General features: G+C 62.4%; 101 protein-coding genes, 2 tRNA genes, 1 pseudogene and 1 riboswitch (1 of these 105 running past the window's edge). Of the genes and pseudogenes, 53 read left to right on the forward strand and 51 right to left on the reverse strand.

Going from position 1 to position 113,831, the window contains the following annotated elements:
• Positions 1-238: 238 nt before the first annotated feature.
• From AC5XE7_RS00005 to AC5XE7_RS00015, 3 genes are read right to left on the reverse strand one after another with little or no spacing between them, the layout of a single operon-like run.
• A complete protein-coding gene (locus tag AC5XE7_RS00005) occupies positions 239-1,462 on the reverse strand; it encodes an ABC transporter permease (RefSeq protein WP_495364644.1) in 1,224 nt (407 codons plus the stop codon).
• Positions 1,459-2,172 (reverse strand): ABC transporter ATP-binding protein, encoded by a 714-nt coding sequence (locus tag AC5XE7_RS00010; protein ID WP_495364643.1) that lies wholly within the window; start codon positions 2,170-2,172, stop codon positions 1,459-1,461. Before AC5XE7_RS00010 ends, AC5XE7_RS00005 begins: the two co-directional genes overlap by 4 nt.
• Before the next feature lie 4 nt (positions 2,173-2,176).
• On the reverse strand, positions 2,177-3,475 hold the full coding sequence (locus AC5XE7_RS00015; protein WP_495364642.1) for an efflux RND transporter periplasmic adaptor subunit: 1,299 nt from the start codon (positions 3,473-3,475) through the stop codon (positions 2,177-2,179).
• Between the two features lie 115 nt (positions 3,476-3,590).
• Here AC5XE7_RS00015 and AC5XE7_RS00020 point away from each other — a divergent pair, with 115 nt between their 5' ends.
• Together AC5XE7_RS00020 and AC5XE7_RS00025 are read left to right on the forward strand one after the other, a co-directional pair.
• Positions 3,591-4,490 (forward strand): PhzF family phenazine biosynthesis protein, encoded by a 900-nt coding sequence (locus AC5XE7_RS00020; RefSeq protein ID WP_495364641.1) that lies wholly within the window; start codon positions 3,591-3,593, stop codon positions 4,488-4,490.
• 118 nt (positions 4,491-4,608) lie between these two features.
• Positions 4,609-4,684, forward strand: a tRNA-Lys gene (locus tag AC5XE7_RS00025).
• Between the two features lie 829 nt (positions 4,685-5,513).
• On the opposite strand, the gene AC5XE7_RS00030 is transcribed toward AC5XE7_RS00025, so the two are convergent.
• Entirely contained in the window at positions 5,514-7,253 is a 1,740-nt protein-coding gene (locus tag AC5XE7_RS00030; RefSeq protein WP_495364639.1) for a putative bifunctional diguanylate cyclase/phosphodiesterase, read from the reverse strand.
• On the opposite strand from AC5XE7_RS00030, the gene AC5XE7_RS00035 reads away from it, so the two are divergent.
• Together AC5XE7_RS00035 and AC5XE7_RS00040 are read left to right on the forward strand one after the other, a co-directional pair.
• Positions 7,237-7,500, forward strand: coding sequence for a hypothetical protein (locus AC5XE7_RS00035; RefSeq protein ID WP_495364638.1), 264 nt, complete (start codon positions 7,237-7,239; stop codon positions 7,498-7,500). The two genes, AC5XE7_RS00030 and AC5XE7_RS00035, sit on opposite strands and share 17 nt — an antisense overlap.
• 50 nt (positions 7,501-7,550) lie before the next feature.
• Positions 7,551-8,093, forward strand: coding sequence for a DUF2478 domain-containing protein (locus AC5XE7_RS00040; protein WP_495364637.1), 543 nt, complete (start codon positions 7,551-7,553; stop codon positions 8,091-8,093).
• 3 nt (positions 8,094-8,096) lie between these two features.
• Here AC5XE7_RS00040 and cobT read toward each other — a convergent pair whose 3' ends face one another.
• From cobT to cbiE, 7 genes are read right to left on the reverse strand one after another with little or no spacing between them, the layout of a single operon-like run.
• Entirely contained in the window at positions 8,097-9,107 is a 1,011-nt protein-coding gene (cobT, locus tag AC5XE7_RS00045; RefSeq protein ID WP_495364636.1) for a nicotinate-nucleotide--dimethylbenzimidazole phosphoribosyltransferase, read from the reverse strand.
• A gap of 24 nt (positions 9,108-9,131) precedes the next feature.
• The gene (cobS, locus tag AC5XE7_RS00050) at positions 9,132-9,887 is read right to left on the reverse strand and encodes an adenosylcobinamide-GDP ribazoletransferase (RefSeq protein WP_495364634.1); all 756 of its coding nucleotides are present in this window, start codon (positions 9,885-9,887) and stop codon (positions 9,132-9,134) included.
• The gene (locus AC5XE7_RS00055) at positions 9,884-11,203 is read right to left on the reverse strand and encodes a cobyrinic acid a,c-diamide synthase CobB (protein ID WP_495364633.1); all 1,320 of its coding nucleotides are present in this window, start codon (positions 11,201-11,203) and stop codon (positions 9,884-9,886) included. Before AC5XE7_RS00055 ends, cobS begins: the two co-directional genes overlap by 4 nt.
• Entirely contained in the window at positions 11,200-12,006 is an 807-nt protein-coding gene (cobA, locus tag AC5XE7_RS00060) for a uroporphyrinogen-III C-methyltransferase (RefSeq protein ID WP_495364632.1), read from the reverse strand. Before cobA ends, AC5XE7_RS00055 begins: the two co-directional genes overlap by 4 nt.
• Positions 12,003-12,767 (reverse strand): precorrin-4 C(11)-methyltransferase, encoded by a 765-nt coding sequence (gene cobM / locus AC5XE7_RS00065; protein ID WP_495364631.1) that lies wholly within the window; start codon positions 12,765-12,767, stop codon positions 12,003-12,005. The genes cobA and cobM overlap by 4 nt, the downstream gene beginning before the upstream one ends.
• Positions 12,764-13,150, reverse strand: a complete 387-nt coding sequence (locus tag AC5XE7_RS00070; RefSeq protein ID WP_280197696.1) for a cobalamin biosynthesis protein — start codon at positions 13,148-13,150, stop codon at positions 12,764-12,766. Before AC5XE7_RS00070 ends, cobM begins: the two co-directional genes overlap by 4 nt.
• Positions 13,147-14,373, reverse strand: coding sequence for a precorrin-6y C5,15-methyltransferase (decarboxylating) subunit CbiE (gene cbiE / locus AC5XE7_RS00075; protein WP_495364630.1), 1,227 nt, complete (start codon positions 14,371-14,373; stop codon positions 13,147-13,149). The genes AC5XE7_RS00070 and cbiE overlap by 4 nt, the downstream gene beginning before the upstream one ends.
• Here cbiE and AC5XE7_RS00080 point away from each other — a divergent pair.
• Positions 14,372-15,133 (forward strand): cobalt-precorrin-6A reductase, encoded by a 762-nt coding sequence (locus AC5XE7_RS00080; protein ID WP_495364629.1) that lies wholly within the window; start codon positions 14,372-14,374, stop codon positions 15,131-15,133. The genes cbiE and AC5XE7_RS00080 overlap by 2 nt on opposite strands.
• Here AC5XE7_RS00080 and AC5XE7_RS00085 read toward each other — a convergent pair.
• The 8 genes from AC5XE7_RS00085 to AC5XE7_RS00120 all read right to left on the reverse strand — a co-directional run bounded on the left by AC5XE7_RS00085 (position 15,100) and on the right by AC5XE7_RS00120 (position 24,986).
• Positions 15,100-15,861 carry a precorrin-3B C(17)-methyltransferase gene (locus AC5XE7_RS00085; RefSeq protein WP_495364628.1) on the reverse strand — a complete coding sequence of 254 codons (762 nt, stop codon included), beginning with the start codon at positions 15,859-15,861 and terminating at the stop codon, positions 15,100-15,102. The genes AC5XE7_RS00080 and AC5XE7_RS00085 overlap by 34 nt on opposite strands.
• Positions 15,858-16,625, reverse strand: coding sequence for a precorrin-2 C(20)-methyltransferase (locus AC5XE7_RS00090; RefSeq protein ID WP_495364627.1), 768 nt, complete (start codon positions 16,623-16,625; stop codon positions 15,858-15,860). The genes AC5XE7_RS00085 and AC5XE7_RS00090 overlap by 4 nt, the downstream gene beginning before the upstream one ends.
• A complete protein-coding gene (locus AC5XE7_RS00095; RefSeq protein WP_495364625.1) occupies positions 16,622-17,254 on the reverse strand; it encodes a precorrin-8X methylmutase in 633 nt (210 codons plus the stop codon). Before AC5XE7_RS00095 ends, AC5XE7_RS00090 begins: the two co-directional genes overlap by 4 nt.
• Before the next feature lie 2 nt (positions 17,255-17,256).
• The gene (gene cobG / locus AC5XE7_RS00100; RefSeq protein ID WP_495364624.1) at positions 17,257-18,714 is read right to left on the reverse strand and encodes a precorrin-3B synthase; all 1,458 of its coding nucleotides are present in this window, start codon (positions 18,712-18,714) and stop codon (positions 17,257-17,259) included.
• Positions 18,711-22,040, reverse strand: coding sequence for a cobaltochelatase subunit CobN (cobN, locus tag AC5XE7_RS00105; RefSeq protein ID WP_495364623.1), 3,330 nt, complete (start codon positions 22,038-22,040; stop codon positions 18,711-18,713). The genes cobG and cobN overlap by 4 nt, the downstream gene beginning before the upstream one ends.
• 34 nt (positions 22,041-22,074) lie before the next feature.
• Positions 22,075-23,112 carry a cobalamin biosynthesis protein CobW gene (gene cobW, locus AC5XE7_RS00110; RefSeq protein WP_495364622.1) on the reverse strand — a complete coding sequence of 346 codons (1,038 nt, stop codon included), beginning with the start codon at positions 23,110-23,112 and terminating at the stop codon, positions 22,075-22,077.
• Positions 23,109-23,528 carry a DUF1636 family protein gene (locus tag AC5XE7_RS00115; RefSeq protein WP_495364621.1) on the reverse strand — a complete coding sequence of 140 codons (420 nt, stop codon included), beginning with the start codon at positions 23,526-23,528 and terminating at the stop codon, positions 23,109-23,111. The genes cobW and AC5XE7_RS00115 overlap by 4 nt, the downstream gene beginning before the upstream one ends.
• Positions 23,529-23,565: 37 nt before the next feature.
• Positions 23,566-23,767: riboswitch (cobalamin riboswitch) on the reverse strand.
• Positions 23,768-23,783: 16 nt separating this feature from the next.
• The gene (locus AC5XE7_RS00120) at positions 23,784-24,986 is read right to left on the reverse strand and encodes a winged helix-turn-helix domain-containing protein (protein WP_495364620.1); all 1,203 of its coding nucleotides are present in this window, start codon (positions 24,984-24,986) and stop codon (positions 23,784-23,786) included.
• Positions 24,987-25,302: 316 nt separating this feature from the next.
• Between AC5XE7_RS00120 and AC5XE7_RS00125 the strand changes: the two genes are divergently transcribed.
• From AC5XE7_RS00125 to AC5XE7_RS00215, 19 genes are all read left to right on the forward strand, one after another.
• Complete coding sequence (locus AC5XE7_RS00125; RefSeq protein ID WP_183830936.1) at positions 25,303-25,668, forward strand: NADH-quinone oxidoreductase subunit A; 366 nt, start codon at positions 25,303-25,305, stop codon at positions 25,666-25,668.
• Entirely contained in the window at positions 25,659-26,240 is a 582-nt protein-coding gene (locus tag AC5XE7_RS00130) for a NuoB/complex I 20 kDa subunit family protein (RefSeq protein WP_495364619.1), read from the forward strand. The genes AC5XE7_RS00125 and AC5XE7_RS00130 overlap by 10 nt, the downstream gene beginning before the upstream one ends.
• 6 nt (positions 26,241-26,246) lie before the next feature.
• On the forward strand, positions 26,247-26,849 hold the full coding sequence (locus AC5XE7_RS00135) for an NADH-quinone oxidoreductase subunit C (protein WP_280197683.1): 603 nt from the start codon (positions 26,247-26,249) through the stop codon (positions 26,847-26,849).
• The gene (locus AC5XE7_RS00140; RefSeq protein WP_239799045.1) at positions 26,850-28,040 is read left to right on the forward strand and encodes an NADH-quinone oxidoreductase subunit D; all 1,191 of its coding nucleotides are present in this window, start codon (positions 26,850-26,852) and stop codon (positions 28,038-28,040) included.
• The gene (locus tag AC5XE7_RS00145; protein WP_495364618.1) at positions 28,040-29,161 is read left to right on the forward strand and encodes an NADH-quinone oxidoreductase subunit E; all 1,122 of its coding nucleotides are present in this window, start codon (positions 28,040-28,042) and stop codon (positions 29,159-29,161) included. The genes AC5XE7_RS00140 and AC5XE7_RS00145 overlap by 1 nt, the downstream gene beginning before the upstream one ends.
• 10 nt (positions 29,162-29,171) lie before the next feature.
• On the forward strand, positions 29,172-30,476 hold the full coding sequence (nuoF, locus tag AC5XE7_RS00150; RefSeq protein WP_239799043.1) for an NADH-quinone oxidoreductase subunit NuoF: 1,305 nt from the start codon (positions 29,172-29,174) through the stop codon (positions 30,474-30,476).
• A gap of 161 nt (positions 30,477-30,637) precedes the next feature.
• Positions 30,638-31,123 carry a helix-hairpin-helix domain-containing protein gene (locus AC5XE7_RS00155; protein WP_495364617.1) on the forward strand — a complete coding sequence of 162 codons (486 nt, stop codon included), beginning with the start codon at positions 30,638-30,640 and terminating at the stop codon, positions 31,121-31,123.
• A 70-nt stretch (positions 31,124-31,193) separates the two neighbouring features.
• Positions 31,194-33,275 (forward strand): NADH-quinone oxidoreductase subunit NuoG, encoded by a 2,082-nt coding sequence (nuoG, locus tag AC5XE7_RS00160; RefSeq protein ID WP_495364616.1) that lies wholly within the window; start codon positions 31,194-31,196, stop codon positions 33,273-33,275.
• A gap of 3 nt (positions 33,276-33,278) precedes the next feature.
• Positions 33,279-34,325: an NADH-quinone oxidoreductase subunit NuoH gene (nuoH, locus tag AC5XE7_RS00165; protein WP_280197677.1), complete on the forward strand. Its 1,047-nt coding sequence runs from the start codon at positions 33,279-33,281 to the stop codon at positions 34,323-34,325.
• Positions 34,325-34,816, forward strand: coding sequence for an NADH-quinone oxidoreductase subunit NuoI (gene nuoI / locus AC5XE7_RS00170; protein WP_183830919.1), 492 nt, complete (start codon positions 34,325-34,327; stop codon positions 34,814-34,816). Before nuoH ends, nuoI begins: the two co-directional genes overlap by 1 nt.
• Positions 34,817-34,950: 134 nt before the next feature.
• Positions 34,951-35,571: an NADH-quinone oxidoreductase subunit J gene (locus AC5XE7_RS00175; protein WP_495364614.1), complete on the forward strand. Its 621-nt coding sequence runs from the start codon at positions 34,951-34,953 to the stop codon at positions 35,569-35,571.
• A 1-nt stretch (position 35,572) separates the two neighbouring features.
• Positions 35,573-35,881: an NADH-quinone oxidoreductase subunit NuoK gene (gene nuoK / locus AC5XE7_RS00180; protein WP_183830915.1), complete on the forward strand. Its 309-nt coding sequence runs from the start codon at positions 35,573-35,575 to the stop codon at positions 35,879-35,881.
• A 9-nt stretch (positions 35,882-35,890) separates the two neighbouring features.
• Positions 35,891-37,864 carry an NADH-quinone oxidoreductase subunit L gene (gene nuoL / locus AC5XE7_RS00185; RefSeq protein ID WP_495364613.1) on the forward strand — a complete coding sequence of 658 codons (1,974 nt, stop codon included), beginning with the start codon at positions 35,891-35,893 and terminating at the stop codon, positions 37,862-37,864.
• Positions 37,861-39,366 (forward strand): NADH-quinone oxidoreductase subunit M, encoded by a 1,506-nt coding sequence (locus tag AC5XE7_RS00190; protein ID WP_495364612.1) that lies wholly within the window; start codon positions 37,861-37,863, stop codon positions 39,364-39,366. The genes nuoL and AC5XE7_RS00190 overlap by 4 nt, the downstream gene beginning before the upstream one ends.
• Positions 39,367-39,384: 18 nt before the next feature.
• Positions 39,385-40,821, forward strand: coding sequence for an NADH-quinone oxidoreductase subunit NuoN (gene nuoN / locus AC5XE7_RS00195; RefSeq protein ID WP_495364611.1), 1,437 nt, complete (start codon positions 39,385-39,387; stop codon positions 40,819-40,821).
• Complete coding sequence (locus AC5XE7_RS00200; protein WP_495364610.1) at positions 40,821-41,657, forward strand: biotin--[acetyl-CoA-carboxylase] ligase; 837 nt, start codon at positions 40,821-40,823, stop codon at positions 41,655-41,657. The genes nuoN and AC5XE7_RS00200 overlap by 1 nt, the downstream gene beginning before the upstream one ends.
• An 80-nt stretch (positions 41,658-41,737) precedes the next feature.
• Complete coding sequence (locus tag AC5XE7_RS00205; RefSeq protein ID WP_239799036.1) at positions 41,738-43,408, forward strand: ribonuclease J; 1,671 nt, start codon at positions 41,738-41,740, stop codon at positions 43,406-43,408.
• Between the two features lie 26 nt (positions 43,409-43,434).
• Positions 43,435-43,842: a methylmalonyl-CoA epimerase gene (mce, locus tag AC5XE7_RS00210; protein WP_495364609.1), complete on the forward strand. Its 408-nt coding sequence runs from the start codon at positions 43,435-43,437 to the stop codon at positions 43,840-43,842.
• Positions 43,839-44,108 carry a DUF1467 family protein gene (locus tag AC5XE7_RS00215; protein WP_239799034.1) on the forward strand — a complete coding sequence of 90 codons (270 nt, stop codon included), beginning with the start codon at positions 43,839-43,841 and terminating at the stop codon, positions 44,106-44,108. The genes mce and AC5XE7_RS00215 overlap by 4 nt, the downstream gene beginning before the upstream one ends.
• Positions 44,109-44,149: 41 nt before the next feature.
• On the opposite strand, the gene AC5XE7_RS00220 is transcribed toward AC5XE7_RS00215, so the two are convergent.
• Positions 44,150-44,536 (reverse strand): MerR family transcriptional regulator, encoded by a 387-nt coding sequence (locus AC5XE7_RS00220; protein WP_183830898.1) that lies wholly within the window; start codon positions 44,534-44,536, stop codon positions 44,150-44,152.
• A 260-nt stretch (positions 44,537-44,796) separates the two neighbouring features.
• Complete coding sequence (gene mgtE / locus AC5XE7_RS00225) at positions 44,797-46,215, reverse strand: magnesium transporter (protein WP_183830896.1); 1,419 nt, start codon at positions 46,213-46,215, stop codon at positions 44,797-44,799.
• A gap of 655 nt (positions 46,216-46,870) precedes the next feature.
• On the opposite strand from mgtE, the gene AC5XE7_RS00230 reads away from it, so the two are divergent.
• Positions 46,871-47,935, forward strand: coding sequence for a hypothetical protein (locus AC5XE7_RS00230; RefSeq protein WP_495364608.1), 1,065 nt, complete (start codon positions 46,871-46,873; stop codon positions 47,933-47,935).
• Between the two features lie 48 nt (positions 47,936-47,983).
• Here the strand turns inward: AC5XE7_RS00230 and AC5XE7_RS00235 are convergent, their stop codons facing one another.
• Positions 47,984-48,526 (reverse strand): recombinase family protein, encoded by a 543-nt coding sequence (locus AC5XE7_RS00235; RefSeq protein WP_495364607.1) that lies wholly within the window; start codon positions 48,524-48,526, stop codon positions 47,984-47,986.
• Between the two features lie 932 nt (positions 48,527-49,458).
• Positions 49,459-49,800 (reverse strand): hypothetical protein, encoded by a 342-nt coding sequence (locus AC5XE7_RS00240; RefSeq protein WP_495364606.1) that lies wholly within the window; start codon positions 49,798-49,800, stop codon positions 49,459-49,461.
• A gap of 590 nt (positions 49,801-50,390) precedes the next feature.
• Between AC5XE7_RS00240 and AC5XE7_RS00245 the strand changes: the two genes are divergently transcribed.
• Positions 50,391-53,267, forward strand: a complete 2,877-nt coding sequence (locus AC5XE7_RS00245) for a class I SAM-dependent DNA methyltransferase (RefSeq protein WP_495364605.1) — start codon at positions 50,391-50,393, stop codon at positions 53,265-53,267.
• 127 nt (positions 53,268-53,394) lie between these two features.
• Here the strand turns inward: AC5XE7_RS00245 and AC5XE7_RS00250 are convergent, their stop codons facing one another.
• The 3 genes from AC5XE7_RS00250 to AC5XE7_RS00260 form a co-directional block, all read right to left on the reverse strand.
• Positions 53,395-53,676 (reverse strand): hypothetical protein, encoded by a 282-nt coding sequence (locus AC5XE7_RS00250; RefSeq protein WP_495364604.1) that lies wholly within the window; start codon positions 53,674-53,676, stop codon positions 53,395-53,397.
• A gap of 145 nt (positions 53,677-53,821) precedes the next feature.
• Entirely contained in the window at positions 53,822-55,456 is a 1,635-nt protein-coding gene (locus AC5XE7_RS00255) for a site-specific integrase (protein WP_495364603.1), read from the reverse strand.
• 85 nt (positions 55,457-55,541) lie between these two features.
• Positions 55,542-55,626 (reverse strand) — tRNA-Leu (locus tag AC5XE7_RS00260).
• Between the two features lie 186 nt (positions 55,627-55,812).
• Between AC5XE7_RS00260 and lipB the strand changes: the two genes are divergently transcribed.
• On the forward strand, positions 55,813-56,568 hold the full coding sequence (gene lipB, locus AC5XE7_RS00265; protein WP_495364602.1) for a lipoyl(octanoyl) transferase LipB: 756 nt from the start codon (positions 55,813-55,815) through the stop codon (positions 56,566-56,568).
• A 732-nt stretch (positions 56,569-57,300) separates the two neighbouring features.
• Here the strand turns inward: lipB and AC5XE7_RS00270 are convergent.
• From AC5XE7_RS00270 to AC5XE7_RS00290, 5 genes are all read right to left on the reverse strand, one after another.
• Positions 57,301-57,981 carry an ABC transporter ATP-binding protein gene (locus AC5XE7_RS00270; protein ID WP_210307247.1) on the reverse strand — a complete coding sequence of 227 codons (681 nt, stop codon included), beginning with the start codon at positions 57,979-57,981 and terminating at the stop codon, positions 57,301-57,303.
• Positions 57,981-59,264 (reverse strand): lipoprotein-releasing ABC transporter permease subunit, encoded by a 1,284-nt coding sequence (locus AC5XE7_RS00275; protein WP_495364601.1) that lies wholly within the window; start codon positions 59,262-59,264, stop codon positions 57,981-57,983. Before AC5XE7_RS00275 ends, AC5XE7_RS00270 begins: the two co-directional genes overlap by 1 nt.
• On the reverse strand, positions 59,261-60,589 hold the full coding sequence (proS, locus tag AC5XE7_RS00280; RefSeq protein ID WP_183830880.1) for a proline--tRNA ligase: 1,329 nt from the start codon (positions 60,587-60,589) through the stop codon (positions 59,261-59,263). Before proS ends, AC5XE7_RS00275 begins: the two co-directional genes overlap by 4 nt.
• Before the next feature lie 742 nt (positions 60,590-61,331).
• On the reverse strand, positions 61,332-61,805 hold the full coding sequence (locus tag AC5XE7_RS00285; RefSeq protein WP_495364600.1) for a methyltransferase family protein: 474 nt from the start codon (positions 61,803-61,805) through the stop codon (positions 61,332-61,334).
• Entirely contained in the window at positions 61,802-62,797 is a 996-nt protein-coding gene (locus AC5XE7_RS00290) for a heparan-alpha-glucosaminide N-acetyltransferase (RefSeq protein WP_495364599.1), read from the reverse strand. Before AC5XE7_RS00290 ends, AC5XE7_RS00285 begins: the two co-directional genes overlap by 4 nt.
• Before the next feature lie 215 nt (positions 62,798-63,012).
• On the opposite strand from AC5XE7_RS00290, the gene AC5XE7_RS00295 reads away from it, so the two are divergent.
• The 4 genes from AC5XE7_RS00295 to AC5XE7_RS00310 are packed head-to-tail and all read left to right on the forward strand — an operon-like array spanning position 63,013 to position 66,107.
• Entirely contained in the window at positions 63,013-64,212 is a 1,200-nt protein-coding gene (locus tag AC5XE7_RS00295) for an MFS transporter (protein ID WP_239799026.1), read from the forward strand.
• A gap of 11 nt (positions 64,213-64,223) precedes the next feature.
• Complete coding sequence (cobU, locus tag AC5XE7_RS00300) at positions 64,224-64,730, forward strand: bifunctional adenosylcobinamide kinase/adenosylcobinamide-phosphate guanylyltransferase (RefSeq protein WP_495364598.1); 507 nt, start codon at positions 64,224-64,226, stop codon at positions 64,728-64,730.
• Between the two features lies 1 nt (position 64,731).
• Positions 64,732-65,355, forward strand: a complete 624-nt coding sequence (gene cobO, locus AC5XE7_RS00305) for a cob(I)yrinic acid a,c-diamide adenosyltransferase (RefSeq protein WP_495364597.1) — start codon at positions 64,732-64,734, stop codon at positions 65,353-65,355.
• Positions 65,355-66,107 (forward strand): class I SAM-dependent methyltransferase, encoded by a 753-nt coding sequence (locus AC5XE7_RS00310; protein ID WP_495364596.1) that lies wholly within the window; start codon positions 65,355-65,357, stop codon positions 66,105-66,107. Before cobO ends, AC5XE7_RS00310 begins: the two co-directional genes overlap by 1 nt.
• A gap of 101 nt (positions 66,108-66,208) precedes the next feature.
• On the opposite strand, the gene cbiB is transcribed toward AC5XE7_RS00310, so the two are convergent.
• The gene (gene cbiB / locus AC5XE7_RS00315; RefSeq protein ID WP_495364595.1) at positions 66,209-67,177 is read right to left on the reverse strand and encodes an adenosylcobinamide-phosphate synthase CbiB; all 969 of its coding nucleotides are present in this window, start codon (positions 67,175-67,177) and stop codon (positions 66,209-66,211) included.
• Between cbiB and cobD the strand changes: the two genes are divergently transcribed.
• Positions 67,176-68,204: a threonine-phosphate decarboxylase CobD gene (gene cobD / locus AC5XE7_RS00320; RefSeq protein WP_495364670.1), complete on the forward strand. Its 1,029-nt coding sequence runs from the start codon at positions 67,176-67,178 to the stop codon at positions 68,202-68,204. The two genes, cbiB and cobD, sit on opposite strands and share 2 nt — an antisense overlap.
• A complete protein-coding gene (locus tag AC5XE7_RS00325) occupies positions 68,201-68,710 on the forward strand; it encodes a tyrosine phosphatase family protein (protein ID WP_495364669.1) in 510 nt (169 codons plus the stop codon). Before cobD ends, AC5XE7_RS00325 begins: the two co-directional genes overlap by 4 nt.
• Before the next feature lie 97 nt (positions 68,711-68,807).
• Here AC5XE7_RS00325 and AC5XE7_RS00330 read toward each other — a convergent pair whose 3' ends face one another.
• Both AC5XE7_RS00330 and AC5XE7_RS00335 read right to left on the reverse strand, forming a co-directional pair.
• On the reverse strand, positions 68,808-69,611 hold the full coding sequence (locus tag AC5XE7_RS00330; protein WP_495364594.1) for a creatininase family protein: 804 nt from the start codon (positions 69,609-69,611) through the stop codon (positions 68,808-68,810).
• Between the two features lie 88 nt (positions 69,612-69,699).
• On the reverse strand, positions 69,700-70,881 hold the full coding sequence (locus AC5XE7_RS00335) for a pyridoxal phosphate-dependent aminotransferase (protein ID WP_495364593.1): 1,182 nt from the start codon (positions 70,879-70,881) through the stop codon (positions 69,700-69,702).
• Positions 70,882-71,118: 237 nt separating this feature from the next.
• Between AC5XE7_RS00335 and AC5XE7_RS00340 the strand changes: the two genes are divergently transcribed.
• The 3 genes from AC5XE7_RS00340 (at position 71,119) to AC5XE7_RS00350 (ending at position 76,822) form a co-directional block, all read left to right on the forward strand.
• Positions 71,119-73,599: a mechanosensitive ion channel domain-containing protein gene (locus AC5XE7_RS00340; protein ID WP_495364592.1), complete on the forward strand. Its 2,481-nt coding sequence runs from the start codon at positions 71,119-71,121 to the stop codon at positions 73,597-73,599.
• 199 nt (positions 73,600-73,798) lie between these two features.
• Positions 73,799-74,062 carry a hypothetical protein gene (locus AC5XE7_RS00345; RefSeq protein WP_239799017.1) on the forward strand — a complete coding sequence of 88 codons (264 nt, stop codon included), beginning with the start codon at positions 73,799-73,801 and terminating at the stop codon, positions 74,060-74,062.
• A 198-nt stretch (positions 74,063-74,260) separates the two neighbouring features.
• Positions 74,261-76,822, forward strand: coding sequence for a GcvT family protein (locus tag AC5XE7_RS00350; protein ID WP_495364591.1), 2,562 nt, complete (start codon positions 74,261-74,263; stop codon positions 76,820-76,822).
• 43 nt (positions 76,823-76,865) lie between these two features.
• Here AC5XE7_RS00350 and AC5XE7_RS00355 read toward each other — a convergent pair whose 3' ends face one another.
• A complete protein-coding gene (locus AC5XE7_RS00355; protein ID WP_495364590.1) occupies positions 76,866-78,851 on the reverse strand; it encodes a TonB-dependent receptor domain-containing protein in 1,986 nt (661 codons plus the stop codon).
• A gap of 504 nt (positions 78,852-79,355) precedes the next feature.
• Between AC5XE7_RS00355 and AC5XE7_RS00360 the strand changes: the two genes are divergently transcribed.
• Complete coding sequence (locus AC5XE7_RS00360; RefSeq protein WP_495364589.1) at positions 79,356-80,195, forward strand: DUF1194 domain-containing protein; 840 nt, start codon at positions 79,356-79,358, stop codon at positions 80,193-80,195.
• 25 nt (positions 80,196-80,220) lie between these two features.
• Here AC5XE7_RS00360 and AC5XE7_RS00365 read toward each other — a convergent pair whose 3' ends face one another.
• Together AC5XE7_RS00365 and AC5XE7_RS00370 are read right to left on the reverse strand one after the other, a co-directional pair.
• On the reverse strand, positions 80,221-81,159 hold the full coding sequence (locus AC5XE7_RS00365) for a GlxA family transcriptional regulator (protein ID WP_495364668.1): 939 nt from the start codon (positions 81,157-81,159) through the stop codon (positions 80,221-80,223).
• A 248-nt stretch (positions 81,160-81,407) separates the two neighbouring features.
• A complete protein-coding gene (locus tag AC5XE7_RS00370; RefSeq protein ID WP_495364588.1) occupies positions 81,408-81,608 on the reverse strand; it encodes a hypothetical protein in 201 nt (66 codons plus the stop codon).
• 251 nt (positions 81,609-81,859) lie between these two features.
• On the opposite strand from AC5XE7_RS00370, the gene AC5XE7_RS00375 reads away from it, so the two are divergent.
• The 8 genes from AC5XE7_RS00375 (at position 81,860) to AC5XE7_RS00410 (ending at position 89,978) form a co-directional block, all read left to right on the forward strand.
• The gene (locus tag AC5XE7_RS00375; protein WP_495364587.1) at positions 81,860-82,759 is read left to right on the forward strand and encodes a LysR substrate-binding domain-containing protein; all 900 of its coding nucleotides are present in this window, start codon (positions 81,860-81,862) and stop codon (positions 82,757-82,759) included.
• Between the two features lie 90 nt (positions 82,760-82,849).
• On the forward strand, positions 82,850-82,981 hold the full coding sequence (locus tag AC5XE7_RS00380) for an EncA/B family entericidin (RefSeq protein ID WP_239799010.1): 132 nt from the start codon (positions 82,850-82,852) through the stop codon (positions 82,979-82,981).
• A gap of 329 nt (positions 82,982-83,310) precedes the next feature.
• Entirely contained in the window at positions 83,311-83,988 is a 678-nt protein-coding gene (locus AC5XE7_RS00385) for a FadR/GntR family transcriptional regulator (RefSeq protein ID WP_495364667.1), read from the forward strand.
• On the forward strand, positions 83,985-85,298 hold the full coding sequence (locus AC5XE7_RS00390; protein WP_495364586.1) for a CynX/NimT family MFS transporter: 1,314 nt from the start codon (positions 83,985-83,987) through the stop codon (positions 85,296-85,298). Before AC5XE7_RS00385 ends, AC5XE7_RS00390 begins: the two co-directional genes overlap by 4 nt.
• An 84-nt stretch (positions 85,299-85,382) precedes the next feature.
• Positions 85,383-85,943, forward strand: coding sequence for an RNA polymerase sigma factor (locus AC5XE7_RS00395; RefSeq protein ID WP_495364666.1), 561 nt, complete (start codon positions 85,383-85,385; stop codon positions 85,941-85,943).
• Between the two features lie 2 nt (positions 85,944-85,945).
• Positions 85,946-87,967, forward strand: a complete 2,022-nt coding sequence (locus tag AC5XE7_RS00400) for a vWA domain-containing protein (RefSeq protein WP_495364585.1) — start codon at positions 85,946-85,948, stop codon at positions 87,965-87,967.
• Between the two features lie 135 nt (positions 87,968-88,102).
• The gene (locus AC5XE7_RS00405) at positions 88,103-88,369 is read left to right on the forward strand and encodes a hypothetical protein (RefSeq protein ID WP_495364583.1); all 267 of its coding nucleotides are present in this window, start codon (positions 88,103-88,105) and stop codon (positions 88,367-88,369) included.
• Positions 88,370-88,601: 232 nt separating this feature from the next.
• The gene (locus AC5XE7_RS00410; protein ID WP_495364582.1) at positions 88,602-89,978 is read left to right on the forward strand and encodes an aspartate aminotransferase family protein; all 1,377 of its coding nucleotides are present in this window, start codon (positions 88,602-88,604) and stop codon (positions 89,976-89,978) included.
• Between the two features lie 377 nt (positions 89,979-90,355).
• Here the strand turns inward: AC5XE7_RS00410 and mmsB are convergent, their stop codons facing one another.
• Together mmsB and AC5XE7_RS00420 are read right to left on the reverse strand one after the other, a co-directional pair.
• Complete coding sequence (mmsB, locus tag AC5XE7_RS00415) at positions 90,356-91,240, reverse strand: 3-hydroxyisobutyrate dehydrogenase (protein ID WP_495364581.1); 885 nt, start codon at positions 91,238-91,240, stop codon at positions 90,356-90,358.
• Between the two features lie 79 nt (positions 91,241-91,319).
• Positions 91,320-92,486, reverse strand: a complete 1,167-nt coding sequence (locus AC5XE7_RS00420) for an isobutyryl-CoA dehydrogenase (RefSeq protein ID WP_495364580.1) — start codon at positions 92,484-92,486, stop codon at positions 91,320-91,322.
• A 208-nt stretch (positions 92,487-92,694) separates the two neighbouring features.
• On the opposite strand from AC5XE7_RS00420, the gene AC5XE7_RS00425 reads away from it, so the two are divergent.
• Positions 92,695-94,149 (forward strand): cobyric acid synthase, encoded by a 1,455-nt coding sequence (locus tag AC5XE7_RS00425; protein ID WP_495364579.1) that lies wholly within the window; start codon positions 92,695-92,697, stop codon positions 94,147-94,149.
• A gap of 3 nt (positions 94,150-94,152) precedes the next feature.
• Here the strand turns inward: AC5XE7_RS00425 and AC5XE7_RS00430 are convergent, their stop codons facing one another.
• Complete coding sequence (locus AC5XE7_RS00430) at positions 94,153-94,938, reverse strand: TSUP family transporter (protein ID WP_495364578.1); 786 nt, start codon at positions 94,936-94,938, stop codon at positions 94,153-94,155.
• A gap of 172 nt (positions 94,939-95,110) precedes the next feature.
• Between AC5XE7_RS00430 and AC5XE7_RS00435 the strand changes: the two genes are divergently transcribed.
• Positions 95,111-95,545, forward strand: a complete 435-nt coding sequence (locus tag AC5XE7_RS00435) for a tellurite resistance TerB family protein (RefSeq protein ID WP_495364577.1) — start codon at positions 95,111-95,113, stop codon at positions 95,543-95,545.
• A 1-nt stretch (position 95,546) separates the two neighbouring features.
• Here the strand turns inward: AC5XE7_RS00435 and AC5XE7_RS00440 are convergent, their stop codons facing one another.
• From AC5XE7_RS00440 to AC5XE7_RS00460, 5 genes are all read right to left on the reverse strand, one after another.
• Entirely contained in the window at positions 95,547-97,181 is a 1,635-nt protein-coding gene (locus AC5XE7_RS00440; RefSeq protein WP_495364576.1) for an ABC transporter ATP-binding protein, read from the reverse strand.
• Positions 97,178-97,999, reverse strand: coding sequence for an ABC transporter permease (locus AC5XE7_RS00445; protein ID WP_495364575.1), 822 nt, complete (start codon positions 97,997-97,999; stop codon positions 97,178-97,180). Before AC5XE7_RS00445 ends, AC5XE7_RS00440 begins: the two co-directional genes overlap by 4 nt.
• A 13-nt stretch (positions 98,000-98,012) precedes the next feature.
• Positions 98,013-98,960: an ABC transporter permease gene (locus tag AC5XE7_RS00450; protein ID WP_495364574.1), complete on the reverse strand. Its 948-nt coding sequence runs from the start codon at positions 98,958-98,960 to the stop codon at positions 98,013-98,015.
• Positions 98,961-98,991: 31 nt separating this feature from the next.
• Positions 98,992-100,470, reverse strand: coding sequence for an ABC transporter substrate-binding protein (locus tag AC5XE7_RS00455; protein ID WP_495364573.1), 1,479 nt, complete (start codon positions 100,468-100,470; stop codon positions 98,992-98,994).
• Between the two features lie 99 nt (positions 100,471-100,569).
• The gene (locus tag AC5XE7_RS00460) at positions 100,570-101,847 is read right to left on the reverse strand and encodes an acetylornithine deacetylase/succinyl-diaminopimelate desuccinylase family protein (RefSeq protein WP_495364664.1); all 1,278 of its coding nucleotides are present in this window, start codon (positions 101,845-101,847) and stop codon (positions 100,570-100,572) included.
• 203 nt (positions 101,848-102,050) lie between these two features.
• On the opposite strand from AC5XE7_RS00460, the gene AC5XE7_RS00465 reads away from it, so the two are divergent.
• From AC5XE7_RS00465 to AC5XE7_RS00480, 4 genes are all read left to right on the forward strand, one after another.
• Positions 102,051-102,482, forward strand: a complete 432-nt coding sequence (locus AC5XE7_RS00465) for a L,D-transpeptidase (protein WP_495364572.1) — start codon at positions 102,051-102,053, stop codon at positions 102,480-102,482.
• Positions 102,483-102,587: 105 nt separating this feature from the next.
• Positions 102,588-105,434, forward strand: coding sequence for a molybdopterin oxidoreductase family protein (locus tag AC5XE7_RS00470; RefSeq protein WP_495364571.1), 2,847 nt, complete (start codon positions 102,588-102,590; stop codon positions 105,432-105,434).
• A complete protein-coding gene (locus tag AC5XE7_RS00475; protein ID WP_495364570.1) occupies positions 105,431-106,189 on the forward strand; it encodes a 4Fe-4S dicluster domain-containing protein in 759 nt (252 codons plus the stop codon). Before AC5XE7_RS00470 ends, AC5XE7_RS00475 begins: the two co-directional genes overlap by 4 nt.
• Positions 106,190-106,192: 3 nt before the next feature.
• Positions 106,193-107,110, forward strand: a complete 918-nt coding sequence (locus AC5XE7_RS00480) for a dimethyl sulfoxide reductase anchor subunit family protein (protein ID WP_495364569.1) — start codon at positions 106,193-106,195, stop codon at positions 107,108-107,110.
• 438 nt (positions 107,111-107,548) lie between these two features.
• Here AC5XE7_RS00480 and AC5XE7_RS00485 read toward each other — a convergent pair whose 3' ends face one another.
• The 5 genes from AC5XE7_RS00485 to AC5XE7_RS00505 form a co-directional block, all read right to left on the reverse strand.
• Positions 107,549-108,532 (reverse strand): lipid A biosynthesis lauroyl acyltransferase, encoded by a 984-nt coding sequence (locus AC5XE7_RS00485; protein WP_495364568.1) that lies wholly within the window; start codon positions 108,530-108,532, stop codon positions 107,549-107,551.
• Positions 108,533-108,544: 12 nt separating this feature from the next.
• Positions 108,545-109,573, reverse strand: a complete 1,029-nt coding sequence (locus tag AC5XE7_RS00490; protein WP_495364567.1) for a zinc-binding dehydrogenase — start codon at positions 109,571-109,573, stop codon at positions 108,545-108,547.
• 77 nt (positions 109,574-109,650) lie between these two features.
• On the reverse strand, positions 109,651-110,922 hold the full coding sequence (locus AC5XE7_RS00495; RefSeq protein WP_183830799.1) for a beta-ketoacyl-ACP synthase: 1,272 nt from the start codon (positions 110,920-110,922) through the stop codon (positions 109,651-109,653).
• A gap of 15 nt (positions 110,923-110,937) precedes the next feature.
• On the reverse strand, positions 110,938-112,125 hold the full coding sequence (locus AC5XE7_RS00500; protein WP_495364566.1) for a beta-ketoacyl-ACP synthase: 1,188 nt from the start codon (positions 112,123-112,125) through the stop codon (positions 110,938-110,940).
• 34 nt (positions 112,126-112,159) lie between these two features.
• On the reverse strand, positions 112,160-112,441 hold the full coding sequence (locus AC5XE7_RS00505) for an acyl carrier protein (protein WP_183830795.1): 282 nt from the start codon (positions 112,439-112,441) through the stop codon (positions 112,160-112,162).
• A 179-nt stretch (positions 112,442-112,620) separates the two neighbouring features.
• Here AC5XE7_RS00505 and AC5XE7_RS00510 point away from each other — a divergent pair, with 179 nt between their 5' ends.
• A complete protein-coding gene (locus AC5XE7_RS00510; protein WP_495364565.1) occupies positions 112,621-113,055 on the forward strand; it encodes a GFA family protein in 435 nt (144 codons plus the stop codon).
• Between the two features lie 5 nt (positions 113,056-113,060).
• Here the strand turns inward: AC5XE7_RS00510 and AC5XE7_RS00515 are convergent, their stop codons facing one another.
• Positions 113,061-113,609: a histidine phosphatase family protein gene (locus AC5XE7_RS00515; RefSeq protein ID WP_239798988.1), complete on the reverse strand. Its 549-nt coding sequence runs from the start codon at positions 113,607-113,609 to the stop codon at positions 113,061-113,063.
• Between the two features lie 150 nt (positions 113,610-113,759).
• Between AC5XE7_RS00515 and AC5XE7_RS00520 the strand changes: the two are divergent.
• A pseudogene (locus AC5XE7_RS00520) lies at positions 113,760-113,831 on the forward strand (AEC family transporter); it runs 876 nt beyond the window's last position.

Here is a 113,831-nt window from a genome sequence, read left to right on the forward strand (position 1 = left end):
GCTGCGCAAGTGCGCGGCCAGAACCTTCGACACCCTATGCCATGCACTCGGCGACATCTGTGGCCTCTTCGATCCAACACAATGCCGAAACTTCTTCAAAGCCGCAGGATATGAGGCCTATTAAACACGACACGCTTTAGAGCATTTTGCAGCCGGATGAAAACATCCGGCGTCGCATAAATACAGCTAAAACAAAAGGATAGAGCACTTCTGCGATTCGGAGAAAAGCAGAAATACTCTATTCGTGCCTGAGCGCGTCGATGGGGTCGAGGCGGGCGCCGCGCAGGGCGGGGAAAAAGCCGAACACCATGCCGATCAGGGCCGAAAAGCCCACTGCCAGCATGATCACAGCGGCACTTGGCGCAAACGGGATCGATAGCGCGAAAGCCGCGCCGCCGGCCAGTGACAGGCCAAGCAGGATGCCGATGATGCCGCCCAGCAGCGACAGAACCGTCGCCTCGACCAGAAACTGGATGAGGATGTGCTTTTCCTGCGCGCCAATGGCGAGCCTGATGCCGATCTCGCGCGTTCGTTCCGTCACCGACACCAGCATGATGTTCATGATACCGATGCCGCCGACCAGCAGGCTGACGCCCGCAACCGCGCCCAGCATGCCGGTCATGGTGGCGCTGGCGCTGGCCATGGTGTCGGCGATCTGGGTCATGTCGCGCACGCCGAAATCGTCCTCGCCATCGGGGGGAATGCGGCGCACGTCACGCAAAATATTTTCGATGCGCGTCTGCAACTCGCTGGTCTGCACCGAATCTTCGGCCGAAACATAGATGTTGTCGATGTTGCGGTTGCCGGCGATGCGGCGCTGGAAGGCCACCAGCGGCATCAGCACCACGTTGTCCTGATCCTGCCCGAATCCCGTATAGCCCTTCGGCTCCAGGAGGCCGATTACCTTGCAGGCGGAGCGGTTCACGCGGATCAGTTCGCCGTCAGGATCGCCCGCGCCGAAGAACTGCTGGCGCACCGTTTCGCCAATCAGGCACACGCCCGCGCCATTGCGGGTTTCCTGCTCGGTAAAGGGGCGGCCGGAGGCCAGAGTCCAGTTGCGGGCATCGAGAAAGGCGCTGTCGGTGCCGGTCACGGAAACGCTGAGGCTTTCCGTACCGTAGATGACCCGCACCTGCTTCTGTGAGGCTGCGGAAATGGCGCGCGCGCCGGTGAGGCGCGTGGAAAGCGCCTCGAACTCCTTGGACCCCAGCTTGCGGCGCTGGCCCCAGTCGGTACCGCCGCCCGGACCTCCGGGACCGGCGGGGCGGCCTGGATGGACGACCAGCAGATTGGAGCCGAGCTGGGCGATGTCGGCCTTGACCTTCTCGGTCGTGCCCGAGCCGATGGTGAGCATGGCGATGACCGCGGCAACGCCGATGACGATGCCGAGCAGGGTGAGGAAGGAGCGCAGAGCATTGCGGCGCACCGAGCGCAGGGCGAGGCGGATGGTCTCCCAGATCATGACGCTTTCCTCCGCACGGTGTTGCGCAGGTCTGCCGCCACCTTGCCATCGAGGAAGTGGATGGTGCGGCCCGCATAGGCGGCGATGTCGGCTTCATGCGTGACCATGACGATGGTCAGGCGATGATCCGAATTGAGCTGTGTCATCAGTTCCATGATCTCGTGGCTGCGTGCCGTGTCGAGATTGCCGGTAGGCTCGTCGGCGACCAGAAGGGTGGGACGGGTGACGATGGCGCGGGCAATGGCCACACGCTGCTGCTGGCCGCCTGAAAGCTCGGCGGGCGTATGGTGCTCGCGGCCTTCCAGACCCACCTGTGCAAGCGCCTGCATGGCGAGGCTGCGCCTTTCTGCGGCGGCAACGCCGCGATAGATGAGCGGCAGCTCGACGTTTTCAGCCGCCGTGGTGCGCGCCAGCAGATTGTAGCCCTGAAAGACGAAGCCGATATAGAGGCTGCGCAGCAGGGCGCGGCGGTTACGGTCCAGCCGTCCGGCATCCACGCCCATGAAGGAGTAGGTGCCTTCAGAGGGCGTATCGAGGCAGCCGATGATGTTCATCGACGTCGATTTGCCCGATCCGGAGGGTCCCATGATCGAGACGAACTCACCTTTTTCGATGGTGAGATCGACGCCCGCGAGCGCGTTGACCCGCGCTTCGCCTTCGCCATAGGTCTTCCAGACCTTGTCGAAATGGATGAGCGATGAGGCGGCCATGGCGCTAGCCCCGCTGTTGCTGGCCGGTAATCACCAGATCGCCTTCGGAGAGGCCCGACAGGATTTCCGTCAGTTCACCATTGGTCGAGCCGACATGCACGCGCACCGGCTGCGGTTCGCCATTCTTCAGCACATAGAGCGTGCGACTGCCGTCGGCTTCGCGCTGGCGGCCCTGCTGCTGTCCACGACGCTCGCGCGGAGGCTGCATGCGGCCGGTGAGCATCGAAAGCGCGCTCCAGTCGCTGCCACCCTGCTGGGCGGAAGGCCGGTAACGGAAGGCGGTGGTGGGAACGGTGAGCGCGTCCTTTGCATGTCTCGTGACCACGGTGACGGTGGCCGTCATGCCCGGGCGCAGCAGGAGTTCATCGTTTTCGACCTCCAGCCTGGCGTCATAGGTCACGACGCCGTCCGTGGTGACGGAAGCATAGGAAATGTCGCGGATGGTGGCGTCGAAGCGGCGCTCGGGAAAGGCATCGACCGAAAAGCGCGACTGCTGGCCGGCTTTCACCGTGCCGATGTCGGCCTCGTCTATGGCGGCCTTGAGTTCCATCTTCTTCAGATCGGCGGCAAGCACGAACAGCACCGGGGCCTGAAGCGAGGAGGCAACGGTCTGGCCCGGATCGACCGAGCGGGTCAGCACAATGCCGCTGATCGGCGCATAGATGGTGCTCTTTGCCAGATCGGTCTGCTGTGCCTTGAGATCGGCCTGTGCGATGGCGAGGTTGGCCTCTGCGCTGTCGAGCGCGGCTTTCGCCCGGTCGCGGGTGGCGGTTGCCGCTTCCAGCGCCTGCGCGGTCGCCATGCCGCGTTTGTTCAGCGCCTCGGCTCTCACCAGCGCCTGTTCGCTTTCCTTCAGGGTGACGGCTGCGTCATCCACCTTCGCTTCGGCTGCCTTGGCGGATGCCTTGGCGCGGTCGATCTGCACTTCGAGCTTGGAGGTGTCGAGCGTTGCCAGAACATCGCCCTGCTTCACTTCCTGATTCTCGGCGACCGCGACGGAGCGGATGATGCCAGAAAGCTCGCTCGAAATGTCCACCTGTGTGAGGGGTTGAAGGGTGCCGGTGGCCGAAACCTCAAGCACGAGGTCGGAGCGGGCAGCCGGCTGGGTTGCATATTCGATGCGGGCAGGGGAGGCGGAGAAATAGCTGTAGCCGGCAAAGGCTGCTGCCACCGCCGCGATGCCGAGCACGACATAGCCCAACCGGCGGCGGGACGGCTTGGCCGCACCCTTGCCGGTGAGGCCAAGACTGGCCTCGATCGCGTTTTCCGATTCCGCCCTGGGCGGATTGACAAACTGGTCCACGCCGGACCCCTATATTAGAAGTAATGTCCCTTACCGAACACACATCAGGTGTCAGAGCCTGAAATTCAAATTAAATTTCGCTCATGTTTCGCCATCTGGCGGAGGAAATCCGGCAATGCAGGGTCGCAGATATCTGGTGTATGACGTGTTCACAGAAGAGGCCCTCGGCGGCAATCCGCTGGCGATCGTGCTTGATTGCGAGGGGCTGGACGAGCGTTCGATGCTGCGCATTGCACGCGAGTTCAATCTCTCGGAGACGGTGTTCGTCCTGCCCGCCGAACAGGCGCGGCACAGGGCGAAAATCCGGATTTTCACGCCCCATTATGAAATGCCCTTTGCCGGGCATCCGACTGTCGGCACAGCGGTCGCACTGGCAAGAGAGAGCGGCGAGAGCGCCAGCATTTTCGTTCTCGAAGAGAATATCGGCCCGGTAAGATGCGCGGTGTCGCATGACGGCCAGTTCGCCGAGTTCGATCTGCCGAAGCTTCCCGAACGAATCGATGCTGCCATGACGCCGGAAGCCGTGGGTGCGGCGCTGGGCCTCGCGCCGCATGAGATGGGGTTCGAGAATCACCGCCTGTGCTGCTGGAGCGCCGGCGTTCCCTATGTGATGGTGCCGGTGGCCGGATTGAAAGAGGCGGCGAAGGCCCGTATCGATTCGCACCTTTGGGCGGAGATCGCGCCACTTAAGAGCGAAACCGCCCACGCCAGCGCCTATGTCTATTGCCGCGAAACCGTCCGCCATGACAGCGCTTTCCATGTGCGCATGTTCGTTGCCGGCAATCCTTCCTACGAAGACCCGGCAACGGGTTCGGCGGCCGCCGCCTTTGCCGGAACGATCATGCATTTCGACGGTCCCGGCGAGGGCATGTCGCCCTTGTGGATAGAGCAGGGGCTGGAAATGGAACGCCCCTCCCGAATCCGTCTGGAACTGGAGGTACGGAAAGGCCAACTCGCGGCGGCCCGCATTGGCGGTTACGCTGTCAAAACCGCTGAAGGACGGCTTTTCGTTTAGCTGCCTGATCTTTTTTTCACATGTGCGAATGTTTTCTCAGCGAAATATCAGGACAGGGGTAGACAGGCCTCATGGCGGCAGCTATATGCCCGCCAACGTTGGTTTTCCCAACGCCCGTGGGTGATTAGCTCAGTCGGTAGAGCAGCTGACTCTTAATCAGCGGGTCGTAGGTTCGATCCCTACATCACCCACCATTTTCAATTATTTAGCGGACATGTAGCCAAGGCCATTTTACAAATGGCCTGATTTTTTTCACTTCACGCTTGTGTCATTCCGGCTCTGATCGTCTCGCACCATGCCTTCGAATGGCCGGATATCTCCGCGATGTGCCCTATGTCTGCGGCGCCCGTCCGGGTTCGGTCTGATGACTTAAAATGGCATGCGTGCCGGATCCCTCATCACATCGACGCTTCCGATCGGCAGCGGCTATCCGACCGGGCGGCCGGAGTATGGGCATCGCCGCCTGGGCGATGCTGTCCGGGCCTGTGTCGAAATGGACGAGGCTCCCGACAGGCGGCGCAAGTGATCGAACGCCATCACGTCGATGAACGAGAAGGCAGGTATTCTCGCCACAGAGATTCGGGGCCTGCACTATGTCCTGAACAATGAGGCACCGTTTGCGCCTGTCAGGATAGCTATCAGGATCCACATCAGGATGAGGCCGCCAACTACCCAGCAGACGATGACAATCGTCTCTGATCTGCGCGAATTTTCTTGTCGGAGCGGTTGCCTAGTCGCTTCAGGAGAAGCGCAATCGGTAGTCTCCCCACTCAGGGGGTGATCCATTTTACCGGTTACTCACAGCGATGAAACCCGGCGTATTTACCAAACTATTTCGTCATTGTCACGATGCGTGAAGTGGGCTGGCGTGCAGTCCAGTCCTGAAGGACAGCATGCCCTTTCTGCAGCGTTGCCGAATGTTTCCACAACACAGGCCATGGTGCCAGAAGCGCGCTCCGTCGATCGGGCAGGTATTTCCAGCATGACCCGTTCCGGATCTTTCTGACGGTGGGTCGGCAGGCTTCAGCTTGCGGCGGCGTGGCGCTGCATGCGGTCTCTCGCATAGGATTTCAGGCTGGTCATCATGAAAGGCAGATGCAGCAGGTTGCAGGCCTTGGCGAAGTACCAGCCCTGCAGGCTGTCGCAGCCCAGTTGCGTCAGGATTTCAACCTGATGTTCCGTCTCGACACCTTCGGCCGTGACCGCCTTGCCCATTCCATGCGCGATGTCGATGACACCGCGGACGATCGCGAGATCAGCGCTGCTCGTGCCCAGATTCGATATGAAACTGCGGTCGATCTTCACCCGGTCGATCGGCATGTGCCGCAGATGAGACAGGGAGGCAAAGCCGGTGCCGAAATCGTCGAGAGCGATCTCGACACCCGCCGAATGGAGGCGATGCAGGCGGCCCTCAAGCTGCTGGAAGTCGCGTCCGAGAAAGACACCTTCCGTGACCTCGATGCAGAATTTTTGCGGTGGCAGGCCCGTCTCTTCGACAAGCTCGAAAAAGCGGTCGACGAATGCATCGGAGCGGAAGTCGGCATTGGTCACGTTGATGGCCACCCGGCGAAGCGGCAGGGACATTTCCTGCATTTTTTGCATGTCGGCGAAGACCTGCTCCAGCACGAACATGCCGAGAGCGGCCATAAGGCCGGGATCGTTCATTTCAGACAGAAATGCACCCGGGGCCAGATGGCCGTGCTGCGGGTGTTCCCAGCGCAAAAGCCCTTCCAGTGCCGGGTCGAGGAGCTGATTGGTTGCGATGATGGGCTGATAGAACAGCCGGAACTGGCCTTGGGCGAGGCCGGTCTCGAATGCGTGGATCAGCTCGCTTTTGCGCAGGGCCACCTCGCGCAGCCGCGGCACGAAGAACTGGACACGGTCGCGGCCCAGTTCCTTGGCCCGGTAAAGCGAGAGGTCGCTTGCCTTGAACAGTTCGTCGAGCGAACCGGCCTGATCCGGGAAGGTCGCAATGCCGATGCTGGCCGAGCAGCGGCGAACCACCGGGCCAAGATTGACGGGCTGGCGCAGGCAGGACAGCACCTTGCCGGTGATCTCATGCACCTGCCTGTCATCAAGGCCGGTCATGACGATGCCGAACTCGTCGCCGCCGAGGCGGGCAACGAAAACGTCTTCGCTGGTCAGTTCACAAAGCCGGCCGCTGACGACGCGCAGAAGATCGTCTCCCACGTCGTGGCCGAAGGTATCGTTGATTTCCTTGAAGGAATCGATGTCGAGAAGAGCCAGATGGACCTTGTTGGTATCGCTGGCGACGTGATTGGCGATAACCGTCTCCAGATGCTCCTGAAAGCGGCGCCGGTTGGCGATGCCTGTCAGCGCGTCGATGTTGACGATGTAGCGCAGTTTCTCGTCGGCGCTGTGGCGCGCGGTGATGTCGAAGCGGATGGCGGTGTAGCTGTCGACCTTGCCGGCCGAATTCACATGCGGCACGATGGTCGTGTCGACCCAGTAATGGGTTCCGTCCTTGCGCCGGTTGCAGATCTCGCCCTGCCACACCTGACCAGCCGCAATGCGCCGGTACATCTGGCGGAAGAATTTCCTGTCATGAATTCCGGAGTGAAGCATGCGATGGTTCGAGCCGACCAGTTCATTCCGCGCATAGCCTGAGATTTCGCAGAACTTGTTGTTGGCGAAGGTGATCGTGCCGCGCACATCGGTGATGGCAACGATGGCGGCGCTGTCGAGCGCATAGCGTATGAATTCCATCTCCGACGGAAACGGCCGAATGCTGGATTTCTTCATCTGCGATGTCATGTACGCTGTTGCCCAGGATGTTTCGCCCGCCGTGCCCGATGCGCGGCAGGTGATGCCCAAATCCCCTGTGCCGAGTTCTAGGAAAGCCGGGTTAAATTTTTGGAACCTCCGGCCCGTCAGTTGCTGCCGGAAAGCGAAAACGAAACAGCGATTTCCCTTATCCGCCTTTAAACAGTTTCAATTTGCCGGATCATTGCCTAACCCATGCGACACCCTGTCATCTAAACAGGGTTGATCGAGGCCACGTCCAACCTCATGATCACGGCTGTTACAGAGCAGGTGCGCATGGCCCAGAATGCAATTGCAGCGATCCTAAGCGCCGAAACGGCCCCCATTCAGGCCTTGTTCCTGAACACGGTGGCGCGGTGGCGTGCCGCCGGGCTTGCGGTCTGCGGTCTCATCGAAGAGTCCGACGGTCCCGCGGAAAGCCGCTGCAGCGCCGGTTCGCTACGCAATCTGGTCACCGGCGAACGCTTCGCCATGTATCTCGATGAGCCGCCCGCGCACACCTCCTGCCACCTCGACGAGCTTGGCGTGACCGCCGCAGGCGAAAGCGTGCTCGACCAGATCGCCGGCAGCGACGTGGTGGTGCTGAGCAAGTTCGGCAAGGTGGAGGCCGTGGGCAGCGGGCTGTTCTGCGCCTTCGAGGCTGCGGGTGCTCTGGGCAAGCCGGTCATCACCTCCGTCGCGCCCAAGCACAACTATCCATGGCAGCGCTTCGCGCCCACCGCCACGATGATCAGGGCGCAGCAGGCCGAGATCGACGGCTGGTGGAAATCCATAGCTCCGGCAGTGCTCAGGCAGGGTCTGGCCGCGTCAGGGCGATAAGACTCAGTTCTCCGAAACGCCGGCCTCGGCGAAGCTTGCCATGCCTGCGTGGCATTCCAGCGCCGAGCGCAGGATGTTGACCGCGAGGCATGCGCCCGAGCCTTCGCCCAGCCGCATGCCGAGATCGAGCAGGGGAGCCAGTGCGAGCGCTTCGAGCAGGCGCCGGTGTCCGGCTTCAGCCGACACATGCGCGGCCAGAGTGTGGTCAAGCCCCTGTGGGTGGAGGCGGGCCAGCGGTGCGACGGCGGCCGTGCACACGAAGCCGTCCAGCAGAACCGGAACGTTGCGGTGGCGGGCGGCAAGCGTCGCGCCGAGGATGGCGGCGAGTTCGCGACCGCCGAGTGCTGCTGCGACTTTCAGCGGGTCCGCGATGACCGCGCCGTGGCGCTTCAGTCCGGCCTCGATGGCAGCCACCTTGCGGCCGAGACCGGCATCGTCCACGCCGGTTCCGCGGCCGGTCCAGCCCTGCACATCGCCGCCGAAGAGGGCCGCGGCCATGGCCGCGGCCGGTGTCGTGTTGCCGATGCCCATCTCGCCGAAGCAGACCAGATCGAGGTTTTCGTCCACCGCATCATAACCGGCTGAGATGGCGGCGAGAAATTCCGCCTCATCCATGGCTGGTTCCCGTGTGAAGTCGCCTGTCGGTCGGTCTAGTTCGAGCGAGATGACGTCCAGCTCGGCACCCGCAACGCGGGCAAGCTGGTTGATCGCAGCGCCACCATTGGCGAAGTTCGCCACCATCTGAACCGTCACTTCGGCCGGATAGGCGGAAACACCTTGCGCGGTCACGCCATGATTGCCGGCAAAGACGATGACCTTCACCCGGTCGAGCTTCGGCATGTCCCGACCCTGCCAGCAGGCAAGCCAGCCAGCAATGTCCTCAAGCCTGCCGAGGCTGCCGCGCGGCTTGGTGAGCACCTCCTGACGCTGTGCCACCATGCTCCGCGCTTCCTCGTTGCCAGCCGGCAGGGAGAGACAGGCAATGCGCAATTCCTCGAGCGATTTGAAAGGCATGTGGCGGAAGGCTCCGAAAATGATTCAGGAAAGGACGGCGCTGGCAACCAGAAGCACGGCGATTTCGCCGAACTGCTGCAGCGCGCCGGCAGTATCGCCCGTTTGCCCGCCGATCTGACGGCGGCAGAGCGCGGCAAAGCCGGCAAGCATCGCGATCAGCAGGAGAAGAGCAGCGAGTGCGGCACCGGGGCCGAGGGTGAGGAGCGAGACCGCACCGATGACGGCACCGATCAGCGCTGTGCCCTGCGATACCGTTCCGGCACCGGCCGAGAGGCCATCCGCGCGCGCCGGCGGCAGAACATGCATCAGCGCGGCGGGCAGGGCGCGCGAGGCGCAGTGGGCGGCAATGAGGGCGGCGAACACCTGAGATGGCCCGGCGAGAGCAGCCAGCGCGCTCCAGCGCAAAAGCAGGGAGATGATCAGAGCGGCTGTGCCGTAGGAGCCGATACGGCTGTCGCGCATGATTTCCAGCTTGCGCTCGCGCGTCGCGCCGCCGCCGAAACCGTCGGCCACATCGGACAACCCATCCTCATGCAGGCAGCCGGTGGCGAGCAGCGCAGCGGCGAGGATGAGGGCAGCAGCAGGGCCGGATGGCAGGCCGAGCCAGACGCTGGACGCGTAGGCGGCTGCGGAGATGAATGCTACCGCCAGCCCGGCAATGGGTGCGGCCCAGATGGCATTCGCCAGCGTCCGGCCGCGAAAATCGAGATGCGGCAGTGGCAGCCGCGTGAAGAAGGCGATGCAGAGCGCGACATCGATCGGGGCGAGCTTGGCATTCATTCTTCCGCCCGCGCGATGGCATGGAAGAAGGAGCCGCTGACATGGCCGCGCCGCCCGCCGGCGGACCCAAGCGGATTGCCCTGACCGTCAGCCAGTTCGGCAAGCGGCGCGTCATCGCCCGGAGCGACGACCCGCGCATAGTGGAATTCATGGCCGCGGATGGTGTCGCCGGTGCGTCCGAGCGGGCAGTCCGCCAGAAGGCGCGCCTGCCGGTAGCCGAGGTTCATCTTTCGTTTTGCGAAGCTGGTGGCGTGGCCGAGCAGGCCGAGCATCCGGTGGGTGACGCCGTCTGCATCTTCCAGAGCCTCGCCCAGAACCATGTAGCCGCCGCACTCGCCATGCACCGGCTTCTGCGCCGCGAACGCCGTCATCCTGCTGCGGAAATTTGCCGAGGAGGCCAGCGCCCCGGCATGCAGTTCGGGATAGCCGCCGGGCAGCCAGCAGACGTCGCAATCTGGTGCCGGTCCCTCGTCGGCCAGCGGCGAGAAGGGCACGATTTCCGTGCCCGCGTCGCGCCAGTGCCGTGCGACATGCGGATAGAGGAAGGTGAAGGCACGATCCTGCGCCAGCGCGATGCGCTGTCCGGGCGGGGGCAGGGCACAGGTAAAATCACCTGTCTGCGGGGCGAGCGGTGCTGCGAGTTCGATCACCCTGTCGAGATCGATGGAGCGTTCGGCCATGTCGGCCATGCGGTCGATGAAGGCGATCAGGTCGTCGTGCTCGCCGGCCTGCACCAATCCCAGATGGCGCTCGGGCATGGTCAGGGTCGGGTCGCGCTCGATGGCGCCAACCACCGGCAGGCCGATCGCTTCGATGGCTTCGGCGCACAGACGGCGGTGGCGCTCGCTGCCCAGCCGGTTCAGCACCACGCCGGCGATGCGCACTTCGGGCCGGTAGGTGGCGAACCCCTTGGCCACCGCTGCGACCGTGGTGGACTGGCCGGAGACGTCGAGCACCAGCAGCGTCGGAATGCTGTAAAGTGCGGCCAGATCTGAAGCGGCACCAGAGCGGCCGGGCTGGCCCGGAATGCCATCGAACAGGCCCATGGCGCTTTCCAGAACGACAATGTCGGCATCGTCCGCCGCGCGCCCGGCAAGGGTGTTGAGCAGCGACGGCGCCATCGCCCAGCTGTCGAGATTGACGCCGGCAAGGCCGGTTGCGGCCTCGTGAAAACCGGGATCAATGTAGTCGGGGCCGGACTTCGCCCCGCGCACGCGCAGGCCGCGCCGGGCCAGCGCCCGCAGCAGGCCGATGGTGACGCTGGTCTTGCCCGCGCCCGAACGCGGCGCGCCGACGATGATCGCGCGCGCCGTCATGGCCTGCCCGCCAGTTGCCCGCGCAGCGCCACGATATGGCCGACGACGATGAGCGCCGGCGAAACGACATTTTCGCGCGCGGCGGCTTCCGCCAGCGTTCCCAGCGTTGCGACAACGGTGCGCTCCTGCGCCAGCGTGGCATTTTCGATGAGGGCGGCGGGCGTATCGGATGAAAGCCCGCCCGCTATCAGGTCGGCAACCGTCGCTTCCATATGGGTGAGGCCCATATAGATCACGATGGGCTGGCCGGTGCGGGCAAGGGCCGCCCAGTCCGGCCGGTCATCGGAGACGGCAGCGAAGCCGGTGGCGAGGATGATCGCGCCATTGATGCCGCGCATGGTGGCGGGAATGCCGGCCGATGTGAGCCCGCCAAAAGCCGAGGTGATACCCGGCAGCACGCGGTAAGGGATGCCCGCATCCACCAGCGCGCGGGCTTCCTCGCCGCCGCGTCCGAACACATAAGGATGGCCGCCCTTCAGCCGCACCACCCTGCGCCTTTCGCGCCCCAGCTTCACCAGCAGCGCGTTGATCTCTTCCTGCGGGATGGAGAGCCGTCCGCCACGTTTGCCGACATGGAATTTCTCGGCCTGCGCGGCGACGGCGATGATTTCGGGCGACACCAGCGCGTCATGCACAAGCGCATCGGCCTGCGCCAGCGCGCCCAGAACGTCGAGGGTGAGCAGGCGCGGATCGCCGGGCCCGGCTCCCGCCAGCCAGACATGGCCGGGCTCCAGAGCCTGCGGCTCGAAATCGAGACGGGCCAGCGCCGCGGCAAGGGCCGCTTTCGGCGTGTCGAGGCTCATGCGCCCTCCCGGCCGCGAAAGCGGCGCTGATACGCGGCATCGTAGAGCGCGCTTTCGGTAAAATCTCCGGCAGTCAGCGAACGGCCGACGAAGATGATGGCGGAACGCTCGATAGGATCTTTGCCGAGTTCTTCAACGAGGGTGGCCAGCGTTGCCCTGAGGATACGCTGCTCCGGCCATGACGCGCGGAAGACGACCGCGACCGGGCAGTCAGCGCCGTAGTGCGGGGTCAGTTCCGCGACCACCTGCTCGATGGCGTGGATGGCGAGGTGGATGGCGAGCGTCGAGCCGGTGCGGCCGAAGGCGGCCAGCGTTTCGCCGGGCGGCATCTTCGAGGCGCGGCCGGAAATGCGGGTGAGCACAAGGCTTTGCGCGACTTCGGGAATGGTGAGCTCACGCCCGAGCGCGGCAGCAGCCGCGGCGAAGGAGGGCACGCCGGGGGTGAGCGTGTAGGCAATACCGGCGCGCTCCAGCCGACGGATCTGCTCGGCCACCGCGCTCCACACCGAAAGATCGCCCGAATGCAGCCGCGCCACGTCCTGCCCGGCCGCGTGGGCGGCGCGATATTCGGCCTCGATCTCGTCCAGCGACATCGGGGCGGTGTCGATGAGCTTCGTTTCCGGCCCGCAATGCTGCAGCAGCTCGGGCGAGACGATGGAGCCCGCGTAGAGGCACACGGGGCAGGAGGCGAGCAGTTTTGCGCCGCGCAGGGTGATCAGGTCGGCAGCACCGGGACCTGCACCTATGAAGTGAACCGTCATGGCGTGTCTCCATCGACCGCGATGGCGCAGGTGACCGGGCCATGTATGGTTCGTGGGCCGAGCAGCCGCGACCTTTGTCCGGTGGCGGCAAGGGCCGCCGTCTCCGACACGGAGGGACTGCCGGTGGCGGCCATCGAGGCGGCGGACTTCGTCATGCTGCGCAGTGAAACCATCTGCAGGGCGGGCCCGTCCACCAGAAAGACCGGCAGACGCAGCGCATGGCCGGCTTCGATGATCGCCTTCTCGCCCGCCTTCTGCTTGGCGGTGGCGAGGCCGGACAGCAGGTCGGGGGACAGGCCATAAGGTTCCAGTGCTGATTCCACCGCCGCAAGAACCTGTTCGCTTGAAACGCCCTTGCGGCAGCCTATGCCGGCAACGATCATCGTTTCTCCCAGCTCCATTGCGTGACCGGCATGGCCGGTTTCCAGCCCGTCATGGTGCCGACAGGTGCCGCGCGCGCGACGGAAATTCGGGTGAGCGTTCCGCCCAGTGCCGCATGGCGGGCAATCAGCAGCGCTTCCATGTCCAGCGTGACGGCATTTGCGACCAGACGCCCGCCGGGACGCAGCGCCCGGATGGCTGTGTCGAGAACGCCCGCATCGGAGCCACCGCCGCCGATGAAGACGGCATCGGGCGTTTCGAGACCGGCCAGCGCTGCGGCAGCCGCGCCATGGACGATGGTCAGGCCCGGCACGCCGAAGGCAGCGGCGTTGCGGGTGATGCGGGCGACGCGCTCAGCCTCGGCTTCGATGGCGATGGCGTGCAGCGAGGGGTGCGCCAGCATCCATTCGATGGCGATGGAGCCTGCGCCCGCGCCGATGTCCCATAACAATTCGCCGAGCCGGGGGCTGAGTGCCGAAAGCGTCAGGGCCCGGACCTCGCGCTTGGTGATCTGGCCGTCATGCTCGAACAGATCGTCGGCAAGGCCGGGCGTGAGGGCAAGGATTCGCGCCTGCGATATCGATTCAATTTCCAGCGCCAGCACATTGAGCGGATTGACGTTTTCGAGATCTAAGGATGCGATACGGGTGCTGCGGATGCGCTCGTTCGGACCGCCCAGCGCCTCCAGAACCGTGATGCGCGATCGCCCGAAGCCGAGTTCGGCAATGAGCGCCGCGATTGCTGCCGGGGCGTCCGCATCCGAGGTCAGCGCAAGGATGCGCGCGCCTGGATGCAGCAGCGGCCGGATCAGATCGATGGGGCGGCCGTGCAGCGAGACGGTTTCGACGTCCTGCAAGGCCCAGCCCATGCGGGCAGCGGCGAGTGAGATCGAGGAAGGCGCGGGAATCGTGCAGATCTGTTCTGGCGATATGGCGCGGGCAAGGGTGGTCCCAACGCCGTGAAAGAACGGATCGCCCGAGGCCAGCACGCAAACCTTGTGGCCGGCAAGGGCCGTCACCGCGTTCATTGCCGCGTCGAACGGTTTCGGCCATTGGCGCGCTTCGCCCCCGATGAGGGCAGCGGCCAGTTCCAGATGCCGGGCGCCGCCGAACACGAATTCGGCAGCTTTGATGGCCCGCTTGGCCTCGTCGCCGAGACCGGATATGCCGTCTTCACCAATGCCGACGATGGTGAGCCACGGGCGGGAAGGAGCCTCAGCCAACATGCGCATCCTCATTCTGGGCGGAACGACGGAAGCGCGGCAGGCGGCGGAGAAGCTCGCGGCCGTGCCCGAACTCGACGTCACCCTCTCGCTGGCCGGTCGCACCGAAAATCCGGTTCGACAGCCGGTGCCAGTGCGCGTCGGCGGCTTCGGTGGCCCGGAGGGGCTGGCGCGCCATCTGGCGGAACAGAGGATCGATCTGCTGATCGACGCCACCCACCCTTATGCGGTGCGGATTTCCGCCAACGCGGCTACGGCCGCGCGGGAGGCGGGTGTCGAGATGCTGGCGCTGCGTCGTCCGGGCTGGGAGCAGCGGGAGGGCGACCGCTGGACCTTTGCGGACGATGTGGCGGATGCGGTACGGGCGCTCGGGCGCGCGCCGCGCCGCGTGTTCCTGAGCATCGGCCGGCAGGAGGCGAGTGCCTTCGCGGTCGCGTCGCAGCATTTTTATCTCGTGCGCAGCGTCGATCCGGTCGAGCCGCCGCTGGCGGTTCCCGATGTGCGCTACGTTCTGGCGCGCGGGCCGTTCGCCGAAGAGGCCGAGCGCGCATTGCTGACCGAAAATCGCATCGATATGCTCGTCTCGAAGGACAGCGGCGGCGCGGCCAGCTACGGCAAGATCGCGGCGGCGCGGGCGCTCGGCATCGAGGTGATTATGATCCGCCGGCCGGAACTGCCACAGGTGTCGTCCGCTTCCAGCGTCGGGGAACTGGTCGCGATGACCTGCGCTCATTTCGGCCTCGTCGCCGCGCGCGGCGTGTAGACCAGCGCGGGGTTGTCCCCGCGCCTGATGATGCGCGTCTCGGGCGAGCCGACGATGATGCAGGTGGCCATGTCGGCCATTTCCGGTTTCGCATCGGCCAGCAGGCAGACCTCGATGCGCTCGTCCGTCCGGCCGGCGGCGCGGCCGAAAATGACGGGCACCGTGCCGGGCAGAATGGCCGACAGCGCCTCGAAGGCGCGGCCGAGCTGCCAGGGGCGCGATTTGCTGATCGGATTGTAAAGGGCGACGACGAAGCCCGCGCCGGCCGCTGCCAGCAGGCGCAGCTCTATCAGGTCCCACGGCTTCAGATTGTCCGACAGCGAGATGGCGCAGAAATCATGGCCAAGCGGCGCGCCGATTCGGGCCGCTACCGCCAGCATGGCGGTGATGCCGGGCACGATCTCGATGTCGAGCGCTTTCCATTCGTCCGGGCCGGATTCGATTGCCTCGCACACGGCTGCGGCCATGGCGAAGACGCCGGGATCGCCGCCGGACACGACCGCGACGCTGTGGCCCTCTACAGCCTTTTCCAGCGCTTCTTTTGCGCGCGCCAGTTCCTCGCGATTGTCGGAGGCTATGCGGGTCTGGTCGGGGCGCAGGTCGAGCCTGTCGACATAAGGCTTGTAGCCGTAGAAGAAAGTGGCCTTCGCGACGGCGCGGCTGGCTTCCGGCGTTACCTGCGCTTCATTGCCGGGGCCGAGCCCGATAATGGCAAGGCGGCCTGTCATACCACCACTCCCGAGGCGCGTTCGCCCGGCCGGTTTTCCCAGCCGGCGACGAGGATGATGCTGAAATAGGGGGCGGCATCGTCCGTCTTGTCGGCAAGGCGCATGGAGGCGCCATTGGCCATGGTGCCGCGCTCGACATAGATCGCTTTTCCGAGTCGGTTCGAGGCGGCCAGCGCGCGCCTGATCTTGGGCAGGTTGCGTCCCACCTTCATGATGACTGCGGCGTCCGTGTCGGCAAGGCGGCGTGCAAGTTCAGCCTCGCCCATCGTGCCGGGCAGCACGGTCAGCACATCGTCGCCCTGCACGATGGGCTGGCCAGTTGCCGACCAGCAGCCGGACATGGCGGTGACGCCGGGGATGACTTCCGTGGGGAAGCGGTGGGCAAGGCGCACATGCAGATGCATGTAGGAGCCGTAGAACAGCGGATCGCCCTCCGACAGCACGGCGACCGTGCGGCCGGCCGAAAGCTGTTCAGCCACCTTTGCCGCTGACTCCTCGTAGAAGGCGAGGATCTGCGTCTTGTAGTCGGCATGATCCTTGTCGATCTCGACGGTCACGGGATAGTGCAGCGGCAGTTCCACCGCGCCCGGCCTGATATGGCCTTCGACGATGGCGCGCGCATTGCCGTTGGAACTGCGCTTGGCGAAATGGGCCACGACATCGGCCTCAGCCAGCGCACGCACCGCTTTAAGCGTCAGCAATTCTGGGTCGCCGGGGCCGGTGCCGACGCCGATGAGACGGCCGGTGGTTGCTTGCACGCTCACAGGCCGGGCCTCGCCAGCGCGTTGAGGGCGGCGGCGGTCATGGCGCTGCCGCCCAGCCTGCCGCGCACGATGGCATAGGGCACGCCCCAGGAATTTTCGGCCAGCGCATCCTTGGATTCGGCTGCGCCGACGAAGCCGACCGGCATGCCGATGATAGCGGCGGGTTTCGGTGCGCCGTCGCGCAGTTTTTCCAGCAGATAGAAGAGGGCGGTCGGGGCATTGCCGATGGCGACGACTGCGCCCGCCATGCGTTCGCCCCACAGGTCGAGTGCGGCGGCGGAGCGTGTGTTGCCGATAGATGCCGCGATTTCGGGCGTGCGCGGGTCGCGCAGCGTGCAGATCACTTCGTTTTCGGCGGGCAGGCGGGCGCGGGTGACGCCACGCGCCACCATTTCGGCATCGCAAAAAATGGGTGCGCCGGCCTGAAGTGCCGTCCGCGCGGCTTCCACGAAGCCGGGACCGAAGGCGAAATGTCGTGCCGCTTCGACATCGCCACAGGCATGGATCATGCGGATCGCGACATCGGCTTCCGGCGGCGAAAAGCGTGACAGGTCCGCCTCGGCGCGGATAATGGCGAAGGAGCGCTCATAGATGGCGTTGCCGTCGCGTATGTAGTCGTAGGCGGTCATTCTCATCCCTGCATAAAGGCGTTTGTTACGGCAACAGCGCCCAGTCGGGCAAGGCAGGCGGCCACGGTTTCGCCGGATCGGCGGTTCCGGCGCGCCAGCGCAGCGATTCGTTCCATCCCGGCCTGAGCGTCCACAATCACCGTGCCGGCTGCTTCCGGCGATCTGGCGCTACCGTCTAGCGCGATTCCTGCGCCTCCGTAATGGCCGACGAGGGTGATAGCTGCCGGTGCAGGATGGGCGCAGCCTTTGGCGCAGCCTGAAACATGGAGCGTGAAGGACCCGTCGAGAAAATCCGCATCATGTGCTGCGATGCGCTCGGCCAGTGCGCGCGTGGCGATCCGGCCGGAAGCACAGGCCGGGGCACCCGGACAGGCGGCGATCGACAGGCGCGGGTCGTGCGCTTCGGTGATGAAGCCGAGAGAGGTGGCGGCATCGCGCAGGGTTTCGCAGGGGTCGAGGTTCATGCCGGGAAACAGCAGCGCGCGGGATGGGGCGGGGCGGATTTCGGCTGCGCCGAGCGCAATCGCGCCCTGCGCCAGAGCGATGATGTTTTCGGCCGGCATCGAGCCGAAGGGCAGGCCGATTCCGAGGACGCATCTGCCGTCCACCAGCGGGAACGTGGCGATGGGAGTGCCTTTTGGCAGGGCTTGCAAATTACCCCTCTCTGGCCCGCCGGCCATCTCCTCCACAAGGGAGAAGACCGGAGTTTGAAAAGCGCTTTCGCCAGTCTCCGGCGCTGCAAATGCGGAGCCGGCATTCAAGCCGCTTTTCTCCCTCTTTGGGGCGGAAATGGCAGGCTGACCGGAGAGGAATATTCTCTCAGCGATATGCTGCGCGTCCAGATCGCGCGCCCTTGCCTCGTGGCCCAGGGGGGCGATGGCTTCGAGGATCAAGATGGTTGCGGCGCAGGCGTGTGCCTCGTCGACAAAGCCGAGTGGCCGGGCGCTCGCAGCAGTTCCGCCGATGGCAAGCTGCCATGCTGGCATGTCGCCGCACGCGGTGAGACGCACATCGGCCGATATGCGGTCCATCGGCACGCGGCCGCCGCCGTCGACCACCACGGAAACCTTCGGGCCAAGCCGCGCGCTGAGGCCGGCTTTTTCGATGGCCGCCCGGATTTCATTTGCCAGTGGACGGGGATCGGCGATTTCTTCGGCGTCGATGCCGGCCAGCGGACCGGTCTCCACCGGCACGCCGATGCGCACATCGATCTCCATCGCATCGACATCGCGGGCCAGCGCCTGCGCGGATTGCGGTGTGAGGCCGCGGATCTGGATCGAGCCGCGCGCCGTCACCTCGACGATGCCGTTGCCGTGGCGCAGGGCCGATTCGCAGAGTCCGATCAGTGCCTTGGGCGATAATCCTCCAGCAACGGTTTTGAGGCGGGCGAGCAGGCCGTCGCCGGTCTGCATGGGCGTGGAGAGCGCGGGGCATGCGCCGCGTCTGGCGAAGGCGTTCATGCCGCCACCTGCCGTGCCTCGGCAATGAGGGCCGCAAGGTCGTCGTCTATCGCGTTGCGCAGCGGGTGCCACAGGCCGCGCCGGCGGGCGGAGAGAAAACGCTCGGCGATCAGCGCCGCCGCCTCGCGGTTTTCGCGCAACAGAAAGGCACGGACGTTTTCATCGCCCAGATATGCGTCGTGAACGGCCTCGATCAGCGCACCCGGAATGGCGTGGGTGGTTTCGGCGAAACCGACCAGACGGTCTACGGTCTCGGCGAACTCGGAGGCGCCGCGCGGGCCGTGGCGCATCTGGCCGGCGATGAAGCGCGGGTTGATGGCGCGGGCGCGAACAACACGGGAAACCGCCTCCGATACCGAACGCGGTTTCGGCTTTGCCGGATCGGTGGTGTCGAGCACGATGACGTCGGCATTGCGGCCGAGCGCTGCAAGGGCGGCCGAAAACCCGCCGATGAATGCGACATCGGCGGAGCCTTCGAGAATGTCGCGGCCGGGATCGTCGCCGGTGTGAACCAGCAGGTCGGCCTCCGAAAGGCGGTCCGCGAACGCGCCGGGCGCGGCCACGCCTTCGCCCTCTGCGCCGCCATAGGCGTGCGAGGCGCTGTCGAGATAGGCGCGGCCGATTTCCTCGCGGCTTTCCCAGTCGCCGCTGGCAAGCAGGCTTTCGATTCCCGCCCCGTATGTTCCGGGCGATGAGCCGAAGATACGCGGCCCGATGCGGCCCTCTGCGCGGGCAAGGGCGGCCAGCGGGTTTTCGTCGTCGGTCTCGTCGCGTGCGGCGACTGCGCGCGCGGCGGCGTCGATCAGCGCGATCTGGGTCGGGAACATGTCGCGGAACAGACCGGAGATGCGCCAGGTGACATCGACTCGCGGGCGGCCGAGCACGGCCGGCGGCAGCACCTCGATGCCGGTGACGCGGCCGGTGGCCGCGTCCCATTGCGGACGGCAGCCCATCAGGGCCAGACCCTGCGCAATTTCCTCGCCGCCGGTGCGCAGCGAGGCCGAGCCCCACAGGTCGATGACCAGCGAACGCGGCCAGTCACCATGGCTTTGCAGATAGGTTGTTACCACCTCGCCGGCCGCCGCACTGCCGAGATCGAAGGCGGTGGGCGTCGGCATGGTGCGCGGATCGGCGGTGAACAGGTTGCGGCCGGTGGGCAGCACATCGGTCCGGCCGCGCGCCGGGGCGCCGGACGGGCCGGCGGTGACGTGGCGGCCGTCGAGCGCGGCGAGAAGGCCGGTTTTTTCGGCCTCGGCGCTTTGCAGTCGCAGCGGGTCGGTTTCGTCAGCCGGAGCGCGGCCATAGATGTGCAAGCCGTCCTTGATGGCGAAATCCTTGAGGTCGCACAGCCAGGCATCGATGCGGCGCAGCGCCTCGTCGGGCGCGTCGGTGGTTGTCACGCCGGCCTCGACGGCAAGCCCCGTCTCTGCGGCGGTTTCCACGATCAGCTTCGCCAGCCGGTCGCGACGACGGCGGTCGAGGCCGTCGGCCTGCGCATATTCGTCCACCAGCCGTTCCAGCTTCTGCTGATGCTCGTCCAGTCCGGCGCTGGTGAGCGGCGGCGGCAGATGGCCGAGCGTGACGGCTGAAATGCGCCGCTTCGCCTGCGCCGCCTCGCCGGGATTGGAGACGATGAACGGATAGACGACCGGCAGCGGGCCGGTGACGATCTCGGGGAAACAGCTTTCGCTGAGCGCCACAGTTTTGCCCGGCAGCCATTCCAGCGTTCCGTGTGCGCCGACATGGACGATGGCCTGGGCGTCGAGCACCTTTTGCATCCACAGCCCGAAGGCGACCAGTTCGTGGCGCGGGGGCAGGGTGGGGTCGTGGTAATCGGACCGGCGGTCTTCCGAGCGGCCACGATCCGGGGCGAGGGCGACGGTGACGTTGCCGAAACTGGCGGCGCGGAAGGTGAAGTGGGTTCCGGCAGGTTCGCCCCATGCGCCGGTTACGGCCTCGCGTGCCTCGGCGGGCAGCTTGGCGAAGTGAGTTTTGTAATCATCGACAGCCAGTGCGTGGCTGCCGCAGTCGATTATATCGAGCAGGGCGCGCGGCGATTGCGGAATCCGGTCAACGACATAGCCGGCGTCCTTCAGGTCGTGAAGCATGGCAAGCACGCTGTTCGGCACATCGAGACCCACGGCATAGCCGGTGCGGCCCGGCGCGCTCGGATAGTCGGGGATGAGGATGACGATGCGACGATCGGCCGGCGGCGTGGAGCGAAGGCGCAGAAACGCGGAAAGCCGCCGCGCCACCTGCGCGATGCGATCGGGCACCGGCTGGTTGACGTTGGCGCGCAGGCCGAGTGCGGCATCGGCATCCGCCTCGGTCTTGAAGGAAATGGCGCCGGCCATGATGCGCCCGTCGAGTTCGGGTAGCACGGCGTGCATGGCGAGATCGGCGGGCGCAAGGCCGCGCTGGCCGCTTTCCCAAGCCTCGCGTTTTGTCGTGGCGACGACCACCTGAAACACCGGAATGCCGGTGCGGTCGAACAGCGTTTCCGCACCCGGTTCGGCACCTGAAGCGAAGGCCGTGGCGGTGACGATGGCTGCTGGTTGCAGAGCCGCGATTGCCTCTTCGACAAAGCCGAGAGAGGCTGCGTCTTTCAGGCTGGAGACGAAGACAGGCACTGCCGCGATGCCGGTGCGGCGCAGTTCCGTCGTCAGCGCATCGATGGGGGCGATGTCGTTCGCCAGCAGCATGGAACGGTAGAACAGGATCGGCACGACGGATGCAGATTTGTCGTCCGCCAGCAGCGGTGTTTCGACAACGCCTGTTCCGGGTTCGTAATAGCCGGCCCGCGGCACCGGCGTGGGAGCCGCAGCATCGGCCTCATGGCCGGCCAGCCTTGCCAGACGGCGCACCAGCGCCTGCATGTTGGCCGGGCCGCCTTCGCGGAAATAGCCCAGCAGCAGGGAAAGTTCCTCGCTGGGCAGGGTGGAGGCCTGCGCCAGCCGCTCGTCCTCGTCGCGGCATTCGCCGGGCAGCAGTGCCAGCCTGATGCCTTTGGCGCGGGCGATGGCGGCAAGCTGGTCGCAGCCATAGCGCCACCAGTCATAGCCGCCCAGAAGACGTACCAGAATGACCTTTGCGTGGCTGGCGACGCTGTCCACCCACAGATCGACCGACATGGGGTGGCGCAGGTCGCGCAGGGCCGCCAGCCGCATCGAGGGCAGGCGATCCGCGTCGGCTTTCCACGCGGAGGCCAGGGCGGCCAGATCGCTGTCGGTAAAGGACAGCGCCACCACCTCGCCTGGCGTCTGGCGCAGGTCGACCGGCTCGATGACGTCATCGAGCGAGGCGGAGGTGGTGGTCAGGATATGCATGGTTCAATCCTGATGAGCGGCGCGCCTGCCGTGTTCAGCCCGCCAGTATCTTCTCGATCGCCGGCTGGTCGAGACCTTTCAGGCCGATGACGACCAGCTGCGAACGGCGCTCGTCCTGCGCCGTCCAGGCGCGATCATAATAATGATTGACGCGCGCACCAACAGCCTGAACCAGCAGGCGCATCGGCTTGCCCGCAACGTCCACGAAACCCTTGACGCGCAGCACGTCCTGCTGCTCGGCAGCGATGGCGATGCGGCGGGCGAGGTCCTCGGGATCGGTGACAGCAGCGATGTCGACGATAAAGGTGTCGAAATCGTCGTGCTCGTGATCGCCGACGCCGTCATGATGCGACTTGCGGTTTTCGATGTCGTCCTCGACGGCGAGACCGAGGCCGAGCAGGATTGAAGGATCGACCTTGCCGTGCTCGGACGGAACCACCTTCACCGCCGGCCCGATATGGGCATCGACGATCCTGCGGGCGCGCCCGGCGGCGGCTTCATCGAGCAGATCGTTCTTGGAGAGGATGATGAGGTCTGCGCAGGCGACCTGATCCTCAAAGACCTCCTCGATCGGGTCGTCATGGTCGAGCGACTCGTCTTCTGCGCGCTGGGCGGCAAGCGCGTCCATGTCGGAGGCAACCTTGCCCTCGGCAAGGGCCGGGCCATCGACCACGGCAATGACGCCGTCGACGGTGACGCGGCTTTTCACGCTCGGCCACTGGAATGCCTGCACCAGCGGCTTCGGCAAAGCGAGGCCGGAGGTTTCGATCAGGATGTGGTCGACCTTAGGCGTGCGCGACAGGATCTGGTCGAGCGCCGGCACGAAATCGTCGGCAACCGTGCAGCAGATGCAGCCATTGGCCAGTTCGACGATGTTTTCCTCGGGGCAGGTGTCGATGCCGCAGCCTTTCAGGATTTCGCCATCGACGCCGACATCGCCGAATTCGTTGACGATGAGGGCGAGCCGCTTGCCTGCGGATTGTTCGAGCAGGTTGCGGATCAGCGTGGTCTTGCCGGCGCCGAGGAAGCCGGTGACGACGGTGCAGGGCACGCGGGTGGCGTTTGCGGTCATGATTGGTCCTTCAGAAGGGTCAGGGGAGGAATGCGCGCGACAAGGCCGCGCTTGAGTGAGTCTGGGCGGCCGCGCCACGGAATTTTTCCGTCTTCGGCGTTGGCCAGCTGACACGCGCCGATCACCAGATCGGCGCCGCTGTCCTCGGCGAGGTCGCCGAAGACATAGCTCCAGGCCCCGTCGTGCAGGATGGAGGCGCTGAGGCGGCGCTTGCAGTTGCCGAGGCATTCCACCGTGCGCACCTCGACTGGCTGGCCGGCGGCGGCGCGGCGCGTGTTTTCGGCCAGCTTCTCACCGGCGCGCGGATGCGTATCCGAGCCGCTGGCGTCGCGACAGGAAATGCAGACGATGATCGTGGTGTCGCTGGTCCGGTTGCCGGACTGGCCGGTTTCGCAGGCGGCGGGATTGCTGTCCAAAATACGCTCCTTGCCCGGGACACCCGCCAGGCTTGCGGCTTTTCTCGTACAGACGGCAGGTCTCCTGGCTTGCGGGTCATCGCCCTGATGCCGCCTTCCCGGGGATAACCCAGTGGCTGCCGGCAAGGGCTCGTCGCTTACAGTTGCGGGCACAGCCGCGGAGTCGGGAAAAATCCCTCACCGCGTTCCCTCTTAGCTCCCCTTCTTTGAAAGAGGAGACCGTCGCGGGGATTTAGGCTTGGGCGGGTCGCACTGTCAACGCGCGGCGATGGCGGACAGCGCAGGTCCGAGGCTGCCGGCCGGGGTGATTTCCATGCGATCGAGTTGCAGCCACTGGCGCATCTGGTCCAGCTCTTCGCAAAGTGCGGCTGCGGTTTCGGGCGGTGCGTCGGGTTCGGCATAGGCGGCATGGACGCGCAGAATGCCGGCGGGTCGGTCCGCTTTCAGATCGACGCGTGCGACAATCCTGTCGCCCAGCAAAAAGGGCAGGACATAATAGCCATATTGCCGCTTTTCGGCCGGCGTGTAGATCTCGATCCGGTAGCGGAAGCCGAACAGGCTTTCGGTGCGGTCCCGCTCGAACACCAGCGGGTCGAAAGGGGCGAGCAGGGTGCGGGCCTCGATCCTGCGCGGCAGACGCGCGTCGCGGTGCAGATAGGCTTGCCTGCTCCATCCTTTGACGGTGACGGGAATCAATTCCCCTTCCTCGACAAGATCAGCGATGAGCGGTGCGGTCTCGGTCGCGGCAAGTCGAAAGTAATCGCGCAGGCAGGCGGCGGTGGCGATGCCATGGGCGCGCGCGGAAATGCGCAGCAATTCGCGCTGGGCATCCGCCGGAGAGGGAACCGGCAGGTCGAGGACTGCCCGGGGCAGAACGCGTTCCGGCAGATCGTAGACCCGCTCGAACCCGCGCCTGTGGGCGGTGGTGATTCTTCCCGCCCAGAACAGCCACTCAAAGGCCATCTTTGCCTCGCTCCAGCCCCACCAGCCGCCGGAGCCCTTGTGGCCGTCCATGTCGGAGGCGGCGAGCGGGCCGCGCGTTTCAACTTCGCGAAATATCTCCGCGATGAAATCCGCGCGCTCGCGGCCGAACCTGGCCAGTCCGCGATACATCTCCTCGCCGCGCTCTGCCCTTTCCATGCGCCATCGCAACAGCGGATAGGTCTCCAGCGGCAGCAGCGAGGCCTCATGCGCCCAGTATTCGAAAAGCTGGCGCTTCGCTCCCGGACGGGCCGCGTCGTCGAGCAGCGAAAGCGGGTAGGGGCCAAGCCGCGAATAAAGCGGCATATAGTGCGCCCGCACCACGGCGCTGACCGAGTCGATCTGGAAAAGTGCGGTGCGGGAAACGACACGGGAGACGTGTCGGCGGTCGGGTGCACTTTTTGCGCGAGGCGCGCCGAAGCCCTGCGCGGCCAGCGCAATGCGACGTGCAAGGGCGGGGGAAATGGTTTCCTTCATATGATCCAAGCCTATCTGGAGTCATGGTTTACAGCAGCCCGATTCCTGCACGCTACCAGCTAAACCCCGGGAATACTGTCAGGACTAAAAGTGGAGTAAAAAGTGAAGGAAATCAAAGATGATCAGTTTTGTCGCAGATAGTGTGCAGTGCAGCGTTTTGAACAAGGTTTGACTTGCTTCGGCCATCCGCCTGCGCTAACCCTCGCCGCGTTGCAGCATGGGGCCGAAGAGGTTCCAGGGCAAATCTGTCACGCTTCCGTAACAGGGCCGGCTGCGCTAGTCTCAGGCGGATCCGCCGCCAACGGAAAGTTGCAGCATGAACGAGTTGCTAAGTTCGTATCTGCCGATCGTCATCTTTATCGGCGTGGCACTGGTGATCGCACTGGCGCTGATCGTGGCTCCCTTCCTGGTGGCCTATCGCGACCCCGATCCTGAAAAGCTGTCGGCCTACGAGTGCGGTTTCAACTCGTTCGACGATGCCCGCATGAAGTTCGACATCCGCTTCTATCTGGTGTCGATCCTGTTCATCATCTTCGATCTGGAGGTGGCGTTCCTGTTCCCGTGGGCGGTTTCGTTCGGCGATATCGGCATGCTCGGATTCTGGTCGATGATGGTGTTCCTTGGCGTTCTCACCATCGGCTTCATATATGAGTGGAAGAAAGGGGCGCTGGAATGGGATTGATCAGCGATTCCGGCACGCTCGTCGCGCCGCAGCCTAAGGGTATCCTCGATCCGCGTACCGGAAAGCCGGTCGGTTCGGATGATCCTTTCTTCATCGGCATCAACGACGAGCTGGCCGACAAGGGCTTTCTCGTCACTTCGACCGAGGCGCTCATCACATGGGCGCGCACCGGCTCGCTGATGTACATGACCTTCGGTCTGGCCTGCTGCGCGGTGGAGATGATCCACACCGCCATGCCGCATTACGACAGCGAGCGCTTCGGCGTCGCGCCGCGCGCTTCGCCGCGCCAGTCCGACATCATGATCGTGGCCGGTACGCTGACCAACAAGATGGCCCCGGCGCTGCGCAAGGTCTACGACCAGATGCCGGAACCGCGCTATGTGATCTCCATGGGCTCCTGCGCCAATGGCGGCGGCTACTATCACTATTCCTATTCGGTGGTTCGCGGCTGCGACCGCATCGTGCCGGTCGATATCTACATACCGGGCTGCCCGCCCACAGCCGAGGCGCTGCTCTACGGCATTCTTCTCCTGCAGAAGAAGATCCGGCGCACGGGTACGATCGAGCGGTGATGAAATATGAGTGAAGCACTCACAGAGCTTGCCGCCCACATCGCATCGAGGGGTGGTGTCGAGGTCCTGCACAGCGAGCTTGCCTATGGCGAGCTGACGATCACCGTTGCGCCGGCAGATATCGTGAAGATTTCGCGTTTCCTGCGCGATGACGAATCCTGCGGCTTCGTGTCGATCATCGACGTGTCGGGTGCGGATTACCCGGCGCGCGCCAACCGCTTCGATGTGAATTATCATCTGTTGTCGCCGCGTCGGAATCTGCGCATCCGCGTCAAGGTTCACGCGAACGAAGAGACCATCGTGCCTTCCGTCACCGAGGTGTGGCCGGGCGCAGACTGGTATGAGCGCGAAACCTACGATCTTTATGGAGTGCTGTTCTCCGGGCATCCGGATCTGCGCCGCATCCTCACCGATTACGGTTTTGAGGGGCATCCGCTGCGCAAGGACTTCCCGCTGACCGGCTTTGTCGAGGTTCGCTATGACGACGAGGCCAAGCGCGTCGTTTACGAGCCGGTGGAACTGAAGCAGGAGTTCCGCAATTTCGACTTCCTCTCGCCCTGGGAAGGCACCGACTATGTGCTGCCCGGCGATGAAAAGGTGAAGCAGTAAATGGCTGAAACCTCCGTCCGCAATTTCAACATCAACTTCGGTCCGCAGCATCCGGCGGCGCACGGCGTTCTGCGCCTCGTTCTGGAGCTGGATGGCGAGGTGGTCGATCGCGTCGACCCGCATATCGGGCTTTTGCATCGCGGCACCGAGAAGCTGATGGAGCACAAGACCTATCTGCAGGCCGTGCCTTATCTGGACCGGCTCGACTACTGCGCCCCGATGAATCAGGAGCACGCCTTCGCGCTGGCCGCGGAGCGTCTTCTGGGAATCGAAGTGCCGAGGCGTGGCCAGCTGATCCGCGTGCTCTACTCCGAAATCGGCCGCATCATGTCGCACATCCTCAATGTGACGACGCAGGCCATGGACGTCGGCGCGCTCACCCCGCCGCTGTGGGGCTTCGCCGAGCGCGAGAAGCTGATGGTGTTCTACGAGCGGGCCTCCGGCTCGCGCATGCATGCGGCTTATTTCCGGCCGGGTGGTGTGCATCAGGACCTGCCGCAGAAGCTGATCGAGGATATCGGCAACTGGATCGATCCGTTCCTGAAGACTATCGACAATCTGGATGCGCTTTTGACGCCCAACCGGATCTTCAAACAGCGTAACGTCGATATCGGCGTGGTTTCGCTTGAGGATGCATGGGCCTGGGGCTTCTCCGGCGTCATGGTGCGCGGTTCGGGCGCGGCATGGGACCTGCGCAAGTCGCAGCCTTACGAGTGCTATTCCGAGATGGAATTCGACATTCCGATCGGCAAGAACGGCGATAATTTCGACCGCTATCTCATCCGCATGGAAGAGATGCGCCAGTCGGCGCGGATCATGCGCCAGTGCGTCGACTTGCTGCTGGGCAAGGAGAGCACGGGTCCCGTCTCCAATCTGGATGGCAAGGTGGTTCCGCCCAAGCGCGGCGAGATGAAGCGCTCGATGGAAGCGCTCATCCACCACTTCAAGCTCTATACTGAGGGTTACAAGGTTCCGGCCGGCGAGGTCTATGCCGCCGTCGAGGCGCCCAAGGGTGAATTCGGCGTCTATCTGGTGTCGAACGGCACGAACAAGCCGTATCGCTGCAAGCTGCGCGCGCCGGGCTTTGCCCATCTGCAGGCCATGGATTTCCTGTGCAAGGGCTACATGCTCGCCGACGTTGCAGCCATCCTCGGCTCCCTCGACATCGTGTTTGGTGAGGTCGACCGCTAATGAGTGTCCGCCGTCTCGCAGAAGCCAGCGTCCAGCCAGCGGCATTCTCCTTCAACGAGGAGTTTGCTGCGGCCGCGCAGAAGTGGATCGCAAAATACCCGGAAGGCCGGCAGCAGTCGGCCATCATCCCGCTGCTCATGCTCGCACAGGAGCAGGATGGCTGGGTGACCAAGGCCGCCATCGAGAACATCTGCGACATGCTGGGCATGCCCTATATTCGCGGGCTTGAGGTCGCGACCTTCTACACCCAGTTCCAGCTCAAGCCGATCGGAACGCGCGCGCATATTCAGGTGTGCGGCACCACGCCCTGCATGCTGCGCGGCGCGGGCGAGCTGATGGATGTGTGCCGCTCGAAGATCCATCACGAGCAGTTGCATCCCAATGCCGACGGCACGCTGTCATGGGAAGAGGTCGAGTGCCAGGGCGCCTGCGTGAACGCGCCCATGGTCATGATCTTCAAGGATTCCTACGAGGATCTGACGCCGGAGCGTCTGGCCGAGATCATCGATGAGTTCGAGGCGGGCAGGGGCGATTCCGTGCCGACAGGGCCGCAGACCGACCGTTATTTCTCCGCGCCGGCTGGTGGTTTCACGGCCCTGACCGATGAGAAAGCCATTCTGAAATCGACCCGCGATCGCGAGGCGAAGGCTGCTGCCGGAGCTGCCGCGGCCGCAGAGGTTCCGCCTTCCAATGCCGCCCGGCCAAAGACCGATGCGCCCGAGACCAGCCCGGCTCTGAAGACGCCGGCGGAAGTCAAGGCATCACCTGCGGGCGAAAAGGCTGCAAGCGTTGCCGCGCCTGCTGGAAAGGTATCTGCAAAGCCGGCAAAACCATCGCTGGACGACAAGAACCGGCCCGCCGGCATCGCCCGCCCCGCGGCGGTTGACGATCTGAAACTCATCTCCGGCGTCGGGCCGAAGAACGAGCAGGTACTGCATGAGCTTGGCATTTTCACCTTCGCGCAGGTCGCGGCGTGGAAGAAGGCCGAGCGCGAATGGGTTGACGGCTATCTGAACTTCCATGGCCGTATCGAGCGCGAGGACTGGGTCAAGCAGGCCAAGGCGCTCGCCAAGGGTGGCGTGGACGAATATGTCCGCGTCTTCGGCAAGAAGCCGGTTTGAGGGAAGAACGATGCTTCAGGACAAGGATCGCATCTTTACCAATATCTACGGTCGCTTCGACAGATCGCTCGCGGGCGCGATGTCGCGCGGTTGCTGGGATGGCACCAAGGGCATCATCGAAAAGGGCCGTGACTGGATCATCAACGAGATGAAGGCGTCGGGACTGCGCGGCCGTGGCGGCGCGGGCTTCCCGACAGGCATGAAATGGTCGTTCATGCCCAAGGTCAGCGATGGCCGTCCGAGCTATCTCGTTGTCAATGCCGACGAATCCGAGCCCGGCACCTGCAAGGACCGCGACATTCTGCGTCACGATCCGCACACGCTGGTCGAGGGCTGCCTGCTTGCCGGCTTCGCCATGGGCGCGGTGGCCGCCTACATCTATGTGCGCGGCGAGTTCATGCGCGAGCGTGAAGCGCTGCAGCGCGCCATCGATGAGGCCTATGACGCGAAGCTCATCGGCAGGAACAACAAGAACGGCTACGATTTCGACATCTACGTTCACCATGGCGCGGGCGCCTATATCTGCGGCGAGGAAACAGCGCTGCTCGAAAGCCTTGAAGGCAAGAAGGGCCAGCCGCGCCTGAAGCCGCCGTTCCCGGCGAATATGGGCCTCTATGGCTGCCCGACGACGGTCAACAACGTGGAATCGATCGCCGTTGCACCGACCATCCTGCGCCGGGGTGCGGCGTGGTTCTCGTCCTTCGGGCGTCCGAACAATGTCGGCACCAAGCTGTTCATGCTGGTCGGCCACGTCAACACGCCCTGCACGGTCGAGGAAGAGATGGGCACCACCTTCCGCGAACTGGTGGAGAAGCATGGCGGCGGCATTCGCGGCGGCTGGGACAATCTGCTGGCGGTCATTCCCGGTGGCGCGTCGTGTCCGGTGGTCAAGGCCGAGGACATCATCGACTGCCCGATGGATTTCGACGGTCTGCGCGAGCGCAAGTCCTCCTTCGGTACGGCGGCCATGATCATCATGGACAAGTCGACCGACATCGTGAAGGCGATCGCGCGGCTCTCCTACTTCTTCAAGCATGAGAGCTGCGGCCAGTGCACGCCATGCCGCGAAGGCACGGGCTGGATGTGGCGGGTGATGGAGCGGCTGGTGCGCGGCGAGGCGCAGAAGAGCGAGATCGACATGCTGCTCGATGTCACCAAGCAGATCGAAGGCCATACCATCTGTGCGCTCGGCGATGCGGCGGCATGGCCGGTGCAGGGCCTGATCCGCAACTTCCGCCCGGAAATCGAGCGGCGTATCGACGAATTCACCCGCAACTCCCACCGGGTCGAGCCGGTTCTGGTCGCGGCGGAATAAGCGGCTGCCGCGCTGAAAGACGACAAGGCAGGAACGGAAAGGAAACCGGAACGCAGCCAGATGGCAGGAGCAGGCACAGGACTGAAATCCTGCCGGTGCAGACCGATTTGAAAAGCTTCGAGGCAATGCAGAACAACGCACCACAGATGATACCGAGCGAGATGGCCAGCGCCGTGAATCTGCTCGTCCATCCGGCGGCCGGGATGGCGGCTGCGTCGGCGCTTGGGTTAGGTCTGGCCAGTCAGGCTTTCGGGATCTGGCTTGGCGCGTTCAATGGTGCGAGCGAAGTTTCCCAGAAGCTGTTCCAGTCCTTCGAGGATGCTTCCGGGCACGACAACGGCAAGGCGGCTGCGGGCAAAGCTGCACCGCGTCCGGCGAAGGTCGCTGCTGAACCGGCGAAGACACATCAGCCGCAGGCGCTGGACAAGCCGTCAGCCCCTGATGATCTGAAAGCGATCGCAGGTATCGGACCCAAGCTTGAGATGGTCCTCAATGGCTATGGCATCTGGACTTACCGTCAGATTGCGGAATGGACGGATGCCGAGATCGCGTGGATGGACGACACGCTCGGTTTTCGCGGCCGCATCCGGCGCGACGACTGGGTCGGGCAGGCAGCGGCGCTGCAAGACGGGCAACGGGTAAAGTAAATCAAGGCAGGGCGCGGCTTCGATAGCGCCGGCAATGAAGATCGCGGCACGGCTGCGGGGTTGAGGCGAAATGGCAAAGCTCAAGGTCGACGGGAAAGAGATCGAGGTACCCGACCACTACACGCTGCTGCAGGCAGCGGAAGCGGCGGGCGCGGAAGTGCCGCGTTTCTGCTTCCATGAACGGCTGTCGATCGCCGGCAACTGCCGCATGTGTCTGGTCGAGGTGAAGGGCGGTCCGCCCAAGCCGCAGGCTTCGTGCGCCATGGGCGTGCGCGATCTGCGCCCCGGCCCGGAAGGCCAGCTTCCCGAGGTGTTCACCAACACGCCGATGGTCAAGAAGGCCCGCGAAGGCGTGATGGAGTTCCTGCTCATCAACCACCCGCTGGATTGCCCGATCTGCGATCAGGGCGGCGAGTGCGACCTGCAGGACCAGGCGATGGCCTTCGGCGTCGATTCCTCGCGTTTCCACGAGAACAAGCGCGCCGTCGAGGACAAATATATCGGTCCGCTGGTCAAGACGATCATGACGCGCTGCATTCACTGCACGCGCTGCGTGCGCTTCACCACGGAAGTGGCCGGCATTTCCGAGCTTGGCCTGATCGGCCGTGGCGAGGATGCCGAGATCACCACCTATCTCGAACAGGCGATGACCTCCGAAATGCAGGGCAACGTCATCGACCTGTGCCCGGTCGGCGCGCTGACCGCGCGTCCCTATGCCTTCCAGGCGCGTCCGTGGGAACTGACCAAGACGGAATCCATCGACGTGATGGACGCGGTCGGCTCCGCCATCCGCGTCGACACGCGCGGCCGCGAGGTCATGCGCATCCTGCCGCGCATCAACGAGCAGGTGAACGAGGAGTGGATCTCCGACAAGACCCGCTTTATCTGGGATGGCCTGCGCACGCAGCGTCTCGACCGGCCCTATGTGCGCCGTGACGGCAAGCTGAGGCCGGCAAGCTGGGCCGAGGCCTTCGCCGCGATCCGCGACGCTGTTTCCGCAACCTCGCCCGAGCGCATCGGTGCGATTGCCGGCGACCTTGCAGCGGTCGAGGAAATGTATGCGCTGAAGCGCCTGATGACTTCGCTGGGCTCCGCCAACATCGACTGCCGTCAGGACGGCACGGCGCTCAATCCCGCGCTCGGCCGCGCCAGCTACATCTTCAATCCGACGATCGAGGGCATCGAAGATGCTGATGCGATCCTCATCATCGGCGCCAATCCGCGCTTCGAGGCGTCGGTTCTGAACGCGCGTATCCGCAAGCGCTTCCGCGCCGGCCCGCTGCCGATCGGCGTCATCGGCGAGTTCGGCGATCTGCGCTATGATTACGAAGCGCTCGGCGCCGGTCCCGAGACGCTCAAGGATATCGCCGACGGCAATGGCAGCTTCTTCGAGGCGCTGAAGAAGGCCGAGCGTCCGCTGATCATCGTGGGGCAGGGCGCCCTGGCGCGCACCGACGGTGCTGCCGTGCTCGGTCTGGCTGCGAAACTGGCGACGGCTGTGGATGCCGTCGGACCGGAGTGGAACGGCTTTGGCGTGCTGCACCATGCCGCCGCACGTGTCGGCGGCCTCGACATCGGTTTCGTGCCGGGCGAGGGCGGCCGGGATACGGCTTCCATGCTGGACAACACGGACGTGCTGTTCCTGCTCGGCGCCGACGAGATCGAGATGGACAAGGTGAAGGCCGGGTTCGTGGTCTATGTCGGCACGCATGGCGATGCCGGCGCCCACCGCGCCGACGTGATCCTGCCGGCCTCGGCCTATACCGAGAAGTCGGGCACCTATGTGAACACCGAAGGCCGCGTGCAGCAGACCAGCCGCGCAGGCTTCGCGCCGGGCGATGCCCGCGAGGACTGGGCGATCTTCCGTGCGCTTTCCGATGTTCTGGGCCACAGGCTGCCGTTCGATTCGCTGGCGCAGCTGCGCAGCCAGCTCTATGGCGAGTTTCCGCATCTCGCCCGTATCGACCAGATCGAAACGGGCGCGGCGGAAGACATTGCCGCTGTTGCGAAGCTCGGCGGCAAGACCGACAAGGCCGGTTTCGTGTCGCCGGTGCGCGACTTCTACCTGACCAACCCGATCACGCGCGCCTCTGCCGTCATGGCCGAGTGCTCCGCGCTGGCGCAGGGCGGCTTCCAGCAGGCGGCGGAATAAGACATGGACGACAGCTTCTTCTCCTTCTACATCCTGCCGGCGCTGATCATTCTGGCCAAGTCGCTGGCGCTGCTGGTCATCCTGCTGATCTTTGTGGCCTATATCCTTTACGCCGACCGCAAGATCTGGGCGGCCGTGCAGATGCGCCGCGGGCCGAACGTGGTGGGGCCATGGGGCCTGCTTCAGGCTTTCGCCGACCTTCTGAAATTCGTGTTCAAGGAGCCGGTGATTCCGGCAGGCGCCAACAAGGCGGTGTTCCTTCTGGCCCCGCTGGTGACGTCGGTTCTGGCCATGGCGACATGGGCCGTCATTCCGGTGAACGAGGGCTGGGCGGTTGCCAACATCAATGTCGGCATCCTTTACATTCTGGCGATTTCGGGCCTTGAAGTGTACGGCGTCATCATGGGCGGCTGGGCTTCGAACTCGAAATATCCGTTCCTCGGCGCGCTGCGCTCCGCCGCGCAGATGGTGTCCTATGAAGTCTCGATCGGCTTCGTCATCGTCACCGTGCTGCTGCTGGTCGGCTCGCTGAACCTGACCGACATCGTGATGGCACAGCAGAGCGGCATCGGCACCTGGCTGGGGCTTTCCAACAGCTTCCTCGACTGGCACTGGCTGGCGCTGTTCCCGATGTTCATCATCTTCATCATCTCGGCGCTGGCAGAGACCAACCGTCCGCCCTTCGATCTCGTCGAAGCGGAATCGGAGCTGGTTGCCGGCCACATGGTGGAATATTCGTCGACGGCCTTCCTGCTGTTCTTCCTCGGTGAGTATGTGGCGATCGTGCTGATGTGCGCGCTGACCACCATCCTCTTCCTCGGAGGCTGGCTGCCGCCGTTCGACTTTGCGCCGTTCACCTGGGTTCCGGGCGTCATCTGGTTCGTCCTCAAGGTGTGCTTCGTGTTCTTCATCATCTCGATGGCCAAGGGCGTTCTTCCGCGTTACCGCTACGATCAGCTCATGCGGCTGGGCTGGAAGGTCTTCCTTCCGATCTCGCTGTTCATGGTCGTGGCCACGGCCGCTTTCCTCAAGCTGACGGGGCTTGCCTGATGTCTGCATTCGCTCAAGCGGCTAAGTCGCTGATTCTGAAAGATATCGTGGGTGGCTACTGGCTGGGCATCAAGAAGATGTTCGAGCCCAAGGAAACCATCAACTATCCGCACGAAAAGGGGATGATCAGCCCTCGCTTCCGCGGCGAGCATGCTCTGCGCCGCTATCCGAACGGCGAAGAGCGCTGCATCGCGTGCAAGCTTTGCGAGGCGATCTGCCCGGCGCAGGCCATCACCATCGAGGCCGGCCCGCGCCGCAATGACGGCACCCGCCGCACGGTGCGCTACGACATCGACATGGTGAAGTGCATCTATTGCGGCTTCTGCCAGGAAGCGTGCCCGGTCGATGCCATCGTAGAAGGGCCGAATTTCGAATTCGCGACGGAAACGCGCGAGGAACTCTACTACGACAAGGACAAGCTGCTGGCCAACGGCGACCGCTGGGAGCGGGAGATCGCCCGCAACATGGCGCTGGACGCACCTTATCGTTAAGGGCAGCTGCCGGACGCGGTGTCCGGGCAGCGGCATTTGAGACATGGACGGGCCGCGATGGCTCGTCTAAGGAACACGCGATTTCATGACCGGAGGCGGCATGGAATCAGGATTTGGAAACCCGGGGGATCCCCATGCTTGAAGGACTAGAGGCGGCTTTCTTCTACCTCTTCGCCCTCGTCGCGGTCGCATCGGCCCTGATGGTTATTTCGTCGCGCAATCCGGTGCATTCGGTGCTGTTCCTGATCCTCGCATTCTTCAATGCGGCGGGGCTGTTCCTGCTGGCCGGAGCCGAGTTCCTGGCGCTGATCCTGCTTATCGTCTATGTGGGCGCGGTCATGGTGCTGTTCCTGTTCGTGGTCATGATGCTCGACGTCGATTTCGCCGAGTTCAAGCAGGGTGCACTGCGCTACGCGCCGATCGGCGCGCTGGTCGGGCTGATCTTCGCAGCCGAGCTGATCATCGTAACCGGCGGCTATGTGCTCTCTCCCGAGCTTGGGGCTTCCGTCGCGCGGCCGATCCCGGATATGGCTGAGCGCACCAATACGGCGGTTCTCGGCGATGTCCTCTACACGGATTACATCCATTTCTTCCAGATGGCCGGTCTCGTGCTGCTGGTCGCCATGGTCGGCGCCATCGTTCTGACGCTGCGCCACAAGCAGGGCGTCAAGCGGCAGTCGATTTCCGAGCAGGTCGGCCGCACACCGGAAACCTCCATCGAAATACGCAAGGTCGAGACGGGGAAGGGCATCTGACATGACCGTCGGCATCGGACATTATCTGACACTCTCGGCTATCCTGTTCACGATCGGCGTGTTCGGCATCTTCCTGAACCGCAAGAACGTCATCGTCATCATGATGTCGATCGAGCTGCTGCTGCTGGCGGCCAATATCAATTTGGTCGCCTTTTCCTCGGTGCTCAACGATCTGATGGGGCAGATTTTCGTGCTGTTCGTGCTGACCGTCGCAGCGGCCGAAGCGGCGATCGGCCTGTCCATTCTGGTGGTTTTCTTCCGCAACCGCGGCTCCATCGCGGTGGAAGACGTGAATATGATGAAGGGCTGAGGCGTAACCATGTATCAAGCCATCGTCTTTCTGCCCCTCATCGGGTTCCTGATCGTCGGCCTGTTCGGCAACGCGATCGGCGCCAGGGCTTCGGAATATCTGACATCGGGCCTGATGGTGATCGTGGCCGCGCTGTCGTGGGTCGCGTTCTTTACGGTCGGATTCTCCGAGACGGAAACCTTCACCGTGCCGCTTCTGCGCTGGCTCCAGTCGGGCGGGCTCGATGCCGCCTGGGCGCTGCGCATCGACACGCTGACCGTTGTCATGCTGGTGGTGGTCAACACCGTCTCGGCGCTGGTTCACATCTATTCGATCGGCTACATGCACCACGACCCGCATCGGCCGCGCTTCTTCGCCTATCTGTCGCTGTTCACCTTCGCCATGCTGATGCTGGTGACCTCCGACAATCTGGTGCAGATGTTCTTCGGCTGGGAAGGCGTCGGCCTTGCATCCTATCTGCTGATCGGCTTCTGGTACAAAAAGCCTTCCGCCAGTGCGGCGGCCATGAAGGCCTTCATCGTCAACCGCGTGGGCGACTTCGGCTTCCTGCTCGGCCTGTTCGGCGTGTTCGTGCTGTTCGGCTCGGTCAACCTCTCGACCATCTTTGCCAGCACGGCGAATTACCTGCCGGCCGAGGGCGCGGCGGACAGCGCAACTGTGCTGACCTTCCTCGGATATTCGCTCGACAAGACGGCGGCGATGACCATCGTGTGCCTTCTGCTGTTCATGGGCGCCATGGGCAAGTCGGCTCAGGTGCCGCTGCACACCTGGCTGCCGGACGCCATGGAAGGCCCGACCCCGGTTTCGGCGCTTATCCACGCCGCCACCATGGTTACGGCCGGCGTGTTCATGCTGGCGCGCCTGTCGCCGCTGTTCGAACTGTCTCACAGCGCGCTCACCGTCGTCACCTTCATCGGTGCGACGACCGCCTTCTTCGCGGCGACCGTCGGCCTCGTGCAGAACGACATCAAGCGCGTCATCGCCTATTCGACCTGTTCGCAGCTTGGCTACATGTTTGTGGCGCTGGGCGTGGGCGCTTACGGCGCGGCCGTGTTCCACCTGTTCACGCACGCCTTCTTCAAGGCGCTGCTGTTCCTCGGCTCGGGCTCGGTCATCCACGCCATGTCCGACGAGCAGGACATGCGCAAGATGGGTGGCATCCGCAAGCTGATCCCGACCACCTACTGGATGATGATCATCGGCACCATCGCGCTGACCGGTCTCGGCATTCCGGCCACGGTGATCGGCACCGCGGGCTTCTTCTCCAAGGATGCCATCATCGAGAGCGCCTTTGTCGGCCATAACGCTGTTGCCGGCTATGCCTTCGCGCTGCTGGTGATCGCCGCCTGCTTCACCTCCTTCTATTCCTGGCGCCTGATCTTCATGACGTTCCACGGCAAGTCGCGCGCCAGCGAGGAGGTTCTGCATCACGTCCATGAATCGCCGCCGGTGATGCTGGTGCCGCTCTACATCCTCGCCGTTGGCGCGCTGTTCGCGGGCTTCGTGTTCCACGATCAGTTCATCGGCGAAGCCTATGAGGCGTTCTGGAAGACGGCGCTGTTCACCTCTGCCGACAACCATGTCCTGCATGAAATGCACAATGTGCCGATGTGGGTGAAGATGTCGCCGTTCGTGGCGATGGTCGTCGGCTTCCTGCTGTCGTACCAGTTCTACATCCGCTCGCCGGAGACGCCGAAGCGTCTGGCCGCGCAGCATCGGGGCCTTTACCAGTTCCTGCTGAACAAGTGGTACTTCGACGAGCTGTATGACTTCCTGTTCGTGCGCTCCGCCAAGGCGATCGGCCGCTTCCTGTGGAAGACCGGCGACGGGAAGATCATCGACGGGCTCGGGCCTGACGGTATTTCAGCGCGTGTCGTCGACGTCACGCAGCGCGTCGTGAAGCTGCAGTCCGGCTATCTCTATCACTACGCCTTCGCAATGCTGATCGGCGTTGCCGCACTTGCCACCTGGATGATGCTATGACCGACTGGCCCATTCTTTCTACGGTCACGTTCCTGCCGCTGGTCGGCGCGCTTCTGGTGTTGCTGATCAGTGACGAAAGCGAGAACGGTCGCCGCAACATCCGTTCCATCACGCTGCTGACGACTGTGGTCACCTTCGTGGTGTCGCTGTTCATCTGGACCGGCTTCGACACTTCGCAGTCCGGCTTCCAGATGGTCGAGAAGGCGGAGTGGCTGGACAGCGGCATCTCCTATCACATGGGCGTCGACGGCATTTCGATGCTGTTCGTGATCCTCACCACCTTCCTGATGCCGCTGTGCATCCTAGCATCGTGGGAAGCGGTGCAGAAGCGCGTGAAGGCCTATATGATCGCCTTCCTGCTTCTGGAAACGCTGATGATCGGCGTGTTCTGCGCGCTCGACATCGTGCTGTTCTACGTCTTCTTCGAGGCAGGCCTGATCCCGATGTTCATCATCATCGGTGTCTGGGGCGGCAAGCGCCGCGTCTATGCTTCGTTCAAGTTCTTCCTCTATACGCTGCTCGGCTCGGTGCTGATGCTGCTTGCCATCATGGCGATGTTCTGGGAGGCCGGCACCACCGACATTCCCACGCTGCTGACGCACGGCTTCCCGGCCGGCATGCAGACATGGCTGTGGCTCGCCTTCTTCGCCTCTTTCGCGGTGAAGATGCCTATGTGGCCGGTGCACACCTGGCTGCCGGACGCGCACGTCGAGGCACCGACTGCCGGCTCGGTCATTCTGGCAGGCATTCTGCTGAAAATGGGCGGCTACGGCTTCCTGCGCTTCTCGCTGCCGATGTTTCCGCTCGCTTCGGACATGTTCCAGCCCTTCGTGTTCACGCTCTCCGTGATCGGCATCATCTACACCTCGCTGGTGGCGCTGATGCAGGAGGACATGAAGAAGCTGATCGCCTATTCGTCGGTCGCCCATATGGGCTATGTGACGATGGGCATCTTCGCCATGAACGTCGAGGGGATCGAGGGCGCTATCTTCCAGATGCTGTCGCACGGCCTCGTCTCGTCGGCGCTGTTCCTGTGCGTGGGCGTCATCTATGACCGCATGCACACCCGCGAGATCGACGCCTATGGCGGCCTCGTGAACAACATGCCGAAATACGCCGTCGCCTTCCTGATCCTGACCATGGCCAATGTCGGCCTGCCGGGCACCAGCGGGTTCGTGGGCGAATTCCTGACGCTGCTCGGCGTGTTCCGGGTCAACACATGGGTCGCCTTCTTTGCCGCGACCGGCGTGATCCTGTCGGCCGGCTATGCCCTGTGGCTCTACCGCCGCGTGGTATTTGGCGCGCTGACCAAGGAAGGCCTGATGAGCCTGCTCGACCTCTCCACCCGCGAGAAGGTCGTGCTCTATCCGCTTGTGGTGCTGACGATCTTCTACGGCGTCTATCCCGCTCCGGTCTTCGATGTGACCGCCGAGTCGGTGAGGACGCTGGTGGAAAACGTCACCGCATCGATCAATGCCGCGCAGTCCGCGGCCCTAAACTGACCGGAGACCTAGGTAACAATGACGCCGGAACTCTCCAACAGTCTCGCGCTTGTCACGCCCGAACTCATCATGGTGGCCGGTGCCATCGTGCTTTTGATGGTCGGCGTGTTTTCGAAGGGCCGTCCCGGCGCACTGGTCACGACGCTGGCCGTCGTGGTCATGGCGGTGGCCGGCCTGTGGCTGGCTTTCTACACGGGTGAAGGCAAGGCGTTCGGCAATTCCTTCGTCATCGATCCCTTCGCGCGCTTCATGAAGCTTCTGACGCTCGGCGGCTCGGCCGTCGCGCTGATCATGTCGGTTCGCTACACCCGCCAGCAGAATTTCGACACGTTCGAATATCCGGTTCTGGTCATGCTCTCGACCGTCGGCATGCTGCTGATGGCTTCCGCCAACGACATGATCGCGCTCTATCTCAGCTTCGAGTTGCAGTCGCTGGCGCTCTACATCGTTGCCGCCATCCATCGCGACAGCCTGCGCTCCAGTGAGGCGGGCCTCAAATATTTCGTGCTCGGCGCGCTCGGCACCGGCATGATGCTGTACGGCATCTCGCTGGTCTATGGTTACACCGGCTCGATCGATTTCGACGTCATCTCGTCGACGCTGACCGGCAAGGAGCGCCAGATCGGCGTCCTGTTCGGGGTGGTCTTCATCCTCTCCGGTCTGGTCTTCAAGATTTCCGCCGCGCCCTTCCATATGTGGACGCCGGATGTCTATGAAGGCTCGCCGACGCCGGTAACCGCGTTCTTCGCCGTTGCGCCCAAGGTGGCGACCATGGCGCTGATCCTGCGTATGGTCATGGAAACCTTCCAGCCCACAGCCGCGGACTGGCAGCAGATCATCGTCTTCGTGTCCATCGCTTCGATGGCGCTCGGCTCGTTCGCCGCCATCGGCCAGCGCAACTTCAAGCGCCTGATGGCTTATTCCTCCATCGGCCATATGGGCTTTGCACTGGTCGGCCTTGCCGCCAACAGCGAGGCCGGCGTGCGCGGCGTCATGATCTACATGCTGATCTATGTCGTGATGACGCTCGGCATGTTCGCCTTCATCCTCTCCATGCGCCGTGGCGACAGCAACGTCGAGGACATCAGCGATCTCTCCGGCCTGTCGCAGACCAACCCGATCATGGCCACGATGATGACCATTCTGCTGTTCTCGCTGGCCGGTATTCCGTGGCTGGCCGGGTTCTGGGCGAAGTGGTACGTGTTCCTCGCGGCCATCGATGCCGGGCTTTATGCGCTCGCCGTCATCGGCGTCCTGACCTCGGTGGTCGCCGCGTTCTACTATCTACGCATCATCAAGATAATGTGGTTCGATGAACCTGCCGGCGGTTTCCAGCCGATGGCTGTGGAACTGCGCATTATTCTCGGCCTGTCGGGCGCCTTCGTGCTGCTCTACGTGCTCATCGGCGGTTCGGTCAGTTCCATGGCGCAGGCAGCCGCGAAGACGTTCTTCTGATGGCCTTTACGCTGGCGCCCACGGCGGTAACCGACGGCTACCGCCTCGCCGAGCACGACACGATCGGTTCGACCAATGCCGAGGCGCTCGACCTTGCGCGCGCCGGTGACGCGGGCAGGCTGTGGGTGGTTTCGAAGAATCAGCAGAGCGGACGCGGCCGTCGCGGCCGTGCCTGGCAGTCGCCGCCCGGCAATCTCGCCGCAACGCTCCTCGTCGTTGCCGATTATGAGCTGAAACTGGCCTCCACGCTCGGCTTCGTTGCCGGACTTGCGCTGGCGGACGCGCTCGACGCCGTTGTTCCCAACGGCAATATCGCAGTGGGCATCGATGCCGGGCGCGGCGTCGGCAACAACAGCCGCAATCGTTTCGAGCTGAAATGGCCGAATGATGTTCTGGCTTCCGGCGCCAAGATGGCCGGCATCCTGCTGGAATCGACAATGCTGGGCGAGGGGCGGTTTGCCGTCGCCGTGGGCATTGGCGTCAATGTCATTGCCCATCCGGAAGACCTGCCTTATCCGGCCACGTCGCTCAGGGCGCTGGGTGCTGCCTGTGATGCCGAAACGCTGTTTCTGGCGCTGTCCGATGCATGGGCCGACAATGCGCGGCTCTGGAGCGAGGGGCGGGGCCTTGCCGCCATCCGCAACCGCTGGCTGGAACGTGCTGCCGGGATTGGCAGCGAGGTTGCGGTGCGGATCGACAACAGGGTGGTGCGCGGTATCTTCGAGACCATAGATGAGGACTGCCGCTTCGTCATTCGCGACCACGATGGCGGCGTCGTAAAGGTTGCGGCAGGCGATGTTCATTTCGGTGCGGTCGCCAGCGCCGGCGCTGCTTAGAGCGTATTTGCTTTTCTGCCGCTTCGCACTTTTGCCAGAATTGCTATAGGGCCACAGCTTTACAGAGTTTGGAGACGGGAATGGCTGCAACGGAAAACGCCGAACTGGTTTTCATACCCCTCGGCGGTGTCGGCGAGATCGGCATGAATTTCGCTCTCTATGGCTATGGCCCCGCCCATGCCCGTGAGTGGCTGATCGTCGATGTCGGCGTGACTTTTCCCGATCCCAATCATCCGGGTGTCGATCTGATCCTGCCCGATACGCGCTTCATCGAGGACAAGCTCGACCGGCTGCGTGGCATCGTCATCACCCATGCGCATGAGGACCACTATGGCGCGCTGCACGATATCTGGCCCCGCTTGCAGGCGCCGGTGTGGATGACGCCGTTCGGCGCAGGCCTGCTCGAAGCCAAGCGGCAATCGGAGCAGGGCGCGCCGAAGATCCCGGTGACGGTCTATCGCGCCGGGGAGAAATTCACGGTCGGCCCGTTCGAAATCGAAGCCATTCCGGTGGCGCACTCAATTCCCGAACCGATGTCGCTTGCCATCACCACGCCCGCCGGAACTGTGATCCACACCGGCGACTGGAAGATCGATCCCGCACCCACGCTTGGGCCGAAGACCGACGAAGCCCGTTTCCGCGCTTATGGCGACAAGGGCGTTCTGGCGCTGATCTGCGATTCCACCAATGCGTTGCGGGAAGGGGATTCGCCCTCCGAGGAAGAGGTCGGCGCAAGCCTCAAGACGCTGATCGAGCAGGAGAAAGGCCGCGTTGCCATCACCACCTTCTCGTCCAATGTCGGGCGCATCATTTCGATAGCGCGTGCCGCGCGCGATGCCGGCCGCAAATGCCTCGTGCTCGGCCGTTCGCTGAAGCGCGTCATCGAAGTGGCGGATGAGCTTGGGTATCTGGACGGTCTGCCGGAATTCGTTGCCGAGGAGGACTTCAACTATATCGACCGTCGCGATCTGGTCATCATCTGCACCGGCAGCCAGGGCGAGCCGCTGGCGGCGCTGGCCAAGCTGTCGCGCGACGAGATGAAGACGGTCGAGCTCAACGCCGGCGATACGGTGATCTTTTCCTCGCGCACCATTCCCGGCAACGAGAAGGCCATTCTTGAAATCAAGAACCGGTTGATCGATCTCGGCATCCGCATCATCGAGGATGGCGACGCGCTGGTGCATGTGTCGGGCCACCCGCGCCGCAGCGAGTTGAGGCGCATGTATGAATGGGTGCGTCCGCAGATCGGCGTGCCGGTGCATGGCGAGGCGGCGCATCTGGTGGCGCAGGGATCGCTGATGGCCATGGAGGGCATCAGGCAAGTGGCGCAGGTGCGCGATGGCGACGTGCTGCGCCTGTGGCCGGGTGCTGCGACGATCATCGACAAGGCGCCGTTCGGCAGGCTCTACAAGGATGGCAAGCTGGTCGGCACCGAGGAGGCGATGGGCATCCGCGACCGCCGCAAGCTCTCCTATGCGGGCCATGTGGTGGTCAACGTGGTGCTGGAAGATCGCTATGAGCTTGCCGGAGACCCGGACATCGTCGCCATTGGCGTGGCGCAGACCGATGCTTCCGGCGAGCCGCTGGAGGATCTGATGGTCGATGCGGCAATCGGCGCGGTGGACTCCATCCCGCGCCAGCGCCGAAAAGATCTGGATCTGGTGCAGGAATCCGTGCGCCGCGCGGTCCGTGCCGCCGCCAATCAGGCCTGGGGCAAGAAGCCGCTGGTGACCGTGTTCGTGACCCGGTAACGGCTGGTTTCATTGGGAGTGAGGAAATGAAGCTCGGACGTCTCAACCATGTCGCCATCGCGGTGCCGGACCTTGAGAAGGCGACCGCCACCTATCGCGACACGCTGGGCGGCACCGTCACACAGCCGCAGGCCCTGCCGGAGCATGGGGTGACGGTGGTGTTCGTCGATCTCGGCAACACCAAGGTCGAGTTGCTCGAACCGCTGGGCGAGGGCTCGCCTATTGCCGCTTTTCTGGAGAAGAACCCGTCCGGCGGCATGCACCATGTCTGCTACGAGGTCGATGACATTCTCGCTGCGCGTGACCGGCTAAAGGCTGGCGGGGCACGGGTGATCGGCAATGGCGAGCCGAAAATCGGCGCGCACGGCAAGCCGGTGCTTTTCCTGCACCCGAAGGATTTTTGCGGAACGCTTGTAGAACTGGAACAGTCGTGAGCTGGGTTTCTCTCGTCGCCATCTATTTCGTCACGTGGTGGCTGGTTTTGTTCGCCATCCTTCCCTTCGGCGTCAAAACGCAGGATGACGAAGACAACGTGACACTGGGAACCGTTTCCAGTGCTCCGCGCGGGCCGCACATGCTGCGTGCGGTCATCTGGACGACGATCGTCACCTCTGTCCTCATGGGAATTTACGGCTGGCTGACGCTCGGGCTCGGCTACAGCTTTGACGACATACCAAGGATCGTTCCGGAACTGGTCTGAGGCGTTTTTCGCGAAGCCTCATCCCCGGCTGATGTCCGGCTTCAGGTGTTGACGCCAAGCTCGGCCATGCGCTCGACGCAGGCTTCCTCGGCCTGATCGAGTTCGGCCAGCGTATCCTCAAGGTCGCGACGCTTCTGGCGCAGTTCCTCACGCTTTTCCTCGATGCGCTTGATCATCAGCTGCAGCTGTCCGACTTCGCCGGGCGGCTCCTTGTACATCTTGATGATCTCGCGGATCTCGTTGATGGAAAAGCCAAGCCGTTTGCCACGCAATATCTGGCGAATGATGTGGCGGTCTGCCGGACGGAACAGACGCGTCCGTCCGCGGCGAACCGGCAGCACCAGCCCTTCATCCTCATAAAACCGCAACGTGCGGGTGGACACGCCGAACTCGCGGGTCAATTCTGTAATGGTGTAATATTCCCGCATAGTCGTCCTGTACTCAAAGATAATGTCTGCGCCAGACGGCTGCTTTCGTACCGGACATCAACCGGCCATTCAGACCCGGCCCGAAGCACAGCCTGCCTGCGAAAGCTCCTTTCTTCGCGGGCGCTACAGTTTTGTGGCCACGAAACCGAAGACGCAGGAGAGCTTTTTATCCAGCGCCGGATGCAGTCGCAGAATCATCCGCACGCGAGAATGATTGGGAAATCTCGCACAGCACTTACGTAAAAGTCAATTAAATCCATTTAACCGAAGCCGAACCACAGGGATGCGAGTCCGAGAAAGGCAAAAAAGCCCACGACGTCGGTGACGGCAGTGACGAAAACGGCCGAGGCAACGGCCGGGTCGACGCCATATCTGTCGAGCAGCAAGGGAATGAGGATACCTGCCACGGCCGCCACGAACATGTTGATGACCATCGCGCTGGCGATGATGCAACCGAGATAGGGATCCGAAAACCAGGTTGCCGCCACGATCCCGATCAGCACGGCGAAGATGATGCCGTTGATGAAGCCGACGCCCATTTCACGGCGAATAATGCGCCATGCATTGTAGATATCGAGATCCTTCGTGGCGAGCGCGCGCACGGTGACGGTCATGGTCTGCGAGGCCGCGTTTCCGCCCATGCCGGCCACGATCGGCATCAACACGGCAAGGGCCACCACGCGCTCGATTGTCTGATCGAACAGGCCGATGACCGAAGCCGCCAGAAACGCCGTAAACAGGTTAACCAGCAGCCACGGCACGCGTGAGCGCGAGGCGGCCAGTATGGTATCCGACAGTTCTTCGTCGCCCACGCCGCCGAGGCGCATGAGATCTTCCTCTGCCTCTTCCTGAATGACGTCGACGACGTCGTCGATGGTGAGCACGCCGACCAGCCGCTCATTTTCGTCAACGACCGCAGCCGACAGAAGATCGTACTGCTCGAACTCACGCGCCGCTTCTTCCTGATCCATGGTGGCAGGAATGGCGTGGCGGGTTTCGTGCATGATGTCCTCGACCTTCACCGTGCGCCTGGTGCGCAGGATCTGATCGAGATTGATCGCACCAAGAAGCCTGAAGGTCGGGTCGATCACGAAGATCTGGCTGAAGCTGTCAGGCAGATCGTTGTCTTCGCGCATGTAGTCGATGGTCTGCCCAACCGTCCAGAAGGGCGGAACGGCCACAAACTCGGTCTGCATGCGGCGTCCGGCGCTTTCTTCCGGATAATCCAGCGAACGGCGCAGCCTGATGCGCTCCGTGAACGGGAGCTGCGCGAGGATCTCGTCCTGATCTTCCTGATCGAGATCTTCAAGAATGTAGACCGCGTCGTCGGAATCGAGTTCCTGAACGGCCTGCGCGATCTGCGCGTTGGGCAAACTTTCAACGATGTCGAGGCGGATGGCTTCGTCGACCTCTGTCAGAGCCGAGAAGTCGAAATCCGTACCCAGCAATTCCACCAGAGAGCGGCGCTGATCGGGCTGGAGGGCTTCCAGCAGGTGGCCAAGCTCGGATTCGTGGAGAGCCGCTACGTCCTGCTTGAGGGTCAGCGTGTCGCGGTCTGCGATGGCTGCGCCGATATGCGCGAGAAACGAGGCAAGAACGACACCGTCCTCGTCGTAAATCTCATTATGGCCGCTCTTCGGGGCCTCTGTTGCAGCAGCTTGATGTTCCTGAGCTTCCAAGAGGCTGCCTCGCACGGTTATGCATCTGCGGATTTCGGTCTCCGTAGCGCAACTCAGATCAATATTCCAAGAGAAACAAGTGTCCTTCGGCGCTGATTTCTATATGGCGCAGAAATGTCTGGCGACTACCACAGAGTGCTGTAGCTCGTCAGCCGCCGGAAGCGGATGGTTCCGGCTTTGCCCGCATCGGGCGCCTCTGCAACTTCTCCACACGATGATCAGCAACCCCGCCCCAAAAGAACGGCCAGACTGGCAGATCAATGCTGCATATTTTTGACAGCCGGCAACTTTCCCGGCCATCAATTTTCAGGTGCTTACAGAGCGAAAAAAACAGCCGATACCGGCTTAACGAGCTTGCATTTCAAGCTATCCGGATATGTGATCCGGAGATGGTGCGGTCGAGAAGAAACGCAACACGGCATCGTTAGACATTGATTTCATTGAGCTTTTTCGTTGCCTCAACGATGAGTTTGTAGCGGCGTTTGTAGCAGTCGTCAACCAAGACTTGGCATACGTATACTGCACGAACTCGTGCCTTGAATTAGAAACGTGCCGTCAGAAGTAGCTGGTGATTACGTCGATCTGCTCTTGCGTTCCAGTCAGCATCTGTCCCCCCCTGTTGATACAGATTTGCATGATGGTGAGGGGGCGCGTGATGACTTTGTCGATTCTCAAGGGCAGTTGGGTTGGTGAGCTACGCGGGACGATCGTGGCGAACCTTTTTGCTGAGTTTTCCGAGGACAGCGCAGGGACCAAAATCGTTCTTAGGGTCAATAACCAAGGAGCAATTGCTGTTTTTTCTGGTGCTGTCCAAAAGACTGAGAATAGCACAGCCTTAGCGTACCTTACCGACCAAAGCCCCGCCTTGACATCCGCGATGACCGCCACGATCAATTTTACCGTCGTTGATCAGCAGCAATTGCACGGGCGGTGGGAGTTGCCGAATGGCAACGCAGGCGTATTGACACTTGTTCCCGTGAGGAACGAGCAAAAGGCACCTGCAACGAGTGATGCGCGTCCTATTCAGGTAATTCAAAGGACCCGCCAGCTTCCCAAAATCACGATGTTCCGCGATGAGATCAAAGACCTTGTCACAGCTATGAAGTCGTGGTTGCCATCACCCTTTGAGGTAATCATTCGGGCTGATATCGAAGGCAAGGAGGTCCGCAGACTCGCCCCTGACTTTTGGGATGTGCCGAACCTTCCCAAAGAAACGCGCCAGTTGAACCTCTGGCTCTCCGAGCCCGGTGAGGTCCCTGTCCGCTCGATCAACATCAATCTCAGCGCCGAAGACTGCTCGTACACTGTCACAGGTGCGGAAGACGTGTGGGTCTCCGGCACTTTCCACGAAATAGACCAAGCCTTGGCCCGCAAGCACGGGCGTCTGCGCTGGTTCTATGAGAAACATGCCTTGAACTTCAACGGTGTGGCCCTACTGCTCGCTCTGGCCTTGTTGCCTGATCTCGAACTTCTCGCGCGGCTTGTTCTACTGGGCTCGACCGTAGCGTTAGCTCTCATGATCAAGGCTCTGCACGACCACACTACAGCACTTAGGGTGTTTTTGAGGGCGGACTTTAAAGAGAAGCAATATCTGGACGTACCAAGGCTTTTGACTACGCTGGCCAGCGGGAGTTTAATTGCTTTCGTCGGCTGGGCATATAAACTCCTCAGCAGTGGAGAATTTGGTCGATGGCTTGGCTCCTTACTGGAAAAGCTCTGAATTTTTTGCATCCCGGTACTGAAAAGCAATAGACGTCCCCTCCAAGGCCTACGCTTCCGATGCCACGCGGTAGACGGTAGACCGCGCCACGTTGAACCGCTTGGCTACTGCTGAAGGCTTATCCCCTGCCGCCAAGGCTGCCCGTATGGCCTCACCATCGACCGTCACAGGCCGTCCCTTATACCGCCCCTCAGCCTTGGCTTTGGCGATGCCCTCCAACTGCCTTTCTTTCCGAAGATCAGTCTCGAACTCGGCAATGGCCCCCAACATGTTGAACATCAGCCGCCCCGTAGGCGTCGTGGTGTCGATGTTCTGTTCGGTGACCACGAGGTCAACGCCCTTCGCCTGCAAATCTTTCGCGATAGCGTGGAGGTCCGATACGGAACGCGCCAGCCTGTCCAACCGTGTCACCAGCAACACGTCTCCCTTGCGAGCGAATTTGATGGCCTCGGCCAGCTTGGGACGGCCATCGCGCGACGTGCCGCTGGCTTTTTCTATAAATATCTCTTCCGCCCCGTGACGGTTGAGAATGTCCACTTGAGCAGCTTCGTTCTGGCCGGTGGAGGAAACACGAGCGTAAGCGATCTTCATGGATGGCTCCTGCGTCCGATAAGGTTAAAGACATAATCGGAATATCGTCCGATAAAGCGTCAGTCAACCCATTTCGAACAGAATACGCCTCACTCCTCATTGTTGCGTATGGGTATACCTTCTCGGACATCATTAACCTCGCAGCCTCCCAGCCTGTAAAGCGTATGACGAGAAAGGCGAAGCCGTCCTTGCTCAAAGGTATGGAAGACGCGGTGCGAGCACGGCCTGTCTCGACCTCAAGGGCCGACACCTCAAAATTGCGGAATCGAAATATCTCACTGCACTACAGCCGGTTGATGGCCCGCAGCACATACTCGAAAGCTGAAGGGAGCGAACGCCAGCCCGTACCCAAAAGCCAGATTTTTGGGTACGGTGGGGGAATGGCTCAGGTGTGTCCGATACGGGGAGCGACAAACTTGACGCGCCCTTGGTCTCAATCTCGTGGGAGGTACGACAGCTGGCGCAGGCGAACGTCAGCCCGTACCCCGGAATCTGGTTCCGGGGAACAGCAGGGGAATGTTTGCCTGCCAGCATACCTCTCGTACCCCAGTACCAGATACTGGGGAACGATTGGTCAAGGGGTGGGGCATGTGTCCCTAGCAACGTGACTGCTGGGAAACGTTAGAGAGTCGGGGCAGAGGGGGGGGAACGGCCATGCCTTATAATTGGATTATCGGCTCGAATTTTTCTCCAAAAAGTAAAACAGGGCAGCCTCCACGGTATGCTCTTTTCCCGCACCCCTGGCGACCGTAGAGCGGTGTCAGGCTGCTCCAAGGAAAACACCCTTCCGCCATCCCACGACGCGCCTCTACGGTTTCTACCGCAGCAGAAAAAATGGACGTCCTCGCGGGACACTCACCCGCCATGATACCTGATGGAGTCGACTGCGAAAAACAGAGCCACGGCTTAACACCGTGACCCTGTGGGTATGTTCAGGCTGCTTCTTTGGAAAGACCTAACTGCGCATCTGCTTTCCTTGCCGTGTGAAGATCGCGGGAGAAGTCAGGCAAGGGCCTGTAGCGCCTTCGGATAAGACCACGATTATCGTCATCTACGATATCATAGGCCGCCCATGCGCCAAGCGACCGGGGTTTGAAGATCGGGGTTGTTCCACGAACCACCATGACCATCGTGTCGGGAGAATGACCACGATCTATCAGCCTCCGGCACAACGGGGGTATCGGGTCTTTACGGGAATGGGTGCTGCTGATGCCATCGCAGGTGGCGGTGAAGCTGCGGCCTCTATCGTTGCTCGTAATGTTGATGACCAGCATGAAGGGTTCCTTGCAGTTGTTGCATGCCGACGACCACGGGCCAGAGGCACCGAGGCAAAGCGGCTGGGATGTTTTGAAGAATGAAGACCAGAAACCGGAACGGTTAGTCTTCGGACGAGAGCAGCGATCATCATCCTTGCAAGCCTCTTGGTCAGAGCTTGGCAGAAGGCTTCGGTTTAAGCCTTACAGAAAGGATTGATGGAAGATGATGATTAAGGGAATGGCCTAGGACGCAGCTATTGGCTTCCATAAGGGAAACCTAAAGCTAACCTATGGAGATAAGCTATATGCAAACCTAGGGGGGCTCTCCCTCCTATTGTGGGGGGTAATCGGCCCCCTCCTATTGTGTGGGGTAATTGAGGTTCGATCTTTTCTCACCCGTTAGGACCGTAGGAATGAACGGGCATAAAACAGGGAGGAAACACCTAGAGACGGCCGATTGACGCTCTGCGGTCTCTACCGCAGCGAAGAGAACAGACGTAAATCGTTGAGACCGGCTTGATCTGGCCTCCCTACTGTCCTTGTCGCGAATCAACCGCTCGGCATATGGTACCCCCCAAGTTTCTGCCCGAGGGGGGCGCTGACAATACATGACGCCACAACAGTTTATCTCCAAATGGCTTAACTCGGCACTCAAAGAACGCGCTGCGGCACAAGAGCATTTCCTTGATCTATGTCGGATGCTGGACGAGCCGACCCCTGCCGATGTTGACCCGACCGGCAAGGATTACGGTTTCGAGGTTGGCGCATCGAAGACTACGGGTGGCAACGGTTTCGCGGATGTTTTCAAACGCGGCCACTTCGGCTGGGAATACAAGGGCACCAAGGCAAACCTAGACACGGCCTTTGCCCAGCTTCAACGCTATGCCATCGCGCTCGACAATCCGCCTCTGTTGATCGTCTCCGATATCGGCACGACCATCCGCATCCACACCAACTGGACCAACTCAGTCTCCAAGGTCTACGAGATCGCCATTGCCGATCTTGGCGACCCTGAGAAACGGGGATGGTTGAAGGCGGCACTGTCTGACCCGGAAGCGCTGCGACCATCCAAGACCCGGCAGCAACTCACCGAAGAGGTCGCCGGAGAGTTTGCCGAGCTTGCCCGCCTGTTACGGCAACGCGGTCATGATGCCGAACAGGTTGCTCATTTCATCAATCGGTTGGTCTTCTGCATGTTCGCGGAAGACGTGAAACTGCTGCCCGACAACATTTTCTCGCGCATGTTAGACCGCGCCTTGGCCGACCCCGATCAGTTCGAGGGGTTTGCCCGCAGCTTGTTCGTGGCGATGAAATCCGGAGGCCATATCGGCTTTGAGAAGGTCGAATGGTTCAACGGTGGCCTGTTCAACGATGACTTGGTGTTTAAACTGACCAAGGATGAAATCGCCATCGTCCACCGTGCTGCCAAGCAGTATTGGGGTGACATCGACCCCTCCATTCTCGGCACCTTGTTCGAACGCGGTCTCGATCCCGACAAGCGAAGCCAGCTTGGTGCGCACTATACCGACCGCGACAAAATCATGATGATTATCAACCCGGTCATCGTGGAGCCGCTGACGGCAGAATGGGAGAAGGCCAAGGCCGAGATTACGGCGCTCATGGACAAGGCCGCATCATCGAAGGGAGGAACCGCGACCAAGGCCCGAAACCAAGCGCAAGGTATCCTTGACGCGCACCTGAAACGGCTTGCAGATTTCCGCGTTCTCGACCCGGCCTGCGGTTCCGGCAATTTCCTGTATCTCGCGCTCCGGGCGTTAAAGGACTTGGAACATCGCGCGCAGGTCGAAGCCGAGGCATTGGGGCTGCCTAGGGGGTTTCCAAGGATTGGCCCGGAAGTGGTCAAGGGTATCGAGATCAACCCTTACGCTGCCGAACTCGCACGTGTGTCGGTTTGGATTGGTGAAATCCAGTGGATGCTAAAGAATGGCTTTGCTGCTAGCGGTAACCCCATTCTGAAGCCGCTGGAAACCATCGAATGCCGTGATGCTCTGATGACGTGGGTACAGGGGGAAGACGACGAAGCCGGGCGATGGGTGGAAACCGAATGGCCCATTGCAGACGCCATCATAGGCAACCCACCGTTCCTTGGCGGCAAGATCATGCGGTCGGAACTGGGAGACGAAACGGTTGAACGGATGTTCCGTTTCTATCACGGACGTGTTCCCGCTGAGGCGGACCTTGTGGTCTATTGGCTGGAGAAGGCATCGACTGCCATACGCGGTGGCCTTGCCGCTCGCGCGGGATTTGTCACGACTAACTCAATTCGCGGCGGTGCCAACAGGCGGGTCATGGACCGCATCACCGATGACATGACTATTGTTGCAGCATGGTCGGACGAACCGTGGACCGTGGAAGGTGCTGCGGTGCGCGTGTCGATGGTCGTCTTCGGGCACTTGCAGGATGGGGAGGTCGCCCGCCTCAACGGACAGCCTGTTGAAAGGGTCAACTCGGACCTTACCGCTGGCCCTACAGATTTGACGAAGGCGAGCCGTTTGACCGTAAATGCCGGTACAGCCTTCCAAGGACCAGTTAAAGTAGGACCATTCGACGTAACTGACGATAAAGCCCGTAAATGGCTACTCGGTGTTGTGAATCCGAATGGACGCCCGAACTTGGATGTGCTCCGACCTTGGGCTAATGGGATGGATATCACGAGGCGGCCATCTGGAAAATGGATCATCGACTTCGGGGACATGAGCGAACAAGATGCGGCGCTCTACGAAGAGCCATTCGAGTACGTGCGGCTTAACGTCTATCCTTCGCGTATGAATAACCGTGATGACCAACGTCGTCGCAATTGGTGGCGACTTGGAAGAAGTGGCTCAGATGTAAAAAATGCAACGGCTGATCTGCGCCGCGTTATCATCACTCCGCGAGTTTCGAAATGGCGGCTTTTTGTATGGAAGCCACCGATGCTACTTCCTGACAGCGCAGTGGTGGCTATTGCTCGTGACGATGATGCCACCTTCGGCATTCTCCATTCCCGCTTCCATGAGCTTTGGGCGCTGCGGATGGGAACATGGCTCGGCAAGGGCAACGACCCACGCTACACGCCAACAACCACCTTCGAAACCTTTCCGTTCCCCGAGGGATTGACCCCGAACATTCCTGCCGCGAACTATGCAGATTACCCCCACGCCATCGCTATAGGCACGGCAGCGGCCCGTCTTAATGAACTTCGGGAAAACTGGCTCAACCCGTCCGATCTAGTCCGGCGTGAACCCGAGGTTGTCCCCGGCTATCCTGATCGCATTCTACCGGTGAACGAAGAAGCGGCACAGAAGCTCAAGAAGCGGACTCTGACTAATCTCTACAATGAACGTCCCGCATGGCTCCAGCATGCCCACAAGGCGCTGGATGAAGCCGTAGCGGCAGCCTATGGCTGGCCTGCCGATCTGTCAGATGACGAAATCTTGGCGCGCTTGTTCGAGTTGAACCAAGAGCGCGCGGCAAAACAGCCATAGCGTGCTGCGGTGGCGACCGTGGGCGCGTGATTGTGACAAGGCGAGGGATAAACTACCCACCCCCGCTAACGCCTTTCTACGGTTATCACCGCAGCACGAAAAAACCTATTGCCGGGAAACCATCTATCTACCCGACCGAAACCACGCCCCTGACGCGCCCAAGGTAAACCTCCCGGTCCCTTGGGGGATTGGCCGCATAGCCCCATCCTACCGAAGCCTCTGACCATTCCAGCCACATGCTGATACTAGTGAACGGCAGGCGCAGGAACAGACCCCTTGGCTTCCATCCGTCATGGAAGAAATCGACGTGGCGTCCTACAGCGTCCGCCATAGCGTCCCGAATGTCGCGGCCAAAGTCCGCCACCTTGACCATGACCGAAGGAAAAGAATGATAATGAACATCACGCATTGGATACCTCCGTTGTGTTCGTGGTGATGATGATATGCCGCCCGTGGCAGGCGGCAGGGGAAGCCCCCCAAGGGGACGCATAGAGATTGCCAGAAAGCGCCAGCGCCAGTGGATGGTCCGCCCATGCGTCCGCTAAGGGGTTTCGCTAGGGTTGCGTGGGTGGGTCTATCTCGTACCGGGGAAACGCTTTGATCGCTTCGGCCAGTTCTTCGATGTCCGGTATCTCGTAGATGCGCCCGACCTTCGGGTCCGTATGACCGCAGAAGGCGTCCCGGATACGTTCCTCGATCTTGGCCTTTCCAGCCCGCCGTTTGAACGTATGCCGCCAGCCGTGGTTAGGCCCTACGTTCGGGTCCACTACCCCCAAGGCCCGGACCCAATCCGCGAGTTTCTGCCTCATCAGCACGTAGGGCGGTCGGGGCGGGTTGAGCGGGTCTTCGTATTCCAGCTTTCTCTTGGCATGGGTGTCGTAGAACAACGGCCCGTCCTTTGCCTTCCTGACAAATTCAATGAACCCTTGCTCAATGAGATGATCGTGCAGGGGGACCGTGCGCGGCATGGCTCCCTTCACGGTGCCAGCATCCGGCATAATATGCAGCATCCAGAAACCGTCCGGGTGCTGTTCAATATCCTGTTTGCGTAGCTGCGTTAGTTCGCCCGACCGCGCGCCCGTATAGGCGCATAACCACGGCACCCATCGAATGGCTGCCCGGAAGTGTGGTGACATCCGGGGGCTTTGGGATTGAAGGGTTGCTGTCAGGATGGTCTTGGCATCTTCCTCTTGAAATTTTCCTCTCGTTGGGGTCTGCCTGCCGGTGGCTACTTTCAACTTGCTGAACGGATTAACGGTGATCTTCCTTTGCTCGATCACCCAGTTGAACACTCGTCTTGCCGCCGAAATCCAAATCTCATTGATGGTTCTCGCGCCGATGTTTTCTCTAGCGACCAACCGGTCTTTCCAGCTAACGGCGTCTTCGTCCGTCACCAGCGCAACGTCTCGACCTTCCAGAAAATTGTTGAGATCGAGGAAGACTGCGCGCCAACGGTTGACAGTGGAGGGCTGGGGCTTCCGTTCTTTCACAAATGCCCCAAACGCCTCCCATACGTTCCAGCCAGCCAACTTCACATTGGCGGGAACGATAGGCATGGATTGCGGGAAGCGCTCCCGATGGGTGTCAGGACGATAATCGCCACCTGCCCGCCTCCGAAGCAGCGCCATGGCGGCCACAAGGTCTGCCTCTAGGGTATCCACAAGGCGGTCGAAGGTGTCGGAAGATAGGCTGATACCTTCGCTGGCGAGGAACGTTTGAAGGCGAGACAGTTCCAGTACCACGGCCCTGACCTTAGCAGCACGTCGCGGGCTGCGTCCCTGCTCTTCATCATCGTAGGGATAATCGCCACCGGATGCTTCTACGGCGTCCTGATACCGCTCATATCGAAAATCCCACGCCTCGACCGGCTCCTGATCGTCTGCGTATTGGACGACAAACCAATCATACCAGCGGCCCACGAGATCGTGGAGTTGGCGGTGCGATAGTTCGAGCGCCTTGCCAGCGACAGCAGCACGAAGCGCACTGATGCGGCCCTCTATGTCCGCCAGCCATTCTGCAAAGGCTGCCTTCGCTTCACCGGGGGACTTGTCTGTGGATAGCCGGAAGCGTTCCTCACGGCGAATACCGTAGGCGCTTTGGTAGGCGTCCCGCACGTCATCGGGAATCGCCTTTCGGGAGTACCAATCGCCATTCTTATGTCGTCTCAAGCTAGTCATCGTAACAGTCATTTGTAGCGCCCTTTGTAGCAGGGAGGCGACTACAAGCTCATGAAATCAAATAACTATCTGAACCGAAAGGCATTTCGGATAGTGATGGTGCGGTCGAGAAGACTCGAACTTCCACGGGTTGCCCCACAGCGACCTCAACGCTGCGCGTCTACCAATTCCGCCACGACCGCCCGTGGTAGGAGCCGGATTGTGTCCGGCACGCGGCGTGTAGCAAATCGCTTATCGCGAAACAAGGGCATGTTTCCAATAATCGCGCTTTAAATGACAGGCTCATGAACTTAGCGCCGGCCCGGCCGCCGCGACTGGACCTTTTGCGCCAATCTCGCCATATGAAAGGGCATAATCCGGAAGAAATCATGCCTGAACGCAGCCAGATCGCCACGTCTTTTTTTTCGTCGCCCGGTTCGCCGGCGGTAGAATGGCGTATCGAGCCCGGCCTTCTGCCCTATCCGCAGGCTCTGAGCTTCATGGAGAGCCATGCCGAGGCGATTCGCACGGAGGGAGCCAGCGAGCTTGTGTGGCTGGTAGAGCATCCGCCCCTCTACACATCCGGCACCAGTTCCCGCGTCGAAGACCTGATCGATCCCAGGCGCTTCCCCGTTTTTGCCGCGGGGCGCGGCGGCGAATACACTTATCATGGTCCGGGCCAACGGGTTGCCTATGTGATGCTCGACCTGAAGCGCAGGCGCACGGACGTGCGGGCCTTTGTGGCGGCATTGGAGGCATGGATCATCCGCACGCTCGATTCGTTCAATTTAAAGGGCGAACGGCGGGAGGATCGGGTTGGTGTGTGGGTGCAGCGTCCGGATCGCCCCCCCATGGCTGACGGCTCGGTCGCCGAGGACAAGATTGCGGCCATCGGCATCCGCATGCGCAAATGGGTCAGCTTCCACGGCATATCGATCAATGTGGAGCCGGATTTGACGCATTTCGGCGGCATCGTGCCCTGCGGGGTGCAGGACCATGGCGTTACCAGTCTGGTCGACCTCGGCCTGCCGGTGACGATGAACGATCTGGACGTGGCGCTGAAGGCAGCCTTCGAGGAGGTGTTCGGCCCCGCGAGCCTGACTGAGGCGCCGAAGCAGGCTGCTTTGCAAAGCATCGCAGGCTGATCCTCGCATATCCGTGAACAGACCGATCCGGACTTGCGAACCCGGTTCGGAAGGCTGCTGACGGCGCAGGCGGACTGACATTCACGCTCGCGGCGTTGCCGGCCTCGCGATGCCTCGCCTGTTCATGTGGCGCATTGGCGAGAGGCGTCACGCCGTTGACGGTCACCTACGGAATCAGAGAGCTCCGATCCACATCGCCATGGAAACAAGAAAGGTGCCCATGCACACCATTGAGACAACATCCTGAACGAGATCGGTCATGACTGCTCCTGTTTTCAATATGTTCTTAATTTGTTCTAATTCTGTTCGCATGTCAATTGACAAAATACGAACACGCTCAGCGCTGAGTCGCGGCCATATTCAGGGTTAAGAACTGGTTTCGGCAGGAAGAGCGGAAGCGATGACCGGCGACGAAGATGGCGGGTCAATGCGCGCGCAGGACACTATAAAAGTGGCGGGGCGAATCGAAGGCACTGTCCGCGAATAGCTCAAGACAAGCCTGTCGAGGATGGCGGGACTTTTGTCGGGTCAGGCGAGGGGGCGCCGAGCTCGAAGGCCAGCACCCCAGACCGTGGAGTCGATCGGCGAGGATCGGATTTCGGGCATGGGGCAGACTGGTGAGGCAGACCGGGCTTGTGGCTGCCGACCATGCTGGAACGCCGGGGGTGACCTGCGGACCACATGATGCGGGGCGCGCTACGTCAGGCTGCGCGCCAGATCGGAAGCGCCGCCTCAGAGGGGAACGACGCGGCCTTCAGAGAGGGTGACGCGGCGGTCCATGCGTGCGGCAAGTTCGTGATTGTGTGTGGCGATCAGGGCCGCAAGGCCCGACTGCTTTACGAGCGCGGACAGGGCCTGAAACACATAGGAGGCGGTGACGGGGTCGAGATTGCCCGTCGGCTCATCGGCCAGCAGCACCAGCGGCGCATTGGCGACGGCACGGGCGATCGCCACGCGCTGCTGCTCGCCGCCCGACAGTTCGGAGGGGCGATGGGTAGCGCGCTTGCCGAGCTGCATGTAGTCGAGCAATTGCCCGGCACGCTCGGATGCCTCCTCGCGCGACAGTCCCTTTATGAGCTGCGGCATCATCACATTTTCCAGCGCGGAAAATTCCGGCAGCAAATGGTGGAACTGGTAGACGAAACCGATGTCGTTGCGGCGGATCGCGGTGCGCTGGTCATCCGAAAGCTTGCCGCACTGACGGCCGGCCAGAATGACTTCGCCGGCATCCGGGCGTTCCAGCAGTCCGGCCGTGTGCAGCAGCGTCGACTTGCCGGTGCCGGAAGGGGCGACCAGCGCCACCATTTCGCCCGCATGCAGCACGAAATCGGTGCCGTTGAGAATGGTAAGCTTGCGCTCGCCCTGCTCGTAATGACGTTCGACCGCCTTGAGCTCAAGAACCGCTCGCGCCATCACTCATACCTCAGCGCTTCGACCGGATCGAGACGTGCGGCTCGCCATGCGGGAAACAGCGTTGCCAGAAACGACAGCACCAGCGCCATCAGCACCACGGAAAGCGTCTCGCCCATATCCATCTTCGCCGGAAGCTGGCTCAGGAAATAAAGCTCCGGATTGAACAGCACGGTGCCGGAAATCCATGAGAAGAACTGGCGGATACTCTCGACATTGAGGCAGATGAGGATGCCGAGGAAGACGCCGGCCAGCGTTCCCACCACGCCGATGGCCGCACCCGTCATCAGGAAGATGCGCAATATGGCGCCGCGCGTCGCGCCCATTGTGCGCAGGATGGCGATGTCGTGGCCCTTGTCCTTCACCAGCATGACGAGGCCGGAAATGATATTGAGCGCCGCCACCAGCACGATCAGCGTCAGGATCATGAACATGACGTTGCGTTCCACCTGAAGCGCGGAGAAGAAGGTCTGGTTGCGCTGGCGCCAGTCGCTGAGCAGCACCGGCCGCTGCGCCGCTTCCTCCACCTTCGGCCGGAGTGCATCGACGGCATCGGGATTGTCGACATAGATCTCGATGCTTTGCGCGAGATCTTCCATGTTGAAATAGAGCTGCGCCTCGGCCAGAGGCATGTAGACGATGGAGCTGTCATATTCCGACATGCCCACCTCGAAGATCGCCGTGACCGGATAGCCCTTGAGCCGTGGCATGGTGCCAAGCGGCGTGATGTCGCCATCCGGCGATATCAGGGTGATCATGTCACCCAGTCTGAGGCCCAGATTGTCGGCCATACGCGAGCCGATGGCGACGCCCTCGGCCGTATCGAAGCCGACCAGAGACCCCTGGCGGATGTTGTTGGCGACGATGGACACCTTGCCGATGTCTTCGCCCCTTATGCCGCGCACAAGCGCGCCGGTACCGGAGCCGACATTGCCCTGCGCCAGCACCTGTCCGTCGATCAGCGGCAGGGCATAGCGCACGCCGGCCACGCCGTTGATGCGGTCGGCGACCTGCGCATAGTCCTCAAGAGGCAGGTCGATGGGCGTCACGATCAGATGGCCGTTGACGCCCAGAATGCGGGTAAGCAATTCGGCGCGAAAACCGTTCATCACCGCCATGACCACGATCAGCGTCGCCACGCCCAGCATGATGCCGAGGAACGAGATAGAGGCGATGACTGAAATCACCGTCTCCTTGCGGCGCGAGCGCAGGTAGCGCCAGGCGACCATGCGCTCGAAACCGGAAAATGGCCCGGCGGAAGAGGGTTTCGCTGCCGCCTTGCTCATGCAGCCCCGCCCAGACGGGAAATGGCAGCGGCGATCGGCAGCGTTTCGCGCTCGCCGGTCTTGCGGTTCTTCAGTTCAACCTCGCCGGCGGCCACGCCGCGCGGGCCGACGATGAGTTGCCACGGCAGGCCGATAAGATCGGCGGTGGCGAACTTGGCGCCGGGGCGCTGGTCGGTGTCGTCGTGCAGAACGTCCTTGCCGGCAGCGGTGAGCGTTGCCTCAAGCTCGGCGCAGACGCGGTCGCATTCGGCGTCGCCCGCCTTCATGTTGATAAGCGCGACGTCGAACGGGGCGATGGCTTCGGGCCAGATGATGCCGTTCTCGTCATGGCTGGCCTCGATGATGGCCGCGATCAGGCGCGACGGGCCGATGCCGTAGGAGCCCATGGAGACGAAATGCTCCTTGCCATCCGGGCCGGTCACCCTGGCATTCATCGGCTTGGAGTATTTTTCGCCGAAGTGGAAGATGTGGCCGACCTCGATGCCGCGCGCCGAAACCTTGTCGCTCTCGGCAATGGCATCCCATGCGGCTTCGTCATGCATCTCGTCGGTCGCTGCGTAGGGCGTGGTCCATTTGGTGACGATGCCGGCGATCTCGCCGTCATTGCCGAAGTCGACGTCCTCGCCGGGCACCTCATAGCCGAGATAGTCGCGGTGGCAATAGACCTGACTCTCGCCGGTTTCGGCCAGAATGATGAATTCATGGGAGAGGTCGCCGCCGATGGGGCCGGTGTCGGCGCGCATCGGAATGGCCTGCAGGCCCATGCGCGTGAAGGTGCGCAGATAGGCGACGAACATGCGGTAGTAGGCAGCCTTCGCGCCCTCGAAATCGAGATCGAAGGAGTAGGCGTCCTTCATCAGGAACTCGCGCGAGCGCATGACGCCGAAGCGGGGGCGCACCTCGTCGCGGAACTTCCACTGGATGTGATAGAGGTTGAGGGGCAGGTCCTTGTAGGACTTGACGTAGTTACGGAAAACATCCGTCACCATTTCCTCGTTGGTCGGCCCGTAGAGCATATCGCGCTCATGGCGGTCCTTGATGCGCAGCATTTCCTTGCCATAGGCGTCATAGCGCCCGCTCTCGCGCCACAGATCGGCCGACTGGATGGTCGGCATCAGGATTTCGAGCGCGCCGGCGCGATCCTGCTCCTCGCGGATGATCTGGCACACCTTGTCGAGCACGCGCTTGCCCAGTGGCAGCCATGAGAAACTTCCCGCGCCCTGCTGGCGAAGCATGCCGGCACGCAGCATAAGGCGGTGCGAGACGATCTCGGCCTCGCGCGGGTTTTCCTTGAGGATGGGCAAAAAGTAGCGCGACAAACGCATAAGCTGATTCCGTGAGAGAAAAGGCAGCGCCGGAATCGGCGCGCCGGGGCCTGTTTGCTTCGGCTTCATAGCCATTTCATGGCAAGTTGGAAACCCGCCGCAAAAACCCGTATTTTCATGCGCCTTCTTACCGTGCTCGTGGCCGGCAAAACCATGACCATCCGAAAGGCAGTTCGTGCCGACTTATTGTGCAATGCAGCACATTTAAGTCCAGATGGAGGCAAAATTTCTAGTGACTTTGCCGGCTTTGTTGGTCTAGTGTGCTCAACATAATCGAGAGAGCAGCACAAAAACTGTTCTCCTACGCGGTCTAAAGTCTTGGGAGGATGCGATCTAGGCGCGGTTACTCGCAGCCGCCGGATACCGGAAGCAGATCGGACGCGTTCATTGTGCAAGGCTTCTGCCTTGCATTTTTTTTTGTGCAGAATTCAGCCGCTCTTCACATGCATCGGGTTGAAATCACGCTTTAACGTGGCATCTCAGGATGTTGTTCCCCGTTGCTTTTCTGATCTGACATTTTTTGTCGCACTGCTGTTGGCCTGGCAGACGTGACTGGAGGTTCTTTGGGGGCGGTTCGTGGCCGAAGCCGCCTCACCTGTGCATTTGCCGGTGAACCAAGGCATTGTCAGGACAGAGTGTCGTAACCTTTCAGATCCGCTCCTTACGCTTTAAGCGCCTGCTGTTACGCATGTCGTTGTGGTGGCGGAACAGCGGTGGCTTACAAGGCGGCCACGGCATGTCTTCAGAACCAGCGCCGAACCTTCCTGGAATAGTCGCGATATTTGCGACCGAACTTTTCGGCCAGTATCTTTTCCTCGAATTCGATGGCGATCTTCTGCGTCACGAATGCCGCGACGATGGAGATCGGCAGGAACCACCAGTTGCCCGAAACAAGACCGACGCCAAACAGAAGAAGCGTGTTGGCGAGGTAAATCGGGTTGCGCGTGATGGAAAAGGGGCCGCTGGTGAGCAGATGGCTGGGTTCTCCCGAGGGATCGAGCGTGGTTCCCGCCTGTCTCATTGCGCGGAAGGAAGACACCCACAAAGCGATGACGGCAATGATGATCAGCCAGCCTATGGCATAGAGCACGTTGCCGAACGGGCCGGTCATGCGCGGCAGAGGGACGAGCAGACCGAGGACTATGCCGGCGGCAATTGCCGCAAGATAGATCAGCGGCGGCCATGGGACCCTGCGCCAGGCTGGAACTGCTTTCATTCTTCCTCCCCCATCAGCTTCATGTCCGTTTCCGCTGTACAGATCGATGCGAGTTCCTGAACGCGACGGGACAGTTCTTCATTTTGCGTTCCGCTCATCACCTTGTCGACAGTGCCGTCTTTTTGAACCGCGTCAAACATGCAGCCGCAATAGGCTGTGCAGAAGCTTTGGTCGCGGGATCCACGGCAATAGGTCTCGCAGCCATGCATGAACCCGGTCCTCGGGTCCTGAGCGGGCGCCGGAAAGACCTGTGCGAACAGCCACAGGCAGGCGATCAGGACGGGCTGGTGGATGAGGTAGAAGGCAAGGCTGTGCTGCCCGATCTTGACGAGGGGGCGCAGGGTGGGTTGCGGCAGTTCTCCGCCGAGCCGGGCCAGAAGGTCGAAATCGCGCGCGAAACGTGCGGCCGCCATTCCGGCCAGAACCGCGGCGAACCATGGAAACAGCGGCACATAATCGTTGGAACGCGGGCTGATGGTGGACAGGCCGAGCCACCACAGGCCCGGATGATCGAAGATCGGCATGCGCAGGAATTGCGGCGCCATGGCCACGAAAACCGTCGCAACAGCCAGCGCCCATGCGGGAAAGCGCAGAAAGGCGAGGCCGAGCAGGCTTGCGAGTGCGATGTGATGCAAGATGCCGAAGAAGATGAAGGAGCCCGGCGTGGCGAACCATGTTGCTATGGTGATCGCCGCCGCTGCGGCCACGATCATGGCCAGCCGTTTGCCGAAGCCGTTCCAGCGAATGCCGTTGCCATGGGCGAGCATGAGGCTGAAGCCGACCAGAAACAGGAAGCTGGAGGCGATGCAGCGGGCGTAGATCTTCCAGCCGCCGAAAGCGGTGAGGCCGGGCGTCACATAGCCGAAGAACTCCAGATCCCATGTGAAATGGTAGCTGACCATGGCCAGCAGCGCGATGCCGCGGGCTACGTCAATGGCCTCGATGCGGCGGTCTGGAATTTGCGAAGCGGGAGTAGGCGACGATGAGTGCATGGAGGCTCCGGCGGGTCGGTCTGAGAGTCGTACCATGCCCGCCCGGATGCCTGCAGTGCAAATCCGACGGTTTTAAGTTGGTCCAGATCTGAAAAGCCTTTGGACTATTTCGCGTTTTCGGCCGGGAAAGTCGGTTTCCCGCTACCGTCCTGGGTCACAAAGGCTTCACAATGGCGGCTGGCGAATCCGCCGGCGGGATTCGACGGGAGGATTTCATGGTTACGCATGTGCGGCACCCCATCTGGCTGCGGCAGGTCCGCCCGGCCGGAGCCCGCACCTTCGCTTCGCTTTATACAGTGGAATCCTTTGCGCGGGCCACCGTGTCCAGCGTGATCCCGATACAGGCCTATGAAATCCTGCAGAGCGAGCAATCGGTTTCCGTTCTTTATACGGTGGTGTCGCTGCTCGGTCTTTCGGTCACGCTGTTCATGCCGATGCTGATCAGGCGCTTCGCGCGGCGCTGGGTCTATACGGCAGGGGCATGCCTTCTGGCTGTCGGATCGCTGTTCTTCATTACCGACACGCTGATCGGGCAGGCGCTTGGCATGCTGTGCCGGGTGATGGGAGCCAGCGCGCTGTCGATCACGCTCAACCTCTACATCATGGACCACATCCGCAAGACCGAGTTCATCCGCTCCGAATCGCTGCGCATGGCATGGTCCACCTTTGCCTGGACCGGTGGGCCGACGCTCGGCATCCTGCTCTACACCCGCTACGGCATCTATGCCGCTCACAGCGTGGTGGCCATCGTCGCGCTCATTCTGCTTGCCCTGTTCTGGTATTATCGCCTGAGCGACAATCAGATGATCGCGGCCGGCAAGAGCCGCGCACTGAACCCGATAACCAATATCGGCCGCTTCATCGCGCAGCCCCGCTTGCGGCTGGCTTGGCTGATCGCCTTTGGCCGAAATTGCTACTGGACGACCTTCTTCGTCTACGGGCCGCTGTTCATGCTCATTGCGGGCGAAGGAGAGGTGGCGGGCGGCCTGCTGATTTCCGCCGGCAATGCGTTGCTGTTCACCGCCATCTTCTGGGGCAGGGCCGGCAAGCGCTTCGGCACGCGCGGCACCATCGCGCTCGCCTTTGCCGCCATGTCCGTTGCCCTGTTTGCAGCCGGCTGGGTCAGCACCACCGCACCGCTGATTACCGGGGCGCTGCTTCTGTGCGGCGCGCTGTTTACCATCGCGATCGATGCGCTCGGCTCCACCGTGTTCATGCGCTCGGTCCATCCCTATGAGCGCTCGCAGATGGCGGCGGTCTACCGCACCTATCTCGATTTCTCGGAACTGACCCCGCCGATGGTCTATTCGATCGTGCTGGCCTTTTTCGGCCTCGGCTCCGTTTTCGTCACGCTCGGCCTTCTGATGGTGGGGTGCGCGGCGGTAAGCTGGCGTTATGTGCCGAAGTCGATGTAAGAGTGGCGGCCATGAACGGCCTGACATTCATCATCGGCGGCGCGCGTTCCGGCAAGAGCCGGCATGCGGAAGAACTGGTTGCGGGGCTGCCGGCACCCTGGACCTATATCGCGACGGCGCAAGCCTATGACGACGAGATGCGCGCCCGCATCGGTGAGCATCGCAGCCGGCGCAGCACCGGCTGGCACACCGTCGACGCACCGCTCGATCTCGCCGGCGTGCTGGCTGCGCAGCCGCAGGGACAGCCGGTGCTGGTCGATTGCCTGACGCTTTGGCTGACCAATCACATGCTGGCCGAACACGATCTCGATGCCGAATGCCGCCGGCTCGCCGAGGTTTTCGCCAGTCCGCGCGGGCCGTGGTTCGTGGTGTCCAATGAGGTGGGGCAGGGCATCGTGCCGGATAACGCGCTTGCCCGCCGTTTCCGTGATGAGGCGGGGCGGCTCAACCAGAAAATCGCAACCATTGCCGACACCGTCCTCATGATGGTGGCCGGGCTGCCGCTGAAGGTGAAATGATATGGCGGACGAACGCAGGATCGACGATGCGGAGGCGGAGCGCCATCGCGCCAAGATGGAAAAGCGCAAGGCGGTTCAGGATGCCGAAGTGGCCGCAAAGACGGTCGAGAAAGGTCTGCTGATCGTCAACACCGGGCCGGGCAAGGGCAAGAGCACGGCCGCCTTCGGGCTGGCGCTGCGCATGCTGGGATATGGAAGGCGGGTGGGCGTCGTCCAGTTCATCAAGGGCGCGTGGCATTCCGGCGAGCAGGATGCGCTGGCCCGTTTCGGCGATCTGGTTTCGTGGCACACCATGGGCGAAGGCTTTACATGGGAAACGCAGGATCTGAAGCGCGATGTCGCCGCCGCGCAGGCCGCATGGGCGAAGGCGCAGGAGTTGATGGCCGATCCGACGATCAGCCTTGTGGTGCTTGACGAACTCAACATCGCGCTGCGCTACGACTATCTCGACCTCGACGAGGTGGTGGCGGCGCTGAAGGGGCGTCGCGAGGGGTTGCATGTCGTGGTCACAGGCCGTAACGCCAGGCCGGCCTTGATCGAGGCCGCAGATCTCGTCACCGAAATGGGGTCCACCAAGCACCATTTCGCGGCGGGCGTGAAAGCGCAGAAGGGAATAGAATTCTAGTGCAAAATCGTTATGGGACGCTGGCCGCCTGGGTCTATGAGCTGGACAAGCCGGTTGGCCGGTCCTTTGGCGACGTCGAATTCTATCTGGAGCGTCTGCAAGGCGTGACGGGTCCGGTGCTTGAACCTGCTGTCGGCAACGGGCGCCTGTTCGTGCCGCTGCTGGAGGCGGGGCTGGACGTGAAAGGCTTCGATGCTTCCGAGGAGATGCTGGGCTATTGCCGCGCAGCCTGTGAGAGCCGGTCGCTGCCGGCGGCGCTGAGCCGGCAGACCTTCGAGGGTTTTTCCTATGATGAGCGCTTCGAGGCTATCCTCGTGCCGCTCGGCTCCATCCAGCTGATCACCGACTATGAAGCCGCACTTGGCGTGCTGAAACGCTTCCATGACCATCTCGCGCCCGGCGGGCGGCTGATCCTCGACCTCGATGCCATCGATGGTTTTCTCGATGCGCCGCATTCGGTGCGGACATGGAAGGCCGGCGAAGACCTGCTGACGCTGACCGCCGACCGGATCGAGACGGACTATGTGGCGCAGACAACCACGACCAGCCTGCGCTATGAGCATTGGCGCGCCGGCAAGCCGGTGGACAGCGAGATCGACCTGTTCGCCCTGCGTTGGTGGGGTGTGGCGGAATTTGAACTGGCCTTGCGAGCTGTCGGCTTCAGCGAGGTGAGCGCCTGTGGCGACTACCAGCATGGCCGTAAGCCGCAGAAGGGCGATGGCATCATCACTTTCGAGGCGCGGCGCGCCTAGCGCGGCTGACGCCCGAACAAATCCGGACTGCCGCGCTGTCTGTCTGTTTAGCCGTAGTTATGCAACATCAGGTGGTTCCACCTGACTGCAAAATCCTCTGATCAGACGAGCCAGAGCGCCGCCGCTGCCAGACCGAATAGCGCGATGAGCAGCATGTCGGCGATCCGGTAGAGTTTCAGTGCGCGGCGAATGTCGGCGGCCTCGGCATCGCGCCGGCCGCCTTCGCCCATGAAGGAATCATCCACCGTGACGCCGCCATAGACGCGGGGACCGGCGAGGGCGAGCCCCAGCGCGCCGGCCATGGCCGCTTCCGGCCAGCCGGCATTGGGTGAACGATGTTTTTTGGCATCGCGCCGGATCGCCTGCCAGCCGGCATGAGCGTCGGCGCCTTTCATCAGGAAAGCGGCGACAACGATCAGCAGGCCGGTCAGCCGCGAGGCGGGGAGATTGACCAGATCGTCGAAGCGTGCCGAGGCCCAGCCAAAGGCCTCATGACGTGCGGTGCGGTGGCCGATCATGGAATCGGCGGTGTTGACGGCCTTGTAGGCCGCGCCGCCAGCCAGTCCGCCCACGCCCAGCCACAGGGCAGGGGCGACGATGCCATCGGAAAAATTCTCGGCAAGGCTTTCGATGGCGGCGCGGGAGACGCCTGCTTCGTCCAGTTGCTCGGGATCGCGGCCGACGATCATCGACACCGCCATGCGCCCCGCTTCAAGGCCGCCGGTTTCCAGTGCGGTCGCAACGGCCTCGACATGCTCGCCGAGGCTGCGTTGCGACAGCAGCGAGGACGCCAATATCGCGGTGACAAGGAAGCCGAAGGCAACGCGGCCGAGCAGCGTCTCGATGGCGAAGGCGATGGCGGCGGGCACCGATACGATCACCAGAAGCGCCAGCACGCCGCAAAGCCGTCTTGTCGCGCCGGAAGAGGAGGCGAGGTTGAGCGTTCGGTCGAGACAGGATATCAGCCTGCCGATCCAGGTGACGGGATGGCCGATGGCGCGGAAGAGCCAGTCCGGATATCCGGTGATGCGTTCGGCAACCAGCGAGATGAAGGCAATCAGGACCGACATGGATATTCCGGGCGAAGCATTGGCGGCGGTCGATCATGGCGGAAGCCTCGGTAGGGCCCGGGCGCTGTTTCCGCAGGCGCCGGAACCCTTCGTCGATCTTTCAACCGGGATCAATCCGCACTCCTATCCGCTTTTCGACCTGCCCGCCACCGCCCTGACCCGTCTGCCCGAGCAGGCGCGGGCGGAGGAACTCACAGCCGTCGCGGCCGCAGCATATGGCGCGCCGTCGCCGGTAAATGTGGTGAGTGCGCCCGGCACGCAGATCTTGCTGCCACGCGTCTGTTCACTGGTGAAGCCGGGCCGGGCGCTGGTGCTCGGACCGACCTATGCCGAGCATGCGCGCGCCGCCCGCATTGCCGGCCATGAGGTGGAAGAAACGCCGGATTTCGGCGCACTTTCCGCAGCCGACCTCGCCATTGTCGTCAATCCGAACAATCCGGACGGGCGCGTGATTGCCCGCCGCGACCTCACGGAACTGGCGTCCCGTATGGAGGCCAAAGGCGGATTGCTGGTGGTGGACGAGGCTTTCATGGATGTCGGCCCGCACCGGGAAAGCGTTGCCGGTGATGTGGGACAGGGCGGACTGGTGGTGCTGCGCTCCTTCGGAAAATTCTTCGGCCTTGCCGGCGTGCGGCTTGGGTTTGCCCTTGCCGACACGGAGACCGTGGCGCGGCTGGCCGGCGGTTTCGGGCCATGGGCCGTCTCCGGCCCGGCGCTGGAATATGGCATCAGGGCTCTTTCCGACGCGAACTGGCAGCGACAGATGCGGGCTCGGCTGGAAGGCGAGGCGGAGCGGCTCGACAGGCTGTTCGCCGGCCGCGGCGTCGAAGTGCGGGGCGGCACGCCGCTCTATCGCTACATGGAATTTGCTGAGGCCAGCGCGCTTTTCCGGGCTCTTGGTGAGCACGGTATAGTGCTGCGCCATTTCAGGGATCGCCCGCATGCGCTGCGCGCAGGCCTGCCGGGGAATGACGCGGAATGGCGGCGGCTGGAGGCGGCGCTGGCCAGATGGAAGGGCGCGCGATGATCCATGTCTGCCCGCTTTCGAAACTGGAGCAGACCGTCTCGCGAACCGGTGCGGGAAGGCTGGTCACGCTGCTTTCCGCCGACATGGACATGGCGCGCCCGGCCTCGATCGCGGAGCGGGATCATCTTCATCTGCGCATGAACGACATTGCCGAATTGCGCGACGGGCTGACCCTGCCGGGCGAGGCGCATGTGCGCCGCCTGTTGGATTTTGTCTCTGAATGGGACCGCGCGAGGCCGATGGTCATTCATTGCTATGCTGGCGTCAGCCGCTCTCCAGCCGCCGCCTATATCGTCGCCGCTGCCCTCAATCCCCACAGTGACGAGGCGGAACTTGCCGCCATGCTGCGCTGGCTCTCGCCTTCCGCGACGCCCAATAGTCGCCTGATCGCGGTGGCCGACGCGCTGCTCGGCCGCGAAGGGCGGATGATTGCTGCGATAAAGGGCATTGGGCGCGGGGCGGATGCGTTCGAGGGCGAAGTGTTCGAACTCGACCCGTTCGGTTAGGCGTTTCCGCTTTTACCGAATCTCGGAAACACCCGTAACCCTTTAGGTTGACGCAATTCCGAAAACAAAACCGCGTCGCATTTTTGCTGGAATTGCTTCAGCTAAGCCAGTCCGCAAGCCGTGCCTTGCGCACATCTTCCAGCAGGGTGACGAAACCCCTGGCCTGATGCTCTGCCGTCAGCCGGCCTTTTTCGGCCGTGGCGGCGGCGGCGTTGCCGACCACGCCATGCGGGTTGAGGTCGCTGGCGATCCACGCAAAGGCATGCGGGCTCTGTGCGTTGAGCAGGGCGAATTCCCGTTCCGCCTTGTCGGCGCGGGAGGCGAAGTTGTCCGCTTTTTCCAATTCAACGAGATCGGGGCGGAAATGCAGCATCAGCGAGGTTTCCACGTCGCCGCCATGAATGCCGCGCCGAACCTCATGCGCGCTGAACAGTCCGTCCGGCCGTCCGAAGCGTTCCCAGCTCGTGCGCACCGCCATCATGCCGAAGCGGACGCGCAGATTGCGGGTGACGATGCCCATCACCTCCTCGTTGCCGCCATGCGAAGTGATGACGACCAGCTTGCGCACGCCCGCGCGCGCCACCGATGCGCCAAGCTCGTTCCAGGATTCGATGAGACTGGCTGCAGGGATGCTCAGCGTTCCCGGCGCGTAGACGTGCTCGTCCGACTTGCCGGCTGCCTGTACCGGCAGGATGCGCAGATCGAGGTCTTGGGGAACAAGCGGGATTGCGGTTGCCAGCATGCCGTTCATGATGTCGGCATCGGTGGACAGCGGCAGATGCGGTCCGTGCTGCTCGACCGCCGCCACCGGCAGCACGGCGATGGTCTCTTCGGGGTTGATCTCAGCGAAGTCGGGCGCCTTGAAGTCGCCCCACCAGATTTTCCGTCCCTGCGCTGCCATTCCGCTTTCCCGAGATCTGCCTTGCCGGATAATCCTCAATCAGTAGCGTTTCCGGCCGGGCCTGTCGATGCAGAGGCGTGGCGAACGCTCAGGCGGCCTTTCTTGCGTAGTCCGACGCGAAGCGGAGCAGCCGGGTTGCTGCCTCCTGCAAAACCGGTTCCGGCTTGCACAGGCTGATGCGGATGTGCCCGGCGGCGGCCTCGCCGAAGCTGGAACCCGGCATGACGCTGATCTTTTCGGCATCGAGCAGCGCCCAGGCGAAGGCCTCGTCGTCCGGTTCGATGGCCGAGATGTCGAGCATGATGTACATGCCGCCTTCGGAGCCGCGCACCTGAATATGGTTGGCGCCGCTTATGGCTTCGAGGAAGATGTCGCGCCGGCCGGCATAGCGGGCGGCGATTTCGGCTACGCCGTAGTCATTCTCCATGGCTTCGGCGGCGGCATGGGAAATGAAATCGGGCAGGCCATAGGTGGATACCAGATTGAATCCGGTCAGCAGATCGACAAGCTGCTTCGGAGCCGTCAGCCAGCCGATGCGCCAGCCGGTCATGCCATGGCTCTTGGACATGGAGTTGATCACGATGGTGCGCTCGGCCATGCCGGGCAGGGCGCGGGGCGACAGGTGTTCGGAAGCGCCGAGCGTCCAGTAAACCTCATCCGAGAGCAGCCACAGATCGTGACGCCGGCACAGATCGGCGATGCCTTCCAGCGCCGCGCGCGTGTAGACGGCGCCGGTCGGATTGTTGGGCGTGTTGATGAGGATGGCGCGGGTGTTGGGACGCAGTGCGGCCTCGATTGCGGCGGCATCGGGCTGGAAGCCATCGGCGGCACGCGCTTCCACGATCGTGAATTCGGCACCGGCCGCGCGGAACGTGCCGGGATAGGTGGCGTAATAGGGCGCGACGACGATGGCGTGGCTGCCGGGATCGAGCGTTGCCTGCAAGGCGGCGTAAAGGGCTGCCTGTCCGCCGGGTGCCGCTATCACCTGTTCAACCGGGGTTTCAACGCCCGAGCAGCGGGTGGACAAATGCGCCATTGCGGCGCGCAGGCGCGGGATGCCGGCCAGATGCGTGTAGTGGTGGCGCCCCTCGCGGACTGCCGCCACACAGGCTTCGACTGTTTCGGCGGGCGTATGAAAATCATGGTCGCCAACCGAAAGAACGATGATGTCGTTATCCGCCTGACGACGCATCAGCGCTTCCGCGTGGACTTCCCAGCCGCTCTTGCCCGACGGCATGAGGTTTGTGATTCGTGATGAGGCTGAAGGCATTTTTGTTCGATTTCTCTTGCGGTGGGGCATGCTGCTGGCAGCCGCCAAAACCCCTGAGATGGGTATTTGCACCGCTTCTAACGCAAAGATTTCCTCTTTTGGAGCACCTTTGGCGTATAAACCATTCAGCCAGCGCTCATCGCTTGCCGGGTTCCTGTGACCTCTCTATCTATGACCATTCCCGCGCCGGTACATCATGGCGGCTGCGGCAGGCGTCAACGGAATTCAGTTCGGATCATGCTTTCGCATATCGCCCGCCTTTGCCTCGTTTTGTTTCTTGTATTCGGTGGCCCCGCCCGGCCTGTTTTCGCACAGGACATGGCAGCGGCTGAGGCTGCGCAACTGCTTGAGGAGCAGCAGCGGGCGCTGGATGCGCTGACCGTCACGCTGGACGGGCTTGAGAAGGACATTATCGAGCATGGTGATGACGATGCCTATCTGGTTCGCCTGCGCCTGAAGCTTGAAGCCGTGTCCACCGAGGCATTGCAGAGCGCGCTCGCGTTCAAGCCGCGCCTGGCCGAGATCAACGCACGTGTCGAGCAACTGGGCGCGGCACCCGCCGACGGTCAGCCGCCGGAGGCGGAAACGTTGCGGGAGGAGCGGCAGGCCCTCGCAGCGGAGAAGACGGAGATCAATGCCGTTATCGCGACGGCGCAGAGCCTGTCGCTTCGCTCCAACAAGCTCATCGAGCAGATCGCCACGATCCGGCGCGACCTGTTCCGCAGCATGCTGACCCGCCGTTATGCATTGACGGAAACGTTCAGCGGCAAGATGATTTCCGACGCGGCCAACGAGTTTGGAAAGTTCAGCACGGCCATCACGTCCTGGGCTAATTTTGCTTATAAATACAAGTTCAACGCCATGATCGCCGCAACGTTCATGGCGCTGATCGCGGCCCTTGTGCTGATGTTCGGCGGCAGGCGGCTGGTGGGCGGTCTGTTCAGGGCCGACCCCGCCGTGGAAGAACCATCCTACCTGACCCGGCTTTCGGTTGCCTTCTGGTCGACCCTGCTGCCGACCGGAGCCCTCACCGTATTTTTTGCAGCGACCTTCTTCTTCTTCAGTTCAAATCAGGTGCTGCGCGGCGATATCGGGCTCTATCTGCGTTCGGCCATGCTGATGGTGCTCGGCGTTTTTCTGGTGAACCGGCTGGCCAATGCCGCGCTGGTGCCGAAACTCCCGCAATGGCGGCTCGTGCCGGTGGAATCGCGCCCGGCACGCTGGCTGGTGCGGCTGGCGACCGCGATGGCGATAGCGGTTGCGCTGAACAATTTCCTTTCGCAGGTGGCCGATCAGATGTCGTCGCCACTGTCGCTGACGGTGACGCGCAGCTTCGTAGCCTCGCTGATCGTCGGCGTCATTTTGCTGCTGATCGGCAACGTCAAGCCGTTCAGGACGCCTGAGGGCAACTGGAAGCCGTGGCCGGTGTGGCTGCGCTACAGTCTGTTCCTGATCGGTGGGCTTACCATCGGGGCCGCCCTGTTCGGCTATATCGGCTTTGCCATCTTCCTGTCGTTGCAAGTGGTGATGACGGGCACCATTCTGGTGACGGCCTATATCGGCTTCCTTTGCGCCGCCGCAATCGGCGCGGAAGGCGGGCTGGGCGGATCATGGCTGGGCCGCTGGATGATGGCCAAAGGCTATGCCGAAGAAAGCTCCATGGATCAGATCGGGCTTGGCGTCAGCGTCCTGCTCAATTTCCTCATTCTGTTGATCTTCCTGCCGCTTACCCTGTTCATGTGGGGATTCCAGCCCGGAGATATTCAGGCCTGGGCGCAGAAGCTGGCCACCGGGTTCAGCATCGGTTCGGTGACCATATCGCTGCTCGGCATATTGAGCGGCATACTGGTCTTTGCCATCGGTTATTTCCTGACCCGATGGTTTCAGGGCTGGCTCGACGGCTCGGTCATGGCGCGCGGCAAGGTCGACGCCGGCGTGCGCAATTCCATCAGCCTCGTGGTCGGGTATGCTGGTATAGCGATTGCTGCGCTGGTCGGCATATCGGCGGCCGGCATCGATCTTTCCAGCCTCGCGCTTGTTGCCGGTGCGCTCTCCCTCGGTATCGGTTTCGGACTGCAGAATGTCGTCTCGAACTTCGTCTCGGGCCTGATCCTGCTCGCCGAGCGGCCGTTCAAGGTGGGAGACTGGATCGTGGCCGGTGATGTCAGCGGCACTGTGCGCAAAATCAGCGTACGCGCCACCGAGATCGAGACGTTCCAGCGCCAGACGGTCATCCTGCCGAACTCCAATCTCATCAACGGCGCCGTCGGCAACTGGACGCATCGCAACAAGCTTGGGCGCGTCGATATCCGGGTCGGCGTTGCCTATGGCACCGATGTGAGACGCGTTCAGGAAATCCTGCTGGAGATCACGCGGGCGCAGCCCTCCATACTTAAGAATCCGGAACCCTTCGTGCAGTTTTCGAATTTTGGGTCAGCGGCGCTGGAATTCGAAATACGCTTTTTCCTTGCCGATATCACCAACAGCGGCGGGGTACAGAACGACGTCCGCTTCGCGATCATGGACGCCTTCAACCGCGAGGGGATCGAAATTCCTTCTGCGACGCGCGCCGAATACAAGCGGCCGGTTCTGGAGCCATGGCCGCATGATGACGACAAGACCGAGGCCGAGTTTGCCGAGCGGGAGCGGCTGAAAGCAGAGGAAGAAGAAAGAGCGCGCAAGGGCAGGCGCAGGCCGGGCAAGCCGGATCCGGCATAGATTCCCGGGCGTCCATTGGAATCACGGAAATCGGATTCCATTTTTGGTCCGCTGCCCGACGCCAAATCATCCCCTACACCCGATTGCGACATGAATGAGGCATTCAGTTGCGGTTCAGCTTCGTTCTCCTATAAGCTGCCTGCATTGGCGGGAATGCCTTGCAATGGCAAACAGGGGCGGTGGCGACACCGGAAACGCAATGTTGAAATCACTGATCGCCGTATCGGTCCTGCTCTCGGCATCCGGGGCGGCTCTGGCGGCCAGCGCCGTGAACAAGGATTCGGATCAGCGCACGCTGATCGTTACCGAAGGCAGCAGCAAGCGGGAACTGACGCTGGGCCCCGGCGAGACCGTCGAGTTTTGCCCGAATGGCTGTTTCGTGACCATGCCGAACGGCGACCTTGAGGCGCTGACAGGTGCCGAAACCATCGAGATTTCGGGTGGTGTTGCTCGCGTGAAGTAAGTTTCCTCTCGCAGGCAAAAGAAAATTCCGATGCAAAGGCCGGGCTGCAAGTCCGGCCTTCTGCTTTCAAAAAAGGGGAGCGGAAACCATCGCGCGGCTTCCGTCGCGCTGTATGCGAAGCGTGTCGCAAACAGGCTGCGGTCGGCTCCTCGTCTCGCCCTATAGTCCTTCCCGGACAGCACTTTGGAGTTGCGGGCTATGGCAGGGTTTCCGGAAAAGGCGAAGGTCGTCATCGTCGGCCTCGGCGGTATCGTCGGCGCTTCGGTCGCGCATCATCTGATCGGGCGCGGATGGGACGATATCGTCGGCATCGACAAGTCCGGCATCCCGACCGACATCGGCTCCACCGCGCATGCTTCCGACTTCTGCTACGCGACCAGTCATGACTTCCTGTCCTGCTGGACGACGCTCTACTCCATCGAATTCTTCGAGCGGATGGGCCACTACGCCCGCGTTGGCGGGCTTGAGGTGGCGCGCGTGGGCGACGATGCCCGCATGGAGGAGATCCGGCGCAAGGTGACCTCCGGCCGCGCCTTCGGCACGCGCGCACGGCTGATCGAGCCGGCGGAAATCAAGGAGAAATTCCCGCTGATCGAGGAGGATATGGTTCAGGGTGGGCTGTGGGACCCCGATGCCGGCCTCGTCATCCCGCGCTCGCAGACGGTGGCGGGCAAGCTGGTCGATGAGGGCGTCGCCGCCGGCAAACTGCAGGCCTTCGCCAACACTTCCGCGCGCTCGCTGGTCATCGAGGGCGGGCGCATCAAAGGCGTGGTGACGGATCGCGGCACGATCATGGCCGATCATGTGGTGGTCTGCGCCGGCCTGTGGGGGCGGCTGATCGCCGAAATGGCCGGCGAGGATCTGCCGGTGATGCCGATCGACCACCCGCTGACATTCTTCGGCCCCTATAATGAGTTTGCAGGAACCGGCAAGGAGATCGGCTGGCCGCTGATGCGCGATCAGGGCAACTCGGCCTATATGCGCGACACGGGCGACCCGAAGACCGCCGAGGGCGGACAGATCGAATGGGGCTATTACGAGGAGACCAGTCCACGCCTCGTCCATCCGCGCGATCTGCTCGAAAAGGAGGAAGCGCGGCTGTCTCCTTCACAGCGCGACCTCGATATGGACCAGATCATGGAACCGCTGGAGCGGGCCATGGAGCTGACGCCGATCCTCGGCGAGCTCGGCTACAACGAAAGCCATTCCTTCAACGGCCTGCTTCAGGTCACCACCGATGGCGGGCCTTCCATGGGTGAGAGCCAGAAGGTGAGGGGGCTGTGGTATGCCGTCGGCATCTGGGTCAAGGATGGTCCCGGCATGGGCAAGCTGATCGCCGACTGGATGACGGACGGCCGCACGTCCATCGACCATAACCGTATCGATTACAGCCGCTTCCAGCCTTTCCAGCTTGAGGAGGACTTCATCACCGCGCGTTGCACCGAAACGGCGATGAAGGTCTATAATCCGGCCGTGCATCCGCGCGAGCCGTTTTCGGGTGGCCGCAATGTCCGCCGCTCGCCTTTCTACGAGCGCGAAAAGGAGCTCGGCGGCTATTTCATGGAGCTGGGCGGCTGGGAGCGCGCGCATGGCTACGCCGCTAACGAGCACTTGCTGGAGAAATATGGCGAGCGCGTACCGGTGCGTGAGAACGAATGGGACAACCGCCATTTCTGGCGCGTTTCCAACGCCGAGCATCTGGCGCTGAGCGAAGATTGCGGCATCATCAACCTCTCGCACTTCGCCATGTACGATGTCGAAGGCCCCGATCATGTGGGGCTGATGGAATGGCTGTGCGCGGCGAAGATCGGCGGTGACGCCAATATCGGCAAGGGCATCTACACCCACTTCCTCGACGAGGAGGGCATGGTGCGCGCCGACCTGACGGTGTTCCGCATGGCCGACTGCTGCCGCATCGTCGACGGCGCCGATGCCGGCCCGCGCGATTTCAGTTACATGAAGCGGGTGGCGCAGGATAAGGGCTTTGACGTCACCATTACCGACGTGAGCGAGACATACATCACGCTGGGCGTGTGGGGGCCGAATGCCCGCGCGACCCTGCAGAAGGTGGTGGAAGACCCGGACGGCCTCTCGCAGGAAAATTTTCCTTTCGCCGCCATCAGGCCGATCCGCATTGCCGGCAGGCAAGTTTCCGCGTTCCGCATTTCCTATGTCGGCGAGCAGGGCTGGGAACTGCACATGGCCTATGAGGACGGGTTGGCGGTGTGGGATGCGCTGCGCTCCACCGGCGTGATCGCCGTCGGCGTCGAGACCTATGCCAACACGCGGCGCATGGAAAAGAGCCTGCGCCTCCAGAACGCCGATCTGCTCACCGAATACAATCTGCTGGAGGCCGATCTTGCCCGCCCCAAGGTCAAGGAAGCCGATTTCTGCGGCAAGGCGAAGCATCTGGAATACAGGGCGTGCGACCATCAGCCTGCGATGCTGTGCACGCTGGTGATGACCGGCAATGTCGATGCAAACGGCGTTGCCCGTTATCCGGTCGGCAATATGCCGGTGGTCGATCCGAATAGCGGTGACGTTCTGGTCGATGAACTCGGCCGTCGCTCCTATACGACATCCGTCGCATATGGCCCGACGATCGGCAGGAATATCGCGCTGGCTTATTTGCCGTGGAGCTATTGTCAGCAAGGCAGCAGGCTGGCGGTGGAGTATTTCGGCGAAACCTATCCGGTCGAGGTCGCGGCGGTGGGGTACAGGCCGCTTTACGATCCGGAAAACCTGAAGCCGAGAAGCTGATGGCAAAAGCCCCGCGCCGACTGCGCGGGGCTTTTCTTCTGCGTCAGAAGCTGCTGGTCAGGCCGAGCCAGAAGCGGCGCCCGTCCTCGTAATCATTGTTGAAGCGCTTGTCGCCGATGTTGTAAACGGCGGCGGTGCCCTTGAAATGATCGTTGATGCGGTACTCCATTCCCACATCGAAGATGGCGTGCGAGCCGATGCGGGCGTTGCCGGAATCATGGGTCTGGCTGCGATATTGCGCCTTGCCCCACAGTGTGAGGTCCTCGGTCGCATGCCAGTCCAGCCCCAGATTGGCGACATGTTCGGGCAGATTGTTGAACCGTTCGCCAACCTTCGCGCCCTTGGTGATCTTGCTGCGTGAATAGGTGTAGTTCATCGACACATCCACATCGCCGACAGGGAAATCGACCGTTGCTTCGACGCCATTCAGTTCTGCCGCATCGCGATTGATGTACTGGTTTATCCATTTGATTGGATTGCCGGGAGCATTCATTCCGCAGTCGGTGGGCAGTCCGGGCTCCGGCGTATCATGCGCACAGATCCGTTCCGTTGTGATCTTGTTCTTGAACCGGGTGTGATAGGCTGTGAGGCCGAATTGCAGGCCAAAGTCGTTTTCCCACACCATACCGATCTCGTAGTTGGTGCTTTCTTCCGGCTTGAGATTGGTATTACCCTTGTCGCGCGCGCGGCCGTCACCGCCTGAAGGCTCCATGATGTTGTCGTCGGCCTGCTTGAGGCTGGGAACCTTGTAGCCGCCGCTCATTCCGCCCTTGAACGTCAGGGCAGGGTTCAGATGATAGACGCCGTAGAGACGTGGCGTGAAGTGAGAGCCATAGCGCTCGTTCTTGTCGTAGCGAAGCCCGAATGTGGTGGTGAAGTCTTCGGTGATATGGAAATTGTCCTCGCCGAACAAAGCCCAGTGCCAGCGCTCCATGTTGGGGTCGATGTTCGATGGAACGCGGTTGGGCGAGTGGCGGGTTTCTTCCGCCTTGTAGTCGAAGCCGGCGATCAGGTCGTGACTGCCAAGGCTCGCGCTGGTCTTGGTGTTGAAGTTGAGCTGGTTGTAGCCTGAAATGTTGGTGCCGTTTTCAAAGTCGACATCCTCATAGGTCAGGAACGATGTCGTTTCATATTCTTGTCCCCAGCGCAGCTTGTGAACGGCGCTGTAGTTCATGTGATCGACGTCGACGCCGCTGGTCGAGGCGGCTCTGGTCTTCGTGTCGCTCCGGTTCTGGGCGATCTCAAGCGCCAGGTCCTGATTCTCGGTGATCGTCATGCTCAGCTTGCCGCCGAGGCTCTTGCGCGACATGTCCTGCGATGCGCCGGTCGTCAGGCCACGGTCTTCGCGGTTGTGCAGCGAGCCCCACAGCGAGAGACCGATCCTGTCAGACACGATCGGTCCGTTCAGGTAGAAACGGCCCTCATAGGAATTGCCGGCCTCGTCATGGCTGTAGGCGGTGAAGCCGGTCGTCACCGTGCCGGTCCACACATCCGAAACCGGCTTGGTGATGATGTTGATCACGCCGCCCAGCGCGGATGAGCCGTAAAGGGAAGACATCGGGCCGCGAATGACCTCGATGCGCTCGATGGCGGATGGCGGCGGCAGGTAGCCGGTGGCAAGGCCGGAACCGAAACCATTATAGGTGGCCTCGGACGAGTTTCCGAGCGGTTTGCCGTCGACCAGCATGGACACATAGCCTTCGCTCATGCCGCGAATGGAAATCGAGGCGGCACCGGAACGGGCCGATGGCGTGTTGACGATGACGCCGGGCACATCGCGCAGCACGTCGGCCACGCTGGCATACGGCTTGGAAGCAATCTTCTCGCCGCTGATGACGGTGATGGTTGCGGGTGCATCCGGTATTGTCTGTGCATGACCGCTTGCCGTCACGACGATCTGCTTGAGAACGGTCGTCTGTTCTTCTTCCTCTGCATTCTGGCTGGTTTGCGCCAAAACTGCATTGATCGATGCCGACAGCAAAAGAAGACTGGCAAGACCCCCGACTGTGCCGCGTCCGATTTTGTGCATTTCTTTCCACTCCTGTCCCACCACGGGTCGCTTCGGAACCGTGATTTTTGCAATTGCCGGCTGCATTTGCAGGTGCAGGTGCGCGCGCAGCCGAAAAGAAGACACCGGCCGTATCCGGTGCATTTTTTGGCTGGTCAGGGTTTGACTGGCTGCGGCTGGGGAAGGTGGAAGCTTGTCATTCTGCGACAAGGTGCCGTTCGTGCCGTAGCCGGCAACGGACGGAGGACATATGCCACCTTCCATGTGCCATTTTCGCAAAACAATCCCCTTCATTCGCGAAAATGGCATCGGATCGAAAAAATCGATCCGAAAAACATGAGATTTTTAGTCAATAAATATCCTATATAACCTATCCCGGAAAATGAAAGGGGGGTATCGCAACGGAAGATGAATTCCACAGGAGTGTGGGATGAGTGTTCTGCTCCCAAAAATGTGAAAGCGCGTTGCGTGGGATGGCCGGTGTGCGGCTTTCACATCAGGGGAATTCGGCGTAGCTTCCTTGCCATGTCAGCCTTGTTGAACAATGCAGGACATGTTCTCGCCGCCGGCGCAGCGCTGGTCACGGCGGGGATTTTCTCCGGCGCGGCAGCAAAAGCCGAGCCGGTCGACATCGAACTCGTGCTGGCTGTGGACGTGTCCCTGTCGATGTCACCCGCCGAACTGGAAATACAGCGGCACGGCTATGCGGCAGCACTTACACACGACAGCGTTTTGCGGGCCATTGCGGACGGCGCGCATGGGCGCATTGCCGTGTCCTATGTCGAATGGGCCGGCACCACCACACAGCATGTCGTGGTGCCGTGGACATTGATCGCGGGCAGGGAGGATGCCGAGCGGGTTGCCGCGCAGCTTTCTCGCAATCCGCCAAACAGTGCGCGGCGAACCTCGATATCCGCTGCCCTGGAGTTTGGCGGCGATCTGTTCGCCGAAAGCGGCTTTGAGGGCATGAAGCGGGTCATCGACATTTCCGGAGATGGCCCGAACAATCAGGGCGCTCCGGTAACTGAAGTGCGCGATCGTCTGGTCAGGCAGGGAATTACGATCAACGGCCTGCCGCTGATGACCAATGGCGGCTTTGATTCAGGCTATGATGTTGCCAATCTGGACCGCTACTATGCGGACTGCGTGATTGGCGGGCCGGGCGCCTTCATGATCCCGGTCAATGACTGGACACAGTTTCCGGAAGCCGTGCGGCGAAAGCTGGTTCTTGAACTCGCGGTTGTTCCGCTTCCCGCCGATCAGATGCATCCTCCCGTTATTCTGGCGCAGGCGATGTCGGCCAGCGATTGCCTTGCGGGCGAGAAGATGTGGCGCAACCGCTACTGGATGATGGACGCTCAGTAGCGGGTTCAGGCACTGCGGATGCCGTTCAAGCCGCCAGCAGTTGCTTGCGGTCCATGCGCTCCTGCTGGGGCGAGCGCGCGTAGAGTTCGCGGTAGCATTTGGAAAAATGCGATGCCGAAACGAAGCCGCAGGCAATCGCCACTTCCACCACAGGCATGGTCGACTGGATCAGCAGATGCCTTGCCCGGTCGAGACGGATTTCCAGATAATAGCGCGCGGGCGAGCGGCCCATTTCCGAGCGGAACAGGCGCTCGATCTGACGGCGCGACAGATCGACATTGTCGGCGATCTCGATCAGTGACAGCGGCTCGGAAAGATTGGCCTCCATCAGTTCGATGATGGTCAGCACTTTGGAGTTCTGTACCCCGAGGCGTGCCCGCAATGGCAGCCTCTGCCTGTCGGTGGGGCTGCGCACGCGGTCGGTCAGCACCTGCTCGCAGACGCGATTGACCAGATGCTCGTCAAAATCTTCGCCGATCAGCTTCAGGATCATATCCAGAGCCGCGGTGCCTCCGGCGCAGGTGTAGATATTCTGGTCGACCTCGAAGAGATCGGCGAACACATTCACCTTCGGGAACGTTTCGGAAAAGCCCGGCAGGTTTTCCCAGTGGATGGCGCAGCGCTTATTCGAGAGCAGGCCCGCTGCGGCCAGAATATGCGCGCCGGTGCACAGCCCGCCGATGGCGACGCCGCGATTGTATTCCTCGCGAAGCCAGGCGAAGACCGACTTGTTGGTGTATTTTTCCACCTCAAGCCCGCTGCAGACGACTACCATGGATGGCCGCTCCGGACCCGACATCTTGCGGCGCTCGTCCTCCAGCGAGGTGATGACGGCGCACTCGACGCCGTTTGATGCACGCACGGGTCTGCCATCGACGCTGGCGAGGCGCCAGCTATAGGCCTCGTAGCCGAGCATGCGATTGGCCGAGCGCAGGGGATCCAGCGCCGTCGCAAAGGCGATCATGGTGAAGTCAGGTACCAGGAAAAAGACGAATGACCGTTTGATCGGCTGCTGTACGGCGTTCAAGGTACCCTCCCGGTGCCAAGGCGCGTGCGGAACGTCGCTTATGGCATAGCGTCATCAGGAAAATCATTTCCTGTCAATCGGGTAGGGTGTCGGTAAAAAGATATTTTGCCGGCTCGGCGGTCAGGTCGAGCCGGGTTTATGCGCAGCAACGCAGCAAAGCCTGTATCCGGTGCCGGAAAAGGGGTTCAGCACTGGCCGGCCCGCAAGCCGAGGCTATTGTGGGCGGCGATCTGAACTGACGTGCAGGGTGGCTCGCTGGTGTTGGGCCAGCCGATGTCTTTCTGTATCTCCAGCGGCAGGGAACGCATGATGCGTTCCGTCTGATGGCGTGCGCGCGCCTTGCTGATGGTGTCGATCGCGTTGAAGATAAGCGGCAGCAGGGGCATATTTGTCTCCTTTCATTCCAGCCGGGCGGATGTTCTTAAAGCGTGTCGCGATCTTTCAAATTCGCTCCTTACGCTTTGAGTCCCTGTTTCAGGCGTGTCGCTGTCCCGAAACCGGTTCCCACTTTCGGGCGACATGCTTCAGGCGGGGTATCCGTGCCTCGCTTCGATGAGGTTGACTATCGCGCGACGTTGATGTTCAATCAAACGAAATGAAATGAAGGTTTTGTTCAAAATTACTGAATGAGAAGCCGATGAACGCTCCGCTCAATCACCCCTTGCCGCTGCTCGATCTCGATGTGCTGCGCACCTTCGTCGCCATCGCCGAAACGGGAAGTTTTACGACTGCAGCCAGTTCCGTCTACCGAACGCCGTCCGCGGTTTCCATGCAGATCAAGAAGCTTGAGGACATTCTCGGCCGCTCCGTGTTCTCGCGTGATGCGCGCTCGGTGAAGCTGACCACGGATGGTGAGATGCTGCTCGGCTATGCGCGGCGCATGCTGGCCATCAACCGCGAGGCGGTATCGAAGTTCATCGTGCCGGATATCGTCGGCGTTGTGCGCCTCGGCTCGCCCGACGACTATGGCGAGCGCGTCCTGCCGCATGTGCTCAAGCGTTTCGCGCAGTCGCATCCTTCCATCGCCGTGGACGTCACCATCGATCAGAGCGTGAATTTACGGCGCCGCATGGATGACCGGGCGCTCGACATCACGCTGCTCACCAACTCCTATGGCAAGCCTTCGCACGGAGCCGAAACCTTGCTGAGCGAACCGATCGTGTGGGCAGGAGCAAAAGGCGGCTGCGCCTATATGCGCGAACCGTTGCCTGTATCGATCTGGGAGGAGGGCTGCGCATGGCGTGCCGGAGCGCTTGAGGCGCTCGGGCGGGAAGGCCGCGACTATCGGGTTGCCTATATGAGCGCGCACACGGCTGGCCAGCGCGCCGCCATCATGGCGGATCTGGCGGTGGCGCCGCTGCCGAAGTCGTTTCTCGGCGATGACATGGTGGAACTCGGCCCTGCGGACGGCATGCCGGAGATCGGCAACTACATCCTCGCCATGGTGGTGGCGCCGGAGGCAAGTGCGCCTGTAAAGGCGGTGGCGGATCATATCAGGGCCACTTTCGATGTGCTGCATCGCACAGGGAAATTCTGAAGACGACACGTTTTTGACAGTTGCGATGGAACAACTGCCACAGCTTCCCGTTGCTCACAGGCGAAACTATCGAAGAGGGAGACACTGTTCATGTCACGTCTTGCGCCTGTAACCGTCATCATCTGCGCCCTGGCACTTGCCGCCTGCGCCAACACAGTCAGGGGTGTTGGCAAGGATGTGAAGTCGACGGCCAATGCCGTCGAAGACACGGTCAATAACTGACCGATATCGGATATTCCTGACCAGAAGGGCCGCGCCGCAAGGAGCGGCCTTTTTGCTGGGCCGTGCCTGATGTGTGGTGCGCACGACATTCAGGCGGGCAGGCCGCGGCCCGTTGTGCAGGTTATCATTGCCCTCAGGGACATGTTCGGCGTGTTGCCGATTTGATTCAGGATGGATGATTAACTCATTGAAATTCAAGAAAATCCGTTTTGGGTAAGGTTTCGGCTCGCTCGCCGGGGCATGGAGTTCATAAAATCCGGCTTGTTCTGGTGGTTGACAGCAGGTGGCGGTGTGTCTATTAAAAGTCATCAGATGATTTGATGATTGATATGAAACAGGTAGCCAGAACCAATCTTGCAGACAGTGCGGCAGAGAGTTTGCGCAGCCAGATCAGCGGCGGTCACTGGGCCGTGGGCGAGCGTATTCCGAACGAGGCGATGCTGATGGAGATGCTGGGCGTCAGCCGCGGTACCGTGCGTGAAGCTGTGCGTGTGCTTGTATCGCAGGGGTTGCTTGAAACGCGGCAGGGTTCCGGCACGTATGTGCTTGCCACCTCCGATCCTGCCGCCACGCTGGACCGGGTGCGCCAGACCTGCCTGCGCGACCAGTGGGAGGCTCGCGCTCTTCTGGATGTGGAAGCCGCCCGGCTGGCCGCGTTGCGCCATACGCCTGATGATATTGCACGGCTGCGCAGGCTGCTTGCAGAGCGCAGCAATGTTGCCGCCGTGGGGCGGGAGGCCTTCGTGAAGCGTGATCTGGCTTTCCATCGGGCCGTTGTCGAGGCATCGGGCAACCAGGCAATGGTCGAGATCTACGATTTCTTCACCGCTGCCATAACCGACGTGATCCAGTCCACTCTGAGCGGTCACCTGCCCGAGCCCGACGATCGCGCTCATGCCGAGATCGTCGAAGCCATTGCATCCGGCGACCCTGACCGGGCTGCTGCTTCCGTACGCGTTTTCATGGCGCCTGTTCTCCTCCAGATCGATCGGCTTCTCTCTCAATGACTGCGCAGACACCTTATTTCGACGCGTCCTCCTCGCAGGACGCCACCGGAGCCCTCGATCAGCAACTGATAGACGCCGAAGTCGACAGCCTCCCGCCGCCTGCGCCTCCGAAGTTCGGGAGCACGGCCGCGCGCCTTCTTTTTGCGGTGAGCCTCGTGCTGATCGCGTTCAACCTGCGCCCTATCTTCCCCTCGCTTTCGGTTGTGCTGCCGGAGGTCATCCGCGATACGGGGCTTTCGACCGTCGGCGCCAGCCTGCTGACGACACTGCCGGTTCTGTGCCTTGGCGTGTTCGCGCCTTTCGCGCCTGGCCTTGCTCAGCGCTATGGCGCGGAGAAGACGCTGGCCGGCGCGCTGTTGCTGCTTGCCCTTGGCACAGCCCTGCGCGGCGTGGATACGGTCTGGCTTCTGTTCTTCGGCACGTTTGCCGCCGGTGCTGCGATCGCGGTTTCAAACGTGTTGCTGCCCGGCGTGGTCAAGCGTGACTTTCCTGAACATGCGGCCATCATGACCGGCCTTTATACGATGGCGCTTTGCGGCGGTTCGGCCGCCGCGGCAGGGCTCACGCTCCCTCTGGAACATGTTCTTGGCTCGTGGCAGTCAGCGCTTGCCGCATGGGCGGTTCCTGCATTCGTTGTCCTGCTTATCTTTGTCCCACAGGCGCTGCGTTTGAAATCTCAGTCCGCGCACAAGGGGTTCCGCGTCGAGGGCCTCTGGCGTGATCGTCTGGCGTGGCAGGTCACGCTGTTTACCGGCCTTCAGTCCGCGCTTGCCTATTGCGTGTTCGGCTGGCTGGCGCCGATGCTGCGCGAGCGTGGCTTCGAGCCGACCGTCGCAGGCGGCATCGTCTCGCTGTCGGTGATGGTGCAGGTCGTGACCTGCCTGGGTATTCCTTCGCTTGCCGTGCGCTGCAGGGATCAGCGCGGCGTGAACGTGGCACTGGTTTTCTGCGCCACCGTGGGCCTGCTCGGCATGATGTTCGCCCCCACATGGTCGGTTCTGTTCTGGGCCGCCATGCAGGGCATAGGGCAGGGCGGACTGATAGCGGCGGCGATGATGGTCATCGTGCTGCGCGCCGCGGATTCGCATGTCGCAGCGCATCTGTCGGGCATGGCGCAGGGTGTCGGCTATGTTCTGGCGGCGGTCGGGCCCCTGCTTTTCGGACTGATCCGAGGCTGGACCGGCAGCTTCGACGCGGCAGCGCTGCTCGTTGTCGCCATTGGGCTGGGTGCCGGGCTGGCCGGAGCCGGTGCGGGCAGGAAGCTGCATGTGGATGTCCGCACCGTGGAACCGGGAAGCTCAAAATCCTGACTTCGGAAGTTTTTTCGATTTCAGCGTGCTTTTTTTTGATTTCCACCCAAGGAATGGCCGAATCGCGTCGTCCAAGGCACGATGATGGCTATGATGCTCGATGACGGCGACGCCTCCGATGCCGAACTGATCGGCAGGGCGAGGGATGGGGACAGGTCGGCTTTCGGCGCTTTGGTCGAAAGGCACTATGATTTCGTCCATCGTGTCGCCTGGCGCTGGAGTGGCAACCGCACCGACGCTGAGGATATCGCGCAGGAAGTGTGCGTACGCCTGGCGCGCGCGATCCGCGGCTGGCGCGGCGAAGGCGCCTTCAGTACATGGCTCTACGCGATGACGCTGAACGCGGCGCGCGACATGGCGCGCAAGAGCGCCCGCGAGACGGTGAAGACGCAGGCCTATGGCAGCGAGGTCCTGACGCTGGTTCAGGCTGCCGACGATGCGGACGAACGGGCCGAGGATCTGTGGCAATGTGTGCGGCGCCTGCCCGACAAGCAGCGCGAGGCGGTGCTTCTGGTCTATGGCGAGGGGCTGACCCATGCCGCCGCCGCCGATGCGATGGCGATTTCGGAAGCAACCGTGTCGTGGCACATCCATGAAGCGAAGAAGCGGCTTAAGGTGCTGATGCGCCAGGCCGGGGAAGTGTGACCATGGTGGATGACAACGAACTTGGAAAGCTTGGCGCTGCCGCAGCCCCCCGGGCAAGTCCGGAGGCGCGGGTGCGCGCACTGCATGCGGCCATGCAGGCATTCGACGCGGAAGAAGAAATTTCAGCCGCGCCCCAAGGATCGGCCGGGAAGCAACGTCTCATGGACCGAGCACGCAAGCTCTGGAGAGACGTGATGCAGAAAAAACTGATTGCCGTGCCGGCCCTTGCCGGCCTCGTTGCCCTGCCCATCGCCGGCTTTACGGCGCTTCACCTGTTGCAGGAACAGCCATTCGCCACAGGCAGGCAGCAGCCGCAGCCCGTTGCGGATGCGAGTGATGAGGTCGCCAGCGCGCCCCATGCTGAGACAACGGCGGTGCTGGAGCGCGCCGCAGAACAGACCGAGGCGGGGGACGCTGAACCGCAGCCTCAGCCGGCGCCTTCCGCAACGACGTCCGAGCGGCTGCTGGCCGCGCCGTCGGGCGCACCCGCCAAGGCTCTGGCCGAGCGTAGCGCGGTGGCGCAGCTCAATCACCGCACCACCATGCAGCGTGCGCCGGTGGTGCCTCCCATGCCGGAACCTCTGGTATCGCCTGAGCCGAATCGCGACCGGATCGGCAATTTCGACAGCAATCCGGTGCGCTCTGTCGCAGAGCAGCCCGTTTCCACCTTCTCCGTCGATGTCGATACGGCTTCCTATGCCTATGTGCGCCGTTCGCTGAAGGAAGGCGTGCTGCCGCAGGCCGATACGGTACGGGTCGAGGAGATGGTCAATTACTTCCCCTATGACTGGAAAGGGCCGGATTCTGCCGAAACACCGTTCAATGCAGATGTTTCGCTCATGCCGGCGCCGTGGAACAGTGCGCACCGGCTGATGCATGTCGCCATCAAGGGGTATGACGTGCAGCCGGCCGAAAAGCCGAAGGCGAACCTCGTGTTCCTGATCGACGTATCCGGTTCCATGAACGAGCCCGACAAGCTGCCGCTGCTGCAATCCGCCTTCCGCATGCTGGTCAACCGGCTGGAGGCGGACGATACCGTGTCCATCGTCACCTATGCGGGTGAGGCCGGAACGGTGCTCGAACCCACCAAAGCATCGGACAAGGCGAAAATCCTTGCGGCCATCGATACCTTGCAGGCGGGCGGCTCGACGGCCGGAGAGGCGGGTATCCGTGAGGCCTACCGGTTGGCGAAGCAATCCTTCGTGGAGGGCGGCGTGAACCGGGTCATGCTGGCCACCGACGGTGATTTCAACGTCGGCCAGAGCGACGACCACGAGCTGAAACGTCTCGTCGAAGGCGAGCGCAAGGCCGGAATATTCCTTTCGGTTCTGGGCTTTGGGCGCGGCAACCTCAACGACAGCATGATGCAGACGGTCGCCCAGAACGGCAACGGCACCGCTGCTTACATCGATACGCTGGCGGAAGCCGAGAAGGTGCTGGTGCAGGAATCCGCCTCGACGCTGTTTCCGATCGCCAAGGATGTGAAGATACAGGTCGAGTTCAATCCGCAGAAAGTCTCCGAATACCGGCTTATCGGCTATGAGACGCGCGCGCTCGCCCGCGAGGACTTCAACAATGACCGCGTCGATGCGGGCGACATCGGTTCTGGCCATTCGGTCACCGCAATCTACGAGATCACGCCGAAGGGCGCGGCGCAGCGGATCGATGACCTGCGTTATGGCGAAGCTTCGACGGACAATGGCGGTGTCGCCAATGCGGACGAATATGCATTCGTGAAGATCCGCTACAAGCTGCCGGATCAGGATGTGTCAAAGCTGATCACGCGTCCGGTGACGGCGGCAGATGAGATCGCGTCCTTCGATTCGGCAAGCGAGGATCAGCGATTTTCGGTCGCCGTTGCGGCATTCGGCCAGAAAATGCGTGACGAAGGTGAACTCGACGGCTTCGGCTACGACAGAATTTCACAGATGGCGGTAGCGGCGCGTGGCGATGACCCATTCGGTTACCGGTCGGAGTTTCTTTCTCTGATACGGCTGGCTGAGGCGCTTTCGGCCGGCAACTGATCGTTAGCCATTCCCCGAGGAAGCCGGCTTGTTATCAGCCGGCTTCGCCGGGATCGTTAAAATGCAATCTTTTCGGAACATGCCATCGAAATTCCTTCCGGTGTATGCCTTTGTTTCAGAGGCAGGGGCTTTCTTATGCGCATCGATGGAAACACAGGACCGGGAACTTACGCGGGTCGCGAAGCCGTCGCGAATGTGCGCAGCAGCTCCGAACAGATGGGCAGCGCCGTGCAGGCCGCACGCCAGACGGCGTTGTCCGCGCTCACCAATGAGCGTTTCGGCCAGATGCTGGAACGCATCTCCGATCCGCGGAGCAGTGAGGCCCTGATGCTCATGTCCCGCAGTGCAGGCCAGGCCAGCGATGCGTCCGTGTTCTCCAGCTATGCGGAGTTCGGCGACTAAAGCGGGCTGCCATGCCTGATCTGGTCTGGGACCGGAATTGTGCTATGTTCAGTGCATGAATTTGGCTGTGTCCCAGTCTGCGAGATGGTTTGTCGCGGTGACGCCGTCACCGCGCACCCGTCATGCCGAGCTTCTGCGCCTGTGCGCGCGCATTGGCTATTCGCCACCCAACGCTTCCTGAAGCCGTCTCCCGGAACAGTTGCCGATAGATTCAGGAAACAAGGGTAACATCATGACCTATCAGAATTATTCGCTGAAGCAGCTTCAGCAGATCGACGCCGCGCACCACCTTCACCCCTTCACCGACCACAAGGAATTGCGCGAGGCCGGTTCCCGCATCATCACGCGGGCAGAAGGGCCGTATATCTTCGATTCCGAAGGCAATGAAATTCTCGACGCCATGGCCGGGCTCTGGTGCGTCAATGTCGGCTATGGCCGCGAGGAACTGGCCCGCGCGGCGTACGACCAGATGAAGGAATTGCCCTACTACAATTCCTTCTTCAAATGCTCGACGCCGACGCCGGTTCTGCTGGCAAAGCGGCTGGCCGAGCTTGCGCCGCCAAGCGTCAATCAGGTTTTCTTCGGCTCTTCGGGTTCGGAAGCCAACGATACGGCGCTGCGGCTCGTGCGTCATTTCTGGGCGCTGGAAGGCAAGCCGGAGAAGAACCGCATCATTTCGCGCAAGAATGCCTATCACGGCTCCACAGTGGCGGGCACCTCGCTCGGCGGCATGGAGCCGATGCACCAGCAGCTAGGCGGCGCGGTGCCGAACATCGTCCATGTGATGATGCCCTATGCCTATGAACTGGCGCTGCCGGGCGAGAGCGACCACGAATTCGGCCTGCGCGCTGCAAAAGCCGTCGAGGACGCCATCCTTGAGGCCGGGCCGGAAAATGTCGCGGCCTTCATCGGCGAGCCGATCATGGGGGCGGGCGGGGTCAAGATCCCGCCGATGAGCTACTGGCCGGAAATCGAGCGCATCTGCCGCAAATACGATGTGCTTTTGATGCTGGACGAGGTCATCACCGGTTACGGGCGCACCGGCGAATGGTTCGCCGCGCAATCCTTCGGCATCACCCCGGATACGATCACCACGGCCAAGGCGCTGACATCGGGCTACCAGCCGCTTTCGGCGCTGCTGGTGGGCGACCGTATCGCCGCGACGCTGACGGAGAAGGGCGGCGAGTTCTATCATGGCTATACCTATTCCGGTCATCCGGTGGCCTGCGCCGTGGCGCTCGCCAATCTCGACATCATTGAGAAGGAAGGGCTGGTCGAGCGCGTGAAGAACGACACCGGACCCTATTTCGCGCAGGCGTTGCGCGAGCGTATCGCCGATCATCCGCTGGTGGGCGAGGTGCGTTCGTTCGGGCTGATGGGCGCGATCGAGATCGTCAGGGACAAGGCGACGAAGGAGAGGTTCGAGGGCGAGGGCCGCGCCGCGGTCGTGGTTCGCGACCACGCCATCGCCAACGGGCTGATGCTGCGCGCCACCGGCGACACCATGATCCTGTCGCCGCCGCTGATCTGGACCCGCGAGACCATCGACCTTGCCTGCGAGCGGATCGGCAAGGCGCTCGATCTGGCGCACAGGGATCTGTTCGCCTGATTTTCCAGCCTTGAGAAACCGCCGCTGTTTTGCGGCGGTTTTCCTGCCGCGTGATCCGTAAGAAGCAAAAAACCGCGCTCTGTGGGGAGCGCGGCTTTGCCGGATACGCTGGATGTTTCGCTACTCACACGCTGCGAAACCTGAAACGCTTCTCTGAACTTTCCGCTTCGGTACGCATGACCTGATCCGAAGCGTGGGGCGGTCGCCCGCCTTCGGATATGGTTTTACCGCGACATCGTTACCGTGAGGTTAGCAAGAGCTTAATCAAACCTAAATTTGCAATATTTTTCATGGCTTAGGCTTGAACGCAGAGCGTGCATTCCGATTGTGATCATGCAACTGGGGGACGAAAAAGCGACGTCCCCCAAGGTTTGGTTTCAGCCGGTTTTGCCGCGCAGGAACTCGACAATGCCGGAAAAATCCGTTCCTCCGCCGCCCTGTGCATTGAACAGGCCATAGAGCTGTGCGGCCTCGGCGCCGAGCGGAGTTGCGGCGCCAGCGCCCTGCGCGGCTTCCTGCGCCAGCTTCAGATCTTTCAGCATCAATGCGGCAGCGAAGCCCGGCTTGTAACTGTTGTTGGCGGGCGAAGTCGGCACCGGACCCGGCACCGGGCAATAGGTGGTGAGCGACCAGCACTGGCCGGACGAGGTCGAGGCTACGTCGAACAGCGCCTGATGCGACAGGCCAAGCTTCTCGCCCAGCACGAAGGCTTCGGCGACGCCGATCATGGATATGCCGAGGATCATGTTGTTGCAGATCTTGGCGGCCTGACCGGCGCCATCGCCGCCGCAATGCACGATACGCCCCGCCATCGGTTGCAGGATGGGCTCGGCGCGGGTGAAGGCGTCTTCCGCGCCGCCGCACATGAAGGTCAGCGTGCCGGCGGCAGCGCCGCCCGTGCCGCCCGAAACGGGCGCATCGACGCTGACGTGGCCGTGCTCGGCGGCGACTGCGTGGGCCTTACGCGCCGACTCCACGTCGATGGTGGAGGAATCGATGAACAGCGTGCCGGGCTTCGCAGCCGGGGCGATCTCTTCATAGACGGCTACCACATGCTTGCCGGCCGGCAGCATGGTGACGACGACATCGGCATCGCTGACGGCCGAAACCGCGTCCTGCGCGATAGTCACGCCGTTTTCGCGAGCCGTGGCAAGATTTTCGGCCGACAGGTCGAAGCCCACCACCGTGTGGCCTGCCTTGACGAGGTTGGAGGCCATGGGGTTGCCCATATTGCCAAGGCCGATAAAGGCGATCGTGGTCATCTGTTTTCCTCCGAAACGGGTAAAGAAGAGCTGCAGGGAGCAGGGCCGTGGAACGGCCCGGTCCGCAACCTTGTTTGCGTTATCTGCCGATCATGTGGCGGGCGACGATCAGGCGCATGATCTCGTTGGTGCCTTCAAGGATCTGGTGCACGCGCAGATCACGCACCAGCTTCTCGATGCCGTAATCGTGCAGATAGCCGTAGCCGCCCAGAAGCTGAAGCGCATCGTTGGCCACCCTGAAGCCGGTGTCGGTGACGAAGCGCTTGGCCATGGCCGACCATTTGGACGTGTCATGGGCTTTCGCATCCATCTTGGCGGCGGCCGTGTAGAGGAAGATGCGCGCTGCCTGGAGCTCGGTTTCCATATCGGCGAGGCGGAATTGCAGGGCCTGGAACTGATCGATGCTCTTGCCGAAGGCCTTGCGCTCGCCTGCATAGGCCAGAGCCTTGTCGAGCGCGGACTGCGCGCCGCCCAGCGAGCAGGCGCCGATGTTGAGGCGACCGCCATCAAGTCCGGACATGGCGATGGAGAAGCCCTTGCCCTCCTGCGCCAGCATGTTGGCGGCCGGCACCCGGCAATCCTCGAACACGACCTGCCGGGTGGACTGCATGTGCCAGCCCATCTTGTGCTCATTGGCGCCGAAGGAGAGGCCGGGCGTGTCCTTTTCGACCACGAAGGTCGAGATGCCTTTCGGGCCGTCCTCACCGGTGCGCGCCATCACGACATAGATCTCGCTGTCGCCGGCACCGGAAATGAACTGCTTGACGCCGTTCAGCACATAATGGTCGCCGTCGCGCACCGCTTTGGTGCGCAGGGCCGCCGCATCGGAACCCGAGCCCGGCTCGGTCAGGCAATAGCTTGCCAGCCATTCCATCGAGGTCAACTTCGGCACGAAGCGCTGGCGCTGTTCCTCGCTGCCATAGCGGTCGATCATCGACGCAGCCATGTTGTGGATGGAGATGAAGGAGGAAAAGGCCGGGCAGGCCTGCGAAAGCGCTTCAAAAACCAGCACAGCATCCAGGCGCGAAAGGGCGGAACCGCCCACATCGTCGCGCACATAGATACCACCGAGCCCGAGCGGGCCGGTTTCGCGAATGACGTCGGTGGGGAAGCGCTTTTCCCTGTCCCATTCCAGCGCGTGAGGCGCGACACGATCCTCCGCGAAAGCGCGCGCCATCTCCTGAATGGCCCGCTGGTCCTCGGTCAGCTCGAACTGGTTTTCATGGCTCGAAACAGCGCCGTCCATCGCGTCCTCCGGTCTATCGGCGGGCCGTCATTTTGCTCGCCGGCAATGCTTGGCTAAGAATGCGTGACACTCTAGACCAATGAAGAGGTCGCGCAACCCAACCTCAAGCGGAGCGGCTGTGCAAAAATTAAAGATCAGGATAGTGCATGCTGGCACAAATGCATGAGCCACTTCGCTGGAAAGCCGTGCTTTGACGGCGCGGGCGTTCATGTTGCAGGGCACCGGCTCTGATGTCGGCAAGACCGTGCTGGTTGCCGGCCTGTGCCGGGCAGCGCTTCGGCGCGGGCTGAAAGTGCGCCCGTTCAAGCCGCAGAACATGTCGAACAATGCGGCTGTGGCCGATATTCCGGGTGAAGCCGGCTCCGGCGAGATCGGGCGCGGGCAATGGCTGCAGGCGCTGGCCTGCGGCGTTGCACCAACCGTCCATATGAACCCGGTTCTGCTCAAGCCCCAGACGGATATCGGCTCGCAGGTGGTGGTACAGGGCAAGGTGCTGGGTGAGGCACGCGCCCGCGATTACCAGACCCTCAAGGGCCAGCTCCTGGATGCCGTGATGCAGTCATGGGCGAAGGTCGGCGAGGGTGCCGATCTCGTGATCGTGGAAGGAGCCGGTTCGCCGGCCGAGATCAACCTGCGGCCGCGCGACATCGCCAATATGGGCTTCGCCACCCGCGCGAACGTGCCGGTGGTGATGGTGGGCGATATCGATCGCGGCGGCGTCATCGCCTCGCTGGCCGGCACCCATCTCATTCTGCCCGAAGAGGACCGGCACATGGTGGCCGGCTACATCATCAACAAGTTTCGTGGTGATGTCAGCCTGTTTTCGGAAGGCATTGAAGCGATTGGAAAATTCACCGGGTGGCCCTGCTTCGGGGTGGTGGCGTGGCTGAAAGCGGCCTCGCGCCTTCCTTCCGAGGATTCGGTCGCTCTGGAACGTCTGGCTGCAGGCGAGGCGCGGGCATTGAAGGTGGCGGTGCCGATGCTGTCGCGGATCGCCAATTTCGACGATCTCGATCCCCTGCGCGCCGAGCCGCAGGTCGAAGTGGTGTTCGTGCCGCCGGGGCAGGCATTGCCCGAAGATGCCGGGCTGGTCGTCATTCCGGGCTCGAAGTCGACGATCGCAGATTTGATGCAGTTCCGGGAAAATGGCTGGGATCGCGATCTGGAGGCGCATCGCAGGCGTGGCGGACAGGTCGTCGGCATCTGCGGCGGATACCAGATGCTTGGCCGCAAGGTGCGTGATCCCGACGGGATCGAGGGTGGCGTACGCGAGACGGAGGGGCTCGGCCTGCTCGATATCGAGACGGTGATGGAGCCTGAGAAGACCGTGCGCAACGTCAGCGCCCGCTCCGTTGCCTTCGGCCTGCCGCTGGAAGGCTATGAGATCCATCTCGGACGCACTGGGGGGCCGGATTGCAGCCGGCCGGTCGCAGAGATCGAAGGGGTGGCAGATGGCGCGACTTCAGCAGACGGCAAGGTATTCGGGACCTATCTGCACGGGCTGTTTGCAGCCGATCGTTTTCGCTCGCGTTTCCTTGAAAGCCTTGGTGTGAAAGGCTCCGTATCCGACTATCGCGGCGAGGTCGAGCGGGCGCTCGATGATATTGCAGAAGAGCTGGAGGCTTGTCTGGACTGCGACGCCATCTTTGCGCTGGCGCGGTAGTTTCTACATCCCCAAAGCCACGCGCAGCGGATTGGCCGGGTCGGCCAGCAGCTTTATGGCAAGCGCTACACAGGAGATGACCAGCAGCGGCTTGATCAGGCCGGCACCCACGCGCATTGCCAGCGTTGCGCCCAGCCTTGCGCCGAGAAACTGCGCCACGCCCATGATCAGGCCGATCTTCCAGTAGATCACGCCGGCAATGGCAAAGATGCCGAAGGCGCCGACATTGGTGGCGAAATTGAGCAGCTTGGTGTGGGCTGTGGCCTTCAGCACCCCGTATCCGGCCAATGCCACGAAAGCCAGCATGTAGAAGGAGCCGGTTCCGGGGCCGAACAGCCCGTCATAGAAACCGATGGCCGGCACTACCGTGAGCCCGAACAAAAAGGGCGACATGCGCTCGGTGCGGTCGAGATCGCCCATGTTGGGCTTCAAGGCGAAATAGAGAGCGATGGCGATGAGCAGGACGGGAAGGGCAGCCTGCATGATTTCCGCCGGCACGACGGTGGCCGCAACCGCTCCCAGCGCGCTGCCGACGAAGGCACAGGCGGCGGCGGGCAGTTGCTTGCGCAGGTCCACATGCCCCTTGCTCGCATAGGCCAGCGTTGCGGAACCCGATCCGAACAATCCCTGCAGCTTGTTGGTGCCGAGCGTTTCCACCGGTGGCATTCCGGCAAGCAGCAGGGCGGGGATGGTGATCAGTCCGCCGCCGCCCGCGATGGAATCGATGATGCCGGCAAGAAAGGCGGCCAGCGCCAGCATGGCCACGGTATCGGCGGCGAGTTCGAACATGATTGCACCGTGGGAAAGAAGCGGCGGGGTTTTCAGCTTTCCATCATATGGAGCATGATTGCGCAATGGCCACACCCTGCCTTCATGTCGATCCATGAGAGGTGAAAGCGGATTCCCCTTTGCGCCGCGATGCTCTAACTATGTCGGCATTGCCGCATGAGGGGGCCTGCCAATGGCGTTCGCGTTTCTGGACCATATCCGCAACATGTTCGAGGGAGACCCCGGCGTTCGCAAGGTGGCCGACGATCCGGTTCTCTCCGCCGAACTGCTGATGCTGTTTCGCATGATCCTGGCCGATGGTGCGGTCAGCGACAGCGAGATGGAAACCTTCCGCCGCATCTGCCGCGATGCTTTCGGCATTCCTGAAAGCAGCGTCGATGCCGTCATCGAGTATCTCAACGAGGCAGGCTACGAGACGACGGGCGCGCAGGCGATCGCGCTTTTCCGCGATCTGCCGGTCGAGCGCCGGCGCGTTCTTGCCGGCCATATGGTCGAGATCGCGAAAGCCGACGCCAGCCTTGCCACGAACGAGATCAGGCTGCTGAAGCGCACGCTGGAAGTGCTTGACGTCGATCCGGCAGACGTGGTGAAGGCCGCCCGGCGCTGAGCTAATCCTGTTCGCGTAGCCGGCGCGCCAGCGCGCGGCTGAGGTCCGGAGCGGCGGCAACCAGCTCTCGTGCCGCGTCCGATTGCGGGTTGTCCAGCACATTGTGCGTGGGGCCGCGCTCGACGATGCGGCCTTCCTCCATCACCATCACCTCATCCGTTATGGCCCGCGCGACGGTGAGGTCATGGGTGATGAACAGGTAAGCGATGCCAAGCCGCGCATTCAGATCGGCGAACAGGTCGAGGATCTGGGCGCGGATCGACACGTCGAGCGCCGACACCGGCTCGTCGGCGACCACCAGCTTCGGCCGCGTGATGATGGCGCGGGCAATCGAAATGCGCTGGCGCTGGCCGCCGGAGAATTCGTGCGGATATTTGTCGAGCGCGTCCGATCCGAGACCAACTTCAGCAAGGGCCGAAGCGACCATCTTGCGGCGTTCCACCTTTGATGGCTTCTTTTCAAGAAGATGCAGCGGCTCCGCCACCAGCTTCTCGACCCTCTGGCGGGGATCGAAGGAGCCGTAGGGGTCCTGAAACACCACCTGCATGTTGCGGCGCGCCGGCTTCAGGTCGGCCTCGCTCCTGCCGGTCAGGCTTTCGCCCGAAAAGCGGATTTCGCCGGTGGTCGGCTTGTCCAGCGCCAGCACCATGCGCGCCAGCGTGGACTTGCCACAGCCGGAGCGGCCAACCAGCGCCACCGAGCGGCCGGGCGCGATGGAAAACGACACATCGTCTACGGCGCGGGTGGGTGCGCCGCGCCGGAACAGGGAAAGCCGCTGGCCGGGATAATCGCGGGTGAGCTTTTGGACGACAAGCAGCGGGGCTTGTGTGCTGTCGGGCTTGTTGCGCGTGGTTGTGGCGCGGATTTCCGGCACATGGGTCGAGGCCTGCGCCAGCTGCCGCGTGTAGGGGTGCGTCTGTGCTGAAAGCACATGTGTGGTCTCGCCGTCCTCCATCACCTGTCCATTGCGCAAAATGCTGATGCGGTCGGCCATGTCGGCGACGACGGCGAGGTCGTGCGAGATCAGCAGCAGGCTCATGCGGTTTTCCGCCACAAGATCGCGCAAAAGGTCGAGCACCTGCGCCTGCAGCACAACGTCGAGCGCCGTGGTCGGCTCGTCGGCGATCAGCAGCCGGGGTTTCAGCGCGCAGGCGATGGCAATGATCACGCGCTGGCGCTGGCCCCCGGAGAGTTCATGCGGAAAGCGCGACAGCGGGAATTTTGTCTCGGGCAGGCCGACACGGTCGAGTATCTGGCGGGCGCGCTCCTCGGCGTCCGCCCGGCTGGAGCGCGTGTGCCAGCGTATGCCTTCAGCTACCTGCTCGCCGATGGTCTTAAGCGGGTTGAGCGCGGTCATCGGTTCCTGGAATACCATGCCGATGTCGTCGCCGCGCAGCGTACACATGTGTTCTTCGCCGGCCTCCAGCAGATTGGATCCGTCCAGCAGCACACGTCCGGACGCGCGTGCGGCGTGGGGCAGGAGTTGCATGACGGTCAGCGCCGTCATCGACTTGCCGGAACCGGATTCGCCCACCAGCGCCACGATCTCGCCTTGCCTGACGGACAGGTCGACGTCCTTCAGGACCGGCACGGCCCCGATGGAAAGCGACAGCTTCTCGATCTCAAGCAGGCTCATCGGCGCCGCCTCGATTTCGGATCGAGCAGGTCAGCGATGCCATCGCCCAGAAGGTTCAGCCCCAGCACGGTGATGACGATGGCCATGCCGGGAAACAGCGCCATCCACGGGGCGATCGTCATGCGCGTCTGGGCGTCGAACAGCATGCGTCCCCAACTCGGCATGGGCGGCTGTGCGCCGAGCCCGAGATAGGAGAGGCCGGCTTCCGCCAATATGCCGAGCGCGAACTGGATCGTGCCCTGCACCAGCAACTGGTTGGCGATGTTCGGCAATATGTGCTCGACGGTGATCAGTGCCTGCCCTTTGCCGGCGGCGCGGGCGGCCAGAATGAACTCGCGCGGCCACACCGACAGCGCACCTGCACGCGCCACGCGGGCGAAGACCGGCACGTTGAAGATGCCGATGGCGATGATGGCGTTGACGGCGCCGGGGCCGAAAATGGCGGTGATCATGATCGCCGACAAAAGCGCGGGAAAGGCGAAGACGAGGTCGTTCAGCCGCATCAGGGCTTCATCCAGCAGGCCGCCGCGCGCGGCTGCGAACAGGCCGAGCGGCACGCCCACCCCCATGCCGATGCCGACCGCCACCAGCGCCACGGCAATGGAATTGCGCGCACCCACCATGATCATCGAGGCGATGTCGCGGCCGAAATGGTCGGTGCCGAACCAATGGGCGAGGGAGGGCGCCTGCGTCCGGTCGGCCACCACGAGTTTCGTCACGTCGTAGGGCGTCCACAGAAAGGAGACGAGCGCCATCAGGGCAATCAGACCGGTGATGCCGCAGCCGGCCAGCAGGGAGCGGTTGGTGAGCGCCTTCATGCCCGGTTCCCCATCATGCCCGGTTTCTGAGCCGGGGATCGACCAGCGCGTAGGACAGGTCGACGATCAGGTTGACGGCGATCACGGTGGCGACAAGCAGTATGACCACGCTTTCGACCACGATCAGGTCGCGCTGGGTGATAGCCTGAAAGATGAGGCGGCCAAGGCCCGGCAGGTAGAACACGTTCTCGATGATGATGGTGCCGGCCAGAAGAAAGGCGAATTGCAGGCCCATGATGGTGACGACCGGGATCAGCGCATTGCGCAGCGCATGGCCCCACAGCACCTTGCGCCACGGCATGCCCTTGGCGCGGGCGGTGCGGATGTAGTCTTCCGACAGCACATCGACCAGCGCCGAGCGGGTGACGCGGGCGAGGATGGCGGCCTGCGGCAGGGCAAGTGCCAAGGCCGGCAGGATCAGGGCCTTGAGGGCCGGCCAGATGCCGGCACTCCATCCCGGAAAACCGCCGGCCGGCAGCCAACGCAGCCAGACCGCGAACAGATAGACCAGCAGCAGCGCGAACCAGAAATTGGGCACGGCCACGCCAAGCTGTGCTGCGCCCATGGAAATCGCATCACCGGCCCTGCCGCGCCGTGAGGCGGCATAGAGCCCGACGGGAATGGCGATGGCGGTTGAGAGCGCCAGCGCGATCAGTGCCAGTGGCAGGGAGACTGCGAGCCGCTCCGTAATCAGATCGATGACGGGCACGGAGTAGGTGTAGGAACGGCCGAGGTCGAGCGACAGGAGATTACCGGACCAGTGCAGGTAGCGCTGCACCGGGCCGCCATCAAGCCCCATCTGCTGGCGCAGCTGCTCGACCTGCGCTTCGCTGGCATTCATGCCCAGCATGACGCGCGCCGGGTCGCCCGGCACGATCTCCAGCACCGCAAACACCACCACGGAAGCCAGCGCCAGCGTGATCGCGGCGATGGCGAGCCGTTTCGCGAGATAGGCCGTCATCGGACGGAGTGTCCGATGCGGGGATTGGCGCTCAGTCCGTCCACCGCACCTTCGTCACATCATTGGCCTGAATGGGCGCGTCCTTCCAGAAGCCTTCGAGCTTGGCGTCCCATACGCCCACTTTCGGGAGTTCGTAGAGGAAGCCGACCACGGCATCGTCGGCGAGGATTTTCTGCGCCTGCCCGAGCAACTCGTTGCGCTTTGCCTCGTCGGAGATGAGGTTAAGCTCGCTGATCACCTTGTCGAAGGCCGGATTGTCGTAATTGAAGTAATAGTCCTTGCGTGCATAGATATCGATGTCGTTCGGCTCGGTGTGCGAGACGATGGTGAGGTCGAAATCCTTGCGGGTGAAGACCTGATCCAGCCATTGCGCCCATTCGACGGGAATGATTTCGGCTTCGATGCCGATCTCGCGCAATTGCGAGGCGATGATCTCGCCGCCGAGACGCGCATAGGAGGGCGGCGGCAGCTTGATGGTGGTCCTGAAGCCATTCTCCAGCCCGGCTTCCTTCAGCAGCTCCTTCGCCCTGGCGACATCATGCGGATAGGTGCCGGTGAGGTCCACATAGGCTTTCGATGCAGGCGACTGGTGCGAGCCGATGGGCGTGCCGAGACCTGCCGAAGCGCCGTCGATGATCGCCTGCCGGTCGAGCGCATAGGAAATCGCCTGCCGCACCTGCAACTTGTCGAAGGGCGCTTTCTTGTTGTTCATCGTCAGCAGCGTTTCGCCCTCGGTCGCGCCCACTTCCACCTTGAAGCGCGGATCGCCCTCGATCTGGGCGACGCCATCCGGCTGGAAGAAGGGGAATGCCTGAACGTCGCCGGAAAGCAGGGCGGGCACGGCGGCTGCGGCATCGGGAACGATGCGGAACTCGACCTTGTCGAGATAAGCGGGCTCACCCCAGTAGCTGTCCGCCTTCACCAGTCTGATGGATGCACCCTTGGCCCAGCTTTCGAAGCGGAACGGGCCGGTGCCGATCGGCTTTTCCTTGTTGGTACCGGCCGATTCCGGCGCCACGATCACCGCGTCGCCCCAGCCCATATTGTAGAGAAAAGCGCCCTGCGGATGCCTGAGCGTGATTTTTACCGTGACCGGATCGACGGCTTCGACGCTGTCAATGGCCTCGAAGAGGATCTTCTGGGCGTTGACCGAATCCGCGGCGCGGGCGCGGTCGAGCGAGAATTTCACGTCTTCGGCGTCGAAATCGCTGCCGTCATGGAATTTCACGCCGCTGCGCAGCCTGAAAGTGTAGACCGCGCCGTCGTCGGAAATCTCCCAGCTTTCGGCCAGAGCCGGCAACACTTCGCCGGAAGGTCCGATGCGGGTCAGCCCCTCGAACACGTTGGCATAGAGTACTTCATCGATGGCTGCGGCGGCACCGGCGGTCGGGTCGAGATGGGGCGGTTCCAGAGGAATGCCGATGACGAGATCCGTACGCGCGGCGAAAGCCGGCAGGCTCAGTGCTGTCGCGATCGCTGCCGCAGCAAGGAAAGATGTCCAGGATTTCATCGGTCTTCTCCCTGTCTCCCGATGTGGCGGATCAAAGCGCGGAATCGCCCCTGAGTAAATCGCCTTTGTCGCGCTTTTTGTGCATTGCGGTATGGCGCGTCAATGTGCGCCGCCGCGCAGCAGCACGTTGAGGCCGATGGCCATGACCTTGGCTGCGTCCACCATGTCGTCGATGCCGACCCACTCGTCAGGACGGTGGGCCAGATCCAGAATGCCGGGGCCATAGGCGATGCAGTCATAGAGGTGGCCTAGCCGCGCGACGTGCTTCTGGTCGTAGGTGCCGGGCGAAATCACATAGTCCGGCTCGCGCTCGAACAGCGCCATGATTCCTTTCGCCACTGCCCTGACTACCGGCGCATCGCGCTCGGTCATGGTTGGCTGCACTTCCATCAGGTCGCGGATTTCATAGTCGAATTTCGGGCGATCGCGTTTCAGCCGATCGAGAATCGAGACGACTTCGCGCTTTACGTCGCCGATCTTTTCTTCCAGCAGAAAACGCCGGTCGATGGTGAGGCGGCAGCGGTCGGGCACGTTGGGCGAGGGCAGGCCGGGCCGGAAATCGTCGGTCTGGCCGCCATGGATGGAATTGATGTTCATGGTCGAGCGCCGCGCGCCCTCCGGCACCACGGGCATCGCCGTGCGCTTGGCGTCCAGCGCCGGAAACAGCTCATCCTCGAAGGCTTGCAACACCGCGCCCATGTGGCGCACGGCGCAGTCGCCAAGGAAGGGCATGGAGCCATGCGCGATCTCGCCCTTCGTCTCGATCTCCGCCCACCACACGCCGCGATGGCCAAGGCAGATTCGTTCCTTGTTGAGCGGTTCGGGGATGATGACGTGATCGACCTTTGGCGGCGAGAAATAGCCGAGTTTCGCCAGATGGGCGACGCCGCCGAAGCCGCCGGATTCCTCGTCCACCGTGCCCGAAATCTCGATGGCACCCGGAAAATCCGGATAGACCTGCATGAAGGCGAGCGCCGCAACGATAGAGGAAGCGAGCCCGCCCTTCATGTCGCAGGCGCCCCGGCCATAGACGCGGCCGTCCTTCACGACCCCGGCGAAAGGATCGACCGTCCAGCCGTCGCCGGCTTCCACCACGTCGATATGCGAATTGAAATGCACGGTGGGGCCGGGCACGCGCCCGTCGAAGCGGGCGATCACGTTGGTGCGCGGATAGCGGTCGGTGTCGCCGGGCGCGCCTTCGCCGCGGATATACTCGATCCCGAAGCCGTGCCGTTTCAGGTAATCGCCGATGAATTCCGCGCAAGGGGTGTAGGCTTCTCCCGGCGGATTGACGGTTGGGAACCTGATCAGATCCCTTGTCAGCGCCGTCACTTCCTCGCGGCGCGCTTCCACGGCTTCAAGCAGCTTTTCAGGCAGGGGAACTCGATCTTGCATGGCAGCAGTTGAGCAAGGATCGGGGGGATTTGGCAAGCCGTATGTTCAGCAAGGCAAAAGGCGTCAATGCCGCGTATTGCGTCAGTAAATTCTCAATCAATAGGGAAGATCATCGCAAGTTGATGTCCAGAAACAAGAAAATGTGGAGACTTTAGCGAACAAGGGCTGAAAAAGGGGAGTTTCTGATGCAGAAAATCATGATTTCCGCAGTCGCGTTGGTTGCGATGATGCTGGGATCTCCGGTTCAGGCAAGTGCCGGAATGCTTGAGGCGAAGGTGAGTATTTCCTCCCAGACCATGACGGTCAGGAAACACGGCCGCGTGCTCTACACATGGAAAGTCTCCACGGCGCGCAAGGGCTATGTCACGCCGCGCGGAACATGGCGGCCCAAGCGCATGCACAGGATGTGGCATTCGCGCAAATACGATATGTCGCCGATGCCCTATTCGGTCTTCTACCATGGCGGCTATGCCATCCACGGCACCGGTGCTGTCAAACAGCTGGGCCGGCCTGCCTCGCATGGCTGCGTGCGACTACAGACCGGCAATGCCGCGACCTTTTATGCGCTGGTTCGCGAGGCGGGCATGAACAACACCCGCATCGTCGTCACCAACTGATCTGGCAACCAGAAACGCTCCTGTTCATTTTGTATCCTGTGGCGGGCGTCCGGCATTTCCTTTCCGGCCGCGTCCGGCTACCACTGGGTGCAAGGAGCATTGCCGATGAAACCCAGAGAGCGTGTCGCGCTTTCAAGGCCGGTCGCGGATGAGGTGCGCAAGACCACCTGCTACATGTGCGCATGCCGCTGCGGCATCAATGTCCATATCAAGGACGGCAAGATCCGCTACATCGAGGGCAATCGCGACCATCCGGTGAACAGGGGCGTGCTGTGCGCCAAGGGCTCGGCCGGCATCATGCAGCATTACGCGCCGGCAAGGCTGCGGGCGCCGCTGAAGCGGGTGGGGCCGCGCGGTTCCGGGCAATTTCAGGAAATTTCATGGGATGAAGCGTTGGCCATCGCCGCTGACTGGCTGGGCAAGGTGCGTGCGGATGATCCGAAGAAGCTTGCCTTCTTCACCGGACGCGACCAGTCGCAGTCGCTGACAGGCTTCTGGGCGCAGCAGTTCGGAACACCCAATTATGCGGCCCATGGCGGCTTCTGTTCGGTCAACATGGCGGCGGCCGGCATCATGACCATCGGCGGGGCGTTCTGGGAGTTCGGCGCGCCCGACTGGGAGCGGACAAAGCTGTTCGTCATGTTCGGCGTGGCCGAGGACCATGATTCCAACCCGATCAAGATGGGGATCGCGAAGCTGAAGAAGCGCGGCGCGCGCTTTGTTTCTGTCAACCCGATCCGCACCGGCTATTCGGCGGTGGCCGACAACTGGATCGGCATCCGGCCGGGTACGGATGGCCTGCTGATCCTGTCGGTGGTGCATGAACTGCTGAAGGCGCGCAGGATCGATGTCGATTATCTGGTGCGCTACACCAACGCCACATGGCTGGTGATCGACGCGCCCGGCACGGCAGAGCACGGCCTGTTCGCGCGCGACGGTGAGGGCAAACCGCTCGTCCACGAAACGGTGACGGAACATATCGTGCCGGCCGGCACCAAAGGCGCGCGGGCGGGGCTTTCGGGCCGGGTGCAGCTTGACGACGGGCGCTTCGCGGTGCCGTCGTTCCAGCTTCTGGCCGAAAAATATCTGGACGATAAATATGCGCCCGAAGCGGTCTGCGCCGAAACAGGGGTCGCGGCGGATACGATCCGGGGGCTGGCGGCGGAAATCGCACGCGTTGCCTTCGAGGAGGAAATCTTCATCGGGCAGCCATGGACCGACATGAATGGCCAGCGCCATCAGGGCTATGTCGGTCGGCCGGTCTCGTTCCATGCCATGCGCGGGCTTTCGGCCCATTCGAACGGTTTCCAGACCACGCGCGCGCTGCACATGCTTCAGGTGCTGATCGGCGCGGTGGATTGCCCCGGCGGCTTCCGCTTCGAGCCGCCTTATCCGAAGCCGCTGTCGGCGCATCCGACGCCGCACGGCAAGGCCGAGCATTTCGGCTCCAACACACCGCTGGCTGGCCCGCATCTCGGTTTGCCGCGCGGGCCGGAAGATCTGCTGGTCGATGAGGATGGCCGCCCCGCCCGCATCGACAAGGCGTTTTCATGGGATGCTCCAATAGCGGCGCATGGCATGATGCATATGGTGATCGCCAACGCCCATGCCGGCGATCCTTATCCGGTCGACGTGCTGTTCATGTACATGGCCAACATGGCGTGGAACTCGTCCATGAACACGGCCGGCACCATCAGGATGCTGGAGGACAGGGACGAGGCAACCGGCGAGTATCGCATCCCGAAAATCATCTATTCCGATGCCTATGCCTCGGAGATGGTGGCCTATGCCGACCTCGTACTGCCCGACACCACCTATCTGGAGCGCCACGACTGCATTTCGCTGCTCGACCGGCCGATTTCGGAGCCGGATGCCGTTCAGGACGCCATCCGCTGGCCGGTTCTGGAACCGGACCGCGACGTGCGGCCGTTCCAGACGGTGCTGCTCGACCTTGGCGCGCGGCTTAACCTTCCGGGTTTTTCCGATGGTCTTGGCCGCCCGCTCTACAAGGACTATGCCGACTACATCGTGCGCCATGAGCGACGGCCGGGTATCGGGCCGCTCGCCGGGTTCCGGGGGCTGCATGGCGACAAGGCCGGCAGGGGAGCGGCCAACCGGCAGCAATTGCGGCGCTATATCGAAAACGGCTCGTTCTTTTCGGCGCATATCCCCATGGAGGCGCAGTTCTTCAAGCACGCCAACCAGGCCTATCAGGATTTTGCCGTGCGCATGGGGTTCTTCGATACGCCGCAGCCGGTGACATTCCAACTCTATCAGGAGAATTTGCAGAAATTCCGGCTGTCGGCCGAGGGGTTGCGCGCGCCCTTTGCGCCGCAAACGCACCGGGAGCGCATATTGCAGGCGTTCGACCCGCTGCCGGCCTGGTATCGTCCGTTCGGCGAGGCGCTGGTGGACCGCAATCAATATCCCTATCACGCCGTCACCCAGCGCCCGGCCGCCATGTACCACTCATGGGGCTCGATGAATGCGTGGCTGCGGCAAATCCACACGCGCAATCCGCTCTATGTGCCGGGGCCGATCTGTGACGAGCTTGGCCTGAAGGACGGCGATTGGGCATGGGTGATCTCGCATCACGGCCGCATTCGGGTCGAGGTGGCGCGGATGGAGGCGGTCAACGCCTCGACCATGTGGACGTGGAACGCCATCGGCAAGCGGGCCGGCACATGGGCGCTGGACGCGGATGCGCCGGAATCCCGAAAGGGCTTTCTTTTGAATCACCTGATCGCGGAACTTCTGCCGCCGCGTGAGGATGGATTGCGGCTGTCCAATTCCGATCCCGTAACCGGGCAGGCGGCATGGTATGATCTGCGCGTGCGGATCGAAAAGGCAGATGCCGGTGGTGTCAGCGAACCGCAATGGCCGCCGGTGGCGCAGCCGGAGCCCGAGCCGCATCCGGCCGAACTGCGCTACGGGCAGGAGTGGGCGCAATGACGTCGCTTCCCGGCCTGCCCACACCGAAAAAGCTCGGTCTCGTTATCGATCTCGACACCTGCGTCGGCTGCCATGCCTGCGTGGTCAACTGCAAGGAATGGAACACCGGCGGCTATGGCGCGGCGCTTTCCGATCAGGACCCTTACGGGGCGGAGGTTTCCGGCGCATGGCTGAACCGGGTGCATTCCTTCGAGGTCATTCCCGAAAGCGAGGTCGTGGGCGAGGCTGGGGAGGCGCGCATCGTGCATTTCCCGAAATCCTGCCTGCATTGCGAGGCCGCACCCTGTGTCACCGTGTGCCCCACCGGCGCTTCCTACAAGCGTGCCGATGACGGCATCGTTCTGGTCGAGGAAGACAAGTGCATCGGCTGCGGCCTGTGCGCATGGGCCTGTCCGTACGGCGCGCGGGAAATGGACCTTGCCGCCGGCGTGATGAAGAAATGCACGCTCTGCATTGACCGCATCTACAACGAGACGCTGGAAGAAGCGGACAGGACGCCTGCCTGCGTGCGCACCTGCCCGGCCAATGCCCGCCATTTCGGCGACCTTGGCGATCCCGGCTCTGAGGTGTCGAAGCTGGTTGCCGAACGTGGCGGCATCGACCTGATGCCGGAGCAGGGCACGCGCCCGGTGAATAAATATCTACCGCCGCGCAAGCGCACGCCGCTTGATGCGAGCGCCGGATTTTTGCGTGAAGACACGAGCGATGCCACTGGCTTCTTCGGCTGGCTGGACAAGATGCTGGACAGGATCTGAAATTTGCATCCGGCACCGTCCATCATCCTGTTCACGACCCTTTCCGGCCTTGGCTATGGTCTCGCGGCTATGCTTGGCCTCGGCCTGCTCGATCCGGCCCATCCCGCCACGAAAGTGGGACATGTACTGGCGCTGGCGCTGATCGCGGCGGGGCTTCTGTCGTCCACCGCTCATCTCGGCAATCCGCAGCGGGCGTGGCGCGCGCTCAGCCAGTGGCGCTCAAGCTGGCTGTCGCGCGAGGGGGCAATGGCGATCGCTACTTTTATCCCGCTCACATGGTCGGCATGGCTGGCGGTCATCGAAAGCCGCTATGTCTGGCTGCCGGGGCTGCTGGGCACGGTCATGAGCGCCGGCACGGTGATTTGCACGGCCATGATCTATGCTTCGCTTCGTTCCGTGCAGGCATGGAACACGCGGCTGACACCTGCCTGCTTCCTGCTGTTTTCGGCGGCAGGCGGGCTGGTTTTTACGGCGTTTCTGGCAGCCTGTTCCGGCATGCTCACACCGCTGAAGACGGTGGCTGCGCTGGTGATGCTGGCCGTTGCGTGGGCGGTGAAGGTGAAATGGCGCGCGCGCATGAAAGAGCTTTCGCCCCTGTCCACGCCCGAATCAGCGACGGGGCTGGGCACCATGGGACAGGTGCGGCTGTTCGAGCGTCCGCATATGACCGAAAATTATCTGACGCGCGAAATGGGGTTTCGCGTGGGCCGCAAGCATGCGGAAAAGCTCTGGAACGTGGCGCTCATCGCCGGAGCTATTATGCCGGCAGTGTTGCTTGTCGCCGCTGCCGCGATGGGGCCGGGCGGCGCTTTCGCCATCCTTTTCTCGGCTCTCGCGGCATTGAGCTTCGTCCTCGGCATACTCGCCGAACGTTGGCTGTTTTTCGCCGAGGCCCGCCATGCGGTGATGAATTACTACTGAAAACAGGAAACGGCGGGAAATTCCCGCCGTTTCAGCCTACGAAATCTGTTTTCCGGATTTTACGCTGCGTTTTCCTGAGGTCTTGCGCTTCAGAGCGCAGCTTTCAGGCACAGCTTTTTGCTCATACAACTCGCCGCGTATCCGGTTGCCTGCGGTTCAGCTTTTCAGGTCGAAACCCGCTTGTCCTGCGCCAGCTTCAAATGCTGGGCTTTTCGCAGTTTCAGCGCCAGCCGTCGCAATGCGGCGAACCTTTCGCCGGGCTGAGTGATCTTTTGTTCTCCCCAGGGCGTCCAGAGCATTGGGGGGCGATTGCTATCTCTGGTTGTTCTCAATGGAGCCTCCCTGACAAACATTGCACACGCAGTGTAACACATCGCCTGCAAAGGTGAAGTGACGTGACGGGAGGCCATCGAACTAATTTTTTCGGCTAAATATGTGTCAGGATTGTCCACGCACGGCGCGACGTCTGCCGCTCAGCTGCCAGCGTTTGTGGAACCACATCCACTGGCCGGGATCGTCGCGCACCCAGCGTTCCACCACATCTGTGACCAGCTGGGTCGTGGCCTGTACGTCCACATTTCCCTTCGGGCCGCGCGGCAGGTCGAGCTTGTCCTCGATCTCCAGTCGGAAACGGTTTCCCGGCAGGCGCACGCAACGGGCGGGATAGACGTCGCACTCGTAATGACGGGCGAGCATGCCGAGCAGCGGATTGCTCTGGCAGGTGCGGCCGAAGAAGGTTGTTTCAAGACCATTGATGAATTTCTGGTCGACCAGAACGCCGACATTGCCACCCTGATCGAGAATCGACGCCAGTGCGAAGGAAGCGCCGCTGAGCGACGGCATCAGCTCGCCCATGCTGGAGGAGCGCATCGACTGGATATAGTCCGCGATATAGGGATTGTTCGGAGGCCGAAACAGGGCGGTCACCTTCATGCCGAAGGTCGCCGCGGCCACCGGCAGCAGCTCGAAATTGCCGAGATGTCCGGTGAAGATGATGTGCGGGCGCTCGTCGGCCGCGATACGCTCGAACAGCGCGATGCTTTGCTTCGACACCTCGATGCGGCCGGGCGTATCGGACCACGGATCGAGATCGAACAGCTTGTCGAGGAAGATGTATTCCGCGCCGAGCCTGGCCATGTTGCCCCACATGTCGAGGGCAATGGCTTCGATTTCGGCTTCGCTCTTTTCAGGGTAGGCCTGCCGCAGATTGTCCAGCGTCAGCCTGTGGCGACCGGTCAGCGGGCCGATGCGGCGGGCAACGCGGCCGGCAAAGTTGAGCGCGCTGTCCGGCGGCAGCAGGCGCAGAGCCGACATGACGCCGATGGCAAGCTTCGCCACCAGCCAGTGCCGGAATTTGCGAAAGCGCAGGGCGGTGCGGAACTTCAGTTCGCGGCGCCAGTTGCCGGTTGAACCGGAGGCCAAGACGGAACGCCCTCAGCCGACGTTGAGGATGATCTTGCCGAACACGTCGCGGCCTTCCATGCGCTTCAGCGCCGCGTCGATGCCGTCGAAATCGACGGCGGTATCGATCACCGGATGAACGAGGCCGGCGGCCATCTTCTGCATGGCATTGGCCATGTTCTCCATGCGGCAGCCGAAGGAGCCGAGCAGCTTGAGCTGCTGCTGGAACAGCATCATCAGGTTCATGTCGGTCGAAACACCGGAGGTGGAGCCGCAGGTGACGAGACGGCCGCCGCGCTTCAGGCTGAGCATCGAGCCGGCCCATGTGTCCTTGCCGACATGCTCGAACACGACGTCAACGCCCTTCTTCTTCGTGAGCTTGCGCACGACGCCTTCGAAGCGGTCCTCGCGGTAGTTGATGACGTGATCGGCGCCGAGCGCCTTCGCCTTCTCGATCTTGTCGTTGGAGCCGACCGTGGTGATGACGGTGCAGCCCATTTTCTTGGCAAGCTGGATGGCGGCAGAGCCGATGCCGGACCCGCCGGCATGAATCAGGATCGTCTCGCCGGGCTCCAGCTTCGCGTTGTCAAACAGCATGTGCTCGACGGTGCCGAAGGTGACGGGCGCGACGGCGGCGCCAATGGCGTCGACACCGGGCGGGGCGGGCACCAGAAGGCGGGCCGGCAGATTGATCTTCTCCTGCGCGAAGCCGTCGAGGTGGAAACCATGCACGCCGGAGACGTGCTCGCACCGATTGTCGCGCTTCTCGCGGCAGGCGCGGCACAGGCCGCAGGTGCGCGCGCCATAGATGGAAACGAGCTGGCCGGGCAGCAGGTTCGATACGCCGGGGCCGACTGCCTCGACCTCGCCGGAGGCTTCCGCGCCGACGGTCAGCGGCAGCTTGCGCTTGGCGAAGGCCATGCCGCGCCAGCCCCAGACGTCGATGTGGTTGAGGGCGACGGCCCTGATGCGCAGCGTCACCTCACCCTGTCCGGGAGCGGGGGGCGGGGCGATGTCCACCGTCTCCAGACGGCGATCCTCGATGAGTTGCAGTGCGCGCATCGAACGACGCTCCCTATCCATAACAGAATGGGCGGCTAGGCCGCCCCATTCCCAAGAACGAATTCAGAAAAGAGGAATTAGACAGGTTCCCGCGCCATGACAAGGCAGGTGTTCTGGCCGCCAAACCCGAAGGAGTTCGACAGCACCGTGCGGACCTCGGCTTCCCGCTTCACATTCGGCACGACGTCGAATGTGATCGCAGGGTCGGGATTGTCATAGTTGATGGTCGGCGGAATGACGCCCTCGCGCATGGTCATGATCGAGAACGCGGCCTCGATCGCGCCGGCGGCGGAGAGCGTGTGGCCGATCATCGACTTGTTGGATGAGACCAGCATGCGGTTGATGTGCTCGCCGAATACGGTCGAAAGCGACAGATGTTCCATCTTGTCGTTTTCAGGCGTCGAGGTGCCGTGGGCGTTGACGTAGTCGATTCCATCCTCGCCAAGTCCCGCATCGTCAAGGGCTGCACGCACGGCGGCGATGGCCGGTGAAGCATCCGGCTTGGAGCGGGTGCGGTGGAAGTCGTCGGCCTTTTCACCGCAACCGCGGATGATGCCCAGCACGGTGGCTCCTCGCGCCGTCGCGGCTTCCAGCGATTCCAGCACCAGTGCAGCGGAGCCTTCAGCCAGAACGAAGCCGTCGCGGTCCTTCGAGAAGGGCTTTGATGCCTTTTCCGGCGCATCGTTGCTGGTGGACAGCGCCGACAGCAGCGAGAAACGGATCAGCGCCTCGGCGGTTGCCGAACCATCCGCACCGATGGATAGGGCGCGGTTGGCTTCGCCGCGCCGGATCGCCTCGACGCCAAGCTGGATGGCGGTCGCACCGGAGGCGCAGGCGGTCGACAGCGTGATCGGCAGGCCGGTCGCACCGAAACGGTCCGCCAGCCTGTCGGCAATCGTCGCGAACTGCGAAGAATCGAACATTTCCAGCGAATTGAGGTTGCGCGCTACTTCCAGAAGCCGATCCGGCGCTGGCTTGTCGTCGCCGTTCCTGTAGAGCGCCAGCCGGTCGTGCCAGTCCAGTTCGACCGGCGGGGAGGCGAGGAACAGGGGGCCGCCGAAATCATCGATGGCGAGGCCCGCCTCGGCCACGGCTTCCTCAGCCGCCGTTTCGGCCAGCTCATAGGTCAGCGCGCTCGCGCCCTTTGAGGACGAGGCGAGAAAATCGACGGTGCCGGCGATGCGGGTGTTGAGATGATCGACCGGGAAGCGGGTGATGGGATGAATGCCGGACCTGCCGGCTGTCAGCGCTTCCCAGTTGTCCTTCTTGCCGACGCCGAGCGAGGTTACGACGCCGATGCCGGTGACGGCGACGACGGGACGTCCAAGATGATCCGTGAATTTCGTCATGCCAGGCTCCGGACTTCAGTCGAGGGCGCTGACCAGCGCCATGCCCTCGAAATGGTGATAGCCGATGGTCGTTGCCAGAACGGATTTCAGCTGCCCCTCGAAAGGCTTCTCATCCGCTTCGAAAGCCGGATAGGAGGCCCTGTTGCTGACGGCAAGAGCCGCAAGCGCCACCGCGAACGGGAACTGCGCTTCCTTGAGGTGGCCGGTCAGTGTCGAGAAGGCGCGCAGCGCGACATTGTCCTTTTCGTCGAAGGCAACTTTTTCCGTCTCCGTCGCCTTGTGGGCGCCGGATGCACCGGAAATGGCCAGGAAACCCTCAGCGGGCAGGTCGGTGACATTGAGCAGCTTGCCGATGGCAGAGGCCAGCTCGCCCTTGTCGCGGCGGGCGCGGCCACTGGCCACGGGGCCGAGCGTTGCATAGATGCGCTGTCCACGTTTCTCGGCATGCTCGCGGCTTTCCAGCACGAGGAAGGCGCCGCCGGAGCCGGAGACGATACCGCCGCCTTCCGCATCCTGCCTTTGCCAGACCGGTTTCCAGTCGCCGCGATGCAGATAGCCTGCGAGCTCGTAGCCCAGCAGCATATCGGGATGCTCGGTCTGGAAGGCGCCGCCAACCAGCATGTGGGTCGACTGTCCGGAGCGGATGCGGGCGGCTGCCGTCTCGATCGCCGAGACGCCGGCACCTTCCTCGCCCATGAAGGTGCGCGAAGAGCCGGTAACCTTGTGAACGATCGAGATGTTGCCAGCCAGCAGATTGGAAAGCTGTGCGAGGAAGAGGGTGGGGCGCAGTTCGGTGGTCAGCTTCTCGTTGAGCAGGACATCGAAGTCGTCACGCTGTTCGGACGCGGCCAGAATGTCGGAATCGACGGCCACATCGCGTTCGCCGCCGCCTGCCGCCACCACCATATCCATGGTTGCGCACAGGTCTTCGTTGTCGCGGATACCGGCATCCGCGAGCGCAAGGCCGGCAACGTAGGTGCCGAGGCGCTGCCATGTTTCCATCTGGCGCTGGTCGCCACGCTTGGCAATCTGCAGGCTCCAGTCGATCTCGGGCAGGGGATGGATCGTGTAGGGTGCGAAGCGCTCGCTATCCACCACCGGCTTCATGCCAGGGGCGGACAGTTTCTGCCAATGCGCATCAGCACCTTCTCCCAGAGAGGAGACGAGGCCAATGCCGGTGATGACGACGTCGCGAGCGCTCATAAGGCTTTGCCGATCCTGTGTGCCGATTTCAGGCTCAGGCGCCCTTGGCGGCGATCAGCCCGTCAATCTTGGCGCAGAGATTCTTCATGACGAAATACTCGTCGGTCGAGGCCTTGCCGTCGTTGACCTCCTGGGTCCACTTCTCAAGCGGAACCTTGATGCCGAATTCCTTGTCGATGGCGAACACGATGTCGAGGAAGTCGAGGCTGTCGATGCCGAGATCGTCGATGGTGTGGCTTTCGGGGGTGATGGTGTCGAGATCGATTTCGCTGGTCTCGGCAATGATCTTGGCGACTTTATCGAACGTGGTTGACAAGAGGCTTTTCCTTACGATTTTCGGCCAAAGCTGAATTCAGGTGTTTGGGCGCTGTCTAGTCGGTTTTTGCCGACAGGAAAAGGCCGAATGTGCCATGCCCACGGCCGGCGCACGGTTGCGGGTCGGTAGCGAATGCCTTTTCATGCAGGCCTATGTCGGTTCGCGCGAAGGAGATTGCAATGACCAGCCTTGATATTCGGGAGGCCGATGGCGCCTGTCATTGCGGCGCCGTCCGGTTCCATGTGCGCTTGCGGGACGGGCTGCACTCCGCGCGCCGCTGCACCTGCTCCTACTGCCGCATGCGCGGCGCGGTCGCCGTAACCGCCGAACTTGGTGACCTCGATATTCTCAGCGGTCAGGACAAGCTCACCCTCTACCAGTTCAACACGGGCACCGCGAAACACTATTTCTGTTCGGTCTGCGGCATCTACACCCATCACCAGAGGCGTTCCAACCCGAACGAGTTCGGCGTGAATGCCGCCTGCCTTCAGGGGGTGAGCCCGTTCGACTTCGCCGAAATTGTGGTGACCGATGGCATCAATCACCCTTCGGACGGAGCCCGAAAAGGATCAGGGATAGCCGGTGTGCTGAAGTTCGTTGCCGCGACGGCCTGACGACCTCAGAATACCACGCGGCCCAGAACCCGCACCCCGTCCCCCTGCGGAGCAACGATGACGACTTCTCCCTCGCGGGGAGAAACGCCGGTGATTTCCTGGATGTTTTCCAGGTGGGTCACGAGGACGAGAAGGTCCGAGCCTGAATAGGTGCGGATCTGTTCGAGGATCATCTCTTTTTGCCGGGCGCGGGCCTCCGCGTCGTCGCTTAGCGGGTCGAGGGCTTCCAGTGCTTCCGGCTGGATGCCGAAGGCGAGGCGTGCGGTTTCCAGCGCCCGGCAATAGCGGCTCGATTCCACCCGTTCCACACGCGCGGCGCGCGCGCCGAACAGTGCGCCGATCTTGCGCGCCTGCTGTCTGCCACGATCCGACAGGTTGCGCTGGGTGTTGCATTTGTCGATGTCGAAATTGGCCGGTTCCGTGGTTCCGCTGATCATGGCGTGGCGCAGCAGAACGACGTGCCCGCCCTCGCGCAACGCCGCCCAGCCTGCATCGGTGGCGAGGGCCGGGAGAGGAGACAGCAGCGCGAGCAGAAGGATTACATACCGGAGCATAAGCATTCCCGTTTCGATTCCGGACATATATAGGGACGGCAAACCCCTTTGAAAAACAAGAAGGCGGGCTTTGCGCGCGAATCGACTATCTCTTTCTATCCGCAACTGAGGCGCTGTGGGGAACAATGACGTGGATGTGACCGGAACGACATGTCGCAACTGATAGAGACCATTCTTTATGTCTTCGGTCTCGTCGCGATTGGATATGTCGCTGCCTGGAGC

The organism is Aquamicrobium sp. YD-1-mutant5, from assembly GCF_059509755.1.

Excerpts from the sequence above, each read along its gene's own strand:
- AC5XE7_RS00450 (WP_495364574.1), bottom strand. The coding sequence starts at position 98,960 with ATGACGGCCTATCTCGCGAAACGGCTCGCCATCGCCGCGATCACGCTG.
- AC5XE7_RS00435 (WP_495364577.1), top strand. The coding sequence starts at position 95,111 with ATGGCGTTCGCGTTTCTGGACCATATCCGCAACATGTTCGAGGGAGAC.
- AC5XE7_RS00510 (WP_495364565.1), top strand. The coding sequence starts at position 112,621 with ATGACCAGCCTTGATATTCGGGAGGCCGATGGCGCCTGTCATTGCGGC.
- mmsB (WP_495364581.1), bottom strand. The coding sequence starts at position 91,240 with ATGACCACGATCGCCTTTATCGGCCTTGGCAATATGGGCAACCCCATG.
- nuoL (WP_495364613.1), top strand. The coding sequence starts at position 35,891 with ATGTATCAAGCCATCGTCTTTCTGCCCCTCATCGGGTTCCTGATCGTC.
- AC5XE7_RS00070 (WP_280197696.1), bottom strand. The coding sequence starts at position 13,150 with ATGATCGTTGCCGGCATAGGCTGCCGCAAGGGCGTTTCAAGCGAACAG.
- nuoI (WP_183830919.1), top strand. The coding sequence starts at position 34,325 with ATGTCTGCATTCGCTCAAGCGGCTAAGTCGCTGATTCTGAAAGATATC.
- AC5XE7_RS00005 (WP_495364644.1), bottom strand. The coding sequence starts at position 1,462 with ATGATCTGGGAGACCATCCGCCTCGCCCTGCGCTCGGTGCGCCGCAAT.
- AC5XE7_RS00390 (WP_495364586.1), top strand. The coding sequence starts at position 83,985 with ATGACTGCGCAGACACCTTATTTCGACGCGTCCTCCTCGCAGGACGCC.
- AC5XE7_RS00295 (WP_239799026.1), top strand. The coding sequence starts at position 63,013 with ATGGTTACGCATGTGCGGCACCCCATCTGGCTGCGGCAGGTCCGCCCG.
- AC5XE7_RS00240 (WP_495364606.1), bottom strand. The coding sequence starts at position 49,800 with ATGCTGGTCATCAACATTACGAGCAACGATAGAGGCCGCAGCTTCACC.
- nuoG (WP_495364616.1), top strand. The coding sequence starts at position 31,194 with ATGGCAAAGCTCAAGGTCGACGGGAAAGAGATCGAGGTACCCGACCAC.
- AC5XE7_RS00405 (WP_495364583.1), top strand. The coding sequence starts at position 88,103 with ATGCGCATCGATGGAAACACAGGACCGGGAACTTACGCGGGTCGCGAA.
- AC5XE7_RS00145 (WP_495364618.1), top strand. The coding sequence starts at position 28,040 with ATGAGTGTCCGCCGTCTCGCAGAAGCCAGCGTCCAGCCAGCGGCATTC.
- cobO (WP_495364597.1), top strand. The coding sequence starts at position 64,732 with ATGGCGGACGAACGCAGGATCGACGATGCGGAGGCGGAGCGCCATCGC.
- cobT (WP_495364636.1), bottom strand. The coding sequence starts at position 9,107 with ATGCCTTTCAAATCGCTCGAGGAATTGCGCATTGCCTGTCTCTCCCTG.
- AC5XE7_RS00340 (WP_495364592.1), top strand. The coding sequence starts at position 71,119 with ATGCTTTCGCATATCGCCCGCCTTTGCCTCGTTTTGTTTCTTGTATTC.
- AC5XE7_RS00245 (WP_495364605.1), top strand. The coding sequence starts at position 50,391 with ATGACGCCACAACAGTTTATCTCCAAATGGCTTAACTCGGCACTCAAA.
- cbiE (WP_495364630.1), bottom strand. The coding sequence starts at position 14,373 with ATGTTGGCTGAGGCTCCTTCCCGCCCGTGGCTCACCATCGTCGGCATT.
- cobN (WP_495364623.1), bottom strand. The coding sequence starts at position 22,040 with ATGCATATCCTGACCACCACCTCCGCCTCGCTCGATGACGTCATCGAG.
- AC5XE7_RS00420 (WP_495364580.1), bottom strand. The coding sequence starts at position 92,486 with ATGGACGGCGCTGTTTCGAGCCATGAAAACCAGTTCGAGCTGACCGAG.
- AC5XE7_RS00040 (WP_495364637.1), top strand. The coding sequence starts at position 7,551 with ATGGCCCAGAATGCAATTGCAGCGATCCTAAGCGCCGAAACGGCCCCC.
- AC5XE7_RS00120 (WP_495364620.1), bottom strand. The coding sequence starts at position 24,986 with ATGAAGGAAACCATTTCCCCCGCCCTTGCACGTCGCATTGCGCTGGCC.
- AC5XE7_RS00030 (WP_495364639.1), bottom strand. The coding sequence starts at position 7,253 with ATGAAGAAATCCAGCATTCGGCCGTTTCCGTCGGAGATGGAATTCATA.
- AC5XE7_RS00020 (WP_495364641.1), top strand. The coding sequence starts at position 3,591 with ATGCAGGGTCGCAGATATCTGGTGTATGACGTGTTCACAGAAGAGGCC.
- AC5XE7_RS00355 (WP_495364590.1), bottom strand. The coding sequence starts at position 78,851 with ATGCACAAAATCGGACGCGGCACAGTCGGGGGTCTTGCCAGTCTTCTT.
- AC5XE7_RS00490 (WP_495364567.1), bottom strand. The coding sequence starts at position 109,573 with ATGCGCGCACTGCAACTCATCGAGGATCGCCGTCTGGAGACGGTGGAC.
- AC5XE7_RS00385 (WP_495364667.1), top strand. The coding sequence starts at position 83,311 with ATGAAACAGGTAGCCAGAACCAATCTTGCAGACAGTGCGGCAGAGAGT.
- AC5XE7_RS00345 (WP_239799017.1), top strand. The coding sequence starts at position 73,799 with ATGTTGAAATCACTGATCGCCGTATCGGTCCTGCTCTCGGCATCCGGG.
- AC5XE7_RS00500 (WP_495364566.1), bottom strand. The coding sequence starts at position 112,125 with ATGAGCGCTCGCGACGTCGTCATCACCGGCATTGGCCTCGTCTCCTCT.
- AC5XE7_RS00275 (WP_495364601.1), bottom strand. The coding sequence starts at position 59,264 with ATGAGCAAGGCGGCAGCGAAACCCTCTTCCGCCGGGCCATTTTCCGGT.
- cbiB (WP_495364595.1), bottom strand. The coding sequence starts at position 67,177 with ATGTCGGTCCTGATTGCCTTCATCTCGCTGGTTGCCGAACGCATCACC.
- AC5XE7_RS00410 (WP_495364582.1), top strand. The coding sequence starts at position 88,602 with ATGACCTATCAGAATTATTCGCTGAAGCAGCTTCAGCAGATCGACGCC.
- AC5XE7_RS00330 (WP_495364594.1), bottom strand. The coding sequence starts at position 69,611 with ATGGCAGCGCAGGGACGGAAAATCTGGTGGGGCGACTTCAAGGCGCCC.
- AC5XE7_RS00175 (WP_495364614.1), top strand. The coding sequence starts at position 34,951 with ATGCTTGAAGGACTAGAGGCGGCTTTCTTCTACCTCTTCGCCCTCGTC.
- AC5XE7_RS00200 (WP_495364610.1), top strand. The coding sequence starts at position 40,821 with ATGGCCTTTACGCTGGCGCCCACGGCGGTAACCGACGGCTACCGCCTC.
- cobD (WP_495364670.1), top strand. The coding sequence starts at position 67,176 with ATGGATATTCCGGGCGAAGCATTGGCGGCGGTCGATCATGGCGGAAGC.
- AC5XE7_RS00400 (WP_495364585.1), top strand. The coding sequence starts at position 85,946 with ATGGTGGATGACAACGAACTTGGAAAGCTTGGCGCTGCCGCAGCCCCC.
- AC5XE7_RS00470 (WP_495364571.1), top strand. The coding sequence starts at position 102,588 with ATGAAACCCAGAGAGCGTGTCGCGCTTTCAAGGCCGGTCGCGGATGAG.
- cobM (WP_495364631.1), bottom strand. The coding sequence starts at position 12,767 with ATGACGGTTCACTTCATAGGTGCAGGTCCCGGTGCTGCCGACCTGATC.
- AC5XE7_RS00515 (WP_239798988.1), bottom strand. The coding sequence starts at position 113,609 with ATGCTCCGGTATGTAATCCTTCTGCTCGCGCTGCTGTCTCCTCTCCCG.
- cobW (WP_495364622.1), bottom strand. The coding sequence starts at position 23,112 with ATGACCGCAAACGCCACCCGCGTGCCCTGCACCGTCGTCACCGGCTTC.
- AC5XE7_RS00095 (WP_495364625.1), bottom strand. The coding sequence starts at position 17,254 with ATGACCGCCTACGACTACATACGCGACGGCAACGCCATCTATGAGCGC.
- cobU (WP_495364598.1), top strand. The coding sequence starts at position 64,224 with ATGAACGGCCTGACATTCATCATCGGCGGCGCGCGTTCCGGCAAGAGC.
- AC5XE7_RS00375 (WP_495364587.1), top strand. The coding sequence starts at position 81,860 with ATGAACGCTCCGCTCAATCACCCCTTGCCGCTGCTCGATCTCGATGTG.
- AC5XE7_RS00220 (WP_183830898.1), bottom strand. The coding sequence starts at position 44,536 with ATGCGGGAATATTACACCATTACAGAATTGACCCGCGAGTTCGGCGTG.
- AC5XE7_RS00465 (WP_495364572.1), top strand. The coding sequence starts at position 102,051 with ATGCAGAAAATCATGATTTCCGCAGTCGCGTTGGTTGCGATGATGCTG.
- AC5XE7_RS00475 (WP_495364570.1), top strand. The coding sequence starts at position 105,431 with ATGACGTCGCTTCCCGGCCTGCCCACACCGAAAAAGCTCGGTCTCGTT.
- AC5XE7_RS00235 (WP_495364607.1), bottom strand. The coding sequence starts at position 48,526 with ATGAAGATCGCTTACGCTCGTGTTTCCTCCACCGGCCAGAACGAAGCT.
- AC5XE7_RS00350 (WP_495364591.1), top strand. The coding sequence starts at position 74,261 with ATGGCAGGGTTTCCGGAAAAGGCGAAGGTCGTCATCGTCGGCCTCGGC.
- AC5XE7_RS00140 (WP_239799045.1), top strand. The coding sequence starts at position 26,850 with ATGGCTGAAACCTCCGTCCGCAATTTCAACATCAACTTCGGTCCGCAG.
- AC5XE7_RS00290 (WP_495364599.1), bottom strand. The coding sequence starts at position 62,797 with ATGCACTCATCGTCGCCTACTCCCGCTTCGCAAATTCCAGACCGCCGC.
- AC5XE7_RS00080 (WP_495364629.1), top strand. The coding sequence starts at position 14,372 with ATGCGCATCCTCATTCTGGGCGGAACGACGGAAGCGCGGCAGGCGGCG.
- cobA (WP_495364632.1), bottom strand. The coding sequence starts at position 12,006 with ATGAGCCTCGACACGCCGAAAGCGGCCCTTGCCGCGGCGCTGGCCCGT.
- AC5XE7_RS00270 (WP_210307247.1), bottom strand. The coding sequence starts at position 57,981 with ATGGCGCGAGCGGTTCTTGAGCTCAAGGCGGTCGAACGTCATTACGAG.
- AC5XE7_RS00440 (WP_495364576.1), bottom strand. The coding sequence starts at position 97,181 with ATGAGCCTGCTTGAGATCGAGAAGCTGTCGCTTTCCATCGGGGCCGTG.
- AC5XE7_RS00250 (WP_495364604.1), bottom strand. The coding sequence starts at position 53,676 with ATGCGTGATGTTCATTATCATTCTTTTCCTTCGGTCATGGTCAAGGTG.
- AC5XE7_RS00495 (WP_183830799.1), bottom strand. The coding sequence starts at position 110,922 with ATGACGAAATTCACGGATCATCTTGGACGTCCCGTCGTCGCCGTCACC.
- AC5XE7_RS00370 (WP_495364588.1), bottom strand. The coding sequence starts at position 81,608 with ATGCCCCTGCTGCCGCTTATCTTCAACGCGATCGACACCATCAGCAAG.
- AC5XE7_RS00360 (WP_495364589.1), top strand. The coding sequence starts at position 79,356 with ATGTCAGCCTTGTTGAACAATGCAGGACATGTTCTCGCCGCCGGCGCA.
- AC5XE7_RS00425 (WP_495364579.1), top strand. The coding sequence starts at position 92,695 with ATGTTGCAGGGCACCGGCTCTGATGTCGGCAAGACCGTGCTGGTTGCC.
- AC5XE7_RS00205 (WP_239799036.1), top strand. The coding sequence starts at position 41,738 with ATGGCTGCAACGGAAAACGCCGAACTGGTTTTCATACCCCTCGGCGGT.
- AC5XE7_RS00085 (WP_495364628.1), bottom strand. The coding sequence starts at position 15,861 with ATGACAGGCCGCCTTGCCATTATCGGGCTCGGCCCCGGCAATGAAGCG.
- proS (WP_183830880.1), bottom strand. The coding sequence starts at position 60,589 with ATGCGTTTGTCGCGCTACTTTTTGCCCATCCTCAAGGAAAACCCGCGC.
- mce (WP_495364609.1), top strand. The coding sequence starts at position 43,435 with ATGAAGCTCGGACGTCTCAACCATGTCGCCATCGCGGTGCCGGACCTT.
- AC5XE7_RS00135 (WP_280197683.1), top strand. The coding sequence starts at position 26,247 with ATGAGTGAAGCACTCACAGAGCTTGCCGCCCACATCGCATCGAGGGGT.
- AC5XE7_RS00325 (WP_495364669.1), top strand. The coding sequence starts at position 68,201 with ATGATCCATGTCTGCCCGCTTTCGAAACTGGAGCAGACCGTCTCGCGA.
- AC5XE7_RS00335 (WP_495364593.1), bottom strand. The coding sequence starts at position 70,881 with ATGCCTTCAGCCTCATCACGAATCACAAACCTCATGCCGTCGGGCAAG.
- AC5XE7_RS00380 (WP_239799010.1), top strand. The coding sequence starts at position 82,850 with ATGTCACGTCTTGCGCCTGTAACCGTCATCATCTGCGCCCTGGCACTT.
- AC5XE7_RS00430 (WP_495364578.1), bottom strand. The coding sequence starts at position 94,938 with ATGTTCGAACTCGCCGCCGATACCGTGGCCATGCTGGCGCTGGCCGCC.
- AC5XE7_RS00035 (WP_495364638.1), top strand. The coding sequence starts at position 7,237 with ATGCTGGATTTCTTCATCTGCGATGTCATGTACGCTGTTGCCCAGGAT.
- AC5XE7_RS00285 (WP_495364600.1), bottom strand. The coding sequence starts at position 61,805 with ATGAAAGCAGTTCCAGCCTGGCGCAGGGTCCCATGGCCGCCGCTGATC.
- lipB (WP_495364602.1), top strand. The coding sequence starts at position 55,813 with ATGCCTGAACGCAGCCAGATCGCCACGTCTTTTTTTTCGTCGCCCGGT.
- AC5XE7_RS00395 (WP_495364666.1), top strand. The coding sequence starts at position 85,383 with ATGGCTATGATGCTCGATGACGGCGACGCCTCCGATGCCGAACTGATC.
- AC5XE7_RS00455 (WP_495364573.1), bottom strand. The coding sequence starts at position 100,470 with ATGAAATCCTGGACATCTTTCCTTGCTGCGGCAGCGATCGCGACAGCA.
- AC5XE7_RS00130 (WP_495364619.1), top strand. The coding sequence starts at position 25,659 with ATGGGATTGATCAGCGATTCCGGCACGCTCGTCGCGCCGCAGCCTAAG.
- AC5XE7_RS00155 (WP_495364617.1), top strand. The coding sequence starts at position 30,638 with ATGGCCAGCGCCGTGAATCTGCTCGTCCATCCGGCGGCCGGGATGGCG.
- AC5XE7_RS00365 (WP_495364668.1), bottom strand. The coding sequence starts at position 81,159 with ATGATCGCCTTTGCGACGGCGCTGGATCCCCTGCGCTCGGCCAATCGC.
- cobS (WP_495364634.1), bottom strand. The coding sequence starts at position 9,887 with ATGAATGCCAAGCTCGCCCCGATCGATGTCGCGCTCTGCATCGCCTTC.
- nuoN (WP_495364611.1), top strand. The coding sequence starts at position 39,385 with ATGACGCCGGAACTCTCCAACAGTCTCGCGCTTGTCACGCCCGAACTC.
- AC5XE7_RS00190 (WP_495364612.1), top strand. The coding sequence starts at position 37,861 with ATGACCGACTGGCCCATTCTTTCTACGGTCACGTTCCTGCCGCTGGTC.
- AC5XE7_RS00445 (WP_495364575.1), bottom strand. The coding sequence starts at position 97,999 with ATGAAGGCGCTCACCAACCGCTCCCTGCTGGCCGGCTGCGGCATCACC.
- AC5XE7_RS00125 (WP_183830936.1), top strand. The coding sequence starts at position 25,303 with ATGAACGAGTTGCTAAGTTCGTATCTGCCGATCGTCATCTTTATCGGC.
- AC5XE7_RS00055 (WP_495364633.1), bottom strand. The coding sequence starts at position 11,203 with ATGACGGCGCGCGCGATCATCGTCGGCGCGCCGCGTTCGGGCGCGGGC.
- nuoK (WP_183830915.1), top strand. The coding sequence starts at position 35,573 with ATGACCGTCGGCATCGGACATTATCTGACACTCTCGGCTATCCTGTTC.
- AC5XE7_RS00230 (WP_495364608.1), top strand. The coding sequence starts at position 46,871 with ATGACTTTGTCGATTCTCAAGGGCAGTTGGGTTGGTGAGCTACGCGGG.
- nuoH (WP_280197677.1), top strand. The coding sequence starts at position 33,279 with ATGGACGACAGCTTCTTCTCCTTCTACATCCTGCCGGCGCTGATCATT.
- AC5XE7_RS00255 (WP_495364603.1), bottom strand. The coding sequence starts at position 55,456 with ATGACTGTTACGATGACTAGCTTGAGACGACATAAGAATGGCGATTGG.
- AC5XE7_RS00010 (WP_495364643.1), bottom strand. The coding sequence starts at position 2,172 with ATGGCCGCCTCATCGCTCATCCATTTCGACAAGGTCTGGAAGACCTAT.
- nuoF (WP_239799043.1), top strand. The coding sequence starts at position 29,172 with ATGCTTCAGGACAAGGATCGCATCTTTACCAATATCTACGGTCGCTTC.
- cobG (WP_495364624.1), bottom strand. The coding sequence starts at position 18,714 with ATGAACGCCTTCGCCAGACGCGGCGCATGCCCCGCGCTCTCCACGCCC.